The sequence below is a fragment of the Ruegeria sp. CL5 genome (assembly GCF_056536485.1).
In genome coordinates this window covers 224,226-313,089 of the sequence record NZ_JBQFPS010000005.1, presented here as the reverse complement: position 1 = coordinate 313,089, position 88,864 = coordinate 224,226, and the positions used below count along the sequence as shown (strand labels likewise).

The 88,864-nt window shown below is 55.7% G+C and carries 86 protein-coding genes (1 of these 86 running past the window's edge); 31 read left to right on the top strand and 55 right to left on the bottom strand.

What is annotated here, in order from left to right:
- The 9 genes from ACR0IU_RS11455 to ACR0IU_RS11415 all read right to left on the bottom strand — a co-directional run.
- A partial coding sequence (locus tag ACR0IU_RS11455) for a Na+/H+ antiporter NhaC family protein (RefSeq protein WP_480716342.1) occupies positions 1–1,002 on the bottom strand: 1,002 nt, incomplete at its 3' end.
- Between the two features lie 690 nt (positions 1,003–1,692).
- The gene (locus tag ACR0IU_RS11450) at positions 1,693–2,145 is read right to left on the bottom strand and encodes an SRPBCC family protein (RefSeq protein ID WP_170774773.1); all 453 of its coding nucleotides are present in this window, start codon (positions 2,143–2,145) and stop codon (positions 1,693–1,695) included.
- A 106-nt stretch (positions 2,146–2,251) separates the two neighbouring features.
- Complete coding sequence (locus ACR0IU_RS11445; RefSeq protein ID WP_170471737.1) at positions 2,252–3,064, bottom strand: XdhC family protein; 813 nt, start codon at positions 3,062–3,064, stop codon at positions 2,252–2,254.
- Positions 3,065–3,076: 12 nt separating this feature from the next.
- Positions 3,077–4,264: a vWA domain-containing protein gene (locus tag ACR0IU_RS11440; RefSeq protein WP_480716351.1), complete on the bottom strand. Its 1,188-nt coding sequence runs from the start codon at positions 4,262–4,264 to the stop codon at positions 3,077–3,079.
- Positions 4,264–5,130, bottom strand: coding sequence for an AAA family ATPase (locus ACR0IU_RS11435; RefSeq protein WP_480716341.1), 867 nt, complete (start codon positions 5,128–5,130; stop codon positions 4,264–4,266). Before ACR0IU_RS11435 ends, ACR0IU_RS11440 begins: the two co-directional genes overlap by 1 nt.
- A 53-nt stretch (positions 5,131–5,183) precedes the next feature.
- Positions 5,184–7,601 carry an aerobic carbon-monoxide dehydrogenase large subunit gene (locus ACR0IU_RS11430; RefSeq protein WP_480716340.1) on the bottom strand — a complete coding sequence of 806 codons (2,418 nt, stop codon included), beginning with the start codon at positions 7,599–7,601 and terminating at the stop codon, positions 5,184–5,186.
- Positions 7,598–8,092 (bottom strand): (2Fe-2S)-binding protein, encoded by a 495-nt coding sequence (locus ACR0IU_RS11425; protein ID WP_093963851.1) that lies wholly within the window; start codon positions 8,090–8,092, stop codon positions 7,598–7,600. Before ACR0IU_RS11425 ends, ACR0IU_RS11430 begins: the two co-directional genes overlap by 4 nt.
- Before the next feature lie 14 nt (positions 8,093–8,106).
- Positions 8,107–8,940, bottom strand: a complete 834-nt coding sequence (locus ACR0IU_RS11420; RefSeq protein WP_480716339.1) for an FAD binding domain-containing protein — start codon at positions 8,938–8,940, stop codon at positions 8,107–8,109.
- Positions 8,941–9,080: 140 nt separating this feature from the next.
- Entirely contained in the window at positions 9,081–10,163 is a 1,083-nt protein-coding gene (locus ACR0IU_RS11415; protein WP_480716338.1) for an MHYT domain-containing protein, read from the bottom strand.
- Between the two features lie 876 nt (positions 10,164–11,039).
- Here ACR0IU_RS11415 and ACR0IU_RS11410 point away from each other — a divergent pair.
- The 3 genes from ACR0IU_RS11410 (at position 11,040) to ACR0IU_RS11400 (ending at position 13,891) form a co-directional block, all read left to right on the top strand.
- On the top strand, positions 11,040–11,243 hold the full coding sequence (locus ACR0IU_RS11410; RefSeq protein WP_480716337.1) for a hypothetical protein: 204 nt from the start codon (positions 11,040–11,042) through the stop codon (positions 11,241–11,243).
- The gene (locus tag ACR0IU_RS11405; protein ID WP_480716350.1) at positions 11,240–11,959 is read left to right on the top strand and encodes an alpha/beta fold hydrolase; all 720 of its coding nucleotides are present in this window, start codon (positions 11,240–11,242) and stop codon (positions 11,957–11,959) included. Before ACR0IU_RS11410 ends, ACR0IU_RS11405 begins: the two co-directional genes overlap by 4 nt.
- Positions 11,960–12,349: 390 nt before the next feature.
- Entirely contained in the window at positions 12,350–13,891 is a 1,542-nt protein-coding gene (locus tag ACR0IU_RS11400) for an ankyrin repeat domain-containing protein (RefSeq protein WP_480716336.1), read from the top strand.
- A gap of 48 nt (positions 13,892–13,939) precedes the next feature.
- On the opposite strand, the gene ACR0IU_RS11395 is transcribed toward ACR0IU_RS11400, so the two are convergent.
- The gene (locus ACR0IU_RS11395; RefSeq protein ID WP_480716335.1) at positions 13,940–14,395 is read right to left on the bottom strand and encodes a GNAT family N-acetyltransferase; all 456 of its coding nucleotides are present in this window, start codon (positions 14,393–14,395) and stop codon (positions 13,940–13,942) included.
- 318 nt (positions 14,396–14,713) lie between these two features.
- Positions 14,714–15,664, bottom strand: a complete 951-nt coding sequence (locus tag ACR0IU_RS11390; RefSeq protein WP_480716334.1) for a helix-turn-helix transcriptional regulator — start codon at positions 15,662–15,664, stop codon at positions 14,714–14,716.
- Between the two features lie 80 nt (positions 15,665–15,744).
- Here ACR0IU_RS11390 and ACR0IU_RS11385 point away from each other — a divergent pair, with 80 nt between their 5' ends.
- On the top strand, positions 15,745–16,239 hold the full coding sequence (locus ACR0IU_RS11385; protein WP_480716333.1) for a DUF1579 domain-containing protein: 495 nt from the start codon (positions 15,745–15,747) through the stop codon (positions 16,237–16,239).
- Positions 16,240–16,532: 293 nt separating this feature from the next.
- Here ACR0IU_RS11385 and ACR0IU_RS11380 read toward each other — a convergent pair whose 3' ends face one another.
- The 15 genes from ACR0IU_RS11380 to ACR0IU_RS11310 all read right to left on the bottom strand — a co-directional run bounded on the left by ACR0IU_RS11380 (position 16,533) and on the right by ACR0IU_RS11310 (position 31,234).
- Positions 16,533–17,228 carry an RraA family protein gene (locus ACR0IU_RS11380; protein WP_480716332.1) on the bottom strand — a complete coding sequence of 232 codons (696 nt, stop codon included), beginning with the start codon at positions 17,226–17,228 and terminating at the stop codon, positions 16,533–16,535.
- Positions 17,225–17,920 carry an alpha/beta fold hydrolase gene (locus ACR0IU_RS11375; RefSeq protein ID WP_480716331.1) on the bottom strand — a complete coding sequence of 232 codons (696 nt, stop codon included), beginning with the start codon at positions 17,918–17,920 and terminating at the stop codon, positions 17,225–17,227. The genes ACR0IU_RS11380 and ACR0IU_RS11375 overlap by 4 nt, the downstream gene beginning before the upstream one ends.
- Positions 17,917–19,041 (bottom strand): cobalamin-independent methionine synthase II family protein, encoded by a 1,125-nt coding sequence (locus ACR0IU_RS11370; RefSeq protein WP_480716330.1) that lies wholly within the window; start codon positions 19,039–19,041, stop codon positions 17,917–17,919. Before ACR0IU_RS11370 ends, ACR0IU_RS11375 begins: the two co-directional genes overlap by 4 nt.
- 10 nt (positions 19,042–19,051) lie before the next feature.
- Complete coding sequence (locus ACR0IU_RS11365; protein ID WP_480716329.1) at positions 19,052–19,654, bottom strand: class I SAM-dependent methyltransferase; 603 nt, start codon at positions 19,652–19,654, stop codon at positions 19,052–19,054.
- The gene (locus ACR0IU_RS11360; protein WP_480716328.1) at positions 19,651–20,616 is read right to left on the bottom strand and encodes a cupin domain-containing protein; all 966 of its coding nucleotides are present in this window, start codon (positions 20,614–20,616) and stop codon (positions 19,651–19,653) included. Before ACR0IU_RS11360 ends, ACR0IU_RS11365 begins: the two co-directional genes overlap by 4 nt.
- 192 nt (positions 20,617–20,808) lie before the next feature.
- Positions 20,809–21,798, bottom strand: coding sequence for a nuclear transport factor 2 family protein (locus ACR0IU_RS11355; protein ID WP_480716327.1), 990 nt, complete (start codon positions 21,796–21,798; stop codon positions 20,809–20,811).
- Positions 21,795–22,838, bottom strand: a complete 1,044-nt coding sequence (locus ACR0IU_RS11350; protein WP_480716326.1) for a LacI family DNA-binding transcriptional regulator — start codon at positions 22,836–22,838, stop codon at positions 21,795–21,797. The genes ACR0IU_RS11355 and ACR0IU_RS11350 overlap by 4 nt, the downstream gene beginning before the upstream one ends.
- Positions 22,838–23,602: an SDR family NAD(P)-dependent oxidoreductase gene (locus tag ACR0IU_RS11345; RefSeq protein WP_480716325.1), complete on the bottom strand. Its 765-nt coding sequence runs from the start codon at positions 23,600–23,602 to the stop codon at positions 22,838–22,840. The genes ACR0IU_RS11350 and ACR0IU_RS11345 overlap by 1 nt, the downstream gene beginning before the upstream one ends.
- Positions 23,602–24,654 carry an ester cyclase gene (locus tag ACR0IU_RS11340; RefSeq protein WP_480716324.1) on the bottom strand — a complete coding sequence of 351 codons (1,053 nt, stop codon included), beginning with the start codon at positions 24,652–24,654 and terminating at the stop codon, positions 23,602–23,604. The genes ACR0IU_RS11345 and ACR0IU_RS11340 overlap by 1 nt, the downstream gene beginning before the upstream one ends.
- Complete coding sequence (gene hisD, locus ACR0IU_RS11335) at positions 24,651–25,982, bottom strand: histidinol dehydrogenase (RefSeq protein ID WP_480716323.1); 1,332 nt, start codon at positions 25,980–25,982, stop codon at positions 24,651–24,653. The genes ACR0IU_RS11340 and hisD overlap by 4 nt, the downstream gene beginning before the upstream one ends.
- Before the next feature lie 10 nt (positions 25,983–25,992).
- Positions 25,993–26,523 carry an ester cyclase gene (locus ACR0IU_RS11330; protein ID WP_480716322.1) on the bottom strand — a complete coding sequence of 177 codons (531 nt, stop codon included), beginning with the start codon at positions 26,521–26,523 and terminating at the stop codon, positions 25,993–25,995.
- 128 nt (positions 26,524–26,651) lie between these two features.
- Complete coding sequence (locus ACR0IU_RS11325) at positions 26,652–27,806, bottom strand: carbohydrate ABC transporter permease (protein WP_480716321.1); 1,155 nt, start codon at positions 27,804–27,806, stop codon at positions 26,652–26,654.
- 1 nt (position 27,807) lies between these two features.
- Positions 27,808–28,830, bottom strand: coding sequence for a carbohydrate ABC transporter permease (locus ACR0IU_RS11320; RefSeq protein WP_480571573.1), 1,023 nt, complete (start codon positions 28,828–28,830; stop codon positions 27,808–27,810).
- Positions 28,831–28,897: 67 nt separating this feature from the next.
- Entirely contained in the window at positions 28,898–30,109 is a 1,212-nt protein-coding gene (locus tag ACR0IU_RS11315) for an ABC transporter substrate-binding protein (protein WP_480716320.1), read from the bottom strand.
- A gap of 48 nt (positions 30,110–30,157) precedes the next feature.
- Positions 30,158–31,234 carry an ABC transporter ATP-binding protein gene (locus ACR0IU_RS11310; RefSeq protein WP_480716319.1) on the bottom strand — a complete coding sequence of 359 codons (1,077 nt, stop codon included), beginning with the start codon at positions 31,232–31,234 and terminating at the stop codon, positions 30,158–30,160.
- Positions 31,235–31,384: 150 nt separating this feature from the next.
- On the opposite strand from ACR0IU_RS11310, the gene ACR0IU_RS11305 reads away from it, so the two are divergent.
- Both ACR0IU_RS11305 and ACR0IU_RS11300 read left to right on the top strand, forming a co-directional pair.
- Entirely contained in the window at positions 31,385–32,398 is a 1,014-nt protein-coding gene (locus ACR0IU_RS11305; protein ID WP_480716349.1) for a nuclear transport factor 2 family protein, read from the top strand.
- Positions 32,395–33,264, top strand: a complete 870-nt coding sequence (locus tag ACR0IU_RS11300; RefSeq protein WP_480716318.1) for an amidohydrolase family protein — start codon at positions 32,395–32,397, stop codon at positions 33,262–33,264. The genes ACR0IU_RS11305 and ACR0IU_RS11300 overlap by 4 nt, the downstream gene beginning before the upstream one ends.
- A gap of 490 nt (positions 33,265–33,754) precedes the next feature.
- Here the strand turns inward: ACR0IU_RS11300 and ACR0IU_RS11295 are convergent, their stop codons facing one another.
- The 9 genes from ACR0IU_RS11295 to ACR0IU_RS11255 form a co-directional block, all read right to left on the bottom strand.
- Positions 33,755–33,958, bottom strand: coding sequence for a hypothetical protein (locus ACR0IU_RS11295; protein WP_480716317.1), 204 nt, complete (start codon positions 33,956–33,958; stop codon positions 33,755–33,757).
- A gap of 528 nt (positions 33,959–34,486) precedes the next feature.
- The gene (locus ACR0IU_RS11290; protein ID WP_480716316.1) at positions 34,487–35,989 is read right to left on the bottom strand and encodes an AMP-binding protein; all 1,503 of its coding nucleotides are present in this window, start codon (positions 35,987–35,989) and stop codon (positions 34,487–34,489) included.
- Positions 35,901–36,746, bottom strand: a complete 846-nt coding sequence (locus ACR0IU_RS11285; protein ID WP_480716315.1) for a hypothetical protein — start codon at positions 36,744–36,746, stop codon at positions 35,901–35,903. Before ACR0IU_RS11285 ends, ACR0IU_RS11290 begins: the two co-directional genes overlap by 89 nt.
- Positions 36,743–38,074, bottom strand: a complete 1,332-nt coding sequence (locus ACR0IU_RS11280; RefSeq protein WP_480716314.1) for a hypothetical protein — start codon at positions 38,072–38,074, stop codon at positions 36,743–36,745. Before ACR0IU_RS11280 ends, ACR0IU_RS11285 begins: the two co-directional genes overlap by 4 nt.
- On the bottom strand, positions 38,071–39,171 hold the full coding sequence (locus ACR0IU_RS11275; RefSeq protein WP_480716313.1) for a BtaA family protein: 1,101 nt from the start codon (positions 39,169–39,171) through the stop codon (positions 38,071–38,073). The genes ACR0IU_RS11280 and ACR0IU_RS11275 overlap by 4 nt, the downstream gene beginning before the upstream one ends.
- Positions 39,158–41,620, bottom strand: coding sequence for a PEP/pyruvate-binding domain-containing protein (locus tag ACR0IU_RS11270; protein ID WP_480716312.1), 2,463 nt, complete (start codon positions 41,618–41,620; stop codon positions 39,158–39,160). The genes ACR0IU_RS11275 and ACR0IU_RS11270 overlap by 14 nt, the downstream gene beginning before the upstream one ends.
- Positions 41,617–42,528 carry a UbiA family prenyltransferase gene (locus tag ACR0IU_RS11265; protein WP_480716311.1) on the bottom strand — a complete coding sequence of 304 codons (912 nt, stop codon included), beginning with the start codon at positions 42,526–42,528 and terminating at the stop codon, positions 41,617–41,619. The genes ACR0IU_RS11270 and ACR0IU_RS11265 overlap by 4 nt, the downstream gene beginning before the upstream one ends.
- Positions 42,525–43,790, bottom strand: coding sequence for a hydroxymethylglutaryl-CoA reductase (locus tag ACR0IU_RS11260; RefSeq protein WP_480716310.1), 1,266 nt, complete (start codon positions 43,788–43,790; stop codon positions 42,525–42,527). Before ACR0IU_RS11260 ends, ACR0IU_RS11265 begins: the two co-directional genes overlap by 4 nt.
- Before the next feature lie 144 nt (positions 43,791–43,934).
- Complete coding sequence (locus ACR0IU_RS11255) at positions 43,935–44,420, bottom strand: hypothetical protein (RefSeq protein WP_480716309.1); 486 nt, start codon at positions 44,418–44,420, stop codon at positions 43,935–43,937.
- 1,208 nt (positions 44,421–45,628) lie between these two features.
- On the opposite strand from ACR0IU_RS11255, the gene ACR0IU_RS11250 reads away from it, so the two are divergent.
- Both ACR0IU_RS11250 and ACR0IU_RS11245 read left to right on the top strand, forming a co-directional pair.
- Positions 45,629–48,277, top strand: a complete 2,649-nt coding sequence (locus ACR0IU_RS11250) for an AsmA family protein (RefSeq protein WP_480716308.1) — start codon at positions 45,629–45,631, stop codon at positions 48,275–48,277.
- Between the two features lie 307 nt (positions 48,278–48,584).
- Positions 48,585–48,854 carry an HlyU family transcriptional regulator gene (locus ACR0IU_RS11245; protein WP_170544884.1) on the top strand — a complete coding sequence of 90 codons (270 nt, stop codon included), beginning with the start codon at positions 48,585–48,587 and terminating at the stop codon, positions 48,852–48,854.
- 427 nt (positions 48,855–49,281) lie between these two features.
- Here the strand turns inward: ACR0IU_RS11245 and ACR0IU_RS11240 are convergent, their stop codons facing one another.
- From ACR0IU_RS11240 to ACR0IU_RS11195, 10 genes are all read right to left on the bottom strand, one after another.
- A complete protein-coding gene (locus ACR0IU_RS11240) occupies positions 49,282–50,400 on the bottom strand; it encodes a cytochrome-c peroxidase (protein WP_480716307.1) in 1,119 nt (372 codons plus the stop codon).
- Positions 50,401–50,408: 8 nt separating this feature from the next.
- A complete protein-coding gene (locus ACR0IU_RS11235) occupies positions 50,409–50,582 on the bottom strand; it encodes a hypothetical protein (protein ID WP_480716306.1) in 174 nt (57 codons plus the stop codon).
- A 200-nt stretch (positions 50,583–50,782) separates the two neighbouring features.
- Entirely contained in the window at positions 50,783–51,589 is an 807-nt protein-coding gene (locus tag ACR0IU_RS11230) for an amidohydrolase family protein (RefSeq protein ID WP_480716305.1), read from the bottom strand.
- Positions 51,590–51,610: 21 nt separating this feature from the next.
- Positions 51,611–52,477, bottom strand: coding sequence for a dioxygenase family protein (locus ACR0IU_RS11225; protein ID WP_170475505.1), 867 nt, complete (start codon positions 52,475–52,477; stop codon positions 51,611–51,613).
- Positions 52,478–52,487: 10 nt separating this feature from the next.
- Positions 52,488–53,792, bottom strand: a complete 1,305-nt coding sequence (locus tag ACR0IU_RS11220) for a TRAP transporter large permease (protein ID WP_319546337.1) — start codon at positions 53,790–53,792, stop codon at positions 52,488–52,490.
- A complete protein-coding gene (locus ACR0IU_RS11215) occupies positions 53,789–54,340 on the bottom strand; it encodes a TRAP transporter small permease subunit (RefSeq protein WP_170475503.1) in 552 nt (183 codons plus the stop codon). The genes ACR0IU_RS11220 and ACR0IU_RS11215 overlap by 4 nt, the downstream gene beginning before the upstream one ends.
- A gap of 30 nt (positions 54,341–54,370) precedes the next feature.
- The gene (locus tag ACR0IU_RS11210; protein ID WP_480716304.1) at positions 54,371–55,444 is read right to left on the bottom strand and encodes a C4-dicarboxylate TRAP transporter substrate-binding protein; all 1,074 of its coding nucleotides are present in this window, start codon (positions 55,442–55,444) and stop codon (positions 54,371–54,373) included.
- Positions 55,445–55,477: 33 nt separating this feature from the next.
- Positions 55,478–55,933: an OsmC family protein gene (locus ACR0IU_RS11205; RefSeq protein ID WP_480716303.1), complete on the bottom strand. Its 456-nt coding sequence runs from the start codon at positions 55,931–55,933 to the stop codon at positions 55,478–55,480.
- Between the two features lie 18 nt (positions 55,934–55,951).
- Positions 55,952–56,617 carry a malonic semialdehyde reductase gene (locus ACR0IU_RS11200; RefSeq protein ID WP_480716302.1) on the bottom strand — a complete coding sequence of 222 codons (666 nt, stop codon included), beginning with the start codon at positions 56,615–56,617 and terminating at the stop codon, positions 55,952–55,954.
- Entirely contained in the window at positions 56,614–57,498 is an 885-nt protein-coding gene (locus tag ACR0IU_RS11195) for a fumarylacetoacetate hydrolase family protein (protein ID WP_480716301.1), read from the bottom strand. The genes ACR0IU_RS11200 and ACR0IU_RS11195 overlap by 4 nt, the downstream gene beginning before the upstream one ends.
- An 84-nt stretch (positions 57,499–57,582) precedes the next feature.
- Between ACR0IU_RS11195 and ACR0IU_RS11190 the strand changes: the two genes are divergently transcribed.
- From ACR0IU_RS11190 to ACR0IU_RS11165, 6 genes are all read left to right on the top strand, one after another.
- Positions 57,583–57,969, top strand: coding sequence for a YciI family protein (locus ACR0IU_RS11190; protein WP_170475494.1), 387 nt, complete (start codon positions 57,583–57,585; stop codon positions 57,967–57,969).
- A gap of 51 nt (positions 57,970–58,020) precedes the next feature.
- Entirely contained in the window at positions 58,021–58,677 is a 657-nt protein-coding gene (locus ACR0IU_RS11185) for a GntR family transcriptional regulator (RefSeq protein WP_480716300.1), read from the top strand.
- A 1-nt stretch (position 58,678) separates the two neighbouring features.
- The gene (locus ACR0IU_RS11180) at positions 58,679–59,977 is read left to right on the top strand and encodes a malonyl-CoA decarboxylase (RefSeq protein WP_480716299.1); all 1,299 of its coding nucleotides are present in this window, start codon (positions 58,679–58,681) and stop codon (positions 59,975–59,977) included.
- The gene (locus tag ACR0IU_RS11175; protein WP_480716298.1) at positions 59,974–61,497 is read left to right on the top strand and encodes a malonate--CoA ligase; all 1,524 of its coding nucleotides are present in this window, start codon (positions 59,974–59,976) and stop codon (positions 61,495–61,497) included. The genes ACR0IU_RS11180 and ACR0IU_RS11175 overlap by 4 nt, the downstream gene beginning before the upstream one ends.
- 89 nt (positions 61,498–61,586) lie before the next feature.
- Positions 61,587–62,474: a YghX family hydrolase gene (yghX, locus tag ACR0IU_RS11170; protein ID WP_480716297.1), complete on the top strand. Its 888-nt coding sequence runs from the start codon at positions 61,587–61,589 to the stop codon at positions 62,472–62,474.
- A gap of 591 nt (positions 62,475–63,065) precedes the next feature.
- The gene (locus ACR0IU_RS11165) at positions 63,066–63,410 is read left to right on the top strand and encodes a GNAT family N-acetyltransferase (protein WP_480716348.1); all 345 of its coding nucleotides are present in this window, start codon (positions 63,066–63,068) and stop codon (positions 63,408–63,410) included.
- A 250-nt stretch (positions 63,411–63,660) separates the two neighbouring features.
- Here ACR0IU_RS11165 and ACR0IU_RS11160 read toward each other — a convergent pair whose 3' ends face one another.
- Positions 63,661–64,575, bottom strand: a complete 915-nt coding sequence (locus tag ACR0IU_RS11160) for an AraC family transcriptional regulator (RefSeq protein WP_480716296.1) — start codon at positions 64,573–64,575, stop codon at positions 63,661–63,663.
- Between the two features lie 141 nt (positions 64,576–64,716).
- Here ACR0IU_RS11160 and ACR0IU_RS11155 point away from each other — a divergent pair, with 141 nt between their 5' ends.
- From ACR0IU_RS11155 to ACR0IU_RS11145, 3 genes are all read left to right on the top strand, one after another.
- Positions 64,717–65,547 carry an SDR family oxidoreductase gene (locus ACR0IU_RS11155; protein WP_480716295.1) on the top strand — a complete coding sequence of 277 codons (831 nt, stop codon included), beginning with the start codon at positions 64,717–64,719 and terminating at the stop codon, positions 65,545–65,547.
- A 180-nt stretch (positions 65,548–65,727) separates the two neighbouring features.
- Positions 65,728–66,192 (top strand): (2Fe-2S)-binding protein, encoded by a 465-nt coding sequence (locus ACR0IU_RS11150; protein ID WP_480716294.1) that lies wholly within the window; start codon positions 65,728–65,730, stop codon positions 66,190–66,192.
- A 5-nt stretch (positions 66,193–66,197) separates the two neighbouring features.
- Positions 66,198–68,378: a xanthine dehydrogenase family protein molybdopterin-binding subunit gene (locus ACR0IU_RS11145; RefSeq protein WP_480716293.1), complete on the top strand. Its 2,181-nt coding sequence runs from the start codon at positions 66,198–66,200 to the stop codon at positions 68,376–68,378.
- A 697-nt stretch (positions 68,379–69,075) separates the two neighbouring features.
- On the opposite strand, the gene ACR0IU_RS11140 is transcribed toward ACR0IU_RS11145, so the two are convergent.
- Positions 69,076–69,669, bottom strand: coding sequence for a TetR/AcrR family transcriptional regulator (locus tag ACR0IU_RS11140; protein WP_480716292.1), 594 nt, complete (start codon positions 69,667–69,669; stop codon positions 69,076–69,078).
- 117 nt (positions 69,670–69,786) lie between these two features.
- Between ACR0IU_RS11140 and ACR0IU_RS11135 the strand changes: the two genes are divergently transcribed.
- From ACR0IU_RS11135 to ACR0IU_RS11105, 7 genes are all read left to right on the top strand, one after another.
- Positions 69,787–70,164 carry a hypothetical protein gene (locus ACR0IU_RS11135; protein WP_480716291.1) on the top strand — a complete coding sequence of 126 codons (378 nt, stop codon included), beginning with the start codon at positions 69,787–69,789 and terminating at the stop codon, positions 70,162–70,164.
- 13 nt (positions 70,165–70,177) lie between these two features.
- Positions 70,178–70,345 (top strand): GFA family protein, encoded by a 168-nt coding sequence (locus tag ACR0IU_RS11130; RefSeq protein ID WP_480716290.1) that lies wholly within the window; start codon positions 70,178–70,180, stop codon positions 70,343–70,345.
- A gap of 255 nt (positions 70,346–70,600) precedes the next feature.
- Positions 70,601–71,131 (top strand): alpha/beta fold hydrolase, encoded by a 531-nt coding sequence (locus tag ACR0IU_RS11125; protein ID WP_480716289.1) that lies wholly within the window; start codon positions 70,601–70,603, stop codon positions 71,129–71,131.
- Positions 71,091–71,480 carry a hypothetical protein gene (locus tag ACR0IU_RS11120; protein ID WP_480716288.1) on the top strand — a complete coding sequence of 130 codons (390 nt, stop codon included), beginning with the start codon at positions 71,091–71,093 and terminating at the stop codon, positions 71,478–71,480. Before ACR0IU_RS11125 ends, ACR0IU_RS11120 begins: the two co-directional genes overlap by 41 nt.
- 122 nt (positions 71,481–71,602) lie before the next feature.
- Positions 71,603–72,553, top strand: coding sequence for an HlyD family secretion protein (locus ACR0IU_RS11115; RefSeq protein ID WP_480716347.1), 951 nt, complete (start codon positions 71,603–71,605; stop codon positions 72,551–72,553).
- Entirely contained in the window at positions 72,550–73,476 is a 927-nt protein-coding gene (locus ACR0IU_RS11110; RefSeq protein ID WP_480716287.1) for an ABC transporter ATP-binding protein, read from the top strand. The genes ACR0IU_RS11115 and ACR0IU_RS11110 overlap by 4 nt, the downstream gene beginning before the upstream one ends.
- Positions 73,473–74,618 carry an ABC transporter permease gene (locus tag ACR0IU_RS11105; RefSeq protein WP_480716286.1) on the top strand — a complete coding sequence of 382 codons (1,146 nt, stop codon included), beginning with the start codon at positions 73,473–73,475 and terminating at the stop codon, positions 74,616–74,618. The genes ACR0IU_RS11110 and ACR0IU_RS11105 overlap by 4 nt, the downstream gene beginning before the upstream one ends.
- Positions 74,619–74,801: 183 nt before the next feature.
- Here the strand turns inward: ACR0IU_RS11105 and ACR0IU_RS11100 are convergent, their stop codons facing one another.
- From ACR0IU_RS11100 to ACR0IU_RS11090, 3 genes are read right to left on the bottom strand one after another with little or no spacing between them, the layout of a single operon-like run.
- Complete coding sequence (locus tag ACR0IU_RS11100; protein WP_480716285.1) at positions 74,802–76,775, bottom strand: pyridoxamine 5'-phosphate oxidase family protein; 1,974 nt, start codon at positions 76,773–76,775, stop codon at positions 74,802–74,804.
- A gap of 26 nt (positions 76,776–76,801) precedes the next feature.
- On the bottom strand, positions 76,802–77,278 hold the full coding sequence (locus tag ACR0IU_RS11095; RefSeq protein WP_480716284.1) for a nuclear transport factor 2 family protein: 477 nt from the start codon (positions 77,276–77,278) through the stop codon (positions 76,802–76,804).
- A 12-nt stretch (positions 77,279–77,290) separates the two neighbouring features.
- Positions 77,291–77,914: a glutathione S-transferase family protein gene (locus ACR0IU_RS11090; protein WP_480716283.1), complete on the bottom strand. Its 624-nt coding sequence runs from the start codon at positions 77,912–77,914 to the stop codon at positions 77,291–77,293.
- A gap of 106 nt (positions 77,915–78,020) precedes the next feature.
- On the opposite strand from ACR0IU_RS11090, the gene ACR0IU_RS11085 reads away from it, so the two are divergent.
- From ACR0IU_RS11085 to ACR0IU_RS11055, 7 genes are all read left to right on the top strand, one after another.
- A complete protein-coding gene (locus ACR0IU_RS11085; RefSeq protein ID WP_480716282.1) occupies positions 78,021–78,923 on the top strand; it encodes a LysR family transcriptional regulator in 903 nt (300 codons plus the stop codon).
- Between the two features lie 618 nt (positions 78,924–79,541).
- Positions 79,542–80,162 carry a glutathione S-transferase family protein gene (locus ACR0IU_RS11080; RefSeq protein WP_480716281.1) on the top strand — a complete coding sequence of 207 codons (621 nt, stop codon included), beginning with the start codon at positions 79,542–79,544 and terminating at the stop codon, positions 80,160–80,162.
- Positions 80,163–80,198: 36 nt separating this feature from the next.
- Positions 80,199–80,867 (top strand): cupin domain-containing protein, encoded by a 669-nt coding sequence (locus ACR0IU_RS11075; protein ID WP_480716280.1) that lies wholly within the window; start codon positions 80,199–80,201, stop codon positions 80,865–80,867.
- Between the two features lie 3 nt (positions 80,868–80,870).
- Complete coding sequence (locus ACR0IU_RS11070; protein WP_480716279.1) at positions 80,871–81,554, top strand: SDR family NAD(P)-dependent oxidoreductase; 684 nt, start codon at positions 80,871–80,873, stop codon at positions 81,552–81,554.
- 3 nt (positions 81,555–81,557) lie between these two features.
- Positions 81,558–82,619, top strand: a complete 1,062-nt coding sequence (locus ACR0IU_RS11065) for a flavin monoamine oxidase family protein (protein WP_480716278.1) — start codon at positions 81,558–81,560, stop codon at positions 82,617–82,619.
- 6 nt (positions 82,620–82,625) lie between these two features.
- A complete protein-coding gene (locus ACR0IU_RS11060) occupies positions 82,626–83,189 on the top strand; it encodes a TetR/AcrR family transcriptional regulator (protein ID WP_480716277.1) in 564 nt (187 codons plus the stop codon).
- A 63-nt stretch (positions 83,190–83,252) separates the two neighbouring features.
- Positions 83,253–84,110, top strand: coding sequence for an SDR family oxidoreductase (locus ACR0IU_RS11055; RefSeq protein WP_480716276.1), 858 nt, complete (start codon positions 83,253–83,255; stop codon positions 84,108–84,110).
- Positions 84,111–84,114: 4 nt separating this feature from the next.
- Here ACR0IU_RS11055 and ACR0IU_RS11050 read toward each other — a convergent pair whose 3' ends face one another.
- From ACR0IU_RS11050 to ACR0IU_RS11030, 5 genes are all read right to left on the bottom strand, one after another.
- Positions 84,115–84,309, bottom strand: a complete 195-nt coding sequence (locus tag ACR0IU_RS11050) for a CGNR zinc finger domain-containing protein (protein ID WP_480716275.1) — start codon at positions 84,307–84,309, stop codon at positions 84,115–84,117.
- Between the two features lie 229 nt (positions 84,310–84,538).
- A complete protein-coding gene (locus ACR0IU_RS11045; RefSeq protein WP_480716274.1) occupies positions 84,539–85,444 on the bottom strand; it encodes a tyrosine-type recombinase/integrase in 906 nt (301 codons plus the stop codon).
- Positions 85,445–85,513: 69 nt separating this feature from the next.
- Positions 85,514–85,726, bottom strand: coding sequence for an Arm DNA-binding domain-containing protein (locus ACR0IU_RS11040; protein WP_480716273.1), 213 nt, complete (start codon positions 85,724–85,726; stop codon positions 85,514–85,516).
- Between the two features lie 684 nt (positions 85,727–86,410).
- Complete coding sequence (locus ACR0IU_RS11035; protein ID WP_480716272.1) at positions 86,411–88,225, bottom strand: BCCT family transporter; 1,815 nt, start codon at positions 88,223–88,225, stop codon at positions 86,411–86,413.
- A 77-nt stretch (positions 88,226–88,302) separates the two neighbouring features.
- A protein-coding gene (locus ACR0IU_RS11030; protein WP_170771378.1) for an Ldh family oxidoreductase crosses the window boundary here: on the bottom strand, positions 88,303–88,864 show its 3' portion. It continues 449 nt past the right edge of the window; the window shows 562 of its 1,011 coding nt (coding positions 450–1,011); the start codon falls outside the window, past its right edge; the stop codon is at positions 88,303–88,305.

The window sequence follows — 88,864 nt, the reverse complement described above, 5'->3', positions numbered from 1 at the left end:
CGCTCCGCCAAACCCCAAAGCCAGCAGCACCAGTGAAATCGTCCACATCATAGACTGAATACCGCCGCGGTTCAGCAAGGGATCGATCTCCGGAACCCCAGTATCGATCGAATAGCCGCTGTTGGCGAAGATGAACGTCTCATGCAGTCCAGCCCCCTGACAGAAGATAGCCATGATGCCGCCCGCAACGGCGCCTGCGAACAGTGACGGGATCGGAGGTTGTTTCATGACCGCCAGCACGATGACCAGAACGGCCGGAAACAGCATGATCGGCGAAATCCAGAAAGCGTCGTCCAGCGCTGTGGTGATCGCGTGAATGCGGTCAAACGATACCTGGGATGTGTCGATCAGAGTGAAGCCGGCGACAAAATAAATTACCAGTGCAATCAGCATGGAAGGAACTGTAGTTGGAAGCATATTCCGAATGTGATCGAACAGATTAGTCCCCGTCACAGCAGGTGCCAGGTTTGTCGTATCTGATAAAGGCGAGATCTTGTCTCCAAAGAATGCACCAGAGACTACCGCCCCTGCTGTCCAGTACATTGGAATGCCGAACCCGGCTCCAATACCCATCAGCGCTAATCCGACGGTGCCTGTCGTTCCCCACGAAGTGCCCAAAGAAACGGAGACAATAGAGCAAAGGACCATTCCTGCGGCGAGGAAAAGCTCGGGCGACAAAATCCTGAGACCATAGTAGATCAGCGACGGGACGGTGCCGCTTGCGATCCACACTCCGATGATCATCCCCACTGTGATCAGTATCGAGACCGACGGTAGGGAGATATTGATAACGTGGAACACGCCCTCTTCGATACTGGGCCATTTGTGACCCAACATGAGGCCAACGATGCCTGTGATTGCGATTCCGAATGCCAGTGGGATGTGTGGAGTGAAGTCACCGAAATAGAATAGTTGCAGCCCAAGCACACACAGGGTCAGTACTATTGGTACGAGGGCCAGCACCAAGCCGGGCTGCCGTATGTTGTCTTCATTCCCAGACATATGGGTCTCCTCCTTTGGAATGGTCCAGAACCGTGATGATCTGCGGAAGAAACCAAGTTTGGCGTTGTGAGGCTGTCGATCAGAGCGCACATCTTGTTAGAATTTGCGACATTGGGGCGTCGGATTTCGGCGTCTTCGAATGAACTGAAGACTGACCTTTGCAATCACGCCAAACAATTTACCTGCGTTTAGGCCATCTCACCCCTTTTTTTGGGAACACCTTACAATTTTTGATCGAATTGAAGTGATTCTGTTGGTCACCGCCCAAAGCGGCCCTTGAATCGAAAGTGGCGATGCTGCGCCTGTAAGCCGTATTACTGACATTCGCTGCAACTGCATTTTCGTAGTTGTGCACTTACACGCACTGCAAACAATGCAGCCAGCGCTTGATCAGCAAAAAGTGTGTGCCAAAGTGTAACTTCTCATCGCGGCCATGGTTTGGCGTCCGGTGCCTCCCTCTTGGGAAATTGCTGCCGTAACCCCCTGCCGGGCAGTGGATGATGGGCGCGGATCACGGTGCTGTCGATCATATGCAGGTTGTGAGGAACGGCTCCGCTTTGGTTCAAAGTATCCATGTTCGACTTCCATAGAAGGGCTGACAAGTATAGACCTGACAACACCGCTTCAGCGGATCAACAATTTTGCGCAAAACCGCTTGATTGGGATGGCCCCGTTACCGAAGTCCAAACCCTAGCCGACGCGTTGCTCGGCGACGATTTCCCCAAACTTGTCGAAAAACTTGGCTGAAAGTTTTTTTGCAGTCCCAGCAATCAACCGGCTGCCCAATTGCGCTATTTTTCCTCCGATTGTGACTTTGGCAGTATAGGATAAAACTGTTTCCTCGCCCTCCGTGCTAAGATTGACATCCGCACCCCCTTTGGCAAAGCCCGCAGCGCCACCTTTTCCTTCACCAGTCAGGGAAAACTCATCCGGAGCTTTGGAGTTGTCCAACGTCACTTCGCCGCTGAACCGAGCTTTGACGGGGCCGATTTTGAGCACGACTTTGGCCTCCAAGTGCTCGGGAGAATGTTGGATCAGTTCCTCACACCCAGGAATGCACTCTCTCAACACATCCGGATCATTCAGCGCTCGGTACACGACGTCACGCGGAGCAGAGATACGGATTTCGTCATTTAGTTCCATTTGAGAGTCCTTTACTCAACAGCATCTTGGGAAAACGCGAAGTGCGGTCTCGGTCGCCTCTTCCGGGGTCTGTTCCGGCTTCACAGTCCGAAGGGATTGCAACCATCTACGCCATTTTTTCATCATGCGACGTCTCCTCGGAATTGTCTGAATTCCGCCAGAGGATGATCTCGGCGAGGATCGACAGGGCGATTTCGTGCGGGTCGATTCCATGGATATCCAGACCGGCCGGTGACTTGAGCCGACTGGTTTGCTCAGCGGTCAATCCCTGCGCTTCCAACCTCTCGCATAACACCTTGGCCTTGCGGTGGCTCGCGACCATCGAAACGCGTCGTGCTGGTGATTCAAGCGCAGATTTCAGCGCTGCGCCATCGCCCTTCCCTTGTGAGGCGACCACCGCGAAATCGCGTGGTTCAACCCCCAATGCGTTTAGGTCATTTGGATCAAAACCGATGAATTCCACCGAGCTTTCGGAACCTTCAGGCAAACAAACACGCAACCCGATCAGCGCCGCGTGCGCGGCAAGCGCGTGTGCAATCGGAGACTCTCCGAAAATGATCAAGCGCGGGGCGTGCTGATAGGGTTCGATCAGCAAATCGACCGTTCCGCCCGAAGGACAACCGCTTTTGAAGGTCTCAACACCATCCGGGTCTGTCATCGCCACTACCTTGTCTGAAGGTTTCACGCGGATCATTTTCGGAGTTCCACCCGCAAGTGCCTCCTGCGCCGATGCGCGTACAACGCGCTGCACGCACGCTCCGCCCAGATGCCCCAATATACAGCCGTCCCGCATAATCACGGCCTTGCCACCTGCCTTGGCCGAAGTTGCGTCGGCAGTGCGAAGGACCGTTGCCACGCAAAAGGCATCGCCTTTTTTGCGCAACTCCTCAATCGTGTCGAAAATGTCGAAACCTGCCATCGACGTGTCCTTTCACAGTTTTCGGAACTCGGGTTCCAACGCCGCCAGCGCGTCGAGCGTGTTGGCCGGCAGGTGCGCATCCAGATAAGGTTCTGCTGCCTGCATAGCGGCGGCAATGGGCTGATAGTCTTTCCATCCTTTAAGAGGATTCAGCCAAACAATCCGCCGCGCCTTGCGCCGAATCCGAGCCAGAGCATCTCCCAGGGCCTCAGGTGACTCGCTGCAATAACCGTCTGAGAGGATCAATACGATCGTCCGCCCGTTCAATGCGCGAGCACCATATCCGTTCAGAAACCTCTCAAGGCTTCCCGAGATGTCGGTCCCACCGCCGAACCCTTCGGCCATCAGCGATAACCGCCCTGCCGCGCGTAACGAGTCGTGGTCGCGCAGCGCATCCGTTACGCGCATCAGGCGGGTATGGAAGAGATAGGCGTCCGCCTCTGTTCCACTGCCGATCAGACCCTTGAGGAAGGCCAGAAAAACCCGCGAATAGACCGTCATCGATCCGCTGACGTCACACAAGGCCACAATCCGCATTGGGCGTGATGGGCGAGCCCGGCGATACAGATCCATCGGCTCTCCTCCTCGTGCGAGGCTGGCGCGTTGTATCCGACGCATATCCAGAGCCGGTCCACGTAACGCTTGTTTCTGTCGACGTGAGCGCCGGTCGCGGATCGCACGCGCGATGGCGGTTGCGGCCTGTTCCGCCTGCCGCAGCGCGTCTTCATCCATCAACTCGCGCAAATCCCGGCGCGACAGGTTCGCCGTACGGGTTGCAATCAGCTTCCCGTCTCTCCCCACGGCCTCCCCATCGCCGGGATCGGGTGCGGCGGCCTGATCCGTGCCGGTCTCGGATTCCTGACTATCCTGGCTCTCTTGCTGCCAGATCATCGGCTTGGCGGATTGGACCCGCACATGAGCCGTTTGTGCGGTTCCCGTGCGTTGCTTGCCGGTGTTGAACCAATAGGCTTCGAACAGGTCATCGAACCGCCGCCAATCGTCAGCGTCGCCGGCCAGTAACACGCAAAGTGCCTGTTGGGCCTGTCTGACATCCATCGCCTCGACCGCCGCCAGCGCAGCCAATGCATCCCCCGTTTCAGCTGGCCCGACGCGTAGTCCGTTCATACGCAAATGCGCGATGAAGCCGGACATTCGTTCCGACAAACCAGATGCGCGAGCGGGGAACCGGGTGACCTGCATCACGCCACCTTTCCGATCAAACGATCCGTCACCTCGGGCGGAGCAGCGTCGTAATCGGCGGCGGTTTTCAGAAGGCAAACCAACGTGGCTTGAACCTCTTCGCGGGACTGCGCCATGTCGTTTACACCCAGCCCCGAAAGGGCCGCCGCCCAGTCCAACATTTCGGCAATGCCGGGGGTCTTCTCCAAGTCTTCTTTGCGCAGCGCCTGCACAACGCCAACAATCTGGCGCGCCAACAGCCCTTCAACTTCGGGCATGCGGGCTTTCAGGATCGCTATTTCCGTTTCACGTGATGGGTAGTCGAGGAAACTATATAGGCAACGACGCCGCAGCGCGTCCGAAAGATCCCGCGTCCCATTCGCCGTCAGGATCACGATGGGCCGCGAACGCGCCTTGATGGTGCCAAGCTCGGGGATGGTGATCTGAAAATCCGACAAAATCTCAAGCAGATAGGCCTCAAACTCCTCATCCGCCCGGTCGATTTCATCGATCAGAAGAACAGGTGGTTCTTCTTCACTGATCGCTTCTAGTAAAGGTCGCTTCAGCAAATAGTCATCAGTGAATAGCTGGGCCTCCCTGGTGCCACCCTGTGCCTCGCTTGCACGAATGGCCAGCAACTGGCGCTGGTAATTCCATTCATATATCGCGTGGCTGGCATCCAACCCTTCGTAGCATTGCAACCGGATCAACCGCGCCGCGCGCTGTGCTGCCAACGCCTTTGCGACCTCGGTTTTACCGACCCCTGCTGGCCCTTCCAACAGCAGCGGACGCCCAAGCAACTGCGCCAGATGAAGCGCCATCGCCAATCGGTCATCGGCAACGTAGCCCACCTCGGCCAAGCCTTGCTGAATGTGCTGCAAGCTCATGCAATTCTCCCGGATTGCCGCCGCGCCGTATTCCAGCGCGGCAGCTTTTCCTGTTAGCCGTGCATTCCCAGACCGTTGGCGATCTTCCAGATACGCCAGTGGTCATGCGGCATGTGGCTTTGGACTAGGCCGAAAGGACGGAAGGCATCATGCACCGCGTTCGAGAACGAAGGAACGCCACCGACATTTGGGCTTTCGCCAACGCCTTTTGCACCGATCGGGTGGTGCGGAGACGGCGTCACCGTGTGATCGGTGGTGTAGTTGGGCGTCTCCCACGCGGTGGGCAAGAAGAAGTCCATCAACGTACCGGTCTTGACGTTACCCATCTCATCATACGCGATTTCCTGACCCATAGCGATTGCCAGAGCCTCGGTCACGCCGCCATGGACCTGACCTTCGATGATCATGGGGTTGATCCGGGTCCCGCAATCGTCCAGCGCATAGAACTGCCGGACCTCCCATTCGCCGGTATCGACGTCGATCTCCATGACGCAGATATAGGCCCCGAACGGGTAGGTCATGTTCGGCGGGTCATAGTAGCTTACGGCCTCCAGACCGGGTTCCAGCCCCGGAATCGCCTGATTATATGCGGCAAAGGCGATTTCTTTCATCGTCTTGAACCGCTCAGGCGCACCTTTGACCGAGAACCGATCCACGTCCCATTCGACATCGTCGTCGTGGACCTCAAGCAAGTAAGCCGCGATCATCTGCGCCTTGGCACGGATTTTGCGGGCGGCCATCGCCGTTGCCGCACCGGCCACAGGTGTCGACCGAGACCCATAGGTGCCAAGCCCATAGGGCGCGGTATCAGTGTCGCCTTCTTCCAGCGTGATGTCATCGGCAGGCAGGCCGATCTCGCTGGCGATAATCTGGGCGAAGGTCGTTGCATGACCCTGACCCTGACTGATCGTCCCCAGCCGTGCGATGGCGGAACCCGTCGGGTGGATACGGATTTCGCAGCTATCAAACATGCCCAACCCAAGGATATCGCAGTTCTTGACTGGTCCAGCCCCGACGATTTCGGTGAAATGCGTCAGGCCGATGCCCAGCAGCTTACGGGTCTTTCCGGCTTTGAAATCCTCGATCCGCTGCGCCTGTTCCGCCCGCAGACCGTGATAGTCCACGGCCTTCAATGCCTTATCCCAAGCAGTGTGATAATCGCCCGAGTCATACTCCCAACCCAGCGCTGACTGGTACGGGAATTGATCAGCCTTGATAAAGTTGATCCGGCGCAGCTCGGCTGCGTCCATGTTCAACTTGATCGCCAGTACTTCGATCATCCGTTCGATGAAATAGGCGGCCTCGGTCACACGGAAAGAGCAGCGATAGGCCACACCACCCGGTGCCTTGTTGGTGTAGACACCATCGACGGCCAGATAGGCGGTTGGGATGTCATACGACCCGGTGCAGATGTTCATGAACCCGGCTGGGAACTTCGTCGGGTCGGCACAGGCGTCAAATCCACCATGATCTGCTGTTGTATGGCACCACAAGCCGGTGATTTTCCCGTCTTTCGTGGCAGCTATCTTGCCCTGCATCCAGTAATCGCGGGCAAAGGCGGTGGACATAAGGTTTTCCATCCGGTTCTCGACCCATTTCACCGGCTGGCCGGTGACAATCGAGGCGACGACCGAGCAGACATAGCCCGCATAGGCGCCAACCTTGTTGCCAAAGCCACCACCGATATCAGGGCTTATCACCCGGATATTGTGCTCGGCCAGACCCGAGATTAGCGACACAACAGTCCGGATCGCGTGGGGGGCCTGGAAGGTGCCATACAGCGTCAACTTGCCGGTCACCTTATCCATCGAGGCAACACAGCCGCAGGTCTCCAGCGGGCAGGGATGGGTCCGATGGTAATAAACCATCTCTTCGGCCACAACATCGGCCTCGCCCAGAACGGCTTCGGTCGCGTCTTTGTCGCCCTGTTCCCAGGTGAAGATGTGGTTGTGATGCTTACGCGGCCCATGGGCGCCTTCAGTCTGACCTGCGAGATCTTCACGCAGGACAACGTTCGATTTCAGCGCCTCGAACGGGTCGGTCAGGACGGGAAGTTCTTCGTAGTCAACCTCAACCAGCTCTGCCGCATCAGCAGCGATGTACCGATTTTCGGCAACGACATAGGCAACTTCCTGACCTTGGAACAGAACCTTACCATCGGCCAGAACCATCTGCTTGTCACCTGCCAGCGTCGGCATCCAATGCAAACCCAGCGGAGCCAGATCCTCGGCTGTCAACACGGCAACCACACCGGGCATGGCCAGCGCGTCGTCTTTGTTCACGCTGACGACGCGGGCGTGGGCATAAGGCGAGCGGACGAATGCGCCGAACAGCATGCCGTCCAGCTTGATGTCGTCGACATAGTTGCCCTTGCCTTGGGTAAAGCGCACATCCTCGACGCGTTTGCGCGAGCTTCCCATCCCTTTGAGATTGGCGGCGCGTTCTTCTGGGGTCATTGTTTGATCGTTCATTCCGCGGCCTCCTTCTGAGCATTGAGCATGTCAGCCGAGGCTGAGATCGCCTTGACGATGTTCTGATACCCGGTACAGCGGCAGAGGTTCCCCGCCATGCCAAAGCGGATTTCTTCCTCAGTCGGATTCGGGTTTTCCTGCAGCAGGCGATGCGCGCGGGTGATCATGCCCGGCGTGCAGAAGCCGCACTGTAGCCCGTGATGTTCGCGGAACATTTCCTGCAGAACACCCAGGCTGCCATCGTCATTGGTCAGGCCTTCGACAGTGGTAATATCAGCACCGTTTACTTGCGCGACAAAGGTCGTGCAGGATTTGACGGATTTACCGTCGATATCCACGGTGCAGGCGCCGCAATGGCTGGTCTCGCACCCAATATGAGGACCGGTGATTTTCAGATCTTCCCGCAGGAAGTGGATCAACAGCGTGCGCGGCTCAGCCAGACCTTCGACCTGCTTGCCGTTCACGGTGAGTTTGACGTGCATTTTCGACATGAGTGTTTCTCCCCTCAGACCGCACGGCTTTGAGCACGGTCGATGGCGCGGCGCAGCATCACAGCAGCCACGTGTTTCTTGAATTCGACGGGGCCGCGGTTGTCAGCGACCGGGTCGATCGCGTCGAGCATCGCGGCGACACAGCCGCTGACGTCTCCGTCGGCCAGCGCATTGCTTGCGCTCTCGGACCAGATGGGGGTGTCTGCCAGATTGGTCATCGCAACCGAGGCCTGACCGTTGCCAACCATCACAGAAGCCGCAGCGGTCGCATAGTCGCCGATCTTGCGTTTCTGTTTTTCATAGGCCTGACCAACGCCCGCGCCCGGCACGGGGATTGAAATCCGGGTGAGGATTTCCTCATCCTCACGAGCGGTAAAGTACGCCGCCTCGTAGAACTCTCGTGCCGCCACGCGGCGGGTGCCGTCAGGACCGGAAAGCTCGAATGTCGCGTTCATGCATTGCATCAGCCCGGGCATGTCGTTGCCGGGATCGCCATTGGCGACATTGCCGCCGACAGTCCCCATGTAACGCACCTGAGGGTCCGCAATCTGCAGAGCAGCCTCGCGGATCAGCGGAATGGCGGTAGCCAGACCATCATGGGTGATCAATTCATGCTGCGTAACCATCGCGCCAAGCGAGACGGTTTCCGACCCAATCTGGATGCCTTTCAATTCCTCAATGGCCTGCAGATCAACCAGATGGCCCATCTCGGCCATGCGTAGCTTCATCATGGGGATCAGGCTGTGCCCGCCCGCGATCACGCGCGCTTCATCTCCGTGTTTCTGTAGGATGCCAATGGCCGAGGCGATATCGCCTGGCCGGTGATACTCAAAACCGGCTGGTATCATATTTTTCCTCCCTGGGTCCAAGCGGTGTGCCTTGGGGATCCTGCGAAGTAGGAAAGAACGTGTGACTTAAGGCTTCCAGCGATCGGGAACAGGTCGCGCTGCTTGTTTCACGAAATGCGAATAGGTTGCACGAACTGCGGTCAGAGGCCGAGAGCATCGCGAATGTCCGTCAGGCGGGACCGGCTGACCGGCACTTTGGTCAACGCGTCGACACCGTCAAAATAACAGGTGCCGTTGTCTTTGTGACGCTCAAAGCTAGAGACGTGTTTGGGGTTCACCAGATAGCTGCGATGGGCACGCAAAAACCCGTCTGGTTTCAGGCGGTTCTCGGCCTCGGTGATCGACCAAGGGCAGAACAGTTTTTCAGCACCCATATAGAGAACGGTATAATGCCCCTCGGCCCGAATGGCGGCGATGCGGTTGGGTTCGGCGAAAAAAGTCTGACCCTCGCGCTCGAACGGAACACCGGCACGCAGGGCTGCGGGTTCTGCAGGACGTTCGGGTGCAGGCGCCTCCTTAGGTTCGATGAACGAGATACCCGTCAGCAGGAACGCTCCGCAAATCAGAAACACCGAAACTGTGACACCCATCGCCAGAACCTGATTGTCGAGCGCGGGTCCCGCGCCACCGGTGCTGTCGCTGGCCACGAAATCAGTCAGGCTGGTAGCCACAAAATGCATAGTGAACACGGCCAGCCCAAAGCAGACCGTACCCAAGAGAATATTGCGCTGCGTGCGATTACCATAGGCGACCCAGATGGCCGCAACCGACAGTATCACCGAAGCCAACGTCGCCAACACCACATCCAATGCATTATAGACGGGACGGCACAGCTGCATTCCGGCCATTCCGATATAGTGCATCACCACGATCCCTAGGCCTACGATCACCCCAGACCCGATCATAATCTGAGGCGTGCGTGGGCGAAAATGCAGCAGCAAAAGCGCCAGTCCAACCATCAGGATCGCGACCAGAGCAGAAATCAGTGTGATCAGAGCGTCATAGTAAAACAGGATCGGCAGTTGCAGACCCAGCATGGCGACAAAATGCATCGACCAGATGCCGCCACCCAGAATGACTGCCGCCAGAGCAACCACAAGCTTACGCCGCTGACTGTCAAGCTGGGATGCACCATGGGTCAGATACAGCCCGGTAAATCCCGCCATCAGCGACACGGCCAAAGAGGCCGCCACAAGCCAGGCGTTGTGCGAATAGTCCAGCATATAGGTGTACCCGCCCTCCCCAGCGCGTGTCTGACGTTAGCAAACTGAAATTCCCGGCACAATCTACTCTGGCCGGACTGCAGCAGCACGCGCAGAGGAATTCGAACCGGTCTCAATGAAGCTTGCAAAGCTGTCTTGTGTCCGGCACCGAGTTCGCGCCATTCGGCAGCAGCGCCGGAACGTGTCTGCACGAAAATGTCCTGGCTAGAAAGGGATCGCTCTTAGTTAAAGTGATTGCGGATTTAGGTATGAAAGGTGGCGATTACTGGACATTCAATTCAAGTTGCGTCCAAGCAAGCTTCACCGCTAAAGACATTTTGCCTGCCTCCTACGGCTACCGACCCTATCCAGACGATCACGATGTAGAGTACGGGCCTGACCGGAGCGAAGATCCAATAGGCCCGAAGGCTACGTGACCAAATAGGCACTAACGCGTTTGAACACTTCACGAATACACTGTCCATCTTCGGATCACTATATCGCCTTGCGACCGGCCACGTGCCTTTTTGTCCAGATCTCAGGCCGTGCCTCAGGCTGACATCAGATAGGGGATTTCCTTGTTGTAGCATAGCGCTGACAAGTCGGCTGCGCGTCGGCTTCCAATTTTCCCTTTTTAAGCAGAACATAGTTCGCGAAGTCAGCTTCGGGCTGGAAGAGGTAGCTCGTGGCCCGAAGCGGTCTTCCGACTACGGTAGCTGTCGCTGCGGTGCGGTCCGTCAGAGGAGACATTCGCCGCAAGCGCGAAGTTGAGCACTCTGCGAACCGGAAGTTTGCGAACGAAGTTGCCATTCAATCGTGAATTGCGAATGTCCGCTTGTGAGAAAACTCTGAAAGATGCAAATTTAGCTAACAGAAACAGAAATGCAGGGGGCAGGATTGTCACCTATCGAAGCTGTACGTACGCCAGACGACTGTTTTCTGAACTTGCCTGATTTCGCCTGGCATCCTCAATACGAAGATCAGTTGGCCGGGTATAAAGGTCTGCGGATGGCAAGAATAGACGAAGGTCCACAGGATGCAGAGCGGGTGTTCTTGTGCCTACATGGGCAGCCGTCTTGGGTTTTTTATATCGGCATATGATCCCGGTCTTTCTAGAGACTGGCGCCCGAGTTGTTGTTCCTGACCTATTCGGTTTCGGCCGGTCTGACAAACCTATCCAAGACAATTGCTACACTTTCACATTTCACAGACAGAGCTTGATCGAGTTGATTGAAACGCTCGATCTCAAAGGAATTACACTCGTTGTACAGGATTGGGGTGGGCTTCTTGGTCTTACCATTCCACCAGACATGCCTGATCGCTTCAATCGGCTATTGGTTATGAACACAGTTCTTGGCTTGGGTGGCGGTAGCAGCGAAGGGTTCGATGCATGGAGGGATTTCCACCGAACCCACCCGGACTATGACGTGGCCGCATTGTTTCAAAAGTACGTGCCCGGCATGAGCGATGAAGTTGCGGCCGCTTACGCCGCCCCTTTCCCGGACGCGCGTTATCGGGGCGGGGTGCGGAAGTTCCCGTCGCTGGTGATGACCGAACCCGACATGGAGGGCGTTGATGTATCACGACGTGCAGCGGCATGGTGGAGAACTGACTGGTCTGGCGACAGCTTCATGGCGATAGGAGAAGCAGATGTTCTGATCCCGCCGAGGCTGATGAAACGCATGCACGAAATATTGGGCGTAGTTCGCCCACCTCTGATGTTGCCAGACGCAGGACACTTCGTTCAGGAGACCAACGGCGAACAAGTTGCTCGCGCGGGCTTGTCTGCATGGGAAGATGTAGGGCATCCCAGTTAGCCTTAATGGTTTAGAAATCGGACCTTCCTGCAGACCACAGCATCAGTTACTTCGGGGCTCATTGCCGCCGCTGGGGCTGGTTGCAGCAACTCAGTTCGGAGCATTGCTACTGCCCGCAAGACAGCCCAATGCCGACGTCTACTAGCTAACCGAATTGCTGCGGTCGCAAGCCACATTACAACCATTCGCTGCGCTATAGCTGCTAGGGCGCCTGGCGTATCGCATCCTGCTTGCGACACGCGATGGCACGCGATAATCTACCTCTAGGCCGTTTGAGGCGGCCACCCGGTCCGCGGAAAGCTGTCATCGGCACCTCTCAACGAATGTGTGAAAACCACATCGGTTTCTCTGCCCGGTTTAGCGGACCTTCGGGCAACGGAGGGAAGACCGATGACCAAATCACTCGACCAACTGCGCCGTGACGCAAAGGCCTTGGGTAATGCTCTTGCTGAGGGCGACAAAGGTGCAATGCTGCGCATCCATGGCATTGTTACCATGCCCAAAGACGGGGTCTACAAACACGCGGATTGTCTGCATGTCATAGCGCGAGAGACCGGATACGCTTCGTGGCCAGCATTGAAACTCGCGGTTGAAACACAAGGGATGGATCGCGCACAAAAGCAGGGACGGCTGCGTTGGGCGCTTTACAACGGCTCAAAAGAGACGATCGTGCATCTGCTTGCAGATGAGCCGGATCTTGCAGACGATCAGGTGCCTCTTCTCGTCGCTCTCTATGACGTAGCCGCGATGCGCAAGATCCTTGTTCAGGATGCCGGTGCTGCGACACGCGAATACCCGTCACGGCGGCCAATGTGCCATCTGGCGTTTTCGAAATACATCAAGACAGCGCCTGAGAAAGAACCCGAGATGCTCGCCATGGCGGAATTGCTTGTCGAACACGGCGCTGACGTAAATGACAGTTTTGCATTCGATTCCGAGACAGACCACCGCCTGTCCGCGCTCTATGGCGCCATCGGCCATGCAGACAACATGCCTTTGGCCAGGTGGCTGTTGGAGCATGGGGCAAATCCCGACGACAATGAATCCCTCTACCATTCCACTGAACTGGGCCATACCAAAGGCCTTCGTTTGTTGCTGGAACATGGGGCAAATCCGAAAGGAACAAATGCGTTGCCGAGGGCGATTGATTTCAACAGCACCGATGCAGTCCGGCTGTTGCTGGACCACGGCGCTGATCCCAATGAAGGCATCAATCCTCATCCGTCGGGTGAACCTTCCTTGGTGATCCCAGCCTTGCATCAGGCGGCCCGGCGTTTGGCTTCGGGCGAAATCGCTCGGCTTTTGTTGGAGCACGGCGCGAACTCAAGTGCTATTAGCCGCGGCCACTCTCCCTATGCCTTTGCCCGCGTCTTCGGAAACAGGGATGTCGCGTCGGTTCTAGAATGCGCTGGTGTATCCACGCAGTTGACGTCGACCGAAGAGCAACTCGTGCGGGCAGCGGACGCGACGTCTAAGGAGGACGACCAGATCGACATGAATAGCCTGTCGCAAGAGATGAGGTTTCTTCTTTGCCGCCTCGTCTGGCGCGAAGGAACCCTGCCTCACATGCATCGACTGGTCGAAATTGGCTTTGACCCAAATCTGCCGGACGAAATGGGAATGCCGCCCCTGCACCTTGCCGGTTGGGAAGGAATGCCCGACGTCATGTCGTATTTCCTGAACCAAAACCCGGACCTGAACCACACAAATGCCTACGGAGGGACACTGCTGTCAACGATTGTTCACGGGTCCGAAAACTGCCCACAAAAGGCGCATCGCCATCACATCGAATGCGCGCGTCTGGCGCTGGAGACCGGTGTGGCGCTTCCGCGAAAGGCCTCGCAATTTGCAACGGTTCCCGAGATGTCCGCCTTTCTTGCTGACTGGGCGGAAGCGCATCCCCTGCAAGTCTCGGAACACGGAGTCGTCTAAGGTTCGAAGTTCTTGTGCCAGACGTACAGGCTGCCATAGCCAGATTGTTTAACGACTGACCTTCATCGGCAGGATCGGCCCCCAGGGCGTTTGCCGCGCTTCACCAAAGGCAGAGAATCCCGCGTTGTGATAGGCCGCGATCGCCCGCGCATTCTCCGGGTGCGGATCTGTTGCGATAACCCGGACTCCTGCGGAAAACACCCGTTTAAGATGCTCAGAGATAAAGGCCGGACCGTGCCCGCGCCCGATCATATCTGGCTCACCAATAAACTGGTCGATGCCCCGAGATCCCTGCGGAAGGGAATAGAAATGGAGATCCTCCCAACCGTGAACAGTGTAATCCTGGATATATGCAAACGGGCGTTCCGCAAGTGAAACGATCCATCTTCGGACTCGCACGTCTTCCAGTTCTTTGTTCGTGCTTGGCTCATTGGAATCCCACCATTCGCGAACATGTGGGTGCGATTGCAATTGCGAGATCATCGCAAGATCAGCCGACGTCATCTTGCAAAAGGCATATCGGTTAGGGGTAAGCATGGTAAAAGACAGCAAAAATGTGGCGAATGTTTAAGAGCATCTGACGGCCCCTTGGGACCTGGCGATATGCTCTTTTTAGGATCAATGGTTTGTTTTGGCGTTGCTCCGGCCCATAGCCGACCTTCGCCCTGCATTCTCAATGCTGCGCCAGCAGCCTGCTTTGCGGACATTCGCTGCAAGCGTCATCTTTGGGATTATTCAAACTCACATTTCGCGGGCAAAGCGCCAGTTCGTTGCCATCGCAAAGGATGCCCGCTTATCTTCACTAAGCAGACCTCGGCGAATTCAAGATACGTATAGATCGATAACTTTGCGGGCCTCAGCGATCACGTCTTCTCGAAATGCGGCTGGCTCATGGACCTCGGCCTCAGAACCCAACGATAAAACATCACGAACGGCCTTCACTCCAACCTCCATGTGTACGTTCACAGAGAACCATCCTTTTCGTTTCGGAATCTGAACAGGCGACTGCGATACAAAGCCCATTTCGTTTAACATGCGCAAGCCTGTTGAACTGACCCGAAGCGCGACTGGTTGAGACTTCAGGCGACGCTCGAACTCTGCGATCCAGCTGTGCCAAAAAGCGCTGACATCAAAAGTCTTCGGGCGCGAAAATGTTTCATCAAGAACCTTGATGCTCCGGACATTTGCAATCTTGTAGACACGTGGAGTTTCGACGAGCGCGATAAGGTACCAGTTTCCGGCTTTCAGGACAATCGCCAAGGGTGACACGACACGGTCCACGACACCGTTCCAGCTCTCGTATTCTATCGACAGTCGCCTTTCATTCCACACCGCTGAGGCAACCTCAGGCACAAATGGAGCCGCGGTCTTCTTTTGATACCAACCCAGCGGATCCAACAAAAACCTCTCGGAAACAAGAATGGCCTGATCGCGCGTCGAACCCGAGAGCGACGCCATGACTTTCAGCTCTGTCTGGCTCGCGGCTTCCAGCAAACCAAGATCATCCAATGCGGAGCCAAGCCCCGCCAGCAGCAGGCTGCGCGCTTCATCCGCATCAAGGCCTGTCAATCGGGTCTGGTATCCATCCATCAACCGATAGCCGCCGTTGCGCCCCCGCTCGGCATAAACGGGGACACCTGCGTAGCTTAGCTGATCGATGTCTCTGTGAATCGTGCGCAAGCTAACTTCAAATTCATCGGCCAATTGCTGCGCCGTCATCAGGCCACGGGATTGAAGGTGTAACAAAATTGACAGTAAGCGAGAGGATTTCATCGGCTCTCCAAAAAACATGACACGATATGTCGGGTTATTTCTCTCATAAGCTGTCATGTCACGGAAAAAAAGGAGAAGCCATGCACACCGATCGCGACCCCGAGGCGACAACCGCTATCCAGAATGATTTTGACTTCATGTTCGGGTCTTGGACCGTACAGCACAGACGCTTGAAGGAGCAGTTAACCGGCTGCGATGACTGGGAGGTTTTCGCAGGCCTTTCGCAAACGCAGCCAATCCTCGCAGGCAATGGAAATGTTGAAGACAACCTTGTCGAGCTTCCTGGACAGCCTTATCGCGCCATTGCCTTACGCAGCTTCGATCCAGGTTCAGGGGAATGGGCGATCTGGTGGCTCGACGGTAGATCGCCCCACAGGCTTGATACACCGGTAAAGGGTGCATTCACAGGAGATATCGGAGAATTTCGCGCGCATGACGTGTTGAATGGGCAGCCCGTCATCGTCAGGTTTCTTTGGAAAAAAGGGGCGGTTCCGCGATGGGAACAAGCTTTCTCGACTGATGATGGAGCCACTTGGGAAACCAACTGGACGATGGACTTCACACCGATTGCCTAACGAAAGACCGAGTTCTGTGGGATAACGGACTTTGGAACCGAGCGCAGCATCGGTCAATCTGGGCTCTCTATTGCCGCGGGAACAATTGCAGCATTGGCGATATTGGGTCGTGCCGAAGCTTTCGAGGACGACCCACAGCGGCCTTTCGAAGTTGAGTTTATTTCTGCAACGCGGCTTGTTCCGACATGCCATTTTCAGAGTTTCTCATTGTTGCACAAAAAAACAGACAGTCACGCCTTAGCTGTACATTTTCTATCCACTCAACCGGCATTCAATTTGATTGCCCTCTGCACTCAGACTCTGGCTTTTTCAAAGGCTGCCCATGCGGTCTCGAACGCTTCGAAATTAAACTCCGGATGGCGGGCTGCGACCAAGACAATAAGCTCTGTCGACAAAAGCTTTTGTATTGCAGCTTCTAATCGATCGATGACATCCTCGGGCACGACCAGCGCACCATGACGGTCGGCATGGACCAAATCGCCTGGATTAACCGTCAGGCGAAAAACTGAAACCGGCGTATCAATCTCGCGGATGTGGACGAAACCGTGGCTCGGCCCAACGGAACCGGCAACGACGGGAAACCCCTCGGGTAAGTCGCCGAGATCGCGCATTACGCCATTGGTCACGACACCAGAAATTCCGAATCCCTTGTGGACAGAGGTATTGATTTCACCCCAATAGGCGCCAATGCAATCCGGATAATCCAAGTCCTCAATCACAGCGACACACGGGCTGGGCGCTTCGGCCATGTATTTGTAATAGGCCATGCGCCGGGCTTTGATGACGTCAGACGGCTCGGTCGGCGGATTGACAGCCGCGATTTTGGCCGTGCGCGCATAGCCGACGATCGCAGGCTCTTCGGGCGCTGAACACTGCATGGTGCCGCGTGTAAAATCGTCAAACCCGCGCTTGCCCTGCGCCACTTCGATGGCATTGCAGACGGTGGGGGTGTCGACCTTGCGAAGCAGGGACAAAAGGGATGGGGTCATGTGTCCTCCAGCCAGCGGATCAACGCCGCTGTGGTTTCTTGTGGTTGTTCCAATGTCGGGAGGTGCCCTGCACCTTCAATGATCTCTAACGAGCTGTGTGGCAGCAGATCATGCATCATCTGGTGGCGCTCGACAGGGCACAACTTGTCTTCGCGCCCGCACAGGACCAAAGCCTTCCCGGTATATGCCATCAGGGTCTTGCTTTGGTCCGGGCGATCCATCAAAGCCTTTGATTGGCGCAGAAAAACGTCTGGGCCCAAGTCTGTGGCCATCGCCATGCAAAGATCCAGACTAGCCCTCCGAGTAGGTCCGTCCGCCAGATAATTGGGTTTCATCTCGTCGCGCATCACCGCCCTCAATTTACCGTCGCGAACTGCTGCCATTTGAGGGGTACGGCGAGCTTTGACTTCTGGTTTTTCAGCCAGAGGGTTGGTGTCGAGCAACGCCAGTCGCGAGACACGTTCAGGTGCCTGACGCAGTACTTCCATCGCCACGATCCCCCCCATCGACAAGCCTGCCAGCGCATAATTGGGCGGCGCATTTTGCAGGATGTCAGCCGCCATTGCCTGCACACTGTCGTGCCCGGACAACGGGAATGTCATCACGGGCCTGCTGCCCGACAGAGCATTGATCTGCAGGCCAAAGAGGCGGGCATCGCACATCATACCCGGCAAGAAAATCAATGGTGTCATGCCGAGGCCAGCTTTACCCCCTCAGACAGCGCCGACAACTTGGCATAGGCAATCTGAGGGTCGACTGCACCGAATCCCGCGAAGGTGCCAAAGCCGCAATCGCTGCCTGCAATGACCCGATCTTCGCCAACGATTTGTGTAAAGCGCTCGATCCGCTGGGCCACCAATTCGGGATGTTCGACAAAATTAGTGGTCGTATCAACCACGCCGGGCACCAGAATTTTGTCATTGGGTATCTCTGCCCTGCGGTTGCGGAACACCGTCCACTCGTGGGAGTGGCGGGGGTTCGAGGTTTCGAACAGGACATAGCGCGATTTGGTCGCCATCAGGGTGCTGAAAACCTTGTCCATCGCAATATCGCAGCAATGCGGGCCCTCGTAATTGCCCCAGCAGATATGCACCCGCACACGATCCTGCGGGACATCTTGGAGCGCGTGGTTCAGAGCCTCAACATGCATGTTGGCAATCTTGATGAACTCATCGTCCGAGAGATCGGTGAATAGCATATGGCGTGACAAGGCGAGATCAGGGCAATCCAGTTGCAGATCCAAACCAGAAGCCACGATGGTTTCGTATTCCTCTTTCATGGCGTCGGCCAACGCCGCCAAATATGCCTCGCGCGTTGAGTAGAAGTCGTTCTGCAAAAACAGCGAGATCACACCCGGTGAAGCCGCGTTCATAAATCCTCGCTCGGCCCCGTGCCGCGCCATCGCCGCTTTGAGGTTGGCAATGTCCTTCTCCAACTCGCCTTGCCCTTTTGAACGCACCTTTCCGGTGCACATCGGTCGTGCGTATTGGGGTGTGCCACCGTCATCAGCCAGCCGTTGCAGAAAGCTGGGGAACATCTTCAAATCGGCCGGGGCATTGCGCGGGCTGTCACCAGAAAACCCGGTGTATCGATCCTTGACATAGGTCGCGTAGGAGATCTTTGAGGTCTCGCCGTCACTGACGATATCGATACCGGCCTCAACCTGTTTGCGTACTGTTTCTGAGACCCCATCGGTCATGCAGGTATCAAACGCCGCCGCATCGTAGGGTTCGCCGTTTTCACGGGCGAATATGAAATCGACAACGTCTTGCGTTCGGGGCAGAGACCCAACATGTGTGGTTTTGATTGCCATCAGAACCTCCTTACAATTTTCGTGCCATCAGGATCGTATGGCTTTTGGTTTCAGGATCTTCGGCGAGATACCCGGTCATTAGCAGTCCATTTTCTTCAAGACACGTTGCGTAGCCGGCTGGGGTCAGCGACGCGTGGTAGACGAGTTCCGACCCCACACTGCCACCTACCTCCCCGGCGCGAGGACCTACGGTCAGCATGAGCATCCCACCGGGCCGCAAATGCCGTGCCATGCGGACGATACAGTCTTTTTGCTTATCCGCGGTCAGATGGAAAAAGCTGTTCCAGGCGATGATGCCCTCGAACTGCTGATCCAACTCAAAATCCCGGATATCCGCATTTTGCCAGTCCCCATCCGGCCAACGATCCCGGGCAAGGGCCAACATCGCATCGGAAAAGTCCGCACCCGTTACTGCGAATCCCTGAGCCATGAACCGGCGTGCAATCGGGTCCCCCGTGCCACAGCCCAGATCCAATACGTGGTCACCTCGCTTGAGGCTGGCCGTGAAGCGCGCCAGCCAGCGCGCTTCGAACAGAGCCTTGGAGCGGTGCTTGTCATATTCCGTGGCTTGCCGCTCATAAACGGCATGGGTGTTGTCAGGGTCAGCGGTCATCCTGTCCAGGTCGCTCCTGCTGGGTCATCGGTTGCGGTGATCCGATACACGCCCGCCTGACCGGTCATGGAAGGTATCACGCTATAGGTTTCACCGGGCAATACCAAAGCCGTATCACCGGAGGACAAGGTGGTGTCATGATCGTCGATCGAAACACGCCAGTGGCCGCTGGCGGGCATAAGAGCCACAGGTTTTTCGGCCACAACTGGTTCGGTCACAGCAGACCCACGCCCAAGGAAATCAACTTCGAACCCGGGCTTATCCTTGATCATCCCGTTTTCGCCGATCACCTGCGCGGGCTTGTTGGCAGACAATGCCATCAAGTCCCAATACCGCGCGACGTATTTGCCGACGACATCCTCAACAGGAACTTCGGGGTAATCCTTCAACTGCTCTTCGGTCAGCAGAGGCATCGGGCGTACGTTGTGAGGCAGGTTTTGGCCCTTTTTCGAGTCGTATAGCACACCATTGTCGCCCAACATCAGCCCATGCGCCTGCGCATCTTCGATGACCTGCGGGGCCCAGGTCACTCCACCGCCCGCGTCGTCACCGCCAAGAATCGACATGATCATGCCGTAGTCCTGACCGACATTTTCGAAACCGCGGAAGATACCGGTCGGGATGTTGAAGATATCGCCTTCCTCCGCGATGAACTCACCAGCGGTGCCATAACGACCCCAGAAAAACCGCCAACGTCCTTTGGCAACAAAGAACACCTCGGCCGTCGTGTGGCTGTGCAAAGAGTTCCGGCACTTTGGCGGCTGGCCCGCTGCACCGATATTGAAGCCAATCTTGTCCGTGATGTGCACGTGCTGATCCGGGGATTCTGAGACACCTCCGCCGATGATTGTAAAGTTCTCTTTCTGATCGCTGCCCGGGGTATGGGCATCGATAAATGCGGTTTTGCACGGCTGCAGTTCGCCATAGCGAACAATTCGGGAAGAGATGGTTGATTTCGACATTTTGTAAGTTCCGATACTACGTTTTCAGGAATGGTGATTTGCGTGCGTTTGCGGCACACACTCTCACTCCCCTGGCGGACGCAGATTCAAACGCCGAGCGCGCAGGCTTTGGCGGTGTATATGGAAACGCCGAAGAGCCCCGGTCTCACGCAGGCCATCCACAAGGATGCGATATGCGACCGGGCGCACCACTCAAACCTCACCGCTCTGCAACAGGATCTGCTTCCAGACCGAGGTTTCATCGAACAGTGTATATTCGCGACGCAACTGCGGTTGGCCGCCAATCAGGGCGCCAAACTCGGCGTGGCTGATGCCTAGGACATACACCTGTGCACCTGTCGGTGCGCCAAACACGCCCCAGCCGTCATGTTTGCCCCAAAGTCTCCAGCGGATCGCAGCGCGGGGTGGCATATCGGGGTCGTCGCGCCCGATCTGATGCTCGATCTTGAATTCAGCATTCGGGAAGCTCGCCCGCAGACCCATCCAGAAACGGTCGACCGCATCCCAGCCATGACCAGTCACACCGCCCACATATTCCGATTGAACCGCGCGGTCATATTCTACCTCGATTGCACCCATATCGGCATTCATGATCCGGGTCAGAATGTCGGCGTAGCGTTGGCCCCATTCGTTGTCGTTTCCACGGGCCTTGTATGGCCCAGGCTGATCGATTTCGGGGGTTAGGGGTTTGACACAGGGTTCTGGGCCACCCTCGCGGGCAATCAGATCGGCAGCATAATCCTTTGGATCCCATCCCATCTGGCGAACGATGGCGCCCTGATCGCGGATCAGCCATTCGTCGTTAATCTGATTATTAATTGCGTGGCAATCGGCCAATATCCGATAACGCAATTTTGTTCCGGTAGGCTTGCCGTAAACGCCTTCGGCCAGATGTGTTGCCGTTGACAGAATACGATGAGAGCTCAGCATTCCTTCTTCGGGTGATCCGGACCAGATTACATCCTCGCCCAGCAATTGCCGATCCGGAAACTCGGCCAAAGTCGCCATTGTCGCGCCGATCACGTTCTGATTGCCCAGAACCACCGAGCCGGGTGAGCGCACGACGATGTCCGGGCTGTAATAGTCGTGCAGTGTCGCGATACCCCGGTCCTCCCAAATTTCTTTGGTGATACCGATGATATAATCGGGAAAATCCCGGAACTTGGGATCAAAGCCTTTCATGTATTTATCCTTTGCGGGGTCCAGCCTTTGGGCAGCCGTGCCGAGGTGCGCACGATCAGCGGCCCATCAATTGCGACCTTGCGTGCCGCAGCAGCTGTCGGGTTTTCAATATGGTCCAACAAAGCGTCAACGGTTTCCGCGACCATCAGGTTGGCCCGCTGACGAATGGTGGTGAGGTTATAGGCAAGCCACGCAGCCTGTGGGACGTCGTCGTATCCAACAACGGAAACGTCTTCGGGTACGCGCATTCCCAGTTCGAACCGGATGACGTCCATCACAGCAAGCGCCATGTGATCATTTGCGACAAATACCGCGTCCGGCCGTTTCTGCGACTCGACATCGAACATACGGCGTGCAGCCAAGCGCGCGTTCTCGGTGTGAAACTCTCCGATATCGTGAGCGTACAGTTCCTTGCCCGCGTCGCTGAGTGCGGCCCGGAAGCCAGCCTCGCGGTCTCGCTGGGTTGAAGCACCCTGCCACCCGGCTATGTAAGCGATCCGGCTGTGACCGGCTGCAATAAAGAACTCGGCCACCTTGCGACCGCCCGCGTAGTTATCCGATGTGACCGAGGTGATCCCGTCGATATCCTGACTGCGGTTGAACAGCACAACAGGTACACCTGCCTGCTGGCACCGCGTTGCGATATCGGACGACATGGCAACCGAGGCAAGAATAACGCCATCAACCTGATAATCGAGGATTTCCTCCATCACAGTGTCAATGTTTCCAGCTGTTCTGGAGGCCATGAAGATCAGGACGTGATAGCCCTGCTCCTGCAACTCGTTCGACAATTTTTCAAGAGCTTCGGGGTAGAAATAGTTATCCAGATAAGCGACCACCAAACCGATGATGCGGCTTTTTCCCGACACCATCGCACGCGCCAGCACATTGGGGCGATAACCCAGTTCAGCGGCGGCCTTTCGCACTTTCTCTTCGGTCTTTTTGCTGACCGAGGCACCGGGCGTGAAGACGCGGCTCACCGCGGACTGGCTGACCCCTGCAAGCCGGGCGACCTGAAGTGATGTTACTTTCTCAGCCATCAGTCTGCCGTCCAACCTCCGTCAATCAACATCGAAGTGCCGGTTACCAGCGCCGAGGCGTCCGAGGCGAGGTAGCGGACTGCGCCCATGATATCCTCGACCTCTCCTACACGGCCCAGCTTGATCTTATCCATGATCCAAGCGGCGCGTTCGGGGTTATCAAAGGTGGATTGAGTCAGAGGCGTTCGAATGAAAGTCGGGCAGACCGTATTGATCCGGATGCCCTCTTTGCCCCATTCGATGGCCATTGATTTGACCATGCCTTCCAACCCGTGTTTGGTCGCACAATAAAGGGCCCGATCCACCCCTCCGACATGCCCCATCTGGCTGGAAATGTGGATGATAGAGCCGGGGTTACCAGCCGTGATCAAAGCACGGGCAGCGTAGGCCGAAAGGAAATAGGCAGACCGCAGATTGACGCTGGTGACAACATCGAAATCCTCCGGCGTTGTCTCAATAGCTGCACTGTGCCGGGCGACTCCGGCCGAATTCACCACGACATCAAAGCTGCGAGTCAAGAAAACCTGCTCTAACGCGCCCAGATCACCTTGATCCAGCACAAGGGCCTCGGCTGACCAGCCCTGCCCCTGCAGAGCAGCAACGGTGTCATTCAACCGGTCCTCACCTCTGGCCGCGCAGACGACATGCGCGCCTGCCTCGGCCAAAGCCACCGCACAGCCCTGCCCGATGCCTGACGAGGCGCCGGTAACGAGGGCGGTTTTTCCGCTCAGGGAAAACGAAGGGGTGCGCGGCAGGTCGGTCATCAGTTCATTCCATCCGGTATTTCAATGCGGCCCATATTGCGGGCCTTATTGAATTCCCGCAGACGGGCAAAGACGTCAACGCCAAGCTGGCGATAGGCATCCAGCAAATCGACCAAAACCCAGTTTTCACGGATGCGCCCGTTTTCCAGCCGCCAGAAATCGAGGCTACGCATCGTGATTTTCTTACCCGAGGGTGCGATGCCCATCCAGCCATCGTGCGTAACAGTCTGAATCATGTTGGGCCAACCGGTCACGGCGGCATATTCGCCATCACCAAAGAAATGATAGGTGATGTCGTCCACATACTGCCCCCGGTCCGGCATCCCGTTCAGGAACGGGATCTGGTGCCAGTTTCTGAAGCCTGCATAACCGCGACCGGTGCCGATGCCGGAAGGCCCGTACCAGTTCATGCGCGGATGCCAGAACCGCTCCATCTCCATCACTTCGGGGCCGCCTTGGGACGGATGTTTCTTGAGATACTCCAGCATGTCGATGATGTGCTGACAGGTCTCTTTGCCTTTGGCCTCATCATACGGGCCGGGCACGATCCCGTCCTGTTTTGCCGGCCCCGGCACATGCCATTCGTGACCAAGGCTGGGCGCCATGGGCCAGGCACCCGCCTGCATCATCACCTCGGGGATATCCCAAAGCGCTTGCATCTCAGCGATTTTTCCATTTTCGAAACGGTAAAACTCATGGAACCGCATGGTAACCTGATGACCGGTTGGCGGAATATCCAGCCATGGGCCGATGAATGTGCCAGTATAGTAGCCTCCGCAACCCACCCAATCGGCGCTGAATTCATCTGGCCCGGCCATGACAATATAGTCGCGCCGTTCCAGATCGGGCCAGGCGCCCAGCAGGTCCTTGTAGGCGACATCGTAGAAGGCATCACTGCCAGCGCTGTCGCCGAAGGGATGGCACAGGTGAAACTTAGCGTTTGGCGAAGTTACCTCTGCCAATGTTTTGCGAACATCTGCCTCGGAAAAGTCGTACATTGCAGCTCTGAGCGGAGCAATCAGGGCTTTGTGTTGGGTGTGCTTGTCGCTCATTCAGCAGCGTCCCGGTATGGGGCGGGTTCTCCATAGGGCACATTGATACCGCCATAACGCCGTACACGGATATTGCATTGCTCAGCATGGCCCACAAAACCTTCCAGCATACACAGGCGCGAGCCGTATTCACCGATCAGCGTCGCCGCCTCATCGGTCAGAACTTTCTGATAGCTGTGAGTTTTCAGATACTTACCGACCCAAAGTCCACCGGTATAACGACCTGCCTTCTTGGTTGGCAACGTGTGGTTGGTACCAATCACTTTGTCCCCGTTCGAAACATTGGTGCGTGGCCCAAGGAACAGCGCGCCATAGCAAGTCATGTTCTCAAGGAACCAGTCGTCGCGATCTGTCATCACCTGCACATGTTCCGAGGCAATGTCATCGGCGACTTGTAACATCTCATCATAGGTGTCGCAGACGATCACCTCGCCATACTCGTCCCACGACACCTTCGCAGTACCTGCGGTTGGCAGGATACCCAACAGACGGTCCACCTCGGTCAGTGTCTCTTCGGCAAGCTTGCGGGAGTTGGTCAACAACACACAGGGGCTGTTATAGCCATGCTCGGCCTGCCCAAGAAGATCGGTTGCGCACAGTTCGGCATCTGCTGCGGTCTCATCCGCGATGACCATGGTTTCGGTGGGACCTGCGAACAGATCAATGCCGACACGTCCGAACAACTGACGCTTGGCTTCGGCCACAAAGGCATTGCCCGGGCCGACCAGCATATGCACAGGGTCGATCGTTTCGGTGCCCAACGCCATCGCGCCAATGGCCTGAATGCCACCCATGACATAGATCTCATGCGCGCCGCCCAGATGCATCGCAGCGATCACCGCCGGATTCGGCTTGCCATTGAACGGAGGCGTGCAGGCAATGATCCGTGGCACACCCGCGACCGAGGCGGTCGCCACCGACATATGCGCCGAGGCCACCATCGGGAACTTGCCGCCCGGAACATAACAGCCGACCGACTGCACCGGGATGTTCTTGTGCCCCAGAATGACACCCGGCAGAGTTTCCACCTCAATGTCCAACATTGAATCGCGCTGGGCTTGCGCAAAATTGCGCACCTGTGCCTGCGCGAATTTGATGTCAGCCAGTTCCCGGTCGGTCAGCTGACCAATCAGGCCGTCAATCTCGTCCTGAGACAGCCGGAATGACGCCGGAGAATAATTGTCGAATTTCTCGCTCAATTCACGCACAGCCGTGTCGCCACGCAGTTCGATATCTTTCAAGGTCGCTTCGACAACAGCACGGGTTTTGGCGTCATCCTCGGCCCGGTCAGCGTCAGATTTGCCGCGTTTTAGATACTCGATTGCCATTCTTAAATCCTCAGTTCTCGGGCCGGGGCGGGGTCTTTTCCCCCCGGTCAAATGCTTCCCAGCCTTCGCCGTCGAAAATGTCCACGCCCAGCTGAGCCGCAACATGGGCAAAATCGACATTCACCCAGTTGTCGACGATCTTGCCGTCCACGACTTTCCAGAAGTCCATGTACCGGATCTCGACGCGTTTGCCGGTGGGGGCGATGCCCAGAAACTCACCCGAATGGGTCGCTTCCTGACGGCCAAAAGCGGCTGCCCATTCGCCCATGTAAAGACGTGCCTCGTCTATGCAGGTCTTGTCCGAAAACGCGGCCTGAAACGGGCGCTGCCAGTTGTCCTGAAACTCTTTCAGGCCGGTCTTTGTCCCGCAGCCCTGATTGCCCATCCAGCGAAAACCGCCAGCGAAGAATTCACCAATATCGTCGATGCGGTGGTCGTTCAGTCCATCCACCATGGTTTCGATCACACGGCGCGTGTCTTCGGTCTTGCTGAGATCCGTGTCACGGGTCAGAACCGCTTGTTCCGGGCGGGATCCTTTCATTTTTCATGTCCTTTCAGTTTGTCCAGGGAAGAGATTGGGGAAACGCGTCCCAATGCTCAGAAAGTCCCTTGGCATCCTGTTCAACGCCGGATGGCGAGACATGGCGTTATGTCGGGCATTGTTGCTCATCAGCCTTTGACCGCTCCGGCTGTCAGGCCGCTGACGATCTGGCGCTGGAAGATCAGCACAAGGAAGATCAGCGGAGCGGTGATCGAAACGGCGGCGGCCACGGCGACCACCTGATCGGTTGTGGTCGTCTCGCGATTGAACATGCCGACGATGGCGGGAACCATGGTCTGGTTCTGCGCGTCAAGCAGCAGCGCTGTGACCAGAAAGTCGTTATAGGCCAGCAGGAAGCTGAACAGCCCTGTGGTGATTACACCCGGCCACATCACCGGCATGATCACACGGCGGAAGGCCTGGAAGTGGCTGCACCCGTCGACGCGGGCGGCCTCGTCCAGTTCGGCCGGGATGTTCAGAAAGAACGACCGCAGCATCCAGATGGTGAAGGGCTGGTTGATGGCCACGAGCACAGCAATCACCGCGAAGGGTTTGCCGTAGAGCGTCGGCGCGTTTTCACCCAGAATAGGGGCCAGCCATTCGGCCGAGTTGATGAAGACCGGCAGATAGCCCGCCACCAGGACCGAGTGCGGCAAAGCGCGGAAAACCAATGCGACGATCAAAATCCAGAAGGCCAGTGTCGATCCTGATCGCGCCAGACCATAGCCCGCCAGCGTACCCACTGTCAGCGAAACTGTTACCACGCCAATCGTGACAATCAGCGAGTTTTTGAAGTTGTTCGAAAAGCCCCGGTCGATCCAGACCGTCTTGTAATGTTCGGTGGTCAAGCCCAGCACGTCCCGACCCAACGGCCCAAACCACGGGTTCAGCACGCTCAGAATGGCAGGCAGAATAACAAAGAAGACCAGCAGAAATCCGACCAGGACAGCCAGCACCCCAATGACCCACCCGAAACATTCCTGCCCGGGTTTCGAGTAAGATTTCACCATCGACGGCAGGATTTTTGTTGAGATCACAATCGTGGCCCAGATCACCGCGATGCCAAAGATGATATCCAGCAGCGAAAGTCCCTTGCCACCGCCCAGCGTGGCCGGACCAAAGATCACGTTCAACGCATTGCTGTCGAAGGCATCAACCGGTGACTTGAAACTCATCACCACGATCCAGAAAATCGGGAACGCCGCGATCAGGCACCAAAGCGCCAGAAAGATGTTCGAGGTCAGTCGCAGGCTGAAAGGTTGGCGAAGCGCACGCGAGGACATGTCAGTGACCTCCTTTGTGATCGCGCCAGGTGCGGCGCAGAGGCAGGATAAGAAGGATGACGACACCAATCATGGTCAGCATCGAGTTGGCCGAGGCCCGGCTGATCGACCTGTTGCCCGCCTGATCCGGCGTCAGGTAATCGAAGGTCAGCCATTGCAGCGAGATGACATAACCCTGGCTCGAGAAACCGACGATTTCTTCGAAGACGCGATAGCTGTCCATCAGGTGGATCATCGCCACAAAGATGATCAGGGGCATCAGGTGCGGAATGACGATGTACTTCAATCGCTGCCAACGCGTCGCCCCGTCAATCACTGCGCTTTCCAGGCTGTCCTGATTGACCGTTTGCAGCCCGGCGTAGAAGATGATCGCCGCGAATGGGGCCACGTGCCAGACGCGATAAAGCATCATCAGAATTTCGATGGTCCAGGCCTGCGCAAACAAAGCGATGTCGCGGTTCAGCCACCATTCCATCATTGCAGTGAGGATACCGTCGCCCCGGAACAGCCAGTTGATCGACAGCACACCGATCACAGGTGTGATGATGAACGGCAGCAATGAGACGAAGATCACCGGCCCGCGGATTGATCGCGCGGCGTTGTTGATCAGGATTGCTATCCCAAGCCCGCACCCGACCACCAGTGGCAGCGTGATCAGCGTGAAGGTCAGCGTGAACCGTAGCGCCTTCCAGAAGTTGATCGTCGAAAGCACCTGCCAATTGCCATCGCTGATGGCGCGCCACGCCCGTTCCGGCTCCAGTACATTGCGATAGCTTTGCAACCCGACATATTCGGTTTGGGTAATGATCTCGCCATGTTCATCCAGCTTCGGTTGCGAAACCTGCTCGGTCACGCAGGTCTGCGTCAGAAATCCCGGAGTACAAGTTTCCTTTTCGACCGTCTCATAGATCGGCTGGGTGACGTAAAAGCTTTGCTTGAACACGCTGACCAGCGGGAATGCGATGAAGAGAAGCATCATAAAGACAGAGGGGCCGACAAAGGCGGCAAATGTCCGGAAATTCATGGCTCTGCCTTTCTCATGGTTCTCGAGGGAAATGGTCGGGAGGGCCGTAGCCCTCCCGCAGGAAGGATCAGTTGCTGATCAGACCGGCTTCTTTCGCGGCGGTGATGTAATCCGCCTCGATATCGGCCAGCGTGGTTTGCGCATCCTTTGCACCGGTCAGATAGTCGGCCAGACCGTTACCAAGCGAGGTGTGCATGATGCCCATCGGACCAGAGGCCGGATACGCCTTGGCACCCGCTTGTGCGGACGCCGCAGCACCGGCGGCCAAAGCCCCTGCCGAGTAGGCCGGGCTCAGCCAAACGGCGACATCGTTATTCGCGCTGACCATGTCGCTGTCCATGCCCTCCAATGCGACGCGGAACGCTGCATCAGCCTCTTCATCCGACATGTTGGCGGCCAGAACGATACCGTCCCACCAGACAGTGGTCGCAGGAACAGACGAGCCCATCGGTGCCGCAGCCATAGTCACTTTGCCAACAACCTGGCTTTCGGCCTCATCATTCATCGCGGCGGCACGGCTGGCCCACAGGTTCGCCATGGCGATCTTGCCTTGCTGGAACTGCTGCTGAACATAGGTCGAGTCTGAGACCAGATATTCTGGATCCATATACTCGGTCATGGCTTTAAGGGTCTCAAGCGCCGCAACGCCCTGCTCATTGTTGATTGCGGGCATGTTGCCATCGCCAAAGAACGCCCCACCCTCGCCGAGATACATGTTGACGAATTCCTGTCCGAGGTTCCAACCGGTCTTGAAAGTCCCACCGATCGGATAATCCATCACTCCGGCTTCTTTGATCTTGCCAGCGGCAGCCAGAACGTCACCATACGTTTTAGGCTCTTCGATGCCCAGCTTCGCCAGAACATCGTCGCGATACATCAGATGCTGAGCATTTACCATCATCGCAATGGCCATGGTTTTGCCGTCAACCTTGATCAACTGGTTGGGCAGCAAATCCTGGCCGTACTTTTCGACCAGATCGTCCAGTGGGCGGATCGTGCCCGCGTTTAGCAATGGTACCAGTGTCGCATTCGACACCCCACCGATTTGATACAGCGCGGGATCGGCAGCAAAAGCTTCCGGTTGTTTCTCGCGGAATTCCTGGTCAAGCGAGGCGCTGAAATTGCCGCATTCAGCCATCGCATCGGTGACCGCTTTCCAGGCTTCAAACCCGGCGGACAACGATTTCAGCGGTACTTCGTTTTCAAAGGCACAATCAGCCCACGCGCCAGCTGCGGCGATGGACATGGCACCTGCCATAAGGATCGTCTTGAGTTTCATGCATTTCTCCCTGTCAGGATCGGTCCGTCGTCGACGTCCGGACCGGCGTTAAGCCCGTTTGGACTGTTCGTGGGGTTGTTGCTCCCCGATCCGCGCACCGCTTTCGGCTTCAAAGAGGTGACAGATTTCTGTCGGCACCGAGAACGAGACCGGCTCGCCAATCTCGGCGCGAAAAGCTTTGTCTGCTTTGACCGACACCAGAGCGCCCCCGACTCGGACTGAGATCATGGTGGCGTCGCCCAGCAATTCCAGCGTGTAGATCGGTGCGGTGATCTGGCCCTGCCCTGTTGCAAGGCTGGCATCCTCTGCTCGGAAGCCCAGAGTCATAGGCCCGCCCGGTGCATCGACAGGAATTTCGACATGTTCGGCGCGGAACACGCCGCCCGAAACCTCGCCATCCATCAAATTCATCGCAGGTGAACCAATGAAACTGGCCACGAAAGTATTCGCTGGACGGTCATAGATTTCGGTCGGGCTGCCGACCTGCTGCACCACACCCTGCTTCATCACCACGACACGGTCGGCCAGCGTCATGGCTTCGATCTGGTCATGGGTGACATAGATGGTGGTTACCGCCAGCTCGTGGCTGAGGTTCTTAATCTGCGCCCGTGTCGAAACCCGAAGCTTGGCATCCAGGTTCGATAGCGGCTCATCCATCAGGAACACGTTCGGCTCGCGCACGATGGCACGGGCGAGTGCCACACGTTGCCTCTGACCACCCGACAATTCGGCAGGCTTCCGGTGCAGGAAATCGTCCAGCTCGACCATCGCGCTGGCACGGCGCACCTTGTCGTCATGCGTCGAGGGATCGACACCGCGCACTTTCAGCGGAAACCGGATGTTTTCATAGACGTTCATGTTGGGATAAAGAGCGTAGCTCTGGAAAACCATCGCCACGTCGCGATCCTTGGGTTCCAGATCGTTAACTACATTACCGTCGACCAGGATTTCACCCTCGGTCACGTCCTCGAGACCGGCAATCATGCGCATCGTGGTGGTCTTGCCGCAGCCTGAGGGGCCGAGCAGCACCAGAAACTCGCGATCCGCAATCGTCAGGTCGAAATTGTGAACCCCAACGAATGAGCCCCATCGTTTGCCGACGTTCCGCAATTGAATTTCCGCCATGGCGCCCCCTGCAAGGAATCATTTTGCATACGTTTGCAAAACTGTAATCCGCATATCAAATCAGGCAAGACTTTTTTGCATACGTATGCATAGATGCTGTTGGTATCCGACTCACTCTGGCCTCACGCCTCTCGTAAAACCCTGAATACAATGGTAAACACCGTGAACTTTCAGACAGAAAAAAAACTGGTCTCCGCGTTTCACACAGCCCTGGATTCCGCGACAGAGCAAGAATCCCCCAAGATGATGAGCCAATTCTGCGCCCCAGAACTGAAGTGGCGCGGCTTTCATCCATTCCACGAAATCAATGGCGCCGAACAGGTTGCCCAGCGATTCTGGCAGCCGCTAAAATACAGCCTTACCAACATGCAGAACCGTGTAGACATCCTGTTTGCAGGGCAAAATTCGCTGCGTGACGAGACTGACATTTGGGTCGTGTCCATGGGGCATTTGATGGGGCTGTTCGACCGTCCGTGGTTGGGTATTCGCCCAACCGGTAAGTTGGCATTCTTGCGATATTGCGCGTTCCACAAAGTCGCCGGTGACAGGATTGTCGAAACAGCAATGTACTTCGACATACCTCACCTTATGGTGCAAGCCAGACAGAAGCCATTTCCGCCACAAACAGCGGCGCATTTAGTGCAACCTGGACCAATGCCCCATGACGGTCTGCTATTGAACGAACAACCCGTTCAAGAAGGCAAGAAGACGCTGGCGGTCATCAATGCGATGATCTCGGATCTTGGCCAATGGGACAGTGGGGTGTCGCTTGAGGATGAATTAGCCCGAACCTGGCATCAGGACATGATCTGGTGGGGACCCGAGGGGATCGGCGCAACCTACACGATAGAACGCTATGCCAAGCAACATTCTGGACCCTTCCGTGCGGCGTTCAAAGATCGATCAAAGACCGAGCATGTCTGCCGACTGGCCGAAGGGCATTATGGCGGCTTCTTCGGCTGGCCCAACTTCACGGCAACTCCGTCGGGAGGGTTTATGGGTATGCCTGCCACTGATAAACCCAGCGAGTTTAGGGTGATCGACATCTATCGCCGCGCTGGTGACAAACTGGCCGAAAACTGGGTCTTCATCGACTTGCTCCACTTCTGGAATAGGCAAGAAATTGATATTCTGGCACGCACCACAGGGATCGAAACACCATGAAGATAGATGCGCATCACCACCTATGGGATCTCTCTGCAGCGAACTATCCCTGGCTCATGGAAAAAGGCATCGTTCGATTTTTTGGCGACCCGACTTCCATCCAGCGGGACTACTTGCTGCCGGAATTTCGCGCAGATGCCGAGGCCATGGGCTTCGCCGCTTCGGTACACATTCAGGTCGGTGCTGCTGACCCCTGGGCCGAAGCTCAATGGGTGCAATCCGTGGCGGATCAGTTCCCTGACTGGCCGTTGGTGCAAGTGGCTTTCTGCGATCTGACCTCTAATGATCTTGAAGAACACCTCGATCGTCTTCAAACCCTGCCTTCGGTGCGCGGCGTTCGTCAGATTATTGGCCGTGCCCCAGGTGAAGATGCCTCAACCGGCACGAACTCACTGCTTAAAGACCGAATGTTCTTGGCTGGTCTGAAACAACTGGGTACACGCGGCCTTTCCTTTGATCTTCAATTGCTGCCTGAACTAATGGATCAAGCTGCAGATATTCTTGCGCAAGCTCCGGAAACCCAGATTGCTCTGTGCCACGCAGGCTCGCCACATGACCGGACTCCGCAAGGCTTGCGAAGGTGGGCAGAAGAGTTGACCGCATTGTCAAGCCTGCCGCAGGTCTATTGCAAACTCTCCGGCCTCGGAATGTTCGATCACAACTGGAGCACCGAAAGTGTCGCGCCTATCGTTTCAAACTGCTTGTCCCAATTTGGCGCCGATCGCTGCATGTTCGGATCGAATTTCCCGGTCGATAGCCTCACTTCGACTTACAAGGAGGTTATTTCCCGGCACCAGGAACTCATTCCGAGCTCAATCCAAGAAGACGTGTTCCTTAGCACATCAAAACGCTTCTATCGCATTTGATGGCGGAGAAGCACACAAGCCAACGGACTTTGGCTCCATTTCAAAACAACTGCTTTGCAGTCGCGGCGAAAGGCAGCTTCCCGCCCGATTCATTGGAACAACGCATTCTGGCGCAAAAAGTACCGGCGCGGCCTGCACCGCCGCACTTGGCTTGGAAGTCTCCAATCACCTATTCGAATGGCCGATGTACAGCATCAAAATGATATGCAATTGCTCCAATCAGATATGGGTTTGCCTCCAATCAGATATTCGATTGATTGACTGAAATTTGGAAAATCTTTGAGAGACCCGTGAGTGCGGGAGTGGACACTGCAACTGATTCCGCGGATTTTCCCCCGCCCCCTCAAATGAATGCCCCCCCGGGCTGCTAAACACGAGGGGCCATTTGTGTTCTCAACGCTGCTCGCAAACTTGAACGATCGTCCTAGCCGTTGACCAGCTTGGGACTGTCCTTTGTTGCATTCGGCCAGTCAACTGAATGTTCGAGCGCTTAGATCTGATTAACAAGCATATCAGTGGATCGACACAGTGCTTTGGAGATACCATCGAAAGCCTTTCGCGATTGGGGATGCAGGTCTTGTAGTCCTCCATTGTCGAAGAAAAGTGCGTTGTCCAGCGCTACAGCCAAAGCCGCGGTTTCCATGGCCAAGCCCAGCATCTCGTCACAGAGTTGTATCGGTGAGTCAATAGTCATCTCATTTCCTTTCCGATTTGGTGTTTAAGAACCCGACTCTGGCAGAACAGCGCGCGGGTAGTTCGAGTCCAGAAACAAAAAAGAAAAGACTTCGGACATACACCATATGTTGGTCAAAATGTGGGGCAGAGAAACCTAAAATCCCAATTTTACGTATTTTACCTGATGTTGGATTTAATGTTGAACGTCACTGGTATTTGACTCAATCGGCTGTCAAAATCTCAACAAATGAAAGAACCGCGTCATTCAATTCTGACCCAAACATCAAGCATTTTTGACCCAGAACGATCAGCCTCTCATCCACGCGGCGCAAAAAACTTTGACGAGCCCAAACTGCCCTTGGATTTTCTCGCAGCTTAGATTGCCAGCTTGCAGCGGGAGAAATGGTCATTCATGTGGCGTGCAGCTATGCTGGCAGTTGCTCTTCACAAGTTGCTGGACTTTTCTACTGCTTAGCCAGCGGGCAAATACAAAACCGTGCTCGATCGCGGTTTCCCGTGCGAACACTGAAGGGAATGGTACTGTAGATCAATTATCCAAGAGGTGAGTGAGTTTTGCTCGGTCAACTTTGGATCTGTGGCGTTTGTCCATTGGGATTCTTTTCACGTGGGTCACTTTGGTAACGCCGAATTCCTGCGCCAGGCTATTCCAGTTTGACAACTGATCCTTGTCACCTTCAATACATAGAGTTGGCTTTCCGTTGAGGCTCATTAGGGCGCTGTTAGTCACGTTCGGCCATTGCCGGGCAGCTATCTCGATCGCGAACGGAAAGATGCGGCCAGTCGGGGTTGTCACATCGCTCCTCAGCCTACCCCACAACCACAAACGGCCCTGCTCATCCAACCGGCCGGCATCGCCTGTTCGATGCCAGATCGTGGTACCGTCTTTGATTTTGTTTTCTTTGGAGTGTGCGGGATCAAGATAGCCATCATTTACATGATCTCCTGCCACCTGAACTTCGTCGTCCCGAATTCGGAGATTGATGTGCGAAACCGGGCGTCCGACCAAAAGCCCCCTGCCCGCTGCCATATCGCGATAATCAACGTCCGAGATGTCGCGCGCATCAAGATGCGCAATCGGTTCCGCTTCGGTGGAGCCATAAACGCAGACCACATCCAGGCCGGACTGTTCGAGCAGCCGTCGGGTCAGGTCGGGAAAGACAGGGCCGCCGCCAGTGAAAACGGTGTGCAACTGGCCGGTATCTTTGCACTGTGCAAGCTTTTCGCACAGGGACGGCGGGATCAAAAGCCGCGTGACCTGTTGTTTCGATATCCAGCCCGCGAGTTGCTCTTGCGATAGACGGTCCAGCTTGGTCATCTTCCAGTTTGGCAGAATCGTCGTGCGTCCGGCCGCCAGGTTGATCAGAGTGAAGACCGGAAATGCGACCAGATCCCGCTCGGCCGCATCGCTGTCCAAAAGCGGCGCGATGGCGTCGTGCTGAGCCATCAGGAATGCGTGGCTGCGTGGGATGGCCTTGGCCTGACTGGTGGTTCCGGATGTAAAGGAAATAAGCGCCACATCGTTGTCTTGAACATCCACAATACTCGGCTCGCCCTGCCCTTGGCCCGGTCGTAATAAAGGCAGCCCCAAAAGCTCTGGCACAACAAATCTGAGCAGCGCAAAGTAACCCGATGCGCAGAACGCCTTGGGCCGGGTTGTTCTTGCCGCGTGACGCAACCCCGCAAGACCCATCGCAGGCTCAGGCAGAACGACCGTTACCCCCAACGACCACAAGGCTGCGAGGCTGGCATAGAGATCCGCATTGACGGGCATTGCCAGCAGAACACGGTCGCCATGGCGAAGACCCTTGCGCTCCCATTTGCTGGCCAATTGCTTCGCGCGTCCATGCAAGGCGCGGAATGTGATCTGGTGACCGGTGCCTTCTACAATTGAGATCTGGTCCGGGTGCCGCGCGACCGCATCGGCAAAATGGTCCAGCAGGTTAGGCATCCAGACGCAGCCCAAACAAGGCGTACCGCCGGAACACATATGCCCCTTCGACACCACTGCGATCAGCGGATTGATTGTCATCGTGGATCAACGCGTGGATCGCCGTATCAAAGCCCAGTTCCAAGGCGGATTTATGGAAATGACTGGCCAAGTGGCGTCCCGCACCCCGCTCCAGGCTGGCATAGGTTTTCAGGATCGCGGCTTTGGATTTCGGACCTTCTGCATAGTTCGGGATGCCAAACAAGAAACCCGCCAATGACCCGTCCGGGCGGCGGGCAAAAAAAATCAACTCGCGCTTCAGCATCGGAACAACGGGCATGTACATCGCCAGGAAATCGCGCTCGGAAATGGGTTTGTAGAACGCATTGCGCGCGAACGCCTCGACCGACAGGTGATAGACCTGCTGGAACAAACCTTCGGGATTGGTCCCGTCCCAAGGTTCGACCGTGAACGCATCGGATGCGGTCAAGGACGACCTCGCCGTTTGCGCCAAGGGAACGCGCGCTGAAAAATAGCGGCTGATGGGAGCAAAGCCCGCCGCCTTAAACACCTCGGGGTCATCTGGCTTGTTCGTCGGCTCCATCAAAAATGGGGCCGAACCGTCGCTTTCCGACACAAACCGGTAGCTGTGCCAGGTATCCCCGGACATCGGACCGATAATCCGGTCTATCCCCGTGCTGCGGACCCGTTCGACGGCCTGATGCAGAGCTTCCAAACCGGTCTTGGGCGTCTTGCATGAGAAATCGCCGATGGTTGCTGCGGGCACACCATCCCATTCGGGGCCCTGCAGATATACGGACAGTTTGGCACCGTCGGTTCGAATGCTTTCCTTCGTCATGAAATAACCCCGTCAGCGATCCAGGCGCCAATGTCCCCGGCAATGGACCAAATGTAATAGGTAAACGGCAGCAGCAGCGACAAGAGCGTGAGCCGCGAAACTCGTTTCTTTTGAAACACACGCGGATAGGCCAAAGGCACGGTCGCAGTCAATGCAAGTGTGACAAGTGACAACACCGTCAAAGGTTCAGCCCAGTTCGACTGGTCCGAGTTCAGCGAAACCGCCCAGATACGGACCAGAAACAGAACAGCGGCAGCAAGCGGAATCGCGACAGGTATGCCCTGCAACGCCATAGCCGACAGCCCCATGGCCAGTCCCATTGCACTAAGGCCAAAAAAGGATATCGCATCCCAGCCCGTTGCATTGCCCACCGCAAGCCAACCAAAACCCAAAATCCCCAGGGCGGCCACGATATCCAGATCAGGATATTTGCTGTCACACGGAGAAGCGGTGCGCGCCCAGCCATGTGCGGCCAGTACCAGGATCGGCAGGACTGTATTCTGCATTTTTGCAGCGGCCAGCATCAGAAAAACCGCAACAACATACACGCGGGTCGTATGTTTGCTCAGGCCCAGCCGGGTTCCCACCACGCCGAAACTGACCAGCGCGGCAAAGAACAAGATGGCAAGCATCGCCAGTTCCGCCAGTGAGCTGTGATAGTGGACCTTCAGGAAAATCAACAACCCGAGCGGTAGGAACAGATTGTCAAAACCGCGCCAGCTTTGCGCCTCGACCAAGGTGCCGAAACCGGCGATCATCAGGCACAGCATCATGATATTGGACGGCGGCAGTTTTGACAAAAACAGGAATCCGATGATCGCAACCAACAGCGTTACGACGAAAAATACCACCGACCCTTCCAGACTTTTGTAGCCATCTTCGACTACATACCGCTTGGTGCCATAAGTGGTCCCGGCAAGTGCGGCGGCGGCATCGGCCAGTGTCAGAACAGCGATCGGAAGCACGTAGTAGAGCGTATTTTCACCAGCCAGCAACAGACAAAGCCCGACCGAAAGCGCCAACAGGAAATCCCCGTATGACGTACGCTCGACGCTGTGAATGGCGGCCCCCAGACCTTTTGAGAAACGGGGCAAACGCAAGATCAGCATGACGATCATCGTCGCCCCGATCAGCATGTAGACCGGCCAACGATCCGGGAAAATCCACGGCAATAGCATCGTGAAAAGCCCGGTTCCAACGTGCATCAGTTTGCGTTGCACTTCGCCGCTGAGCCCGACCTTTTGCGCCAGCCGTCGGACCACTGCCATCAACCCCAGCAAGGTCAGAACAGACATCACAGCCAGCATGATCTGGGCCGCAATACTCATGCACGCACCTGTTCCACGACAAAGTCCGAGTAGAAAAAGGCCATGTCTCGGGCTTTCTGCTGATCTTCGACTGCCTGAAGGGTTTCCACTTTGCTCTGGTAGCGGGCTGGCACACGGCGGGGGGCCATCATGTTCCAATATACCAGACGGGCATTGGGCGCCGCGGCTGACAAGATGGAACCATAGACCGTGTCAAACATGTCAGGCGACATATATTCGAAAATGTCGGACAGGTTGAACCCATCGGCCTTTTCGCCGGTCGAGACAAAAACCTCTAGCGATCCTGGGCGGATATCCAGACGATCCAGACGGTCGCGGATCGTGTCATGGTGCTCAGGTCGCCAGGCCATCGGCAAGGCATCGCCGTGCGTGCCCTTCAAAATCCAGTGCAGATAGGGATTTTGCGACGGGTTCGTATCAACGCCTGCATGGCGAATACGGCGCGCCACATGCTGAGCCGGGCTGCCTTCTACGTGATCGAAAAACGCCTTGTCGCGCCCCATGCGGCCCATGACAAAGCGGGAGAAGAACAGGTTCAACAACAACCGCCACCTGAAGGTATCAAAGCGCGTATCAAAGAATTCTCCGCGCGCCTCGAGGAGGCGAGGCGCAAAGACGTCGTCAATCGTTTTTCTGGAATGCACAAACGGCAAAAGCCGGGTACGGAAGATGCGGAAATACCGTTCGAACTTGCCGACCCCGCCGATCCCGTAGCGCACCACATCAGGCGTAAGCGCGGTCCAAAAGGCGCGCGTTTCCGGATCGGTCCCCCCCAGCGCCTTTGACAGCAAATCAGCACGCCTGTCGCTGGGGCGTGATCCGGTCAATTCCAGAAACTCTGGCTGCGTCAGGGTCTGAAACGCGCCTATCCTTAGCTTGAGACAGGCAATCTGCGCCGGGGATAGATCGACAACCACAACTTTGGCCGGGTCCAGCGTCAGCATCGCCAGCGCGTTATCCCCGGCCGAACAAATCGACACAAGGGTGCCCCCAGCACAATCGCCCAGTGCGGCGGTCAGAACATCCGCGTCCTCCCACAGCTGCGCGTATCGGATGTGGCCGAAATCTGCCTTGGACTCGATTTCACTCTCCCCCATCGCACCGATCCACTTTGCCGCTTGCCCCATCAACCGAAAGCGTTTCTCCGTCCCTGATCCACTGCGTCGCCCCTTTCAGGCCGACGACACAAGGAATACCCAACTCTCGCGCCACGATGGCGGAATGGGACAGCAAGGATCCCCGTTCAACAACGATGGCCGAGGCATTCGAAAACACGGCGATCCAGCCCGGGTCGGTGTGCCGCGCCACAAGGATGTCGCCGGGTTGCAGCGCCTCGGTGCGCGGGTCACGGATCACGCGGGCCTTTGCGGTAACCTGCCCAGCCGAACAGCCCGTGCCGGTTTTCACGCGCTCCCCATCGCGTTCAGGTACTTCGGCATCCACCCAGATCGGCGCAATTGCGGGCCCCCGGATTTCGATACGCTCCGGCGGGTCCGGGCGTTCAGACGATGCACGATCTTCGCGTTGGCGTTGCGCGACGATGGCTTTGAGGTCCGGGGACAGGCTGAACCCTTCGACGGCCCCCAGAACCTCATGCGTTGTCAGGTGAAACACATCACGGGGTTCGGCCAGCAGCCCCCGTGCCGCAAGCTCGCGCCCTATCCCCAGGAAAACACGCCGGGCATGGCCGAATATCCGGGTGCGTTCAAACCGCAGGTTCTCTCGATCCCGGACACGCGCCTTGGCCCAGCCCACGATCCATTTGGACAGGTGGCGTTTCACAGGGTTGGCGGGGAACAGGGATTTCCAGTCCAGCTCACTGCCTGTATGCCTTTTGCCTTCGGGTCGGGCAGAACTGGCCGCAACCGCCATCAACAGGCTGGAGGGGTCCTCGCGCAGCGGAATGCTTTCCAGCTTCAGTTCTTCGGTGCATCGGTCGCCGAATTTATCCAGATAGGACTGAACCTCGGCCTTGATCCGGGGGTAAGGGTCTAGGGTTTCCAACCGACATTCCGCGCTGACACGATCCGCGATCCCTTCTTCGCGGACCATATGCGCCATCCGGGCAATACGCTGCGCCGGTTCGGCCGAGACGATGTCACCCTGGCCAATCATGACATCGTTATGCAGCACCAGCCCATCTTCCCCCAGCCACTTGTGCACCAAGTTGCGCGATGCGCCAAATGCGATCATGCACAGGAAATCGTTGACAAGCGGGGCGTCCCAGCGGTCCAGCAAGGTGCTTTCGATATCACGATATTCAGCGGCCAGTTCGGTTGCATTTGCAGTTTCGATGTCCAGACTACGATCCAGAACATCATACAGCCTGTCGTAGAAATTACGCCGGGTGCGTGGCAAACGCATAGCCTGCCATATCAGGCCGCACGCAACCCCAGCCAATTTCGCGTATTCCCATATCTTACGCGCGCCTTTGACGGGCGCAGGCCCGATCTGGTCGGTGATTTCAGACGGCATGGGTTCGGACACACCCATCATCGTTTCCATGTAGTCGCGATTCAGCGAAAACCCCGGCAACAGCGCCAGAGCGCGGTACCAATTGACCAGATTGTAATAGACCCGCCCATCAATGCGCCCCAGGAAGTTGTCGAAAAGGGCCGCGTTCTGCGCGACGGCTCTGTCTGATACGCCCAGAAGCCGCACAAAAGCACGATAGACCCGCCCGTAGACATGCACGGTAAAAGAGTAGGTCAACGGGCTGACCATACCCGGATAGCTTTCGACGATGTTGGAGTTGTCGAAAATGGTAAGCGCTTCATCCGGCAATGCCGCGGGCCGCAACGCGGTTGTGATTGGCCGCGCCTGAAGAATGTGCAACCCACCCGCATCGAACGCCCATTCAATGTCTTGCGGGGTGCCAAAAGCTTCTTCTGCTTTACGCGCAAGCGCTGCAACTTGAAGCGCCTGATCCGGGGTCAGGACCTGCGGCGTCGCCTTCGCGCATTCAGGGTGTCCGTTTTGGTCAATGGTCCAATCCTCACTATCAACTTCACCTGCCACCAATGCATTACCCAAACCTTTGACGGCGGACACAACCGCAGTGTTTCGTTGCCCGCTCACGGGATCAGCCGAGAACGCGACACCAGCCGCCGTTGCATCAATCATGCGTTGGACGATGATTGCCGGGGCCTCTGCCGCGCCCCCGGTTTTGATGGCGCGGTAGATGGCGATTGTCTCTTCAAACCCGGATTGCCAAACCTGTTTCGCCGCCCCCAACACGTTGCTGTTTCTGACGTTCAGAACCGAATCGAACTGACCGGCGTGGCTGTGGTCTGCCCCGTCTTCGGCTCGACCGGAACTGCGCACTGCGTATGGCCCCGGACCCAGCACGCCCAACGCAACATCCAGCGCGCCTTTCAACCCTCGTGCTGCGACCGGCCCTGTCTTGCCTTTGCGAAACGCGGCATCGGTGATGACAAAAAACGCAGGCGAGTTGAACCCGTGGCGGGCTAGGTTCGACAGCGCGGCGGCTTTGCCTCCGACCTGGCTCGGATCTGTGGCTTCGGATTGGCTGACGATAAAACTCATCTGAAAGCTCCGATCAGAAACGGCAAAAAGCCCGCTGTGGCATAGCAAAAGAACACCCAAAGCCCGGCGATCGTGTCCATTCTATCCTGCGCACTAGAGGTCGGCGCCTTGACATAACTGCGCGCGGCCAGACCGCAGGGCACCAGCGCAAGGGCCCCAATCCCGACCGTGTACCAGCCCACGCCCATCGCAAACCCCGTCCCCACCAGAAAGACAAAGGACAGGCCAACACAGCACAGCCAAACTATGGCGGCGCGGCGGTATCCCCACAGGCCCGAATAGGTATCAACCCCGTCAATTTCGTTTTCGGGCGACCAGAGCTTGCGCCCGATCTCAAGAGCGCAGCCGTTGACGAAGGACAGCACCAGAAACAACCAAAGCTGTGGCGCAGCCCCTCCGGCGGGTAGCCATTCGATGCTGGTCAGCAACAGGTCGATCAGCGGCGTGATGGCCATATGGCTGACCAGATACAGCACCGGCCGCGCCTTTAGCCAAGCGGGCGCGCCGAATTCGGCAGTCATCGCCGCAAGCCAGACCCAAACCCCCAAAAGGCACCACAGTACCGGCGGAAACCACAGCCATGCAGCGGCGGCAGCCACCGGCAGGGTGAGCAGGCCCAGCACCAGAACCTCGGTCGGGGAAACCAGCCCGCGTGGGATGGGGCGTTCGGGCCGATAGCGCCGGTCGTCTTCGGCATCCTTGAATTCGTCGCAAACGCGCATCTGGAAAAACAGCGCCATTGCCAGCACAAATCCAACCAGAAACCCGGGCCATTCGGGCAACGAGCGATCCGCAAGCCGGGCCGAGACACAGATGCTGGCCGCCGAAAACACCAGCAACAGCGGAACGGTCTTCTTCAACGGAAACCGTTCAGCCTGATAGATCCACAATCGCGCCAGCAAGGTCATCTTTGGCGGGCCAGGCTCTCGTGGGCGCGGGTGAAATGGCCCGCAGCGATTGCGGCGACAATCGAAATCTCGCCGCACAGGCAAATGGCAGCGGCCACTTCGGCCAGCGCGGTGCCATTGCCCGTGCCCTTGAGCCCCAGAATGTTCAGCGCCGCAGTTTGGCTGGGCAGGCCGGTGCCGCCCCCCACGGACCCCACAAGAATGTTCGGGAGCGTGACCGAGCAGAACAGATCATCCCCTCGGGGCTCCATCCGCGTCACACCCATCGCGCTTTCCGCGACGCAAGCCGCGTCCTGCCCGGTGGCGATGTAAAAGGCCGCAAGCCCATTGGCATAATGGGCCTGCGCCCCAAGCTGCCCAGACAGATGCGCGCCAAGATTGGCGACCCGCCCATAAGCCAGCATGGTGTCTACGGTCGTTCCAAGCGTTTTTTCCACGACCTCAGCAGGCAGGGTGACCGACGCGCTGACCTTGCGGCCACGCCCTGTCACCAACCCAAGCGCCGAGGCTTTTTTGTCGCCTGAAAAATTCCCTTCGATATACCAGTTTTCCATCGGTATCGGGCAACGGTCGACAATCGAACGGCACAACGCATCTGTGGCGATGGTTACCATGTTCTGCCCCGCCGCGTCCCCCGTCGTGTAGCGGCAAATCAGAAAAACGATATTGGTGTCGATGAACGGCTCGACCGAGATAAGCTTGCCATGCTGGGTCGTGGCTTCGGCTGCGGCACGAAGATCGTTGATATTGCTGACCACCCAATCGACGAACTGACCGGCTTTCAAAAGACCTTCGAACACAAAGGCGGGCGTGCGCAGTACACCTTCGTACAAGACGGCCGTGCTGACCCCGCCAGAACGGCCAGTTGCGAAGGCACCTCGCGCATAAGAGGCAACAAGCGCGGCCTCAGTCGTCGCCAGAGGCACATAAAAATCCCCTTTGGCGTTCATGCCGTTCATACGCAATGGTCCGACGATGCCAACTGGCACTTTCACAGTTCCAATGAAGTTCTCAATATTGGCGCTGTAGGTTTCAGAAGCTGCAACTGTCGCAGCATCAGCGATCAATGCTTGATCGGCGTCGCTTGACCTGGACTTTAGATGATCCCAGAATCGCGCAACCGTTTTACTGTCAGCCTTGCGAGAGGAGCGCAAAGGCGAAAACCCTTCGTCGCTTGGGGCCATCTGCTGTGGCGTGCGTTCAGCATCATATCGCGCTTTAATACGCCGCAGCATTTCCCGCACATGAAATGGAATGATCAAAAGTCAGCTCCGACAAACGCTGTGTAAAACGAATGCAGATTTAATTCTGCGATGGCTGCACCCTAACAAGAAAGAAAGCAATATCCAGCGATTACATCCAGTTGGCGATTGTGAATACTCCTACCTCTTTAAGTTCATCCGGCCCTAGCTGCCAAAGGGCCAGCTGAAGATGTCTCCTATATTCTCTATGATTGCGGCGAGGAGCACCACACCGGCGATCAGTGCTGCGATGAGCCAGATGAATTGGAACGTGATAGCCGCAAACCCAAGGCTTGCGCCATAGGCTGGATAGCGCCAATTCTCCCGGCGCAGACCGGAGATTAGCGACAGTACCAGAGCCACAACACCCAGTACAGGACCGACTATGGCTAGGTACATCCAGTAGTTCGTTTCTTCCTCGACAGGCAGAGTGTCTTCCAATCCACGCAGGCTAAACCAAGCGGATCGCCCGATATCGCGTGCAATCTCGCCGATCTGGCTTCCCACGGAGGGAGCGGGCTGAAGGCTCGGATAGACGATGTGAATGAACACGGCGAAAATACCGAGACCGCCGGCGAGCACGGCCCAGAGGCCGAAGGTATAGAACGGATGCGGCGCCAAGCCTTGTTTCATCGCGGAGTTCACAGTCATTCAGGTCGTATTACTTGAAATTGGGGCAAGAGCGTGGCGGACGTTAATATCTGTCCACCCGGACCATTCCAAGTGGCCAATCATTTTGGCGTCAATCTCGGCTGGTCGTTGCTACGAATGGAAGCACGTGAAACCCTCCCGAGTAAAATTTTATGCGATTTCTGCACAAGTGCATCAAAGCGAACGTCACCGAACCGTCAGTTAGAGCGGGCCACCCGATGAAAGTGACCCGTTCCTCCATAGTATTTGACTTTTGCGTGTCTTCTAACCCACCAAGTTGAACACTGTTTCGTCCCGCCTTGCGGTCTTCGTCGATCCGGATCTCGAATGGCAGGTTTCGTGACCACCGCATGAATTGCAACGTCACTGCGAACCGCGAACATCGCTGTACGTGCGTAAAGTGAAGCGATCTCTGGTTGAGTGAACAAATCCCCTGCGTACCAGACAAACCAGCACTTCAGTCCGAGATATCAGTCATTGATCCTGTGCGCGGAGAACGTCTGTTTCGAGCCCAAAGTACAAAATGCTGCGAGCTGCTCAGATGGCAACAACGCGCAGAAATCGCGCTTTGCAAAGCCTAGTGGCGTCCTTTTAGCGGTCGCTCAAAAGGATCTTGGTGAACGTCTGCTTTCCGCCGAAACCGGAGGCTAATGCAAAGAGGAGCGAATGACTGCTAAGCAGACGAAGCCGCCATCCGGAACTTTGATGCTGACCTCACAGTTCATCTAAGTTGCTCCAAAACACTCTAAGGCAAGGACTGGCATCATAATCAAAGTATGCCTTCGTTACCGACCTTCAAAGCGAAGCTTATCCCTCTTGTTTTTTTGTTTAGCAATCTCGTCGCGTCATCTTTGTTTGATGATTTCATATTTAGCAGTTATTGAATAAATGAAGGGTATCGAAAGAACCCTGCTTTTTGTCGGTTGGAGGGTTAGACGGACCCATGTAGTCAGTACTCTTGCAACGTGTCCGTTTTGACAAGTTTAACTCACTTCAAGCCAACTGTTTAGTAACTGGGCAAGCAGCAAAAAAACAGAAAGAATACCGTCTACTCATTTATCAGCGGTTCGATGAAATCGGCAAGAATACCAACTATGCGATCAAGATCATTCAAAGTTCAGTACATTTGCAGACCATATATTCCATTAACTTAATGATTTAATGATCTAGGCTACCCACGGGATGAACCGGAAATTTGGGAGAAGAACTTGCGATACGCTGCCAAGGGTATAATGATCTGCTGCACCGTCGCGTTTGTCGCTGTGATAGCGGCTTGGCTTTTTTTGTCTTCTGCGCTGTTTTCCTCTATCAGAACATCTTTCGTGGAGGATCTGATCTCCAAGAAACTTGGTCAAGAAGTTAAAATCGAAGATGAGGTACGTCTGGGGTTCGGTCGGCAATTGCAAGTATCCGCGGCGGGGTTGGTATTACCCGGTTTTCAGAATGCTGATGTGAACCTTGCAGCGGTCGACGAGCTTGAGTTCCAGGTTTCAGCGCGCGACTTGTGGAATAGTAAACTCTCGCTGAGTGGTCTTTCGCTCTCTGGCGTTCACTTGAACTTGCTAACAGACAAAGACGGTGTCGGAAACTGGCGGTCCATCTCCCAATCGGAAGTTGAAGTCGGGAAACCTGCTAAACGTACAAATTTGTCTTTGGTTGGAATTCTATCGGACCACCAAATCGACCTGACCGATATCACCGTTCTCTATCAGAGTGATCTAAACGGGCTTGCACTGGATTTACAGCTTCGCAAACTGCTCTTAACGCGTGATACGGAAACCGATGTTGCGACCGCAGTTGGGGAAGGTGCGCTAAATGGAGAGAGGTTTGAATTGAACGCGGCATTCCCTGCGGAGAGCCCTTTTCAGATAGCGATGAAATTCGAACAAATTGCGATTGCCGCCGTGGAAGTCCCTCAAGAGAGCGGGCTGCAAGTGAAGACGACCTTGGAGGTTGCCGAACTCGGCCAGCTTCTCGATATCCTGAAACTCAACCGTGTTTTGGAAGGCACAGGTAATATTGGTGCAACATTCGAAACGGTCGATGGTGTTGCCCGTATTGATGACCTGAGTGTTTTGACGGAATTGGATGGCGGGCAAAGCCTCTCGCTGACGGGACAAATCGGAGAGTTGGGGAACCCGGAAGACGTATCGCTGACAACCCGCATACGTTTGTATCCTGAAGATGCTGAACCAGCCCCGGCAGCATCACGTTATGATCTAAAACTCATCGCAGTCGACATGGTCATCGACAGCACGCCCGGCCAAGTTCCGCAGCGGCAAATGGTCATTGAAACCAACGGGTTCACATTGGACACGTCTGGTGAAGGACCGCCCCCGATTAAGTTTTCCGAGCTTTCCAGAACACCCGAAGGCGCTTTGAGGGTCGGGAGCATCAACCTGAGAATTGGGAACCCCGCTAACCCGTTTATCATTTTGAACGGTTCGGTCGATGACGCGTTGCAATTACAAGGCATATCGGCCGAAGGGTTAATGGATATACCGGCAAGCAGCTTGGTCTCACCGGAGCTTCTGGGACCGGATGATCAACTTGGTAGATTTTCCGGCGACTTTCATTTGAACGGCGATATCAATCAGCTATCGCTGACGAATTTGGATGGCAAGACAAGCGAAACGGAACTTTGGAACCTCGAGGTGCATGGCACTGTCAAAAATGTACTCAAATTCGAGAACCTGGATTTGGCAATAGATGTCGAAGTCCCCTCTGGAGCGGACCTTTTAGAAGCCCTATCGCTTGAACGGGTGGAAACTGGGCAGGCTAGCTTTGAAATTGGCCTTGTCAGCGAAGGAACCGATTGGAATGCGAATGCCAAAGTCGAGGTTGCCGACTCTGTCCTGCAATTTGTGGCCGATCTTGATGATGCAACGAGTGACCCTGTACTACAGGGGTCGATAGAGAGTGACCTGATAAAAATTGATCAGATCCGAACTATCGTTCAGGCGGCCGCGCAGTTGCGGAAGATCGGTGGATCGGAGCCTGAAGAGGAAGAGATCAATCAAGAAATCGGCGACACCGGCCCTCTAAGAGATGTGACACTGAAACCTATCGGGCGTTCAATTCTTCTGTCCGGGATGGATATGGATGTTGATATTGATCTTCGGCATATCGAGGGGGCTAAAGGTATCAGCAGTTTGCAAAGTGAACTGACGCTCAACGAAAATGAACTCAGGGCCGGACCTTTGAAGTTTGAATACGGAGGCGCTCATTTCGACGTCAGCGGGCAAATGGATCTATCGAACGACGCTCATCTGCTTACGTTGACCGGCAAAGCAGGCGGCTGGCAGCTGGATGAAATTCTTCACAGCCTGAACTTCAAAAAGGGCGCAAGCGGTACGATCTATGCAGATTTTTCTGCAACCGGGGGAACCGATTCACCCAAGCATTTTGCAAACAGCATGAGCGGCAATGCCACAGTTTCGATGCGTGACGGCTCAATCGAGACCCAGCTTTTGGATCTGGCAGGTCTAGGGGTGCTACCTTGGGTGTTTACTAAGGAGAAACAAAAGGTTGCCCCAATTGTGTGTCTGCGGGCGCCGATTAGTATTTCTAATGGAAGTATTTCGACGAAACAAACTACCTTGGAAACTGATCATGTCCAAGTAGTCGTCTTTGGCGATGTCAATGTGGCGGGCAAAATGTTGGACCTAAATCTGCAGCCCCGTAAGATTGGTGAACCTCTGTCGAAGAGCCCCTGGCCAGTCACGTTAAAAGGCTCACTAGCTAAGCCAAAAATCAAGGTCAAAGACGGTCCGAATCGACTGAAACGATCGGACGGTGCTAATAAAATGCCGGCAAAAAGAAAACTATGTGTTCCTGATATTTTGCAACTGCAGTAGCGGTGAAAGCGGTCAGCGAAATACAAGTCTAGAGTTCAGAAAGACAGGCTATGCTTCCGAAAAGCGATTTCTGCTTTGGGCTCAAAGCGGTCGTTGGCGGCGGTGTGTTAGAATGGCGATTTTGGACCGTCCGTGTAAGGGAGAGTGGTGCGGGGGAATGGGCTTTTATCGCGGAGCTGAACGTATTAGGCAACGCAAAGAGCGTGCCAACGGATCGAAGACAAATGTTTTGGTAGCACGACATGCTTCACGCCTGTCCTAAGCGGCGCTAGTCTCCGGTCATAGCAACGCTGAAAGGAGCCGCCCAATGTCCCTCTTCTCTAAACTCTTCGGTGGTGGTGAAAAGTCGGAGCTGGAGCCAGTCTCTTACAGAGGGTTCGAAATCTTTCCGGACCTGATGCCCGAAGGTGGCAAATACCGCCTTTTAGCGCGTATCGAAAAGACCATCGACGGAGATCGCAAGACCCATACAGTGATCCGGGCGGATGTATTTGAAACCCGGGATCAGGGCGAAAGCTTCAGCATCGCAAAGGCGAAACAGGTGATTGACGAGCAGGGCGAACGCATTTTCGATTAAGCAAACAAACAGCCTAATGTATTCTATGTAATCGACGGATGTCCCGCAAAGTAGACATCCGCCCCGATTTGGCGAAAGAAGGCCAAGCAGTCATTGGCAGTCTTAGATACCCGATACATGCAGCAGCAATCTGGGTCCCAATTTCGTCTATTTTACAGCCTGTGCGAACCTGTTGCTTTTACAGCATGCAATTGGGGGCTGAAGATATGTGGAACCTGGAACAGTTTGTGGCGGACTGCCGGACCGCAGTGGATCAGGACGCGTCTCACAAATCGGTGGCTGAGGTGGTCGACCGGACGATGCGCGATCCGTGGGCGCGACGCAAGCCTTGGGAGAGCCGACCGAAAGCGGTATCTTTGCCTAATGCGGACCGGTGCCGTGTCAGAGGACCATTTTCTGCAGTTCCCTATTGGCGCGGATCAGTTCGCTAATCGTCTTGCGCCTTGGACAGCGTCATCAAAAACGCAACTAAGTCTTCAATCTCTTGCTCAGACGAATTCAATTGCGAGAGAATGGCTTCACCGTCGGCGTGCAGCCTTTCCGTATTGATTTTGCTGTAATGCCGGATCACAGCGTTCAGATCCCCTAGGCTGCCGTCATGCATGTACGGTGCGGTTTCAGCCACCCCACGCAGGCTGGGCGTGCGGAAGGTTCCAAAATCAGCGTGGCTCCGGCGTACATTTCGAACGGCCCAAGCACCTTGCTTGTCCGGATCGTCATTCCAGACGCCGTCCAGTGTATAGGGGCTTGAGAGCAAAAAGTTCAATCCACCAAACCGACCTTCGTCAACCTCGGTTTCATTCAGAAAATATGGTACACCGGCATCGTGGAACTCATTGTTGGAAAACCTCGGGCCGTTGTGGCAAAACACGCAATTCCCGCGCCCTAAAAACAGCTGAAGACCTCGCTGGGCTGCTTCGGGGTAGTACGCGGCCGCTGCAAAATCTTGATCCTCCAAGGCATCGCGAAAATCGTCGAACTGAGTCCGGTCGGTAACCAAAGTCTCCAAATAAGCCGAAAGAGCTTTTGCGGTATTCACCAGAACAAGCTCTGGGCCTTGATCTTGGATGACGCCAAAAATAGCTTCAAAGTCATCAATGTAGGCACTTTCAGAGATTGCTGTTTTTAGGCTTTCGGGGCTGTGCGCCATCTCTTGCTCTTCGATGATCGGATGCAGGCTGGCTGCCCAAAGGTTATCGCTTTTGCCACCCCACCCATACCAGCGGAGTCCGGCCAGGTTCCGCAGTGATGGAGTGTTTCGGTCTAACAGTACATGGCCGAGCGCCCGCGCCTCCGACGTAGTAAACGCCTGTTCAGGATCATGACAACTTGCACAAGAAAATGCACCGTCGACGGATAACAACGGATCGTTGAATAAGGCCTCTCCGAGCGCGATCGCTCTGGCATTATTCGAAATCCTATTGCTTGGGTCCGACTGGAAGGATGGTGGCCACGGTCCAAAAGTCAGCGTTTGTTCAATTTCGTCAGCAGACAGCAAGACTTCGGCACGCACTGCGCCGGTCAGGACCATTAGCGCCGCTGTCATCCACAGCTTCATTTCAACGCAATTTTTGACGTGTAGTAAATTGATTGATCATTGATGTCGACATCAACCTGCAGCTCCCACAAACCCGGCATGTGAAACAGCATATCATCAACGCGGAACGTTCTACCGTCCAACGCGGTAACCTTGGGGGTATAGTTCATACCGTGTTGATGAGCGGGCATGATTGCATCCACGCGCATTTGGCCCACGGCAGTTTCACTACAAACTGAAACCAGCAAGGAAAACGGTTGAGCCAACGGAATTTCATCAACAGACAGATAAACCTCGGGTGCGTTTTGAACCTCCGAATTCATACGTTGCCCAGTTACGTCACAAGCAAAAGCCGCGCTGGACCAAATCAGAAACCAGACAGCGCAGCGGATCATTCTGATGCCAGCAAACGTTCGGCATTGGCATAGGCGATGTTGTCCGCAATCTGGTCCGGCAGCAAATCCAACCATTCACGCGAAAAATCGGCATGAGGTCCTACGTAATACCAACGTTCCGGCGCAAATGTATCCGTACCGACCATGAAACGATCCGGATGGGCTTCGAAAGCCGCCTTCCAATCCGGGTCGATACGGCCTCGTGAGGCCATGTCCGAACGAAATGCCAAGTCGGCCCAAAGCCTTGGATAGGTGTCCAGCGCGTCAACAACACTCGCCGGATCATCAAAGCCAGAGTGCGCCCACAAGACCCGAGCCTCCGGCCAGGTTTCGAAGATCAGGTCAACTGCCTCTCGATCACCATGGTGATGCAGGATGAGGTTCCGCTCTTTGGCTAGTGCAATCATACGTTGGATGACCGGCGTTTTGATATCGTCGCCGTAAGCGTGAAACTCACCGATGGCTTCATACTTGTTCATTGCCAGATTTGCTTCCAGATACTCGATTACGGTTTCATCGTGCATCCAGGTGTTGATTTCACCGCGACGCCGGTAAGGGCGCAGTGCCGGAACAACAATGTCCGGTGCCGCGGCCAACAACAGCTGAGTACCATTGTCATCAGAGCTGGAGACCAGGGCTTTACGAACGCCCGCATCTCGAAGGAATTTGGCCACCTGTTCGGGAGGAACCAGTTTGACGGCATCGTGGCTGTAATGAATATGCGCGTCAAAGATCGGGCGCTCTTCTGCGATAGCACTACTGCAAATCAGCGCGGCACCAAATATGAAGATATGTTTCAGCACCTCAAGCCTCCTCAATATCGTTCAGACTTTGGCAAGCTTCACATCGAACTTCACGTGCAAGAAAGGTTCAGTGATCTTACCAGAAAGCTCCATGCCATCAGGAAATTCTGAAACTGGCCTTTCAACATAGGTCATCACCAGATCATCCCGAACACCAAACACTGTATCCTGATCCAAATAAGGATCGTCGTCGGGGAAAATCTCAGTGACCAAAGAACGGTAGCCAGGAGCTTTGACGATATAGTGCAGGTGCGAAGGTCGCCATGGATGGCGGCCGCAGGCGCGCAGGATATCCCCGACAGGCCCATCTGACGGTACCGTGTATTCAACTGGCTTGACGGTCGTGAATGCATACTTACCGTCGTCACCGGTAGTCATCAGACCGTGAAAAGAATAGGTGTCCTGTTCTTCGTCCTGGCTTGCATACATTCCATTCGGTGCGGTTTGCCAGATATCCAGCTCTGCACCGGAAATCGGATTACCATCGGTATCCCGGATCACGCCTTCAGCAAGCAGCACAGGTCCACCGTAGTGGCGCTTCATATCCCCGCCGAATGGCAGAGGCGGCGCGCCAGAAACATGGAAAGGGCCAAGTACGGATGAGCTTGTTGCATCAGAACTTGAATGCAACATGTCAACCAATGACGAAAGGCCCAGCACATCTGAGGCGAGCACGAATTCATGCCTGTCCTCAGTTTCCACCGCAGCGCAGCCCTCCAGAAACGCAATCCCAGCGCGCCATTCGTCATGCGTCAGGTTGGTTTCTCGGGCGAAATCGTGGAGGTGTTTGACCAGAGACCCCATGATTTCTCTCATCCGCGGATCGGTGTCCTTGGACAGGTATCCCATGAACACGTCGGTGATATTGTCTTTGGTGACAGAGCGCATCTGGGCCTCCTTAAATCAGGGCAAGGCTGAGGATCGGGAATTCGATCAGAATGAACAGAACGATCAGCATCACGAACGCAAAGGGAAGTGCGCCCATGAACACATCCTTGAGCGATATTCGGTCATCGTTGATTGTCGATTTGATGACGAAGCAAGATATGCCCAAAGGTGGGGTCAAAAGTCCGATTTCGGCGCCGACAACAGTGATAATGCCAAACCAGATCAACGACATATCTAGTGCCTCGGCCATGGGCAGAAACAGCGGGACAACGATCAGAATGATGGACGCTGTATCGAGTAATGTTCCCAGAAAAAGCATCAAAAGGACGTAGAGCAGCATGATCGACCAAAAGGACGCTGAATTCCCCGCAAGCAAGTCCTGCAACTGATTGGGCAGCCCGGCCAGTCCCAGCATGCGGCTGTAAATCGAAGCTGCCGTAATCAGGAACAAAATCGCCGCTGTAATGTGACCGGTTTCCAGCAACGCGTCCCAGAACGCTCTTGGTGTCATGGACTTGCGCACGACTGCGATAACGAGCGCAACCAGTGCCCCGGCGGCCCCCGCCTCGACAGCGGTTAGCCATCCTGTGTAAATGCCACCGAGCACTACCGTGATAATGAACAATGTGGGCAGGGTCTTAGATGCGATCTCGCGACCGGACATCCATTCGGTGTCTTCGACGACCCGGCCGCCCACAAATGCAGGTTTGAAACGGCCCATCAACCAGATCGCGCCCACATAAGCTATCGCCAGCATGATACCGGGTATTACTCCCGCCAGAAACATGTCCCCTACGGACTGTTCAGCGACAAAGGAATAGATGATCAGCATCGCCGAGGGCGGAATAATCATCCCCAAAACCGACGACCCGGCCACAACCCCAACCGCAAAACGTGGATTATATGCCTGCGCCATCATCTGTGGAACCGAGACCTTTGTGAACACTGATGCGGACGCAATGGACGACCCGGTAACGGCCGCAAACACGGCATTTGCTCCGACGGTCGCCATTCCGATACCGCCTTTGACCTTGCGAAATCGCATGGTCATGACCTCGTAAATATCCCTGCCTAGTCCCGCTTTTGAAACGATGAGCCCCATAAAGGTAAACAGAGGGATTGTCGCGAAACTGTATTCCATCGCGCTGTCGCCCACCGCAACCTTCAGCAAGTTGAGCGCAAGCGTGAAGTTGTCCCGCATCAGCCAGATCGACACGAAGGAGACCACGCCCAAAGCAATCGGAATGTAGACGCCCGCGTAAATCAGAAAGACTATGGCAACGACCGAGATCAGGCCAATCTCAATCGGCGTCATTCTGCGGCCTCGTCATGCTCTGGGGTGCGAATAAGTTGCGGGCGGTCCTGCGCCGTGACGACCTTGAGCAGGAAGATCACGCAGGCAAGCGCAGTACCGCACGCGATGACCAGTTTGACCGGCCACCAAGGCAATGTGAAAAGACCGGGCACTCCGAAGTAGTCCTGTGTTTCCCACATGTGAAGAAATTCTGGGAAGGTTACATAGGCGATCAAGGCCATGAAGATTGCCGAAATGGCGTTGATGATGCGCCTCAGGTTAGCTGTCAGACCGGGGCGACGATGGTGTAGCAGGTTCAGAAACCCATCTGAGCGCGTCAATCGATCCACTCTGACAACGTCGGCCAGCTGCAGGAACACGATCATCACGACCGAGAATTGCACCATCTCATAAGTTCCACGCAATGGGGCAGAGAACAGGCCACGCGCAATGACATCGACATTCAGAATGACCACCAACGCAAGGACGACGAGCGTACCCAAGGCGTTGGCGGCGATTGCGAGCGAATTGGCGACCCGCGAAAGGCCAGCAACTGCGGTCTTCAGCATGAAAGGCCCCTTTCGTGGATCGCCAGACAGTTATTCAGCCGTCCAGTCACGCACGCCGGTGAATCCGGCATCCTGAAGCTTGCCGAGATAAGCGGCCAGCATCTCTGTGCCCTGCTCACCGTTATCGTTCAGCGTCGCAGCCCATTCTTGCGCGACATTCGGCATGGCGTTTGCCCAGGCGGCACGGTCTTCGTCCGAAACCTCAACGATTGTTCCACCCGCTTCAACATACGCATCCCGCGAAGCAGCGGCGCGGTCCATCGCGATGCCGGCGACATGGTCACGGTAGTCGATGGCGACGGCCTTCAACACGTCTTTGACTTCGTCCGGGAGGCTAGCCCAGTAGTCGGCATTGACGGTGATGGTCTTGGAATTCACTGCTCCCAGATCAGCCTTGAGCATGTACGGCGCTACTTCCGCGATCTTAAACGTCTTTGCGGCTTCGGGCCAAAGCATGCCGCAATCGACGAGGCCGGTTTGAAGCATGTTGTAGAAATCGGTTAGTCCCCCGCGTACACCGGCGGCATCCTTGATCCCTTCAAGATAACGCAGGTTCAGGCCAGCTCCCGCGATTTTGCGGCCCTCAAGATCGGCAACCGAAGAAACAGGTTCCGTGCAGAAGATTTGATAGGTGTCGAGAACAACGCCGGTAGCAAGATAAACTTGGTTCTGCGCAGCAAACTCGTTCTGCATCGCAGGGTATTCGCGCGCGATTTCATCCACTGCCTTAGCCACGGCACGGGAGTCCGACGCCACGAAGGGTGTCGATCCAGATATGCCCTGGCTGGGCAGCTTAGAAGAATGAAAGATGGTTGTGACGATACCTATGTCGCCAAGGCCAAGCTGAATCCCTTCCAGAACACCTTTCGGCTTGACGATCGAACCGCCGTAGTTCTCTTGCCAGCTCATCTTGTAGTTGCCGGAATCGGCCAACCGCTTGTTTACTTCTGGAATGAAGAAGTTGGTGAATTCTTTCACCCACAACGCGCGGTCGGGATAGCCATCAATTACGACAGCAGAGATGGTCTCTTCTGCCGCGAGGGGCATCGCCATGGCGCCCGCCAGAGCAGCGCCCACTAGGCTGCGTTTGGTCCAGTTTTTCATTTCTCTTCTCCCAGAAAGTTAGGTCTTTTGTCTTTATTTGTTTGTTTTGACCCAGTTGACGGTCAGGTCAGTGCCTGCCGCTTCGAACAGTTTTGCAATGGCGCAATACTTGGCTGTCTCCTCGCCCACGCGTGTCAGCTCCTCCTGACTGGCGGGTGTCTCACAATTCACGGTGAGTTCGATTTCCGGAAACGGAACATCAATCTCCTCTTCCATCAGGACACCGCGCCGATCCAACCTGCATTTCGCGTCAATTGTCACAGTGCCGAGGTCAACCTCCAACCGATGTGCGTTCTTGTGCCCGATGACATTCGTACAGGCGATCAGGGCTGCCATTGCGGTTTCGGTCGGAGACGGACCAAGATTTGTCCCGCCGCGTTCGACGGGTTCATCGACAACAACATCAAGATCGCGAATTGGTATCTCAGTCCGCGCATGAGTGGGGCATTGAGCTGTCGTGCGGTAAGTCACGAAGGGTTTCACTTTCATAGCCACAGCGTCACCTCCTCATGCATAAGAGCAAACCTTTTCGAATGGAAAACGTGGAAGCTTCTGGAACAATCCGGTCTCGTCCGCGTAGCCTAGATTGCAAAGAAAATTGGACTTGAGCGTCGTGCCGGCGAAGAACTCCTCATCGACGGTCTTGTTCGAAAAACCTGACATGGCGCCGACGTCCAACCCGACAGCCCGGGCCGCAATCATGAAGTAAGCGCCCTGAAGCGTGCCATTTCGAAAGGCCGTGTCTGCCACGTAGTCGGGCTTGTTTTCGAACAAAGGCCGACGGTCTTCGTGCGGGAAAAGAAAGGGCAGTTCCTTCCAGAAGTCCATGTCATAGGCAATGATCGCAGTGACCGGCGCATCCATCATCTTTGGCACATTCTTCGGCTTCAAAGACTTTGCAAGCCGCTTTTTCCCTTCGGGACTTTTCACGAAAATGAAGCGCGCGGGCAACGTATTCATGCTGGTCGCGCCGTTGATCGTGATGTCATAGATCTCTTCAAGTATGTCGTCAGAAACAGGCTTGTTGGTCCACGCGTAGTGCGATCTGGATTGGCGCAGGATCAAGGCGATCGCGTCATCCGACAAGCGTGGAATGCGCTTGCGCAGATCGCGGTGATCTTGCTGCGCCTTGGCACGAAGTGCCTCCAGCTCTGCTCCGGTTGGTGCGCTCATGCTGCAGCCACCTTGGACTTGGCGTCCTTTTCGTCAATGATTGGGCTGGCGCAGATTCCGATGCCTTCAATCTCGACCTCAACGGTTTCGCCGGGCTTCAACCAACGGGGATTGGGCTTTTTGGCGTGTCCGACACCAGGCGGCGTACCTAGCGCAATCAGATCCCCCGGCTCCAGAGTGGTATATTCCGAAATCGTCGCGATGACCTGACGGACACCCCAGATCATATTGGCCGTGTTCGAGCTTTGCAGGATTTCGTCACCCACACGGCTTTCGATCTTCAGACCTGATGCCCCTTCGGGCAACTCCTCCGGCGTTACGGTAAATGGACCAATCGCGCCCGTATCATCAAAGTTTTTGCCGGGCGTCCACTGAACGGTTTTGCGCTGATAGTCCCGCAGCGAACCATCGTTGAATACAGTGTAGCCAAAGACATAGCCCAGTGCGTCCTGCTCCGAAATATGGCGGCCGCGTTTTCCAACGATCAGCATAAGTTCGGCTTCGTAATCGAGCTTCTGGGAACAGGCAGGCCGTACCATAGGTTGCCCTGCCGCCATGATCGAATTCTTCCCGCGCATGAACAGCGTCGGATATTCCGGGATGTCATACCCGCCTTCCTTGATGTGGTCCGTGTAGTTCAACCCCATGCAAATGATCGTTCCGGGAGCAGCAACGGGCAATGCCGGAGTGATGGAAGACACGGGCACACTGTCTGCCGCGTCAATTTTGCTGGCAAGTGAGTCGGCCAGTTCAGGCTTGGCTATCAAACCCATCAAATCCGAACCGACGGCAGGGTCCAAAGCCGTTAGATTCACTGCGTTTTCACCGTCTACAGCAAAAACCGCTGTGCCTTCCGAAGTCTCTCCCACCAGGTATTTCATTTTCACCATCCATGTCAGTTCGCTTGATTTTTGCCGACTATTTTGCCATATGTCAAATAATATCGATATTTTTGGAGACAGCAAATGGTTGCTTGGGCAGACTACAAATCAGAAGCAAAAAGCCGCGGTGCGCTTGCTTTGGAGCTTTACGTCGCGCTGAGCACGCCAGCCAAAGCGCCGGGTGATGTAAAGGCGTCACTGCCTGATCACTTGGCGTATCAGACGCAGCTGGAACGTTTGGGGCAGCTGGCTTTTGCAGGCCCCATGTCGGATGAAACCGGCGAGCATATGCAGGGGATGGGACTGATCATCTATCGCGCCGACAGCCTTGAATCCGCCCGGAAGCTGGCCGAAGACGATCCGATGCACAAAAGTGGGGCACGTAGTTTTGTACTTCGGCGCTGGTTGATCAACGAAGGCTCGCTGAACCTTTCAGTTGGTCTATCGACTGGAACGAGTGCCTTCAGTTAAGTGCACTCAAGAGTATTTGCCGCGAAATAGGAACAGTCGGATATGGACGCCATGCTTGATACTGAGGGCAAAGAGACATCAGCCACTCATGGAGCGTATCGAAGGCTCCGCGAAATGATCCTGACCGGAGAATTACCTCCGGGACAAAAACTCAAGATCGAACAGCTTCGCGGGCTTTTGGACACTGGCGCTAGTCCAGTTCGGGAAGCGCTTAGCCTTTTGACTTCGGACATGTTGGTCGAGCGGATTGATCAGCGCGGATTTCGGGCAGCGCCAGTCAGCAAGTGTAACTTTGAGGAAATCCTTCTGCTTCGATGCAACCTTGAAGAAACCGCATTGCGCGCTTCCATCGCCAATGCGGATGCGGCCTGGGAAGACCGGCTTGTCTTGCGTCACCATCATATGAAAAAGGCCAGCCAGAACGGGGCACAAGACTTTGAGGACGCTCACAAGGCGTTTCATATGGCCTTGTTGGACAATTCGAAACTGCCGTTGCTGCTGCGGTATTGCTCGCAGCTTTACGACCTGAACATTCGCTACCGCTATCTGGCGGCCGGCGGGTCGAGTTACAAAAAACGAGACATCACCGCCGAACATCAGCAAATCTTGGACGCCGCATTAAATCACGACGCAGACGGCGCAACTCGGCACCTAATCGATCACTACCGCCGAACAGGTGAGTACCTTAGCAGCCAGATGGAGCCCTGAAATGCAGCAGAATTGGTTTCTGGGTGATCTACTAAACCAATTGCTGGACCGTCCCGACAAAAGGCGTGGCAAGGATGACAAACGGTCCATTTCCGAACTATGTGAGGCGCTTTTATCTGCGGAAGGTGAAGTTTCAGGATTCACGCTCGCGTCTACGATCCTTGAGCGCTACCACACTCTGAATGATGCGGAGAAACTAGACTTTTTTGTCTATTTGAATGACCAACTTGAGTTGGACGCAAATCAGCTTTCTGAAGCAGCCCGCCTCTACGCCAACAACAAAAGCATCAAACTTTATCAAAGGCTTAGTGAAGCTTCAGAGCCACGGCGGCAAGAGTTATTGCGACGACTGAACCAGCCGTCTGGTGCGACGCAGGAACTTGTAGCCATGCGCGTTGATCTGCTGCGCTTTCTCAAATCCAAACCGGAACTCAAGCGAACGGATATCGATTTCGTCCATTTATTGCGCAGCTGGTTCAACCGAGGCTTTCTTGTCCTCAAGCAAATCAGCTGGGACACCCCTGCCCGCGTTCTGGATAAGATCGTCGCCTATGAAGCGGTGCACCAGATCAACGATCTGGACGATTTGCGTCGAAGGCTCTACCCGCCAGACCGTCGTTGTTTTGCGTTCTTCCACCCCTCGATGCCAGATGAGCCACTGATTTTTGTTGAGGTCGCTCTGACCGCTGAAATCCCGAATGCAATAGATACGCTTCTATCCGAAGCACGAGAACCGATCGAAACCGAGCAGGCAAAGGTCGCGGCGTTCTATTCCATTTCAAACTGCCAAAAGGGTTTGGCGGGCATCAGCTTTGGGAATCTATTGATAAAGCAGGTTGTGACCGAGCTTTCGCGGGAGCTTCGCGGGCTTGATACCTTTGTGACATTGTCGCCGATACCGGGGCTAAACCGGTGGCTGTCTGGTGAAGCAGACAACCCGGAACACGGGCATGCCGCCGAGGCCGTGCTTGCAGAAACAGCAACACCGCAGGACGTGCGCGCGATGGCCGCCCGGTACTTGATGTTCGCCAAGCGCGAAGATGGAATGCCGCTTGACCCTGTGGCGCGCTTTCACTTGGGAAATGGTGCCGAGCTTCATGAACTGCATGCCCAGGCAGATCAGTCGCCAAACGGACGCGCCCAGTCCGGAGGAGCGATGGCCAACTACCTTTACGATTTGAACAAAACAGAACGTATCCACGAAGAATTCGCGACACGTGCCACGATCCAAGCCTCGCGTTCAATTCGCGCGGCTTCAACTGCGACGCTTGCGGTAAAGCCTAGGGAAAATACAGCGTGACTAATACACTTTACGACAGTTTGTTTGCCCGCCATGAGGGCAACACGGCTCCATTCCTGCAACTCGAAAATGGCCAGGTGGTCGCTTATGATGCGTTTCTGCAGCGCACCGCGCAAATCGCGCATGTCTTGCAGAACAGCGGAGTTTCCCCCGGCGGTCGCATCGTTGTGCAAGCGCCCAAGCAGGCCGACACGATTGCGCTCTATGCCGCTTCGGTTCAGGCAGGTGCTGTCTACCTGCCCCTAAACACTGCCTATACCATGGCAGAGTTGGACTATTTCATCTCTGATGCGCAACCTGCGTTAATCGTTTGCGACAGCCACGACAAAGCTGAATTCGAACAATTGGCGACCCGGTCTGGTGCAAAGCTGCTGACCTTGGGTGGCGAAAATCCAAGCTTGAGCCGCGAAGCGGACGCACAGCCTTGTGTATTCGAAACCGTGGATCGCGCGCCGGAAGACCTCGCGGCGCTTCTTTACACATCAGGTACCACGGGCCGGTCCAAGGGCGCGATGCTCAGCCACCGAAACCTGCTGTCCAATGCCCAAGCGCTTGTGGATTTGTGGGGTATCACTGACGCTGATCGCTTGATTCACGCGTTGCCCATATTTCACACGCACGGGCTTTTCGTGGCGATGAACACATCACTACTCGCCGGTTCCAAAGTGCGGCTGATGAAAAAATTCGACACTGGTATGATCTTGGAGGAATTGCCCCACTCGACCCTTCTAATGGGAGTCCCCACTTTCTATACCCGATTGCTGGCGGATGACGGTTTCACCGATGAGATCACAGAGAACATGCGTCTGTTTGTTTCCGGCTCAGCCCCGTTGCTGGCAGAAACCCATGTGGCGTTCGAAACGCGCACCGGCCACCGCATCCTTGAGCGCTACGGTATGACCGAGACGAACATGAACACCTCTAACCCTTATAGCGGTGAGCGGCGCGCGGGAACTGTTGGTATGCCTCTACCCGGCACCGAGGTGATCGTAACCAACCCTGAAACTGGAGAACCTCTGCCCCAGGGCGAGGTCGGAATGATCGAAGTGCGTGGCCCCAATGTTTTTCAGGGCTATTGGCAAATGCCCAAAAAAACGGCTGAAGAGCTTCGAGAAAATGGATTTTTCATCACCGGAGATCTGGGCCAATACAGCGAGGATGGCTACCTGTCGATTGTAGGTCGGTCAAAAGACCTGATCATCACTGGTGGTTACAACGTCTACCCCAAAGAAATTGAAGACGTTTTGAACGATGTCGATGGCGTTCAGGAATCGGCGGTCTTCGGGGTTCCCGACAACGAATTTGGAGAAGCAATTATTGCTGCTTTGGTTGCCGAGCCCAGAGCACAGCTTCAGGTGGAACAGATCGAGTCGATCATCAGAAACAAACTGTCGCGATTCAAACATCCTCGCCGCTACGAACTCGTCCAAGAGTTGCCGCGAAACACTATGGGAAAAGTTCAAAAGAACGTGCTGCGCGAACGGTACGCGAACAAGGAACTTTCACCGGCGGTATCTTAGGAAGCCCATCCAGACGCTCAATCAAATCAAGACCGTCAGATCGGATACTACCCACCCTTCAGACTGCCAAACTCATCAGGAGATCCACAATGACTCGCATGACGGCAAAAGACTTCGACCAGGAACTTCTGGACCTGTATGACTTTTACGCGCACGGCAAGATCACCAAGCGCCAATTCCTGGACCGCGCAGGCAAGTTCACGGTCGGCGGCGTGACAGCGGTCGCGCTGCTGAACATGCTCAGCCCGAACTACGCGATGGCTCAGCAAGTGTCGTTCAACGATCCCGATATCCACGCGGACTACATCACCTACCCTTCACCGAATGGAACCGGTGATGTTCGCGGCTACCTTGTCCGACCCGCCGGCGTTGAAGAGCCCCTGCCCGCGGTATTGGTAATCCACGAAAACCGCGGCCTTAACCCCTACATCGAAGATGTGGCGCGCCGATTGGCGAAGGCCGGGTTTATGGCACTGGCCCCCGACGGTCTGACGTCAGTGGGAGGGTACCCAGGCAACGACGCGGATGGGCGCGAGCTGCAAAAGACAGTGGACCGGGTCGAATTGATGAACGATTTCTTCAATGGATTTGAATACCTATTGAACCGAGATGATTGCACTGGAAAGGTCGGCGCTGTTGGTTTCTGCTACGGCGGCGGTGTGGTCAGCGCAATTGGTGTGGCCTATCCCGAACTGGCCGCTGGTGTCCCGTTCTACGGGCGCCAGCCAGCAGTTGAGGATGTGGCCAAAATTCAGGCGCCGTTGCTTGTTCAGATGGGTGAGCTTGACGATCGCATCAACGCGGGCTGGCCAGATTTTGAGGCCGCCCTGCAGGCCAACGACAAGGTATACGAGGCCTATATCTACGAAAACGCCAACCACGGTTTTCATAATGACAGCACGCCACGCTATGACGAGGAGATGGCAAACCTGGCCTGGGACCGCACAATTGAATGGTTCAAAACCTATCTGGAGTAATTGGGGTTTGCTGCGAAGCCATTCTTGCGTTGATATCGCTTTGCCGACGCCCACAATGCACCGAGAATAATTCCCAGAAAGCCCAAGCATTCTAACTTACTTAGTAAGATGGATCGCTATGAGCCCTAGGCCCTAAAAGCAAGGAAAATTGAGGCGGAGCTAGGAAAGCTCAAAGAAAGTGGGCGGTTCAATGGTAACTCAGTGCTCCTGCCACGATTTTGGATCAGTCGTAAGGCTCAAATCAAATTGAGCTGATATTTGACAGCAACTGATCTTAGCTTTGCAACTGTTTTTGTAGTGGAAAGCAGGTTTGACTTGGGGTGCCAACCTAGCGCTGTGTTTCTCTCAAACTCGACGTTGATCTTGCCTATTGCACTCATTGCTGCTTTGGCTCTGAGGTCCACAAAGAATCACTTCTTCCGAAAGCAAATGTGCGAGTTTTTCGGAATAAATAGCGAGGAACAATTCACTTTTCGCAGCGTTACGGTTGCCGATCCCGAACTGCTGTTGGACTGGCAATCGCGTCCTCATGTCAGAGAATGGTGAGATTCTACCGAGCCCGATGCTGCCAAGGACTTCGATGACGACCGGATTGCTAGGTGGATACTTGGTTTTTCCGATCAACCCTTTGCATACATTCAAGACCATACCGTTCATGGTTGGGATGATCATCATTTCTTCGATCTGCCTAACGGATCGCGCGGCATTGACCAGTTCATTGGCGAATTTGTCATGATTGGAACCGGGTACGGGCCGCACTTCATAAGCCAAAGGGTCAAAAAACTTTTCGAAGAGGTCGTACCGGTGATCGCCACCGTTTCGCACCCGGAAAACGTTCGCACGATTGCTGCATACAGGAAAGCAAGCTTCAAGGATTTGCGTCCTGCTGAGGAAACTCCCTGGGGTTTACTCCTTCCTATGGCCATTTACCTTTAGACGGGATAGTCCCATCCTCGGTTTCGTCCGAATTGCGGTCATGACGGTACGTCACCACAAATGGCTGGTCTCGCAACCATTGGGTGACTTGTCGCGCCACAAAAAAATCGCGAACATAGTTGAAGCGGTTTTATGTGAAGCGATCTCTGGTTGAGTGATGGCCGTTCAATGGAACAAGTAAGAAAGGCTGCCGCGCGGACGAAGCAGCCATCGAATGCGTGATGAGCCAATGCTTCGACACAAGCTAGAGCTATTCCGCCAGAACTCTCCCTTCGAGTTTTTGAGCGATTGGAGACAAACCGAATTTTCTTGAAAACTCTCGGCTAAATTGCGTCGGGCTTTCGTAGCCTACCTCGTATGCAGCGGCTGCGACGGATAGGCCGTTAGACGACAACAACCTCCTGGCTTCCAGAAGGCGGAGATCCTTTTGGTACTGCAACGGTGTGGTGGCGGTCACGGATTTGAAATGCTCATGGAACGCAGAAAGACTCATTCCGCACTCCGATGCCAACTCGGGAACCGCAATGTTTGTTTTGAAGTTGTTGCGAATGATGGCAATCGTTTTCGAGATCCGGGTAGCCGGGCTGCCGTGGAGCAATAATTGCCGCAACGTGCCACCGTGCTCAGCGCGTAAAAGTCTGAAATGGATCTCTTTTAACACCAGAGGAGCGAGTGCATGTGCTTCCACCGGGTCTTTGGATAGTCGGAATAAACGGTCCATTGCGTCTATTAGTGCAGTATCGGATGCCGCTACATTCAAAGAGCGTATGTCGTGGTCCACTTCATCAACGCCGCCGATTTCATCATAGAGGCTACGAGCGAGCGCAAAGTCGAGCCGCAACGCAAGCGCCGCATAGGGGGCGTCAGGGCTTGCCTTGATCACAGCCGCTTCCACCGGAACTGCGTGGCTTACAATCAAGGCGTCGCCGGCTCCGTAGCGAACCACGCGGTCGCGCATGTAAGCTTCCTTGGCACCTTGAAGTACCAGGCACATGATCGGTTCATAAAACGATGCCGCGCATTCTGTGGTTTCGACGTTCGCGATTGCATAAAGTCCATCAACGCCGGTTTCACATCCCGTGCCAAGGCTCCCAGCATTTTCAACATGACTGAAAACCTCGTTGATCAGAGTTTCTGGCACCATTAGGGCATCTCCTTTGCTCAAGAATTATAGGCTCCTAGCAACTGTGTGGAACACAAAAGGCTATGCGACCGGAGAAATAGGCAGATCATTTGGACGATCGGGCACGGCGCTCATTGGCTACGATGCTATCTGGGAGGAATATTAGATGAGGAATCCTCTCGCATGACCCAGACCATTTTGATTACCGGTGCTTCGTCAGGCATAGGTAAGGAAACCGCAAAGTTGTTCGCCGACCGCGGATGGAACGTAATTGCGACAATGCGTGCACCGGAAAAGGAGGAGGATCTGACGGGAAAAGACAACATTCTCGTCACACGACTCGATGTGACGGATGCTGCGTCAATCGAAGCAGCCGTGGCGGCCGGGATCGATAGATTCAACAAGATCGACGTGTTGATGAACAACGCAGGATACGGCGCATATGGTCCGCTTGAGGCGTTTCCAATGGACCGCATCCGCCGGCAGTTCGACACCAATGTAATCGGGTTGCTGGAAACGACAAAGGCCCTTCTGCCGCATATGCGTGCCAATCGGTCAGGCACGATCGTCAATATCTCTTCGATTGGTGGCCAGATGACTTTTCCGCTTGGGACGTTGTATCACGGTACGAAGTTTGCCGTGGAAGGCATTTCCGAAGCCCTGCACTACGAGCTTGAAGCTGCGGGCGTCAAAGTGAAGCTCATTGAACCTGGAATGATCGCGACCGAATTTGGTGGACGCTCGTTCGACTTCGTCAACGATGAAGAAATGACGGAGTACCAGCCAGTAGTTCAAGCTTTGTTTGCTGCCTGGGGTAGCGAGGAAATGAGGTCACGGGCGTCTCCGCCGAGTGTTGTGGCTGACGTCATCTGGGCCTCAGTGACCGATGGCACAAACACTCTGCGCTACCGCGCCGGCGCGGATGCGGTTGAGCTTCTGAACAGCCGAAAAGCCCTGGATGACGAGGCCTTCATCGGTGGGATGAAAACACAACTAGGTTTGCAATCCAGTTGAGGGCACCGGTCTCGTGACGACTAGTCCAGTCTACACAAAGAAGGATGACCATACCGATTGGGGCTCTAAATGACGCGCAATAAGAGCGCAGGATCCGGTGACTACAAGAACGGCCTGACTGAGAGACAGCGAAGTTTTCAAACGCGAACAGTCCACCGACGAAAAGGAAGATAGATAGCCATGGCAATATCACTAAAACTGAATGGCCAGATGCGAACGGTCGAGGCCGAACCCGGAACGCCGCTGCTTTGGGTGATCCGGGACGAACTCAAGCTGACTGGAACCAAATTCGGATGTGGCGTTGCCTCTTGTGGAGCATGTACCGTGCATATTGACGGTCAGCCAGTGCGCTCCTGCCAAACATTTATTGAGGATGTTGAGGACGCTGAGATCACCACAATCGAGGATATGGAAAATGACAAGGTTGGATCAGCCGTGCAACAAGCCTGGCTCGAACTAGATGTTGTGCAGTGTGGCTACTGCCAGTCCGGTCAGATCATGAACGCCGTTGGTCTTTTGCGCGAGAACGCCAATCCGACCCCTGAAGAAGTCGACGATTACATGTATGGCAACGCGTGCCGCTGCGCTACCTACCAACGCATCCGTGCAGGTGTTCTGCGCGCGGCTGAGATTTTGGAGGCTTGAAAGAAATGACTGCAAATATTTCCCGCCGGGGATTCCTCCAAACCGCCGCAGCAGCCACGACCGTCCTCTATATCGGAGCAACAGCAGATGGTGCTGCAGCCGCATCTGGACGCGCCGATACGATTTTGAATCCGTTTGTTAAGATCGACAGCGACGGCAACGTCGTCGCCATCATCAAACACTTCGAAAAGGGGCAAGGGCCAGCCACCGGTTTGTCGACCTTGATTGCCGAGGAACTGGGCGTGACTATGGACCAGATCGGGTTCGAATTCGCGCCCTCGAACCCCGAAGTCTACAACAACCTGTTGTTTGGCCCGTTCCAAGGCACGGGCGGCTCAACGGCTATGGCCAATTCCTGGATGCAGTACCGCACGGCAGGCGCCAATGCGCGCGAGATGTTGATCAAAGCGGCCGCTGAGGTGTGGGGAGTAGACGCCGCAACGTTGGACATTCAGGCAGGCCTGGTTACTGGCGGCGGGAATTCCGCGCAACTGGGCGACTTCGTTGCCGTGGCGGCGGGCATTGCCCCGTCCGAAAGCCCGCGCCTGCGCGATCCCTCCGAATGGAAGATCATTGGCAGCGACGCCACACGCCGCGTTGACAGCCCCATCAAAGTGAACGGCCAAGCCAAATTCGGAATGGACGTGCACTTGCCCAACCAGATGGTTGTCATGATCAAGCGCACGCCTCAGCGTGGTGGCCTGGTCGCGGGCTTCGACGACAGCGCTGCGAAAGTGGTTACGGGCTTCATCATGGCGATGCCCCTGCCCACGAACCACGGGGTCGCTGTCTATGCAGAGAACACCTGGGCCGCCATTCAGGCGCGGAACGCGGTTGAAGTGGACTGGGACATGTCCGGGGCTGAGACACGCTCTTCGGCTGAGATCCGGGCCGAGGTGATGGCCGCACTTGATTCCGCGCCCGTCTACAACGTCAACAAAGTAGATCGGGGCACGATCAGCGCTTCGGTTGATAACGCGGCGACCATTGTCGAAAAGACGTTTTACTTCCCGCTACTGGCCCATGCGCCGATGGAGCCGCTGAACTGTACCATTGAGCAGACGGCCGAAGGCGACATCGTCCTGCATGATGGTGCGCAAATGCCGACGGGTCCGCATATGGCTTATCAGCAGATATTCCAATTGCCGCCGGAAAAGATCCACATCAACACCATGCTGACCGGAGGCTCCTTCGGGCGCCGTGCAACCCCTGACGCCGACTATCAGGTAGAAGCCGCATTGGCTTTTGTGATGACAGATCGCTCGCGGCCTGTGAAACTGGTCTGGGATCGAGAGGATGACATCCGCGGCGGATACTACCGGCCTGCGACGGGTCACAAGGTGCGAGTCGGTCTGGACGCCGAGGGCAATATCGCAGCCTGGGAGCATCAGGTCGCCGGTCAGTCGATTATGAAAGGCACTCCCTTCGAGTCGTTCGCTGTTCAGGACGGCATTGACCACTCTACGGTCGAAGGCCTTGCAGACAATCCTTACACAATTCCGAACATATCGGTGGGCCTGACGGATGTTAAAAAGGCCACGACGGTTCTGTGGTGGCGCTCTGTGGGTCACACGCACACAGCATATGTGATGGAAGTGATGATGGACATGGCCGCCAAGGCTGTGGGCCGCGACCCGGTCGAATTCCGCCTGGCGTATCTTGAGGGCGGAGGCGACAACGCTGTACGTAAGGCAGGCGTACTGAAACTGGTTGCTGAGAAAGGCAATTGGGGCCAGCCAGCCGCCGGTAATGTTCAAGGGATCGCCGTTCACAAATCCTTTGGCTCTTACGTGGCAGAGATAGTAGAGATTTCCGGCAGCCTCGATGACGGTATTCAGATCGAAAAGGTCACCGCAGCCGTGGATTGCGGCATCGCTGTCAACCCGGACATTGTTCGCGCCCAAACGGAAGGTGCGATCGGTTACGGAATTGGCCACGCAATGCGCGAGCAGATTACACTTGACGGTGGAACGGTGGAACAGTTCAATTTCCCCGACTACGAACCGCTGCGGATCTCCGATATCAAGAGTATAATGACGCACATTATGCCTTCGGCCGAGGCTCCAACGGGGATTGGGGAGCCTGGGACGCCTCCGGCAGCGCCTGCCTTAGCCAATGCCGTTGCACAGCTTGACGTGCGTATTGCAGAACTGCCGATGAGGGACAACGGCGTATCGTTCGCCTGACCATGGAAGCGCACCACGGATGTTCCATCTGTGGTGTGGCAACACCCATAGCAAAAAGAATTCCGTCGTCTGCTTTCGTCACTAAGACCTTTTGGGATGCATCAGCTTTGGGCTCCTTCGAGACATTCGCCGTGTCCCGCATAAATGTCGGGTTTTGAGTTCTCGGAGGGAAGTCCTTAGATAAAATCCATTGGACATTGCTGAACGGGACTTTTGTGCAGTGATCTATCGTTGAATGCTCGATCTACCGTCATGACTGCTAGCTCTGGTACCTTTATCAATGGCATCTTATGGGTGAAAGTTTGGCGGGTCATCGTGTTTCGCGCAACGTCAAGGCGGTCATCTAGGAAGGTACAACATAGTTTTTGTCAACAGGACCTAGAGACCCAGATAATCATCAGGGTGGTGCGAGAATTCAAAATCGATTGGAAAACGGCGCTGCATCTGCTTGAGGACGAAAAGCTAATCGTGGGTTATCAGAGTCGACCGAGAAAACTCTGAATCGTCACGGCCACCGTAGGTTTTTCGTATGCGCCTCAGGGGCGCTCTCGCAAACCTAGATAAGTCACGGCACGGCCCTAAGCGGTCACTCAACAGCCAACCGAAATGCTGCAGTGGCAGCCCACAATCCAGACATTCGCTGCAGGCACGCATTTCTTACACCGCAAGAGGTCATCGCGCCTGTATGTTCGATAACTCACTGATTTTTCCATCCTTCAATCAGCCCGACCGCCGCCTCAACGTAGCTCTGTGGAAACTGGTCCGAGGTTCGGGCTTTCATGATCGTATGAAGACCCAACAAAAGACCGATCAGCACCCGTGCGGCCTCGTCCGGATTGACCTCGGAACGGATGGCCCCGTCAGCCTTTACTCGGCTCAGTATCGCCGCAAACCGCCCCTCCAGTACGGTCAGGTACCGCTCGATTCGAGCGTTAACCTCGGGATCAGAGCGGTCGAATGAACTAATCGAATTAAAAGCAAGACAACCGGCATCCTCGATTTTTGGCATACGGTCGGTAGAGGCTATGCCTCTGAACCAATTGGCCAGATCATCCAGCGAATAGATGTCCGGGTCAGGAAAATGGCAAGCCTCGGCATTGTCCAGGTAAGTATCCAGAGTCTTTAAGAAAAACTTTTGTTTACCACCATAGGTGGTTTGCAGCGTGAACCGGGTCAGCCCTGTCTCATGCTCCAGTTCCCGCGTGCTGGCACCATGGTACCCCCGCCGCCAAAACAGGTCGAGCGCACCAGCTACAGCACGTTCGTGATCCGTCTTGCGTTTTCGCGCCACAGATTTCTCCTTGCATTTTCTATCCACGTGGATAGTAATCATGTCCTATCCACATGGATAGCATTGTGGGCGCGCGGCTGCAAACGTCGCTTGGCCCAACTGAAACGCAGACCTGATATGACCGCCATAGACCCAACAATCGGGGCCTCAAAGCCCATCACCCTGCGCTTGATCTTCATTCTGAACGCGTTGAAGATCCTGCTGGCCTTTGGCTTCTTCGCCGCGTTCGAGTTCTACGGGCTACAGGTCGGAGAGCTGGTCGACCCGCAGGTCGCCAACCTGATGCTCTATACAATGCTTGGTTACATGGTGACTTTTGCCTGCATCGTTGCCTCCATACTCAAGCGCAGCATGATCGGTATCCGAACAGCAATTGGCGTTGATTTTTTGGTCTCGATCCCGGCCACGGCGGTGATTGGATTTATCATCGCGACCATCAGCATGGGGCTGACCTTGACCGCATCTGTCCGCGCGTATTTTGCGTATAGCGGCTAAGATGAGCGCTCAGATGGCTCACGCGAACAAGATCGAGGGGCAATGTATCTGCGGCGCAGTGCGCTATCGGGTGCAGGACAACATGGCCGCCTTCAAACTCTGCTATTGCAGCTTTTGCCAAAAGACCTCGGGATCGGCCCATGTCACAAACGCGTTCACCACGCCCGAGCGGATTGAATGACTTGACGGCCAAGACAAGCTCGCCACATTCGACGTGCCCAATTCTCAGGTGCGCCGGGTGTTTTGCCGTGTCTGCGGGACGACCCTGCCTTTTTAGAACACAGAACGGGAAGTTTCTTGTCGTTCCTGTTGGCAGCCTGTCGCGCCCACCATCCATCCCCACCATCGCGATTGTAGGCTGGGCGTCCCGACCCGCGTGGTACGATTAAGCGCTGGACTTGATTGAAGAAACGCGCAATGCAGAGAGGGCAGCGCAATGAATGCTGAACAGGTGATCTCACCCGACTTCCCATTTGACTCGAAATTTGTCGAAGTGAACGGGCAGCGTATCCACTATGTCGACGAAGGCTCTGGCGCGCCGGTTCTGTTTCTGCACGGCAACCCGACCTCGTCTTATCTGTGGCGCAACATCGTCCCCTATGCCGCCCGGCAGAACCGCGCTATCGCAATGGATCTGATCGGTATGGGCAAGTCGGATAAGCCGGATATTCCCTACCGCTTTGTAGACCACGTTCCCTACGTTGACGGATTCATCAAGGCGTTGGGACTGAAGGACGTGACGCTCGTCATTCATGATTGGGGCTCCGAATTGGGGTTCCACCATGCGCACCGGCATCAAGAGAACATACGCGGCATCGCCTTCATGGAAGGCGTCGTGCGTCCAATGATCTGGGCCAGATTTCCGCGCCGGGTTTCGCATGATGCGGACGCCCGGTCTGGGGTGGATGATGATCTCGAGGCTGAATATGTTCGTCGAAAAAATTCTGCCAAGCGCCATCGTGCGTGATTTGGCCCCGAAAGAAATGTCGCAATATCGTGCGCCTTTTCCCACAGCACGAAGTCGCAAGCCAGTTCGGGTGTGGCCTTGTGAAATACCGATCGACGACGCACCTTCGGACGTTCATGAGATCGTCAGCGCCTACAGCCATTGGTTGGGAGAAACGCAAACCCCGATGCTAATGTTCCATGCCACGCCTGGAGGCACCATCGGGCCTAAAGAGATCGAATGGTGCCCTCAGACCATCCAGAATCTAGAAGTGGTGGATATCGGGAAAGGTATTCATTTTCTGCAGGAGGATAACCCCCATCTGATCGGAGTAAAACTGGAGGAGTGGATGGCACGACTGCCCGCATAAACCAGTGCTGCCACGTGTAGCGGTTGAGCCGTATACATAAATCAGATTTCCTGATTGTATGCTTTGACTATTATCCAGCGCGTTCAAAGGCCAAGCACCGGAGGGAAACACTGTTGAATCTGATGATCCCGATACCCTTGATACTGGCGGCTATACTGCCCGCCTTTCTGGACCGGTGCTCCGGGTCCGATACCAGCGTTGCTTTGGGTGTTTTGGCGCGCGAACGGGTGGCCTTGACCGCGACGGCCAGCGAAATCGTGGTCGATTTACCGGTTGCAGAGGGAGCTGTGGTCAAGGCAGGCGACATGCTGGTTCAGCTTGACCCCACCCTGCAAAGCGCAAAGCTGGCACTAGCGCAGGCTGAGCTGGAAAAGGCGCAGGCCACGCATCTGAAACTGCAGGTGGGGCCGCGTGAGGAGGAGATTGCGATAGCCGAAGCCAAAGTCGCGGGCGCTGTTGCGCGACTGGCTGACGCCGAAGCCATCTACGACCGAAATGCCAGACTGGTCGAGAACTCGGTCGTGACCGAGGCGCAGGTGGCAAATGATCTGGCCCTGCGCGATTCCGCGCGGGCTGAACTGGCCAGCGCTCAGGAATCGCTGAAAGAGCTGCAGAACGGCACCAGACCCGAAGACCTAGCGGTTGCCGAAGCCAACGTACGGGCGGCCGAAGCGTTGGTTTTCGCCGAACAGACTGTGCTGGACGACTTGACTGTTACGGCCACCCGAGACGGCGTGCTGGATTCTCTACCGTGGAATTTGGGTGAGCGAGTAACATCCGGTAGCCCGGTGGCCGTGATGGTCACGGGCCAAACCCCTTATGCGCGCGTTTACGTTCCCGAGCCACATCGCGTCAATCTGAGACCCGGCGATACGCTGGAAGTGCGCGTTGACGGGCTGACCGATCCGTTGGACGGCGTGATCCGCTGGATCAGCGACGACGCGTCTTTCACGCCCTATTACGGATTGAACCAGGATGACCGAACCCGGCTTGTCTATTTGGCCGAGATTGACCTGCCCACTGCAACGCCGGACCTGCCCGCCGGAGTGCCCGTGCAGGTCCCCATGCCATGAATGATGTCGTTGTCTCGACGAAGGGTCTGACCCGAAGGTTCGGGGACAATACTGCCGTCAACAATCTGGACCTCGAAATCCGAACCGGCCAGATTTACGGATTTCTCGGCCCTAATGGCTGCGGCAAGACCACGACCATGCGCATGCTGACCGGCCTACTGACCCCCAGCAGCGGGGCGATTTCGGTTTTGGGCCGATCGATGCCCGAGGCGGCTGAGCCGTTAAAAAATGAGATAGGGTACATGACCCAGATCTTCTCGTATTACCGCGACCTGACGGTGCTGGAAAACCTCAGGTTCGCGGCAGAGATTTACGGCATTCCGGTGAGAACGGCTAAGGATCGGATTGACGAGTTACTGCAGACCTTCGATCTGACAACGAACATCAATCAACTCAGCGGCAGTATGAGCGGCGGACAAAGACAAAAGCTGGCGCTTGCGGCCACTGTCATGCACCGACCGAAACTGCTGTTTCTGGACGAACCGACCTCGGCCGTTGATCCCGAAACCCGCCGCACCTTCTGGGAGCAACTGTTTGATTTGGTCGATCAAGGCGCGACAATGATCGTCTCGACCCATTTCATGGACGAGGCAGAGCGCTGCCACCGGCTGGCAATCCTGCAGCATGGGGTCAAAAAGGCAGACGGGCCTCCGCGTCAGTTGATGGATGATTTGCAGGCCGATGTTGTCGAAGTTGAAGGTCCCGACCTGCGAAAGGTCAAACACGCGTTGGACGACAAGCCCAAGGTGCTTTCGACAGCACAAGTGGGTTCGCGGTTGCGTGTGCTTGTCGACAAGTCCGAACCTCAGCCTGTGGAAATGCTGCAAAAGCGGCTTGTTGGGTTTCCGGACCTGTCGCTGACGCCGCAACGCCCAAATCTGGAAGACGTCTTCGTCAGTGCAACACGGGAGCAGGAACCGTGATCTCTGCGCGCCGCATAGTCTCTGTGCTTAAGAAAGAGCTGTTGCAACTGCGGCGGGACCGGATGACTTTCGCCATGGTCATCATGATCCCGCTAATCCAACTGCTGTTGTTTGGCTACGCGATCAACACCAACCTGCGTCACGTGCCCGTCGCGCTGGTGGATGAATCCGGAACCGAGCTGTCTCGCACGCTGGCGCAAATCGTTCAGGCCACACAGGTCGTTACCATCACCGAAGAACTGACCACCCCTCAAGAAGCGGAACGCGCGATCACCGAATCCCGCGTGCGCGCCGCGCTGATCATTCCTCAAGACGTCAGCCAACGCCTTGCCCGCAGCCCGTCCGTAGGGCTGGGGCTGCCCAACGCAACGGACCGGACCAGCAGCCGGCCTGTTGCCCATTGGATCGTAGATGGTTCAGACACGATGGTCGCCAGCGCGATCAAGTCCCTTCGGACAATGCCCCTGACAGAACTTCTAAAGCAGCCGCCAAACCGGCAGGTGCCCACTTTCGAGGTAACGCTCTACTTCAATCCCGAACAGCGGTCTGCGGTGAATATCGTGCCGGGCCTTGTCGGTGTGATCCTAACCATGACGATGATCCTGTTTACCTCGGCCGCCATTGTCCGCGAGCGCGAGCGCGGCAATATGGAGATGCTGATCAACACCCCGATCAAATCGATCGAGCTGATGGTCGGCAAAATCATCCCCTACATCTTTCTGGGTTTGATACAGGTCGCAATTATCCTAGGCCTTGGTCACGTCCTGTTCGATGTCCCGATAAACGGCGGATTGGGCACTTTGCTTGTAGTGACCTTGTTGTTCATCATCGCCAGCCTGTCGCTTGGGCTGGTGATATCCACGCTTGCGCAGAACCAATTGCAGTCGATGCAAATGACAATCTTTGTCCTGCTGCCCTCGATCCTGATGTCGGGCTTCATGTTCCCCTTCGACGGTATGCCACAACCCGTCCAGATGATTGCTCAGGTCCTGCCGGCAACCCATTTTATGGACATGATCCGCGGCGTGGTTTTGCGCGATGCTTCTCTCTACGAGTTACGTTGGGGGATTCTATGGATGATCGGGTTTGCGGTATTCGGATTGTTGGCGGCCACTCTAAGATTCAAGAAACGGTTGGGTTGAAGACGGCCTAAACCGGACCTTGAGCGAAGCGTTCAGTTTCTGCGAGTGCAACCTACTTAGCGGTCATTGGCCCGGGACAGCACTAAGGAGTCCGGTTTCGAGTCGGTGAACGCCTTTCCTACACCCGACCACAGAGTTGATGGTCCTGTCCTGCGAAGTCATCATTAGGTTTTTTTCACCCTATCAAAACACAAATGTCTCGCGATGACGTTTTGTTTCCTCAATGCCCAACTCGTTGAGTGCCGCGTCCGTGCAGGTCATCATAGCTTCAGGACCGCACATATACACATCTCGCATTCCGAGATGCGTGACCGATTGAATGTCTGCGCTATGTATGCGTCGCTCCTCAAGCTTGAGCGGCTGATCGATGAATGTTGCGTACAAACCATCGCGTGCGGATTTCGCAGCCAATGGGTTTTCGCCCGCGCTTTGAAACGCGACAATACGTAGTGTCACCTGATCCGAAACAGAGCCTTTTTGCTCCGCAAAGTGCTGCAGAACTGCGATGTCATCGTCCCGGCCGGAAAACAGAAGCACGATATCGATTGGCCGGTGCTGCGGGTAAGCCGTTGCCACTCGTTTGATCCCGTCCCACATCGCCATAAATGGGGTGATGCCAACACCGCCCGCGATCCAAAGCATCTTTGCTGGGAGGTTTGGGCGGCTGCCCTCAGCCGCTTCGGAAAAACAAGAAAAGCCCGCGCCGGTGCCCTTGAACTGAACTGGAAGTTTGTGCGCGATCAGCTTTTCCGCGTTGGTGTGCAGAACATTGGACATCAGACCGCCTGGTTTGCGTTTGACCGTAACACTTACCCGATTGGTCGTGCGAAAGGCGTTGCTTTCTTTGTCAAACTTCGGCGCGCCGGAAAGCGTCCATGTGCGGACGTAGTCCTCGTTCACAAGCTGAGGGTTTGCCTCATTCATGTGGCTATATCCGGCGTCCACGAGGTCTGAGAAGCCAAAGACGCCAAATCCGCCCGGCAACGGGGCTTTGATTGGTTTAGACAGCGCGAATTCGAAGGTACTGATTGTGCTGGACAGGGGTTTTGTTGCGACAAGCTTGGCGGTCAATGGGATTGCGGCGTCGTGTGCCTCGATTGCGTGCCCCATCTGCTCCAACTCTGTGCGCAAGTATTTGACCGGCGGATTGTAGGGGGAGAGCTGCTCTGGTGATGCCAGCTTGAGGTTCAGGCCTCCGCGCACGAAAACCGCGCCCGTCACCTTGATACGTGTCAGCAGGCTCAAGCGCGGCATCAACGCGTCTGCGTCATCCCCAAGCAGATTTTCGGCATCCCCCGTGATGTAGAGGATCCCGCCCGTTGCAAAGTCTGGAAAGACCAGCCCAACCTGCGGGTCCGTTTCGATATTGCCCAGCGACTGGTAGAAGCGATTGCCAGAATGATCGGGCAGCACCAAATAGGTCGTGACCTGTGCCCCATCGTCCTCTTCATAGAGGCGGGTAAAGCCGGGCGCGCCACCGCGATGGTTGACGCCCATATCGGTCTGAACACCTGCAGCGGTGTCATCACTTGTGTGTTTTGTCGCCAGAAACACAGTACTTGCACGCGCCACAACGGATTTGGCCTCATCAGGCAACGCAGATATGTGCTCATCGAAGCTGTCATGGACAATTTCAGGATTGCGCTTGTCGTGCTCCAGGTTACGGACGGTGATATACTTGGGGCAGTTCCCCAGGTGCTGATCAGACAAGAGCTGTAACCTGATCTTCCCCCCGCCCTCGACACTTGCGGCACGTATGGAACCCGCGATTTTGTTTCGTCGGCGATTGGCGAAGTCGATCCCAACCCCGGCAAAAAGCCGCGCCTCAAGGCGCGATGCGGGATCTTGGTCTACAGCGCGCAAAAACGGGTCATTCGGATTGGTTTCCGCCACTATATGTGTGGTGTTGCGGCCTGCTACCTGAATGCCAATGGATGGATCGATGTCTGACTGTGTGACCAGAAGGCTGACCCATGGGCGCCCCTGACGGTCAAGCGTTGCGAGCGGCAAATAGGACAGACCCTTTAAGAAATCCGCGTGCTGTTTCGGCATGTCGCTGTCGATGTAGCGCGGAATCGCATCGCTCAGCTCTTTGGGAGTGTGACGCCGCTCTCGCAGCATCAACTCACCTCTGTGCGATTTATGTACCTGTGCCATCGCTTGATCCTTTCACGTTCGCCGCGTCAGAGCCCTAAATCGCTCAGTCCGGGGTGGTCATCCGGACGGCGCCCCTGCGGCCAGCGGAACATTCGATCCGCCTCTTGGATGGGGTGTTCATTGATGCTGGCAAACCGGCGTTCCATGTAGCCATCCTTGTCGAACTCCCAATTTTCATTGCCATAGGCCCGGAACCAGTTTCCGCTGTCATCGTGGTACTCATAGGCGTAGCGGACCGCGATGCGATTGCCGTCATGTGCCCAAAGCTCTTTGATCAGACGGTAGTCCAGTTCCCTGGCCCATTTCCGAGTCAAGAACTCCTCAATCTGATCGCGCCCTTGGGGAAACTCGATCCGGTTGCGCCACTTGCTGTCCGGCGTATAGGCTAGCGCGACCTTGGCCGGATCCTGGCCGTTCCAGCCGTCCTCAGCCAGGCGCACCTTTTGAAAGGCGGTTTCTTTTGAGAACGGTGGCAAAGGATGCCGTTGGGCTTGGGTCGTCATGGGTTTGCCCTTTCACTCTGCAACAAGACCAACAGCGGTTGCCGGCATGGGTTCAAAACCAGGCAACGCCTCGAACCGAGCGAGCCAAGCGCGGATGTTCGGGTAGGGCTCGAGAGAGACATTCCCTTCCGGTGCGTGTGCCGTATAGGAATAGCTCGCCACATCGGCGATTGTGGGCCGTGCACCCACAAGCCAATCGCTGCCGGTGAGCCCGTGTTCCAGTTTTTGCATTGCTTTTTCTGCGGTCGCGGCGGCGAACTCTGGATCCAACGGCGCGCCAAAGACGGTAATCAACCGTGCAGCACAGGACCCAAATGCAATCTCTCCAGCCGCCAACGTGAGCCAGCGCTGCACATTGGCTTCTCCGACCGGATCAGTTGGCATCCAGTCAGGTGCATAGGTCCGCGCAAGATAGACAAGGATCGCGTTCGAGTCGGACACAACAACCTCGCCATCCTCTAGGACCGGGACTTGCCCATTTGGGTTCATGGCAAGAAATTCAGGTGATTTATGCGCGCCAGCGGCCAGATCAACAGGAACGGCATCATGTGCAATCCCAGCGAGTTTTGCAAAGGCCAAGGCGCGATGTGCGTGGCCTGATTTTGCGAAATGATGAATGCGAACGGTGTTGGACATGTGTATCTCCAGTGAATTTGAGCTGCTGAATGACTAATATAGGTTGCACGCAATGATGATAATCACCTATTGTTGCCCAAGTTTAAGCCCTGAAAGGGCGCAATAAGTGGACAAAATCGACCGCATGCGGGCCTTTGCGCTGGTCGCAAAGAATGCGTCTTTTACCGTTGCAGCGCAGCGCATGGGGCGGTCTGCGCGTTTGGTCAGCAAATACGTCGCTGATCTGGAAAACGCGCTTGGTGTGCAGTTGCTCAATCGCACGACGCGTAGCGTCTCTTTGACAGATGTCGGGGCAACATACCTGACGCTGTGCGAGCCGCTTCTGGACGGGTTTGACGAGCTCGAAGACCGGGTCAGAAATGAGCAGACCTCGCTGCGCGGCGTGATCCATATTTCGGCACCAACCGGGTTTGGCGCATTGCGTTTGATCCCTTCGCTCGCCAAGTTTGCCGAGAAACATCCCAATGTGGAGCTTGATTTAAAGTTCTCTGATCGCAGAGCGTCAATTGTTGAGGAGGGCCTCGACCTCGCTGTCAGGATTGGCCCCATGCGGGACAGCTCGCTCAAGGTTCGGCAATTGGGCCGCATGCCCCTGGTTGTCTGTGCCTCACCGGCCTATCTGGAGCGCGCAGGGTGCCCGAGCCATCCGCGAGCTCTTGCATCGCATGAATGCATCCTCGATGGCAACATGACTGAGCCCACGGTGTGGAGGTTCAGTATCAGCGGTCATGAAGAGGCCGTCCATGTCAATGGGCGCTTCCGAATGAACGCCCCCGCGGCATCAGCGCGCTTTGCTGCACAAGGCGCAGCCATCGCACGGTGCCCCGCCTACACCGTCGCCGACGCATTGCACTCCGGCGATCTGGTCGAGCTTTTTCCCGAAAACCGAGTGTCGCCATATGTCGTCGCTGCGCTGTTTCCGCAGAACAGGCGCATTACAACTCGGGTACGCGCGCTTCTGGATCACCTAGCAGGCGACCCGGCTTTATGCCCTGATGGCAAGCGCTGACGGCCCTTAAATCAACTTCTTTCAATTTTAAGCTCATCCCACGAAGCCTAATTCAAAGAGTGTTTGCGGGCATACTTGTGCATTTCGTTGGCGACCAAAAGCCTTCTGAGAGCCCGACCGCTTTGGGCTCACAGTAGACATTAGAAAGTTAACGGTGAGGAGCGGACGGCGGCTGTGCGGACAAAGTTCGCTTTCGCTGCAGTGTTTTTGGGCTCGCCAAAAACGCTGTACAACTAAAGGAATTGGTGGAGCTACATGGGTGTGGGCCAGCCCCGACCCGTGCGCAGATGTCTGAATATCCGCAAAGCCGCACGAACAAAGCCCAGTTTGAATTTGATCATCCATTGGCTGGCCGACTACGGCAGGCAGGCGCAGTCGCCCGGTTCTCGAAAACTCCCAAAACGATACGATTTGGTGTCCCCGGCTATTGCGCAGATTCCGAATATATTCTTGCTGAGTTCGGAGGAAAAAAGTGAGTCAGTGCCAACGCAAATCAGTGAGAAAGTCGCAACATACTGAATTAGTACATCTTTTAAGGAGGATAAAAAAGAGTTGAAATGCTATCTACCTATCGATAGGTAGATAGCATGAAACACAACCACTGACGGAGGTATTCAGATGAAGATTTATGATGTTGAGGGGTTCCCGAATCCTGCCCGCATCCGCATCGCGCTGGCTGAAAAAGGCGCATCCGATAAAGTTGAATTCATCCCTGTGGATGTGATGGGCGGCGAACACCGCACGCCCGAGTTCAAAGCCAAGAACCCTGATGCAGCGGTGCCCTGTCTGGAACTGGAAGATGGTTCGCACATCGCTCAATGCAACGCGATCACTGAATACATCGACGCAACCTTCGATGGCCCATCTTTAACCGGCGTGACCGCGCAAGAGCGTGCTCGCATCTCGATGATGAACCTGCGTGCGGAAAACGGTCTGTTGAATGCGGTAGGCACCTACTTCCACCACGCTACACCTGGGCTGGGCCCCGATCTTGAAACTTATCAATGCGCCGAATGGGGCAGTAAGCAGAAAGAGGTCGCCGAAAACACAATGGCCTATCTGGATTCGGTTCTCGCCGAAAATGAATACTTGGCCGGAGACACATTCTCGGTAGCTGATATCACTGCCTTTGCAGGATTGGCATTCGCCGATTTTGCCAAAGTTGAAATTCCTGAAACCCTGACCAACCTGCAAGCTTGGCGTGCTAAGATGGCGGTCCGTCCATCTATCGCCGCCTAAGCGAAAACTGCCATTTAAGTCGAAAGGACCTCTCCCATGGAGCTCAACTCGGACTTCTCTTCGCGTGTCGTTGTTCATTCTGATCAGCTTGAGTGGCAGGCCTCACCCATGAAGGGTGTGGACCGGCGCATGCTGGACCGTATTGGTGGCGAAGTTGCCCGCGCCACCACCATTGTGCGTTATGCGCCCGGCAGCAAATTTTCGGCCCACACCCATACAGGCGGTGAAGAGTTCATCGTTCTGGACGGCGTATTTCAGGATGAGCATGGCGATTTCCCAGAAGGCACTTATGTGCGCAATCCGCCCACAACCGGGCATACGCCCGGCTCGGAACCCGGCTGCACGATTTTCGTCAAACTCTGGCAGTTCGACATGGATGACCGCAATCAGTTCCGCAAAACCATGGCCGACGAACTGGCCGCGCCCGTGAATGGGGTCGCCACTGCGATCCTGCACAAGGATGACCGCGAGGTTGTCACTTACAGCCATGTTGATGCAGGCACCGAGGTTACCTCGGATGCGCCAGGTGGTATCGAGCTGTTGATGATCGGCGGATCGCTGACCTCAGGAGATGACGTTCTGAAAAAGAACGACTGGCTACGCCTGCCCGAAGGCGAAGCGCTGTCTGCAGTTGCGGGTCCTGACGGGGCGAAGGTCTGGATAAAAACCGGCCACCTGCCCTTTGCTCAACCACCGGCGGTGTAATTCATGAATTCTGACAAACCTCTGGCGATTGTCGCCGGTGCGGGGACTGGCCTTGGCCAGTCCCTTCTCGCGCGGTTTCAGGCAGGTGGCATGATGACCATTGGTCTTGGACGTACGCAGCCGCAGGAAACGATCGCGGCGTTTCATCAGGTCGATCTGTCCGATCAGAGTGCGGTTGCACCAGTGATTTCTGAATTGATCGCTGCGCATGGCCCGCCGAAGATCGTGGTACACAATACGGCTGAGCTGGTGATCGCGCCATTCCCCGAAACCACATTGGAGGACTACCAGAGAACGTGGACATCAATGGTGCAATCTCTGGTCGTGCTGGGGCAATGTGTTTTGCAACCGATGGTGCGCAGCGGTGGTGGCGCGCTGATCGTTTCCGGAGCCACGGCGTCGCTGCGCGGTGGCCCACGGTTTTCCGCTTTTGCGTCGGCTAAGTTCGCCCTGCGCGGGCTGACACAATCACTGGCACGTGAATATCAACAGGCTGGCGTACATGTCTCGCACGTCGTTCTGGACGGGATCATCGATACGCCGCGCTCGCGGGATTTGCACTCGCTGGATCCGTCGAAGATGATGAATCCGGACGAGATTGCCGAGGCCTACTGGCAGATGGTTCACCAACCGCAGTCCACCTGGACCCATGAGCTGGACCTGCGCCCGGCATCTGAGGGATTCTGATCAATGCAGACGCAAACTCTGATCATTGGCGCAGGCCTTTCTGGCCTCTGCCTTGCGCGACAGCTACAGGCACAAAACCATGACTACATGCTGGTCGAAGCGCGGAGTCGTCCGGGCGGACGTATCCTGACAGAAAGGCTGGAGGGTGGGTATTTCGACATGGGGCCGGCCTGGTTCTGGCCCGGGCAGCCGCGTATTGCAGCGTTAATAAAGCGGCTCGGACTGGAGTGGTTCGAGCAATATTCAACAGGCGCGCTCAGCTTTGAAGATGAGGCCGGTCGGGTCGAACGCGGCAGCGGATTTGCCTCGATGCAAGGGTCTTATCGCCTGAAAGGTGGTCTGGGCGCCCTCATTGATGCGCTGGCCACCGAGATACCGCAGAAGCGGCTTATCTTATCCGCACCTATCGTCGGGTTAGAGAAGTCTGCGTCTGGGATCACCGCGACCGCTCAAACTGGGCAAGTCATCCATGCTCAGGAAGTCGTACTGGCCCTCCCTCCTCGCGTGGCGAGCAAGATCGCGTTCTCACCTGCTTTACCAGATGAAGCTTTAGCGGCAATGACTGGGATCGCGACTTGGATGGCCGGACAGGCCAAAGCCATCGCTGTCTATGATACCCCGTTCTGGCGCACGGCCGGGCTGTCCGGTGACGTGATGAGCCGCAGGGGGCCGATGGTGGAAATACACGACGCATCCCCTGCCGAGGGCGGACCTTACGCGTTGTTCGGTTTTATCGGCTTGGCTCCCCACGTCCGCACCAACGAAGAACGGTTGCGGCAGGCTCTTAAAGAGCAACTGGCCCGGCTGTTCGGCGCCGAAGCTGCGGAGCCAAAGACACTCTTTGTCAAAGATTGGGCCTCCGATCCGTTCACCTCTATCGAAGCGGATCAACAGCCGTTATACGCTCATCCGCAATACGGGCAGCCCCGTGCGATGACCCGTCTGTGGGATGGCCGACTAATCTTTGGCGGGACCGAAGTTGCGCCACAGTTCGGGGGCTATATCGAAGGCGCTCTGGAGGCTGCGGACAACACGCTGGCCCTGATCATGACGGAAAAGGTTTGAGCACGTATGACGAGTGATACCAAGACTGCCCTTCTGGATGTTGCCGAACACGCCGCACGGGCGCGCGGATTTGACGGGTTCAGTTATGCCGATCTGGCCGAGGCGGTGGGTATTCGCAAGGCGTCGATCCATTACCATTTCCCGACCAAAGCGGCGCTGTCGGCGGCGCTCATGGATCGCTATCATGAGACCCTGCAGGCAGCGTGCAACCGCATCCGGGTAGAACACAAAACCGGGGCCGAGCAATTGCTTGCCCTGATCGACCTCTACCGGGATGCACTCAATGACGGGAAAACCCTGTGCCTCTGCGTGTCGCTCATCAGCAGCCGTGAAAGCCTGTCGGATGACGTGATCCAAAAGATCCGGAAATTCCGCGCCATGATGGTTGCCCAAATCGAAGAGATCCTGAAGTTTGGCCAAGAAGACAAATCAATCACCGGCATCACCGATCCGATCTCGGAGGCCCGCGCGATACTGGCCCTTTTGGAAGGCGCGCATCTGACCGCACGCGCAGAAGAGAATGTGAATACCTTCGATGAGGCTTTGGGCATCTTAAAGTCCCGCTGTTGACCTTCGCCCTGACACATCGGATCGTTGCCGCAAGCAATTCATTTGATATTCGGAGCTCCCCTTATGCCCAAAGTCATTCTGATCACCGGCACGTCGACCGGCCTTGGTGTTCAAATCGCCGTGCAAGCTGCCCGAGCAGGCCATACTGTCTATGCTACGATGCGAAACCTCGCCAAGCGCGGCACTTTGGATGCGGCCGCCTCTGACGCTGGCGTCAATTTCAACGTGCTTAACTTAGACGTGCAGGACAGCGCCAGCGTAAACGCCGCAGTCGACAAGATCATCGCGAACGAGGGCCGGATCGATACACTGATCAACAATGCGGGTGCTGGATTTGTCCGCACAACCGAACAAGCCAGAGAAGAAGACGTCGCCTGGGTCATGGATGTGAATTTCATGGGTGTCATGCGCTGCACAAAAGCGGTGATGCCACACATGCGCGCGGCGCGCTCGGGCCACGTCATCACAATCTCATCCGTAGGCGGCCTTGTGGGTCAGCCGTTCAACGAGATCTACTGCGCCGCCAAGTTCGCGGTTGAGGGGTACACTGAGGCTCTGGCCAGCTATGTCTCGCCCAATTTCGGCATCTATTTCTCGACGGTTGAACCGGGCGGAATTCAATCCGAGTTTGCCGCCAATGTGCTGAAACAAGTCGAGGCCACGGGCGGGATGCTTGAGGATGAGTATCTGCCCATTCTCCAGAAGTATATCGGCGGCGCGCAGGCGCGAATGGATGGCAGCGATATCTATCAATCCTCGGAACAAGTGGCATCAGTTGTCATGGGCGTGGTTGACGCCTCAGACCCGCCGATCCGCATTCGCACCTCAAACTGGGGTGAGGCGTTTACACGCCTGAAAACCGAAGCAGACCCGGACGGCAAAAAGCAACAGGCAGCCGTGATCGAGCAGTTCTTACGCTGAGAGCCTATTCGTGTGATGTTGCTCGGAATGTGGCAGCCTTGCTTCGGTCGCCGCAGGTTTCCATGCTGCACTGCCAGCGACGTCCGCTTTTTGAGATGTCGCGGAACACCAGCACGCATCGATCATACGCGCATTCCCTGATCCGTTTCGGATCAGTTTCTGTCAGCAAAGTCGCGAAGCTTTGCGCGGCCAACGCCATGAACGCCTTAGGCGATATCTCGGTCGTCCGTGCAGTTCCGCCGCACTTGTTTTAGGGTCAGCGGGATTTGGACAAGCCAAACGCCCCTGTCCGTCAGGGGTAAGACGCTGCCTTCCCCCTCGGGCAACCTTATTAGACAACACCGTGTCCTTGGCTGCGCCTGCGGGCCGCACCACCATTGTCGAATAGCATTGCCTCGCCCCCAAGGGAAGATAACGACGATCCTGATTCATGCTGTGGCCAGTTTTACGACGGTATCGGTGTTGCCGAGGAGATGGGACGCCCAGCGCTCCAGCAATACACGACGTTGGTCCAGGAAGTCGGTTCGACGATAGGCGCGCTCTACAGAGCTGTCCACTACGTGGCCAAGCATGGTTTCTGCAACTTCATAACGTGCATCGGTTGCCTCCGCCAACCACACTTGAAGACTTGAACGAAACCCGTACGGACGGGCGCTCATGCCACGACGTTCCATCAATCTCGACATCGTAGCGTCCGAGATCACCCCTTTCCGAATACTCGGAAACAGATAGCCACCGCGAGCATGTCGCCGCGCGTTTCCAAGAACATGAAGCGCTTCATTCGAAAGTGGAACACGGAACTCAGCGGTAGCACCCTCACGCCCTTTCATCTGTTCCGCCGGAATAGTCCAGACATCACCGTCGATCTGCTCTTCCTTCAAGTACCGAATAGGCCGTGACTGCACTCCGGTCAAAATTAGAAGTTTCAGAGCAAGGTGGGTGACTGTACCTTCGTCCAAACTTTTGTAGAACTCGGGCACCTCACTCCAGGCAAGCGACGGAATGTTGGTGGTGGCCTTGCGCGGTTTGCCAAGCGATGCACGCGCCTTCATAGGAGCCTGCAAATCAACATCAATGCCCAGCGCGGCGGCATACTCGAGACAAATAGATGTCCGTGTCAACGCCTTTCGAGCAGTCTCGGCTTTCTCATGCCAGATAGGCGCAAGGCAATCCCGTAGATCAATCTGAGTAATTTCAGCAACCGGCACATGACCAAGTTTGGGTATGACATGTAACTCCAAAGGGCTAAACCAACGCCCCGCTTTTCCGCCACCCCGCAACTCAGACTTCCGCGCTTCAAACGCATCCCGAGCGACGTCTCTAAACAGATGCAAGTTGCGCTGGGCTTCTACACGTCGTTTCTGCCGCTCTCTGATCGGATCTCGGCCTTCCCGCAGTTCGCGTCAGGCTGCGTCAGCTGTTTCCCGCGCCTCCACCAAGCCAACATCCGGCAACCGCCCGAGGCCCAATCCCCGTCGCTTACCGAAAACCGTCAGTCTAAGAACCCACTTACCACTTTTGGAATCTGCTTTCACAAGCCAGAGCCCAGCGCCATCGCAGTGCTTTCCAGCCTCCAGCGCAATAACGCCGCGCGCGCTCAATTTGCTCTTCGCCATATAGCTCTCCACCAGTCCACCTATTGGTCCACCCCTATGTATGGTATGTGCTGCCGGTGGTCGAGATTAATTGAGACGATATGAAGGAGAAAATTTAAATTCTTTCAGATGCTTAATCTCTATCTGAGATTCTTTGAGACTTCTACATATAGGGTTTCAGTGCCCTCCAGCAGTACCATCCGGCTTATCGTCTCTGAAATAGTCGTTAGCACTTCAAGGGAAACGAAAGTTCGAGAGTCCTGCGCATCATTGTGACTAGGTCCTAACGACGCAGATAGCCTTAAACTTATGACAGTTTAGTATATTGTGGGGCCAAACTTTTCATTAGAATTCTAGCATCTTGAAGGGAATCGAAATACGATTTTGCTTCGATCTTTCAACTTTTTTAATTTGCAGGCATGGCGTTATCGGCCTTGTCATGCAATTTGACCTTGCCTCGAAAAGGTTGAGTGTCTGCCGGCAGCTAATTTGCCGTATACGTGAGACCGAGTTGTGCCTCTGACCCTTTCAATCCAACGGGTCAAAGAAGATACCGAGAATGGTGCACGCGCAGCAAAAAATATCAGTCAACTTATCTATGCCCTAGCAAGGTGCGGTATCCGATCGATCACCTAATTAAATCAGCTTCGGATCTGCCCCAAAAAACACCGGGTGGTTGCCTAACAACCACCCGGGCCCATGATGTTATTCAGCCGGTGCAGCGTGCTTTTGCCGCAAACCGTCGCGATACAGCGCCTTGGCAAGCGCCACGCACATCAGCCCCATGACCATTGTAAATGGCAATGCGCCGATGATCATTGCATTTCGCAACGCATCCATCGGATTGTTCTCACCCGCTGCCAGGATCAGCGCACCGATCACAGCCGTCAGGATCAGACCCCAGATGATCTTGTGCTTGTTGCCGATATTCTGATCGCCACCCGACATGATGGTGTTCATCACCAGAATGCCCGAGTCCGCCGATGTGACCAGGAAAGTCATGATCAATACGACGCACATCACTGTGATGCCGGACAGCAACCCGCCCGAAATCATCTCTTGCAGGGTTACAAACAGCTTGGCGGTGTTCGATGCACCGATGATGGCGCCTTCGGCCGTGCCGTTCAGTTCCAGATCGATCGCGGTGCCACCCAGAATGGTCATCCATGCAAAGCAGACCAGCGCTGGTGCGAATACACAGCCGATGATGAACTCACGAACCGAACGCCCTTTGGAGATGCGCGCCAGAAACAGGCCCACGAAGGGCGAGAACGCGATCCACCAGGCCCAGTAGAACGTGGTCCAACCTGCCTGCCAACCAAACTGGCGACCCGGATCACCTGCGGCGTATACCGAAGCGAGAACGGATTCAGGCAGGGCTGCGGCGTCGCCTTCAAGTCCTGATTTGAACCCGTCAAACGAACCCCAGGGGTTGGTTGCACCGCTGTACAGGGCATCGGCAAATGGGGCAGCTTCGCTTGGCAACGCTGCATCAAATGCTGCCGCTGACTGCGGGTTGAACGCGCCAAAGCTGAGCGAGATGAAATGCAGGATGTAGTCGATGAACGCCGTTGCATAGGTGGTCATTGCAAACAGGAACGACCCGAATACGACGAAGACCAGCAGCAGGATCAGAGACAACACTAGATTTAGGTTAGACAGATACTTAACGCCACGACCAACTCCCGATACAGCCGATATGATCGACAGGCCCATGATGACGATCAGACCCGCCAACAGACCTACTGTACTTGGCGTCGGCACTTCTCCGTTCAGATCCATGATCCATCCCATACCGGTGATGGCATAAAGACCGTCGATAAACTGTGATACGCCAAAACCTATCGTTACCGAGACACCCAGGATTGTTGCAACAACACCCAGAACGTCCACGACGTGGCCAAGAAAACCGTTCATCAGCTTGCCGAACAAAGGTGTCAGCGCAGTGCGGATCGTTAGCGGCATGTTGCGCGTGTAGGCATAGTAGGCCAGCGACAAGCCCGTCACGACATAGATCGCCCAGGCATGAAACCCGTAGTGCAGGAAGGTATAACGATACCCGGACTGCAGAGCCTCTTCGGTATTACCAACTACCTGTTCGGCGATCACAACCGGATTTGACCCCCAAAGCCCCAGAGGCTCAGCGGTGGCAAATACCATCAGACCGACGCCCAGACCGGCGCCGAACATCATAGAAAACCACGAGAAATCCGAAAATTCCGGTTTTTCACCTTCCGGCCCCATGAGTCGTTTACCAGTTTGCGGCAGCGCAGCCACAACAAACAGGAAAAAGGCAAAGAAGCCGACGATGATGATATAGAAGGCGTTAAAGTCTTCCAGCAGGCGAGAGTTCAGGCTGCCAAGAACACCGTTTGCATTAGCAGGCCAGACCAATGCCCAGATCACCAGCGCGACCATGATTGACTTGCTGAGCAAGGCAATTTCAACGCTGTGGCCTTCGTAAAACCCACCCGAAGATCGCTTGATCTCCAGATCGGTAAAAGGATCCTTCATAGACATGTGATTCCTCCCTGTTCGCACGTGTCCCGATTTCCAGGTCATTCTCTTCTGGCACCCCGGATTTGCGCCACAAAGCCCTAAGTCAGCAGGGCCTCAATTTTGCTAAGTGTCGCTACGTTCACCGCAACGCCATCAGATTTAGCTGCCAGTCGCTTTGCACGGCGGCCATCTCCGGGCAAATGTGCGCCCTCTTGCGACCGGATCGCTTCGACAAGATCGACAATTCCTGTTGAAAATGCGTCATTCGCCGTCGCATTTGCGTCAATCGCAATAAAGAACTGCCCCGTCTTCGGCGGACCACCGGCCGTGCCAGAAAACGGAGAGGCGTGGATTCCCAAAGTCGCGCCGGTCAGAGCAGCAGCCAGAACTTCGGTCAGCAGCGCGATGCCAACACCTTTATAACCACCCGACGGCGCCATCGAACCCTTGAGGCCCACATTCGGATCAGTGGTTGGATTTCCTTCATCGTCCAGTGCCCAACCAACAGGGATCGGCCTCCCTTCACGCGCGTGTTTCATGACTTCGCTTTTGGCGATGGTGCTGGCGCTCTGGTCAATCAATAGGGCGGGCTGGCCGTCCGTGCCCGGAGCGGCGATTGAAAACGGATTGGTGCCGACCACCGGCTTGGCCCCGCCGGAG

What these genes read in the sequence shown, in the direction of transcription:
- ACR0IU_RS11350 (WP_480716326.1), bottom strand. Translation starts at nt 22,838, where the DNA reads ATGGCTGAGAAAGTAACATCACTTCAGGTCGCCCGGCTTGCAGGGGTC.
- ACR0IU_RS11320 (WP_480571573.1), bottom strand. Translation starts at nt 28,830, where the DNA reads ATGAATTTCCGGACATTTGCCGCCTTTGTCGGCCCCTCTGTCTTTATG.
- ACR0IU_RS11265 (WP_480716311.1), bottom strand. Translation starts at nt 42,528, where the DNA reads ATGACCTTGCTGGCGCGATTGTGGATCTATCAGGCTGAACGGTTTCCG.
- ACR0IU_RS11390 (WP_480716334.1), bottom strand. Translation starts at nt 15,664, where the DNA reads ATGAAATCCTCTCGCTTACTGTCAATTTTGTTACACCTTCAATCCCGT.
- ACR0IU_RS11180 (WP_480716299.1), top strand. Translation starts at nt 58,679, where the DNA reads ATGCAGCAGAATTGGTTTCTGGGTGATCTACTAAACCAATTGCTGGAC.
- ACR0IU_RS11295 (WP_480716317.1), bottom strand. Translation starts at nt 33,958, where the DNA reads ATGACTATTGACTCACCGATACAACTCTGTGACGAGATGCTGGGCTTG.
- ACR0IU_RS11135 (WP_480716291.1), top strand. Translation starts at nt 69,787, where the DNA reads ATGACCGCCATAGACCCAACAATCGGGGCCTCAAAGCCCATCACCCTG.
- ACR0IU_RS11075 (WP_480716280.1), top strand. Translation starts at nt 80,199, where the DNA reads ATGGAGCTCAACTCGGACTTCTCTTCGCGTGTCGTTGTTCATTCTGAT.
- ACR0IU_RS11200 (WP_480716302.1), bottom strand. Translation starts at nt 56,617, where the DNA reads ATGAGCGCACCAACCGGAGCAGAGCTGGAGGCACTTCGTGCCAAGGCG.
- ACR0IU_RS11310 (WP_480716319.1), bottom strand. Translation starts at nt 31,234, where the DNA reads ATGGCGGAAATTCAATTGCGGAACGTCGGCAAACGATGGGGCTCATTC.
- ACR0IU_RS11405 (WP_480716350.1), top strand. Translation starts at nt 11,240, where the DNA reads ATGATCCCGGTCTTTCTAGAGACTGGCGCCCGAGTTGTTGTTCCTGAC.
- yghX (WP_480716297.1), top strand. Translation starts at nt 61,587, where the DNA reads ATGACTCGCATGACGGCAAAAGACTTCGACCAGGAACTTCTGGACCTG.
- ACR0IU_RS11050 (WP_480716275.1), bottom strand. Translation starts at nt 84,309, where the DNA reads ATGGCGTTGGCCGCGCAAAGCTTCGCGACTTTGCTGACAGAAACTGAT.
- ACR0IU_RS11450 (WP_170774773.1), bottom strand. Translation starts at nt 2,145, where the DNA reads ATGGAACTAAATGACGAAATCCGTATCTCTGCTCCGCGTGACGTCGTG.
- ACR0IU_RS11440 (WP_480716351.1), bottom strand. Translation starts at nt 4,264, where the DNA reads ATGCAGGTCACCCGGTTCCCCGCTCGCGCATCTGGTTTGTCGGAACGA.
- ACR0IU_RS11215 (WP_170475503.1), bottom strand. Translation starts at nt 54,340, where the DNA reads ATGCTGAAGACCGCAGTTGCTGGCCTTTCGCGGGTCGCCAATTCGCTC.
- ACR0IU_RS11305 (WP_480716349.1), top strand. Translation starts at nt 31,385, where the DNA reads ATGGTAAACACCGTGAACTTTCAGACAGAAAAAAAACTGGTCTCCGCG.
- ACR0IU_RS11360 (WP_480716328.1), bottom strand. Translation starts at nt 20,616, where the DNA reads ATGTCGAAATCAACCATCTCTTCCCGAATTGTTCGCTATGGCGAACTG.
- ACR0IU_RS11155 (WP_480716295.1), top strand. Translation starts at nt 64,717, where the DNA reads ATGACCCAGACCATTTTGATTACCGGTGCTTCGTCAGGCATAGGTAAG.
- ACR0IU_RS11150 (WP_480716294.1), top strand. Translation starts at nt 65,728, where the DNA reads ATGGCAATATCACTAAAACTGAATGGCCAGATGCGAACGGTCGAGGCC.
- ACR0IU_RS11270 (WP_480716312.1), bottom strand. Translation starts at nt 41,620, where the DNA reads ATGAGTTTTATCGTCAGCCAATCCGAAGCCACAGATCCGAGCCAGGTC.
- ACR0IU_RS11425 (WP_093963851.1), bottom strand. Translation starts at nt 8,092, where the DNA reads ATGTCGAAAATGCACGTCAAACTCACCGTGAACGGCAAGCAGGTCGAA.
- ACR0IU_RS11195 (WP_480716301.1), bottom strand. Translation starts at nt 57,498, where the DNA reads ATGAAATACCTGGTGGGAGAGACTTCGGAAGGCACAGCGGTTTTTGCT.
- ACR0IU_RS11370 (WP_480716330.1), bottom strand. Translation starts at nt 19,041, where the DNA reads ATGGCAATCAAAACCACACATGTTGGGTCTCTGCCCCGAACGCAAGAC.
- ACR0IU_RS11275 (WP_480716313.1), bottom strand. Translation starts at nt 39,171, where the DNA reads ATGGGGGAGAGTGAAATCGAGTCCAAGGCAGATTTCGGCCACATCCGA.
- ACR0IU_RS11375 (WP_480716331.1), bottom strand. Translation starts at nt 17,920, where the DNA reads ATGACACCATTGATTTTCTTGCCGGGTATGATGTGCGATGCCCGCCTC.
- ACR0IU_RS11415 (WP_480716338.1), bottom strand. Translation starts at nt 10,163, where the DNA reads ATGCTGGACTATTCGCACAACGCCTGGCTTGTGGCGGCCTCTTTGGCC.
- ACR0IU_RS11245 (WP_170544884.1), top strand. Translation starts at nt 48,585, where the DNA reads ATGTCCCTCTTCTCTAAACTCTTCGGTGGTGGTGAAAAGTCGGAGCTG.
- ACR0IU_RS11100 (WP_480716285.1), bottom strand. Translation starts at nt 76,775, where the DNA reads ATGGCACAGGTACATAAATCGCACAGAGGTGAGTTGATGCTGCGAGAG.
- ACR0IU_RS11035 (WP_480716272.1), bottom strand. Translation starts at nt 88,225, where the DNA reads ATGTCTATGAAGGATCCTTTTACCGATCTGGAGATCAAGCGATCTTCG.
- ACR0IU_RS11385 (WP_480716333.1), top strand. Translation starts at nt 15,745, where the DNA reads ATGCACACCGATCGCGACCCCGAGGCGACAACCGCTATCCAGAATGAT.
- ACR0IU_RS11445 (WP_170471737.1), bottom strand. Translation starts at nt 3,064, where the DNA reads ATGGCAGGTTTCGACATTTTCGACACGATTGAGGAGTTGCGCAAAAAA.
- ACR0IU_RS11280 (WP_480716314.1), bottom strand. Translation starts at nt 38,074, where the DNA reads ATGAGTATTGCGGCCCAGATCATGCTGGCTGTGATGTCTGTTCTGACC.
- ACR0IU_RS11185 (WP_480716300.1), top strand. Translation starts at nt 58,021, where the DNA reads ATGCTTGATACTGAGGGCAAAGAGACATCAGCCACTCATGGAGCGTAT.
- ACR0IU_RS11115 (WP_480716347.1), top strand. Translation starts at nt 71,603, where the DNA reads ATGATCCCGATACCCTTGATACTGGCGGCTATACTGCCCGCCTTTCTG.
- ACR0IU_RS11435 (WP_480716341.1), bottom strand. Translation starts at nt 5,130, where the DNA reads ATGAGCTTGCAGCACATTCAGCAAGGCTTGGCCGAGGTGGGCTACGTT.
- ACR0IU_RS11325 (WP_480716321.1), bottom strand. Translation starts at nt 27,806, where the DNA reads ATGTCCTCGCGTGCGCTTCGCCAACCTTTCAGCCTGCGACTGACCTCG.
- ACR0IU_RS11065 (WP_480716278.1), top strand. Translation starts at nt 81,558, where the DNA reads ATGCAGACGCAAACTCTGATCATTGGCGCAGGCCTTTCTGGCCTCTGC.
- ACR0IU_RS11300 (WP_480716318.1), top strand. Translation starts at nt 32,395, where the DNA reads ATGAAGATAGATGCGCATCACCACCTATGGGATCTCTCTGCAGCGAAC.
- ACR0IU_RS11040 (WP_480716273.1), bottom strand. Translation starts at nt 85,726, where the DNA reads ATGGCGAAGAGCAAATTGAGCGCGCGCGGCGTTATTGCGCTGGAGGCT.
- ACR0IU_RS11210 (WP_480716304.1), bottom strand. Translation starts at nt 55,444, where the DNA reads ATGAAAAACTGGACCAAACGCAGCCTAGTGGGCGCTGCTCTGGCGGGC.
- ACR0IU_RS11430 (WP_480716340.1), bottom strand. Translation starts at nt 7,601, where the DNA reads ATGAACGATCAAACAATGACCCCAGAAGAACGCGCCGCCAATCTCAAA.
- ACR0IU_RS11205 (WP_480716303.1), bottom strand. Translation starts at nt 55,933, where the DNA reads ATGAAAGTGAAACCCTTCGTGACTTACCGCACGACAGCTCAATGCCCC.
- ACR0IU_RS11255 (WP_480716309.1), bottom strand. Translation starts at nt 44,420, where the DNA reads ATGACTGTGAACTCCGCGATGAAACAAGGCTTGGCGCCGCATCCGTTC.
- ACR0IU_RS11070 (WP_480716279.1), top strand. Translation starts at nt 80,871, where the DNA reads ATGAATTCTGACAAACCTCTGGCGATTGTCGCCGGTGCGGGGACTGGC.
- hisD (WP_480716323.1), bottom strand. Translation starts at nt 25,982, where the DNA reads ATGGCAATCGAGTATCTAAAACGCGGCAAATCTGACGCTGACCGGGCC.
- ACR0IU_RS11080 (WP_480716281.1), top strand. Translation starts at nt 79,542, where the DNA reads ATGAAGATTTATGATGTTGAGGGGTTCCCGAATCCTGCCCGCATCCGC.
- ACR0IU_RS11340 (WP_480716324.1), bottom strand. Translation starts at nt 24,654, where the DNA reads ATGAGCGACAAGCACACCCAACACAAAGCCCTGATTGCTCCGCTCAGA.
- ACR0IU_RS11055 (WP_480716276.1), top strand. Translation starts at nt 83,253, where the DNA reads ATGCCCAAAGTCATTCTGATCACCGGCACGTCGACCGGCCTTGGTGTT.
- ACR0IU_RS11355 (WP_480716327.1), bottom strand. Translation starts at nt 21,798, where the DNA reads ATGAAAGGCTTTGATCCCAAGTTCCGGGATTTTCCCGATTATATCATC.
- ACR0IU_RS11330 (WP_480716322.1), bottom strand. Translation starts at nt 26,523, where the DNA reads ATGAAAGGATCCCGCCCGGAACAAGCGGTTCTGACCCGTGACACGGAT.
- ACR0IU_RS11420 (WP_480716339.1), bottom strand. Translation starts at nt 8,940, where the DNA reads ATGATACCAGCCGGTTTTGAGTATCACCGGCCAGGCGATATCGCCTCG.
- ACR0IU_RS11110 (WP_480716287.1), top strand. Translation starts at nt 72,550, where the DNA reads ATGAATGATGTCGTTGTCTCGACGAAGGGTCTGACCCGAAGGTTCGGG.
- ACR0IU_RS11225 (WP_170475505.1), bottom strand. Translation starts at nt 52,477, where the DNA reads ATGCGCTCTGTCACCAAAGACAATATCACCGACGTGTTCATGGGATAC.
- ACR0IU_RS11365 (WP_480716329.1), bottom strand. Translation starts at nt 19,654, where the DNA reads ATGACCGCTGACCCTGACAACACCCATGCCGTTTATGAGCGGCAAGCC.
- ACR0IU_RS11235 (WP_480716306.1), bottom strand. Translation starts at nt 50,582, where the DNA reads ATGCCCGCTCATCAACACGGTATGAACTATACCCCCAAGGTTACCGCG.
- ACR0IU_RS11220 (WP_319546337.1), bottom strand. Translation starts at nt 53,792, where the DNA reads ATGACGCCGATTGAGATTGGCCTGATCTCGGTCGTTGCCATAGTCTTT.
- ACR0IU_RS11145 (WP_480716293.1), top strand. Translation starts at nt 66,198, where the DNA reads ATGACTGCAAATATTTCCCGCCGGGGATTCCTCCAAACCGCCGCAGCA.
- ACR0IU_RS11125 (WP_480716289.1), top strand. Translation starts at nt 70,601, where the DNA reads ATGAATGCTGAACAGGTGATCTCACCCGACTTCCCATTTGACTCGAAA.
- ACR0IU_RS11095 (WP_480716284.1), bottom strand. Translation starts at nt 77,278, where the DNA reads ATGACGACCCAAGCCCAACGGCATCCTTTGCCACCGTTCTCAAAAGAA.
- ACR0IU_RS11130 (WP_480716290.1), top strand. Translation starts at nt 70,178, where the DNA reads ATGGCTCACGCGAACAAGATCGAGGGGCAATGTATCTGCGGCGCAGTG.
- ACR0IU_RS11090 (WP_480716283.1), bottom strand. Translation starts at nt 77,914, where the DNA reads ATGTCCAACACCGTTCGCATTCATCATTTCGCAAAATCAGGCCACGCA.
- ACR0IU_RS11380 (WP_480716332.1), bottom strand. Translation starts at nt 17,228, where the DNA reads ATGACCCCATCCCTTTTGTCCCTGCTTCGCAAGGTCGACACCCCCACC.
- ACR0IU_RS11190 (WP_170475494.1), top strand. Translation starts at nt 57,583, where the DNA reads ATGGTTGCTTGGGCAGACTACAAATCAGAAGCAAAAAGCCGCGGTGCG.
- ACR0IU_RS11400 (WP_480716336.1), top strand. Translation starts at nt 12,350, where the DNA reads ATGACCAAATCACTCGACCAACTGCGCCGTGACGCAAAGGCCTTGGGT.
- ACR0IU_RS11395 (WP_480716335.1), bottom strand. Translation starts at nt 14,395, where the DNA reads ATGACGTCGGCTGATCTTGCGATGATCTCGCAATTGCAATCGCACCCA.
- ACR0IU_RS11315 (WP_480716320.1), bottom strand. Translation starts at nt 30,109, where the DNA reads ATGAAACTCAAGACGATCCTTATGGCAGGTGCCATGTCCATCGCCGCA.
- ACR0IU_RS11345 (WP_480716325.1), bottom strand. Translation starts at nt 23,602, where the DNA reads ATGACCGACCTGCCGCGCACCCCTTCGTTTTCCCTGAGCGGAAAAACC.
- ACR0IU_RS11060 (WP_480716277.1), top strand. Translation starts at nt 82,626, where the DNA reads ATGACGAGTGATACCAAGACTGCCCTTCTGGATGTTGCCGAACACGCC.
- ACR0IU_RS11240 (WP_480716307.1), bottom strand. Translation starts at nt 50,400, where the DNA reads ATGACAGCGGCGCTAATGGTCCTGACCGGCGCAGTGCGTGCCGAAGTC.
- ACR0IU_RS11285 (WP_480716315.1), bottom strand. Translation starts at nt 36,746, where the DNA reads ATGACGAAGGAAAGCATTCGAACCGACGGTGCCAAACTGTCCGTATAT.
- ACR0IU_RS11120 (WP_480716288.1), top strand. Translation starts at nt 71,091, where the DNA reads ATGTTCGTCGAAAAAATTCTGCCAAGCGCCATCGTGCGTGATTTGGCC.
- ACR0IU_RS11290 (WP_480716316.1), bottom strand. Translation starts at nt 35,989, where the DNA reads ATGACAATCAATCCGCTGATCGCAGTGGTGTCGAAGGGGCATATGTGT.